We start from the raw sequence: 109,786 nt of genomic DNA, 5'->3' as shown, positions 1-109,786 counted from the left end.
TACGCTCCCCCGCGCTCCGCGCGGTATGGCTGAACTCCGTTCCGCCGTCTGATCGCTCCGCGATCAGACGGGATCCGGCTGACGCCGGATCACACCCCTTGCCCGGCCTGCTCCGCAGTCCAGGCAAGGGAGCTGACGCACCCTCCGGGCGCGTCAGAAAAGCCGCAGCTACGGGAGCGGGGCTCTCGCGTTCCTGTAGTCGACTCCTGAGTGGTCGATCACATGTCACCATTTTCGGACATCGCGTGTGCGTCACTTTGGCTCTGCAGATAAGTTCTGGGATCCTGGATAGGTACCTCTCCAGAGGAGAGCGGGCCGAACCATGGAGAGTAGAACGGTCTCCTGGTTTCTTGTCTTCCTTTCTTGCATGACCCTCAAATTCACTCCTTCCGAGGGCGGGAGAAGAGATTCTCATGGCGATCGTAACGTTGCGTCCGCATCAGGTGGAGGCCGTTGATTCGATTCTCCAGGCTCTGTCGGATCCGCCTGGTGGCCGTATGCCCGCGGAGGGGTTGAGGGCGCAGGTCATTGCTTGTACGGGGTCTGGCAAGACTTTGATGAGTGTGGAGACCGCAATTCGCCTTTCCGCCCGCAGGACGCTGGTACTGGTGCCGACCCTGGATCTGCTGCTGCAGCAGGCTTCCGCGTGGCGGCGGGGCGGCCATAGGGGTGCCATGGTCGGGGTGTGCTCGCTGCGGGCCGAGGAGAGCGAGGGCATGCCCTGTACGACCGACCCTGCGGAACTGACCGTCTGGGTGTCGGAGTTGGAGAGCGTGACGGTGTTCGCCACCTACGCGTCGGTCGGGCTCGGGATCCTCCAGCGTGCGCATGAGGCCGGCCTGCCGGTCTGGGACCTGATGGTCCTGGACGAGGCCCACCGGGTGAGCGGTGACGCGGGTCGGCCGTGGGCGGCGGTGCATGACCAGCGGCTGATCCCGGCGGTGCGGCGGCTCTACATGACGGCGACGGCGCGTGTCTGGGAGGCGGAGGGTGACAGGCCGCGGTTGGTGGCGAGCATGGAGGAGGACTCCCCCGTGTTCGGGCCTGTGGCGTACAAGCTGCGGTTGTCGGAGGCGATCCGGCTGGGGCTGGTGGCGCCGTACCAGGTGCTGTGTCTCGACATCCGCGACCCCGACCTCTACGCCGCCTTGACGAGCGAGGACACCGGGTCCGCAGCCGTGCGCGGGGCCCGACTGGCGGCCGTCCAGGCCGGGTTGATGCGCGCAGCGGTGGAGGAGCGGTTCCGGCGTGTGCTGGCGTTTCACAGTCGGGTGGGTGAGGCGGAGGCGATGGCGGTCGGGGTGGCGGCTGTCGCGGCCCGTCTCGCCGGCGACGACCCGGGCACCTTCCCTGCTGCGGAGCGGGTGTGGGCGGACTGGCTGTACGGCGAACACGCTCCCCTCCACCGCCGCCGGGTACTGGATGAATTCGCCTCCGATTTTCTCGGAGGACCGGAATTCGAGGGGCGGGATATTCAGGCTGCATTGCGTGTTCTGTCGTCGGTTCGGGTTCTTGGGGAAGGCGTCGATACGGCTGAGTGTGATGCTGTGCTTTTCGCGGACGCGCGCGGGTCGATGATCGATATCGTGCAGATGGTCGGCCGGGCACTGCGTATGCATCCCGGGACGGGGAAACTGGCCACGCTGATCGTTCCGGTATTCCTCGGGCCGGACGAGGATCCGAACGACATGCTCACCTCAACCTCGCTCAGCACCCTCACGAAGGTCCTCGGAGCGCTGCGGGCGCACGACACGGAGACGATCGAGGCGCTCGCGGACCCGCGGATCCGCAACAGTCGTCCCGGGCTCGAACAGGACGGTGTGGAGGGCGGGTTCGAGGGTGAGGGCGGCGAGCAGGAGCGGGGCCTTGCACGGGTCAGTTCGGCCGCGGCCGGTGTGCTGCGGTTCAGTGAGGAGCGCGATCCGTTCGCGCTGACCCGGTTCATCCGGCTGCGGATCATCGACCCCGAGGGCGCTTACTGGCGTCGTGGCATCGAGGCCGCGACGCGGTGGCTGCGCGAGACCGGCCGCACGGAGCTGCGGGTGCCCTACGTTTTCGAGGCGCCGGAGGACTGGGGTGCTCTGGGCGGGTATCCGTTGGGGCGGTGGCTGGCAGACGTACGGCGCTCCTACGCGGCCGGCACGCTGGAGGCCAAGCGTGTTCTGGAGCTCGAGGCGCTCGGGATGGTGTGGTCGGCGTGGGACACCGCCTGGGCCGATGGCCTCGCCGTCGCCAAGGACTACGCGGCCGTCCACGGACACTTCCTCCCACCCACCCATGCCGTCTGGGGCGGCGGCAGCAGTAACGGCGCTCTGGCCATCGGGACCTGGGCCAAGAACCAACGCGCAGCCGCCCGCAAAACCCGTGAGAACGCCGAACGACGCGCCGCCGGGGAAACGGGTATCTCGTACGTCGGCGAGCTGTCAGAGAGCCGTATGGACGCTCTCGATGCGATCGACCCGGCGTGGTGCCCCGCTTGGAGCATCGACTGGCAACGCTGCTTCGCCCTGACGCTCGCCCACACCCGGGCCGGCGGAACCCTGCCCGCGGTGGCGGGCGAGGTGATCGTGCAGGGCGAAGACCTCGGCACCTGGACCCGCGCGCAGCGGACCGGGTGGGAGAAGCTCACGCCGGTGCAGCGGTGGCTCCTCGACAGCGTCCTCGGCCTCGAACCGCTCACGCCGCAGGAAACGGCAGCGCAGCCGGCACGACGGACGCAGGCCGACCGGTGGGCTATCCACCTTGCTGCGGCCCGCCAATACCGTGCCCGCGAAGGCCATCTGACCGTGCCCCGCAAGACGGTAGAGATCGTGGACGGCATCGAACACAAACTCGGGGCGTGGCTCGACAACACCCGACGCAGAGCCGACAAGTTGAGCCCTGAACGGCGGGCGGAACTCGATGAGCTCGGCATGCGCTGGTGAGTAGCTGATTCCCGGAGGGACGTGGCATGTGGATTGAGCCGAAGCATGTTGGTTGTCACGCGCAGGCTTGTTGTCACCAGGATCGCTGCGCGGGCGGCTGACGGCTGTCCCGTCGCACTCGAGCTGGCAGATTCTCAATGCTCGGCAGACCGACCTTGCGGATTCTCATTCGCCGCGGAGGCGGACCAGACGCCAAGGTCGCCTCCTGGCAGGGACACGAACCGCCATCCTCCAGGTCCTGTGATCTGCCACGCCTCGAACGCCGCATCGGTTGGACACGTCAGATGCGTGCCATCCTCGAACACCATCCGAAGCGTGCCGGACTTGAAGGCGACCGCAGAGACGACCTTCGTCCCGAACAGCGGGAGGGCTGCGGCCACGTCCTGAGTCTCCGGCACCAGAAGCACGTCGGGATTGGTGTGGGCCGGCCCGGACGAGAGCCGAGCAGGCGTTTCGAGTACGACTTCCCAACCTTCGTCGAGGGCCAGCGTGAGGCGGTAGTCGACAGTGATCCGAGCAACGCCCTGCCCTCGGAGATTCAAGATCCACCGGTTATCGTGTTCGACCGGTTCTGCTTCGGTGCTCATCACCCCACCATGACGCACGCCCAGCCGAGGGCGACAGACGGTCATCAGGGATTCCGCCGAAGCCACGCTTGTTGAGAATCCGGCGAGGTGTGTTCTCGCTCCACTTGGCGAACCAGCAGCTCAGGACAAGATCCAGAGACAGCTCTGATGCGATGGGAAAACGGCAGACCGCTCTGGCTGACGCTTGAGCACTTCGGTCGGTAATCCGCTTGCCCCGCAGTCGGGTGGACGTGGCAGGCTTGCGCGGTGATTGTCGAGCTGGCCCCCCGTCTTCTGACCTGGGGCGATGTGGATCCCGTCCGTCATCTCTTCGACAGCGCATCGGCTCCGCACGTGGTGCGGTCGCTCGGGCCTGCACGGAGGGTGCCCAGCCGTCCCGACATCCCCTTCGGTGACCCGGCGATGAATGCCTGGAGCTCGGGCGAGGGACGGCCCTGGGCCGACGCCATGTCGCACGCCCTCGCCGAGCGCTACGGCTCCTGGACGGTGGGCTGGCGCTGGGCGCACGACGAAGGCGATTTCGACGGAGGACCCGTTGGGAGCTGGTGCTGTCCGCGCGACTCGATCACCACGCCGCAGGAGACGATCGCCCGTGTCGTCGCAGCGCTGTGTGAGTGGCGCGAGTGGCTGGAGAGTCTCGCCGGGTGGTTCGACGCGTACCCGTTGAACCTGGCCGAGGTCGAGGATCAGCGGATCTTGTGGGAGCGTGCCGCCCGCAACCTGATCCTGCAGGTGACCGACCGGACCGGCTGCGGCAGCGGCTGGCACGGACACTGCCGTCAAGTGCTCACCTGGTTCCTCAGTCGGTGGGGCGTGGCTCCCGACCTCGCACAGGATCTGGTCGACGAGGCGATCGGCGGGCGGTTCTCGAGCTGGACCGGCCCTGACCCGGAGCTGGTCGAGGATGTCGCGGAGTGCCTCGCGCTGTCGGTGCGGCCGGACGACGGCGCACGATCCGCCAGGCCGACGCTGGATCACCTTGAGCGCTGGCTCGTGGTGCGCGAGAGCATTGCCTGGCAGGGGGTTCCGGAAGGCGGCCGGGACGAACCGGTGGTCCCGTCGCGCGATGGCGCAGCGGAGGACATACGCGCCTTCGACGGCGCCTTGGATCCCGCCCGCGCGCAAGGCCTGCTGACCGCCCTGGAAATGTTGCGGGCCGACGCGGCGCGCGGCTCCGGCCTCGACTTCGAGGTGCTGCAGCGCTGGCAGCAGCAGGTCCTGGGCACACAGCAGTCGCCGGCGTTCCGCAGTCTGCCGGCCTTCGCCAAGGGAGGCCGGGAACGGTACGGCATCGGTCCGGACACCCGGGCCCGACTCGACGCTTGTCTGGCCGAGAGCGCGCGGATCGCTGAGCGGCCCCTGCCCCTCACCGCCCGGGCCGCACGCGCCTATCTGGACGTGTGCTTCTTTCATCCCTTCGATGACGGCAACGCCCGGTCCGCTTTCCTCGTCCTCGTCTTCGTCCTCGCCCGCGAGGGTGTCGCGCTCGACGGCGTCAGTCTGCTGCGTCGCGTCACTTTCCAAGCCGATGAGCCGCAGGACGCGCTCACCCTCACGCGGTACATCGACATCCACCTCGCGGAAACCCGGCACAACACCGTCTCGGCCTCCATGTGACTGTCGCGGATCGTGGTTCGGCGCAGGAACGCATCGGCCCGGACTCGTAGGTCCGGGCCGATGCGTTCTGTGTTTTCGCGGGGTTTCTACGGGACGGGAGGAAACGCGATGGCTGCCGCCCAGGCGGTGGCGGCCGTACCGAACATCTCGGTGCTGCCCGGCAGCCCTTGGATGAAGAGGTGGGTCGCAACGGCGAAGGACCGGAACGTCGCAGGCCAGGTGGATCTTGCTGGTCCAGGGAGGCAGGGAAGAGGGGACCGTTCTTCCCTGCCGTCGTCACCAGGTCCGGTAGGCCGAGAAGGGCCGCCGGGCGCCGTCGCCCCAGCGGGCGGCGATGAACAGGTCCTTGTACCGGAACAGGCCCGTGAGCTCGGCGTTGCCGTCGTCCGTGTCGCGGGAGAAGGTGCGTTCGTCCACGGTGTCGCCCATCGCGGAGTCGTAGACGTACAGCTCGTCGTGGTTCTTCCTGGAGCGGGTCAGGACGGTCACGCGGCCTCCTCCCACGTGCAGCGCCGTGATGCTCCGCCCGGTGCCGAGGGAGTCCGAGCTCCACACCTCGTTCCCGGTCGCCAGGTCGAAGGCGACGACGCCGCCTGACGCGGCGAAGAGTTTCCCGTCGGTGACGGCGGCGTCGTCACCGATGATGTCGATCTGTCCCTGACGGCGGCCGTCCGGCTCGAAGGCGAGGTAGGCGTGTACGCCGTGCTCCTTCGGCTCCTGGACCTTCAGTACTGTCGGTTCGGCGGACAGGAAGGATACGAACGCGTCCGCGGCGATGGGTCGCCGGCCGCCCAGTGGAACGGTCCACCGCTCCTTGCCGTCGGTCGGGTCGAAGGCGGCGACCTTTGCTTCGGTGTCGCAGGCGAGGAACGCCAGGACCTGATTCGACGCGACTGCGGCCCGGCGGGGGAAACAGTCCTTCGGCACGGCCGCCTTCCAGCGCGGGGCGCCGGTTCGGAGGTCGAAGGCGCGCAGTGCCCCATCGCCGCGGAGGGCGGGCCGCGCGCCCGCGTCCGGTGCCGTGTCCCCTTCGTCACGGAGCACTGCGAGACCGGCGCCGGTAGCGACGACGTCGGCGTCGTCAGCCGGATCACCGGAGCCCGGGCCTCGGCCGGTACGCCACAGCTCGCGGCCGTCCTTCAGGTCGATCGCGGCGACGGTGGCGCAGCCCTTGCCGCTCTCGCTGAGGGCGATCAGCGCGACGGAGTCGGCGGCGGTGGTACTGGTGGCGCAGATCTCGGCCCGGCCGGGTACGGCGTACTCCCAGCGGCGCTTTCCCGTCCCGGCGTCGAAGGCGGTGACGGCGTCGAAGCGGCTGCGGACGACGGTGTCGCCGACGGCCCAGGCCGCGTTGCCGTACTTGGCAGCGGTCCGGTCGTACGGGGTGTCCCAGGCACGTTCGATCGAGTCACCCGGCATATAACCCAGTTCGGAGGCGACGCAGGAGGCGAGGCCTCCGACGAGGGCGAGCGGAACACCTATCAGGACCAACGCGGCGAGCAGCGTCCGGCCACCTCCCGGTCCCGTCCCGTCGGTCGTGCGCGTTGCCATACGGATCCCCACCCCTGGCTCGAAAAGGTTGAAACTCCGTCAGGGTAGAGGACGCATGATCATCCGTGCCGCTCGGATCGAGGGGCCCGAGCGAGGGCCAGATCCGGCCCGCCCACGTCCTGGGCGACAAGGGCCGCAGCTCGAAGGCGATCCGCACCTGCCTGCGGTGCCGCGGAATCGCTCAGCCCGTTCCCGAGCGGGCCGACCAGGTCGGTAACCGGCTCAAGCGCGGCTGCCGGCCTGCGATCGCGAAGCGCGGATGCGTAGGCGTGCGTCGGCTCGTGCCACCGAACACGGCTCATGCCTTTGAGGGTCATCCAAGCCTTTAGCCCGGGTGCCTTGATGATGTGAGGGGACGCTCGGCATGCGCTGGTGCGGCGTGAGCGCATGTCACGGCCGCACCGGATGCCCGGGGTGGCCGTGACATGTTCGGGCTGGGGAGCAGGTGCGGTGCTCAGGCGCCGGGCAGGGTGCGCAGGAGTTGGTGGAGGGCGCGGCGCAGGGTTAGGCGGCGGGCGAGGTCGGGTGCGGCGTGGGCGGTGACGACGAGGGCGGCCACGGCGGTGAACGTGTTGATCGGGCTGATCGGGCTGATCCAGCAGGACGTCAGCGGCACGCTGAAGGTCTGCGGCATCGCCGAGACCGGTGCGCAGGTCGGCCGAAGGCCGCGGCCCCGGGCCTTCGCTGCACCGGGCCGCGTTTCCCTGCTTGCCATGGGCGATCACACCGCCGTACATTCCCTGCACCCGGCTTGTCCGGCCGCTTCGTCTATCCCCTTTGAGCACATGAGGAGCGCCCGGTATGACGGGTGTAATGGCGGTCGCAGGCGGCACCGCATCCGGCAAGTCCACCCTTGCCGAAGCCCTGTCGCTGCAGTGTCCCGAGAGCGTTGCGCTGGTCCATCTGGACGACCACTACGTGCCCGCGCACGACCCCCTGAGGGGTGTGTGGACGGTCAGTGCCGACGGGCACGCCGTCCTCGACTGGAACCATCCGGGGTCGATCGACGAGGCAGCGGTGGCACACGCCATCGACGCGGCGCTGCTGCGCCCCGGCGTGCTGCTGGTGGTGGTCGAGGGCCTGTTCGCGCTGTCACTGCCGTCCGTGGTCCGGCGGGCGGCGTGGCGGGTGTATGTCGACACCCCCGACGACATACGCCTGGCCCGCAAGATCCTGCGGAAGATCGAGGTGCAGCGGCAGGACCCCCGGCTGTCCCTGCGCAACTATCTGCAGACCGGCAGGGACCGCCACGCTGCCCATGTCGCGCCCTCCCGGGCAGCGGCCGATCTGGTCGTGGACGGGACCGCGAGCGAGGCGGAGATGCTGGCGGCCGTCATGCCGCTGATCGGGCCGGCCCTCGCGCCGCCGTCCGCGGCGCCCTCGCGGGCGCGGGGGGTGCGCGGTGTGACCCGTACTCCCGGGGTCCCGGTGTTCGCGCTGTGACGTGCCCCGGGGGCACCGGCCCCGGCTAGGGGCGCCGCGTGATCACGCTTCCGGCAGCACGGTCCAAGCCCCGGCGGGCTCTCAGGTGGATCACGACCGATCCGGTTCACCTGCAGTCAGGCGAACCGTAGGGGCGACACAGTCCCCGGCGGAGGGCGAGCCGGTACCGGACGCGTCCCGGTCGCAGGACTCCCGATGGGCCGCGAACCGCACGAGGAGCGTGGTCGTGGTGAGGTAGGTGGCGTTCTCCGAGCACACCCGCAGGTATTCGTAGTCCTTCGGCGGGCGGCGGCATCGTCCCGGCCAGGTGAACGTCCGCTCCGCCCCCCCAACGCCGCGGGACCACCGCGAAGAGGGGCACTGCCGGAGGCGGTGTCTCTGCCTTCGCCCAGGTGGAGCGGAATCCTCCGTCGTGGCGCTGTACGGCCTCCACGGTGATGCCGGCGGCTTCCCGGGCCGGGCGAGGAAGTCGGTACCGCAGCACCCCTGGTCCGCCCGCACGTGTCGCAGACACGGGACGGTCTCGGCAGCCCGGAAGAACAGCACCGCGTTCGACGGCCGCTTCCGCTGCGCGGCGCGGCGGATCTCGAACGCGGTCCGGGTGGCCGGAAACAGGCGTGGGTCATTTGCGGATACGGGGTCGTTTTTCCTTGACAGGTTCCGGAGGCGCCCTCATCATCCTGAAAGTAATCAGCTATAGAAACTATGGCTGATTATCCCTTAGAGGGAGTGGAGCATTCCGTTCTGCGCGTCCGGGCCGGGCGCACCGCATCGTGCACACCGCACCGTGCGGGCAGATCAGAAAGGGCCGGCGTGTCTGATTTTCGCTTGTTCGTCCCTGAATGCCGTTATGAGAAGACGCTCGCGTTATCGCCGGACGGCACTGCCGTGGCCTCGTCGAACAACGCGTCGGGGCAGTACAACGTGTGGTTGCACTTCCTCTCCGGGGCGCCGGCACGGCAGTTGACGAAGTTCACCGACCGGGCCGTGCGGCAGGTGGCGTTCTCCTCCGACGGGGAAACTCTGGTGTTCTCGGCGGATCACGACGGCGACGAACTGCGCCAGATCTACACCGTGCCCGTCGCGGGCGGGCGGCCCAAGGCGCTGACGACGGCGAAAGCATGCCATTTCCTTGCCGCGGCACCGTTCTCGCCCGACGGGACGAAGATCGTCGCGGCGGTCAACGACCGTGATCCCGGCGTCCAGGACATCGTGGTGAGGGACCGGACGCCGGGTGGGGAGCCGAGCCGTTTTAAGGGCCCGGCCGATCTGGTGGTGGAGCCGGCCGGATTCGCGCCGGACGGCAGACGGCTGCTGGTCTGGGGACTTCACGCGAGTACCGATACCGACCTGTTCCTGCTGGACCTCGACGACCGCGGACAGTGGGGCGGGCAGCTGGAGTGCGTGACCGCCCACCAGGGGGACGAACAGCATCTGCCGGGACCGTGGGCGCCGGACGGTTCGGGTTTCTACGAGATCACCGACGCCGGCCGGGACCACAAGGTCCTGGTCCTCCACGACCTGGCCGACGGTCCGGGCCGCCCCGTCTCGACACCCCGGTGGGATGCCGAGCAGTCGGCTCTGTCCGCCGACGGCAGCACCCTGGCGTGGACGGTGAACCAGGACGGCACCTCGGTCCTGGAAGTCCGCCGCGGCGGCAGGGACGTCGCCCTGCCCCACGTGCCTGCCGGGCAGATCAGCGCGCTGGCGGTCTCCCGGGACGGGCGACGGCTGGCGTTCCTTCTGGACTCGGCGGCCCGGCCGGCCGAAGTCTGCGCCGTCGATCTGGACGAGGGCGCTTTCGGATATCTCACCGACAACCGTCCGCCCGCCCTGGCCGGGGGCAGGTCCGGCTCCGGTCCGCCGGAACCGGTCCGCTACCGGGCGCACGACGGCCGTGACATTCCCGCGTTCCAGTACCGTCCCGCCGGGACCGGCCCGTTCCCCGTGGTCCTGTCCGTCCACGGCGGGCCCGAGGACCAGGAGCGGCCCACGTACCGGTATGCGGGCCTGTACCAGTACCTGCTGGCGGCAGGCGTCGCCGTGCTGGCCCCCAACGTGCGCGGGTCGACCGGCTACGGTGCGGCGTACCAGAGGCTGATCCACCGGGACTGGGGCGGCGACGAGCTGCGCGACCTGGAACAGGCCGCGCACTACCTGCGGCAACAGCCGTGGGCCGACTCCGGCCGGATCGCGGTCTTCGGGGGTTCCTACGGCGGGTTCGCGGCCCTGTCCTGCCTGTCCAGGCTGCCCCGGTACTGGGCCGCGGGGGTCTCGGTGGCAGGACAGTCCGACCTGGTCACGTTCGCGCGCTCCGTTCCGCCCACCTGGCGGCCTCTGATGGCCCGCTGGGTGGGGGACCCCGACGCCGACGCCGAGATGCTGACCGCGCGTTCCCCGCTGACGTACGCGGACCGGATCGTGGCGCCGCTGTTCGTCATACAGGGAGCACGCGACCCCCGGGTCAACCGCGCCGAGAGCGATCGGCTGGTGGCCGGCCTGCGGGCCCGGGGGGTCGAGGTCCGCTACGACGTCTACGAGGACGAGGGACACGGGTTCACCCGGCGCGAGAACGAGATCCGGGCCTGGTCCGATGTCGGGTCCTTCCTCGTCACCGCGCTGAAAGGACAGCTGTGACCATCGCCTCCCGCATGGGATTCCCCCGCGGCCGGCACGCCGCGCGCTACGGCGTGGCCGGTCTGGTCAACGCCACCGGCACCGGGCTCTTCTACCCCTTCGCCCTGCTGTTCTTCCACCATCAGGTCGCGGCGCCCATGGTGCAGATCGGAGCCTGCTACACCGTCGCCATGGGCCTGGGGGTGGCGGGAGTCACCCGGACCGGCCGCCTGGTCGACCGGTTCGGCGCCCGCAACGTACTGGTGACCGACACCCTGATACGGGCCGCGGTCTTCGCCGCCTACCCGTTCGTGCACCATCTGGCGGCCTTCGTGGCCCTGGCCACCGTGGTCTCGCTCGCCGAGAGGACCGACCAGGTCGCGAGCCAGGCGCTGGTGGCGGGACTGGTGCCGGACGACGAGCGGCCCGGCTGGTTCGCGCTGTCACGGATGACGCTCAACGCGGGAATGGGCGGCGGCGCGCTGATCGGGGGCTTGCTCCTGGCGTCGTCCCCCGGCGGCGGGTACCACTGGCTGGCCTGGGCCAACGCCGTGAGTTTCGTGGTCGCCGCGGCGCTGTACCTGCCGCTGCGCCCGGTCAGAGCGGCGGCGGTCCAGGCCGCGGAACGGACCACGGGGGCCTGGCGGGACGGGCTGTTCCTGAGGATCGCCGTGCTCAGCGGCCTGCTCTACCTCGTCGGTCTGGCGGTGGAGGTCGGACTGCCCGTCTATCTCATCCAGTACCTCCACGAGCCGGCCTGGACCGTCAGCCTGGTCTTCGCCGTGAACACCGGCCTGATCGTGCTCTTCCAGCTCCCGGTGACGGAGCGGACGAGACGCCGCCCGGCCATGCGCATGCTCGCCTGCGGGACAGCGGGCTACGCGCTGACGTTCCTGGTGTTCCTGACGACCCATCGGGTGGAGGGCACCGTGCTGGTGGTGTCCCTGGTCCTGGCCGTCTGCCTGTTCACCGTCGGCGAGCTGATCACGTCGGTCACCAGCATGGTGATCGTCAACGGCCTGGCGCCCGACGACCGCAGAGGAAGCTACATCGGCGTCGGGCAGTTCTTCGTCGGCCTGGGCACCACCGCGGCGCCGCTGCTGTTCACCGTCGGCCTCGCCCTGTCCCCCGGCGGGCTGTGGCTCGGGCTGGCACTGCTGTCCGCGGGCATCGCCGCCGCGGTGCTGCGATTGCGCGTACCGGTGACGGCACGGCTGGCGGCGGCAGCGACCGCGGTCACTTCGAGGGCTGAACCGATTTCTGACGGGCCCGGTGCGCGGCGGCGTGCGCGCGGTTCCCGCAGATGAGCGGACTGCAGTAGCGCCGCGACTGATTGCGGGAGATGTCGACGAACACTTCGGCGCAGCGGTTTCCGCCGCAGGTGTGCAGCCGGTTCAGGCCGGTGCTGGTGATCACCGCCAGCAGGCCCATGGCGGCGTTGGCCGCGTACTGGTCGACGGCCGCGTGGTCGTCGGTGCTGACGTGCAGGTGCCAGGGAAGCCCGTCGTGCCTGACGTAGTGGGGCACCCCGTGGTGGTCGGCGATGACACCGTTGAGGAGCTCGACCGCCGCGTCCTCGTCGTCGGTCTCGAAGACACGGCGGAGTATCGGGCGCAGGCGGCGTGCCCTGTCGAGGTCGGCGGTGCTGGGGACGCCGTCGATGCGCAGGCCGTGGTCGATGAGGAACCGTCCCAGGTCGGCGACGTCCGCCATCTTCTCCACGTCACGAATGATGTTGCGGGTGTTGACCAGATCCTCGGCCCACGTGGCCGCCTCATCAAAGTAACTAGTAAAACGCATCATGGCTCCGTACTATTCTTGAGAAAGGGTGCCGCAAGGTCAGGCCCTTGCACAGGTTCGTGCGACACCGTGTTCCGCCGTCGTTCGTCCAACCCGTCGAACCCCGTGTGAAAACGGAGGGCAAATGGACTCGCTCCCCCCAGTGTTACCCGGTCCCGGGACGCACACAGCAACTACGACGCCGGAGAAGCCCGCAGCATTCCGCGAGGAGGTGCGGTACGGGTTGCGCACGGCGTTGCCGCTCGGGGTCGCGGTGTTCGGATTCGCGGTGTCCTTCGGGATCGTGGCGCGGTCGGCCGGCATGGGCTGGCTGGCCCCGTTGGTGATGTCGGCGACGACCTTCGCGGGATCGGCCCAGTTCGCGGGCGCGTCGGTGCTCGGGACCGGCGGCGGCGTGGCCGCGGCGGTGGTGGCCGCCTCACTGCTCAACTCCCGTTATCTGCCCATCGGCATCAGCATCGCCCCGGCGATGACCGGCGGGATCCTCAAACGGCTGCTCTCGGCGCAGCTGGTGGTCGACGAGTCCTGGGCCGTCGGCCACATCGGCGGCGGCCGGTATTCACGGGGGCGGCTGCTGGGCGCGGGCGTGCTGATCTACGCGGCCTGGGTGGGCGGCACCGCCGTAGGGGTGCTGGGGGCCGGTTTCCTCGGCGATCCGGAACGGTTCGGGCTCGACGTGGTGTCCCCGGTGCTCTTCCTGGCGCTGCTCAAGGGCCAGATCTCCGGGCGTCTGGCGCTGCTGGCCGCGGTGCTGGGAGTGGCTGTCACTCTGCTGATGGTCCCGGTGTCGTCGCCGGGCGTGCCGCTGATCGCGGCGACGTCCGCCTGCCTGCTGGGGCTGAGGAAGCGATGAGCAGCGCGTGGACGATCGTCCTGGCGGTCGGAGTGGTCTCGGTGCTCCTCAAGGCGGCCGGCCCCGTGCTTCTGGGCGGCCGGGCACTGCCCAACTGGCTGCAGCGGATGGTGGCGTTGATGGCGCCGACTCTGCTGGCGGCGCTGATCGCCACCCAGATCTTCGCCGACGGGCGGCAGTTGTCGTTCGACGCGCGGGCGGCGGGGCTCGCGGTGGGAGCCGTCGGGGTGTGGCGGGACTGGCCGGTTCTGCTCGTGGTGGTTCTGGGCGCGGCCGCCACGGCGCTGACCCGGCTCGCGCTGCGGTGACGCGGCCTGTCCATGGAACGGAACTTCGCACGGAAGGCAGGATCATGACCGCATACGAGCTGTCGCGGCCCGGACGATCGAGGACAGCGGCCGGCCCGCCGTGGCCGACGGCGGCCGTCTGGGACGCCGGGGTCCGGCTGGGTGTTCATCTGGAGCTCCCGCCCTGTGCTCTGCTGCCGGTGCGGGAGGGGATGCGTCTGGCCGGGCCGGTGCGCCGCATCGAGCACGACGAGGGGGTGGCGTCGATCCTGGAGGGCATCTGCGGGGCCGTCCCCGGGGAGGTGCTGCTGATCTGCAACGCGGGGCTGGCCGACGAAGCGTGCGTGGGCGACCTGGTCGCGCTGGAGGCGCAGGCGGCGGGGATCGCCGGGCTGGTGGTCTGGGGCTGTCACCGGGACACCGCCCAGCTGGCCCGGATCGGCCTGCCCGTCTTCAGCCAGGGGCCGTGTCCGGCTTCGCCGCGGCCGCGTGCCGGCCGGGAGAACCTCACCGCGGCGAAGATGCCCGGCCAGGACGGTGACTGGGTGGTGGCGGACGCCGACGGCACGGTCGTGGTGCCGGCCGGGGCGCGCGAACGGGTGCTCGCCACCGCCGAAGGGATCGTGCGCGCCGAGCGCCGCCAGGCGGAACTGGTCCTCGACGGGGTCAGCGTCCGCCGTCAGCTGGACTGGGACGCATACGTGGAACGCCACCGCCGAGATCCGCACTACACCTTCCGCGAGCACCTGGCCGCGGTCGAGGGAGCCCTGGAGTAACCGGTCAGGCGGCGGGGGCGGTGGCGGGGCGCAGCAGCTGGTCCCGTCGTCGGGCGGGGCGGCCGGACGGTGTCTCACGCAGCACGGGCGGACCTCACTCACATGGTCTGGCCGGCCGGTGGCCCGGCCGGCCGTAGATGGGTCATGGCGAATTCCAGCTGGAGGCGGAAGAGCGCCACCCGGTTGTCGGCCGAGGTGGTGCTGTGTCCGTCGTCGGTCAGGTGGTAGGCGCAGGGGACACCGCGTTCGGACAGCGCCTCGGCGTACGCCTCGATCTGCCCCGGCGGGCAGCGGGCGTCGTTGGCGGCGGCGATCACGAGCACCGGGGAGCGCACCGAGCCGAGGTAGGTGCTCGGGGAGGCTGCCCGGTACCGGTCGGGGACCTCGTCGGGAGTCCCGCCGAACAGGCTGCGGTCCAGCGCCCTGATCTCTTCCATGGAGTCCCGGTAGGCGGCCGCCGGGTCGGCCACCGGCGCTCCGGCCAGCCCGACCGCCCAGTCCAGCGGCTGGGTGCCGAGCCCGAGCAGGGTGAGGTAGCCGCCCCACGACCAGCCGGCCAGCACCAGCCGGCCGGGGTCGACGAGTCCTTGCTGGACGGCCAGCGACCGGATTGCCGCGACGTCTTCCAGTTCGGTCAGGCCGACGGCCTGGCGCAGGGCCTCGGTCCAGGCCGGGCCGTACCCGGTGGAGCCGCGGTAGTTCACCCGTACCACGGCGAAGCCGTGGTCGACCCAGGCCGCGACGACCGGGTCGAAGGCGTCCTGGTCGTGCTCGTCCGGGCCGCCGTGCAGCAGGAACACCGCCGGGCAGGGTCCGGCAACGCCGGGGGGAAGGCTGACCAGGGCGTGGACGGGGCCGCCCGGCCCGTCCGCCCACAGATCCTGTGCGGCCACCGACTCCGGTGGCAGGAGGCCGGCCGGGAACCCCGGTGCCGAGGCGAGTGAGGTGAGCTGCGGGGGCTGGGCCGAGCTGGAGCGCAGGAGCCACACGTCGCCGTCCGGGCGGGCCCGTGCGTGCTCGATCGTCCCGCTGGGGACGGGCAGTTCCGTCAGCTGTCGCGCCGTCAGGTCGTACCGGTACAGCCGCGAGCGGGCCTGGTGGTCCTGCTGGATCAGGAGCGCGGATCCGCCCGCGCACCATTCCACCTGCAGGTCGCCGGGAAGGCGCAGTCTGATGTCGCTCTGCTCTCCGCTGTGCGGATCGACGATCACGGGTTCCCACCGGTCGTCCAGGTGGTGCAGCAGGAGCAGCCGGCTGTCCCCGAGAACCGGGGCGAAGCCGATGGCTTGCAGTCCTTCTCCGCCGGTGGCGATGTCGGCGACGGGAGCACCGCGCAGGTCCAGCACACGGACTCCCAGGTCCCACAGGTCGCCGCGTTCACTGTGGGCGATGACGGCGAGGTCCAGGGACCGGGAGAGATCGACCGCATACGCTGCCTCCTTGTGCCGGTACAGGTCGCGGGTTTTTCCGCCGGGCCGCACGAGGTGGATCGAGGTTCCCTCCTCGGTGGAGCACCCCAGCAGGGTGTGGCCGGCCAGGCCCATCGCCAGGCCGGACGGCCAGCTCTTTCCGGTGCCGGGCGCGGCCGGCGCCGCGGGGCCGCCGTCGAGGGGCTGGCGCATCCACTGGCCGAACTCGTCGCCGTCGGTGTCGGCGAACCACCACAGCGCCCGGCCCGAGGACTCCACCGCGCAGTGCCGGGCGCCGCTCGGCCGGTCGGTCACCTGACGGACCTCGCCCAGGGAGCGGTCCCAGAAGTACACCTGTGCCGTCCCGGTGCGGTCGCTGACGAAGACGCAGCGTTCGGGGGCTTGTTTGGCCCATGCCGGGAGGGTGAACCGGGCTGCCCTGAAACGCTGTTCCCATCGGGGCAGCTGCTCGAAAGTGCCCATCAGTGGCAGCCGCAGCCGGCCGACGAGACGCGGTTGAGGCGGCGGCGGGGCGCCGCGAGTGCCCCGGCCAGCGGGGTCCCGGCCTCGTCCGACAGCACACTGGTCGCGCATTCCAGGGACACCTGCCAGCCGGGGCGGGAGAGCTGTCCCAGCCACAGCCGGACCGATGGCCCTGCGGTCCTGGCGCTGGCGAGGTTCGCCTGCGTGTTGAACGGCAGCGGCTGCCGGCCGAGCGCCACACCGAATTCGACGGCGGTGACCGCACCGCCTCCCGCGGCCGTGCCGACCAGCTCTCCCAGGGCGGCCGCGGCCTGTCCGGAACCGCCGGAGGCCGGCTTCATGTCCGTGACGGCTCCGTGTTCGAAGGTGACGACCAGCGGAAAGTGGGTGAGGGCGGCGAGGCGCTCGTAGTACTGGCGCAGCTGTGCCGGATCGGTTCCGGGAGCGCCGGTGACCACCGGCCAGCCTTTGACCGCGACCTGGCCGGTGAGCCGGTCGGCGGACGGCGGGGCCGCGGGGTCCCAGCGCAGCGAGCCGTTCGGTGCCGTGTGCACCGATCCGGCGGAGAACATCCCGGCACGCTCCCGCCAGGATCCGCCTTCCAGGGTGAGCAGGGCCTGCGACCCGGTCAGCGCGTCGTTCAGCCGTAGCGGGCCGCCGCTGGCCAGCCGGCTCCGCAGACGGTCCGCCGCTGCCCGCTCCGTCTCCGGGTCGGCCAGCTCCAGCAGGCGCAGAAGTCCGGCGGCGTGCTCGGCGGCTCCTGGCCCGGGCTGTACGGGAACCACCGCGACCGTCTGGCCGGGCAGCGCGACCGGTTCCGGGCCGGGCGGTGTGTCGGGCCGGACCAGCGCGAGCACGGCGGCGTCTTCCGGTACGGCGGTACGGAGCAGTTCCGCGAGCGGCTGTCCGGTCACGGGCACCACGGTGGGGGAATGACGCCGGATCCCGGAGGTTTCGTCAGCGGCTTCCGCCGGCGCCAGAAGGTCGAGGAATTCTTTGTCGATGATGAGGAATGAATTCTGTCCGGCCGGGAACTGCCGATAGGCTTCGGGCCGGACGACGATACGCTGCACAGCTCCCCCAGAATTCTCATGGGTCTTTGGACCGGCTCCCGGCTCCGTGGTGGTGCAGCGAGGTGGGACGGAGAATGATCCGTCCCACCTCGCCGGCGGCTGATTCGTTTGTCAGCCGGATCGGGTTCAGCCCAGAAGGGTGCCCAGGTAGTTGCTGTTCTTGCGAACCTTGATGGTCTTCTTCATGGGAATACACCTCCTGTCTGTTATGGATTAACGTTCCTGCCGTTACCGCCGAGCCGGGTCAGAAACCACCGGCAATGCGCACGGAAGGAGCGCCGCCTTTGTCGCCCAGGACCACTTCACCGTTTTCGGTGTACACGGTGGTGTCCGGCGAGATGATGTCGAGGTGGTACTGGGTGAATGGGGTGAGCCCGAGTCCCCAGTGGAGGCAGCCGTGTTCGCCTCCGTACACCTCGTTCATGGCGTGGTTGCCCGGCAGGATGTCCAGGCTGGTATTGAGCGCGTGGCCGATCTCCCACACGAGCGCGTAGCGGGAATCCACGGAAATCAGCGCGTCGAACACCTCCGCCACCGGTTTTCCCTCGGGTTCGAAGGGCCGGAGAGAGGTGATCTTCCCCTTGGTCACGTCCGCGACGATCGCGTGCTCCTGCAGGCCGGCCAGCCCCTCCTGGAGGCGTGCCTGGTCGCGGCGGCTGAAGGACGGCGTTCCGCTGTGCAGGATCGGGAATCCGCGGAAGGCGACCTGCCCCTCCAGCGGAAGATAGAGGTTCTCGTCGAATTCGATGATCTCGATCGGGAGCACGCTGATCTCACCCGAGGGGACGATCTGCTGCTCTCCCCACTCCAGGAAACCGGCTTGCTGATTCCACACCAAGCCTTCCGCGAAGTGGTCGAGCACCGCGCGGGTCCCGTGCCTCTCGTCCACGTAGACCAGGTTCTCGGTCGACTCGGCCAGCTCGAAGAACCGTTCGCTGAACTCGGTCTGTTCCCGGGCGGAGCTCTTCTCCATGACCTTGAGGAAGTGCTCGATGACCTCGGGTGTGGTCGGTGTGGAGTTGCTGGCCATGCCCAGAAGCTTTCGCCTGCCGCCGAGGACCTCCGGCGCCGGCGACTCGAAGAAACGATAGGGAGAAATCACCAGCGTGTGGGACTCCTCCGGGATCGTGCCATCGGTCAGAAGCTGATCGAAATCATCACCGGCAGAAATCAGTACCGTCCGGTAATCCGCGTAGGGAGCGTCGCGCACCACGGTGATGAGGTCGACGATCTCCGGATTAGTGACCAGGCAGAAAACACTTCCCTCCGCCGGCCCGAACTGACTGTAGCGAGCCGGATTGACCACCAATCCAGTAACCACTATCAACTCCTATGGCTGGTTTCTTCGGCAAATCCTGCCCTGCGCCAAATGGGGGCGTCAAGGAGCCGCTTGACGGATGACCGAAAGCCACCTTCCCCCTTGTGGCGCACAGCGCCGAATTCCCGATCATGCGCAATGGCGACAACATGTCCGGATTGATGCATTCGGGAGCTTGTGTGGGGGTTGCCTGTGAGGGGGATCCAGAAAAGATCAAAAGGCATGCATCAGCGGATTAATGGAGCTGAAACATGCGTGCGAATATAAATAAATGGAGTGAAATATTCCATCGGCATGCAGGAACGGACCACCGGGAGAACGACTTCCGGCCAGCCGGGCCGCCCGGCCGCTTCCGGGTCGCCGGCCCGCGCACCCGGCCCCGTCACCGCAGCGGCCACACAAGCCCCACAAGGAGCCTTTCCCACCTCGGCCCCGAGACAGCCACGGACCATGACGGGGTCCGCCCCAAAGCGGCCACGAGGCGGCACCCGCGCCCCCGGCCCCTCCGCGGCCCCGGGAGATCACCGAGGCCAGCCCGGGAACCGCCCCCAGGACCTGCCCGGTCGATCACGGTGGAGGATCCCGACGACCCCTGGTGAGTGCCGGTGAGCGGGGTGTGGTGCGTGCGACTGCGAGGCGGAGGAGGGAGGCTGCGCGGTGGGGGCACCTCCCGGCCGAAGGCTGGGGGACGTCGTCGACCGACGGCAATGCCGCTGGTGCTCCGACCGGGAAGGTCTGCCGGGCCGGTGACGTGCGAGGTGGTGAGTCGCGGGGGGCTGCGGGCGGGAAGGCCCGCACCATAAGATCTTGGACTCAGGTACGGATCGGAGGACGAGCCGATGGAACAGCCGCGGATACGCCTCGGTAGCGACAGCGCGTGGCTGGACCTGGCTCGGACCGATAAGGACAGCTGGCAGGTCACAGCCGACTGGTGCTCCTGCCTGACAGCCGACTTCACGGCATGCCTCAGCACCGCAGAGGTCGCCGGCTTCGCGGCAAGGATGCTCTCTCGCCTGCGGGCCCCGTCGGGCGGACGCTTCTCCGAGGCGGTGAGCCCCGGCCGCAACAACCCTCTGGCCCTGACGGCGGAGCCCGTCGAGGACGGCTACGCCTTCTTCGTGCGGCTCACGCCCAACGGAGACGACGACGTGTGCCATTTTCAGATGGAGATCGATCCGATCACCACCCCCGAACTGCGAGAGACCTTCAACGCCCTCCAGGCAGCGCTGACCGAATGACTTCCGGAAGCACCCGTGAAGCACCGTTCGACGCGGTTCTTCCTGGCCCGGCGCCGGATCTGCCCGCCCTTGTGTGCGGAGAGGTCGCCCGGGACGACGTAGACCGGGACGCCGTCCGGCCCGGCCGTGCGGATCGACCTGAGGGGCCCTGCCCCCTGGTCTCGGACACACAAGACACCGGGTCCTGAGGATCCGAGTGAGTTTTGAACTCGTAGCGCGGCTGACCCCAGTTGGCAAGATCAACGCATGAGTCGGCACTCGGTGGCCTTGGACAAGATCTCGTTTGATGACTGGCAGGCCGTTCACTCAACGGCCTTTCACTCAACGGGCGTTCATGCACCGGCCGATCGTGCGCTCGGCTTTCCGACGGCGGGAGCGACAGGGCCGGGTGTCAGTGGCCCCGAGTACGGTCTGCGCATGGATGATCAGCGGAACCCCGCTCTCTCGATTCACGACTTCGTGACGTGGGAGCCCCTCCTGCGGCTCCTGCGAGCGGAACACACGGAGCGCCTCGCCGGCCCCGGTGGCCGTGTGGTGGGCAGTATCGGCCAGGGCGGGTGGAGCGTGCCCCTGGAGCGACGGTTGCCGCCGCCGGGCCGAGCCGCCCAACTGGACGACATGCGGGACGAGTACGACGCCGTGGAGCGGGTGCGCGGTGCTCTGGCGAAGGACGGCGTCGAGGACGTGTCGTTCGCGGTGGAGATCGAGCCGGCGGGAAGGACTCTGCTGCACCTGCTCAAGCCCAGTCCGGCCGTGGAGTCCGGCATCGGCCCGCATCCGGGGGCCCTTGTCCTGGTCGAGGACGCGCTTCCCGAGCCCTGGCATCGTCTTCCTGATCCGGTGCCCGGGGCGGTGCCGGCGCCGTCGGCGGACCCGGCCGTGCTGGAGCGGACGCTGCGCGAACGGCTGCCCGACGCCGTCGGGGCCACGGAGGCCGAGATCGCCGCGGCGGAGTCGCGCCTCGGCACGGTCCTGCCCGACGAGCTCAAGGCGCTCTACCGGGTGACACGGGCAGATTGGGAGGACTGGCACGGCGACTACGAGGCGGCGCAACGCCATTCCGAGGCGGTCCGCTGCGAACTCTTCGGCCTGAAGGACCTGTATGTCGCCAAGGCGGCGACGCGCCACTGCCCCTGGCAGTTCGCGGCGATGGACGCGGTCGACATGCGGCCCGACGCCGTCGTGCAGGGGCTGGTCGGATCACCGGGCTGGATCGTCTTCGGCGACAACGGAGGCGGCGACCGGCTGGCCGTCGATCTGACGCCGGGCCCCCGCGGACACACCGGACAGGTGATCATCCTCTCCCACGAGGAGAACGTCGGCGCCGCGCTCGTCGCCGACTCCCTCACCGACATGGTGCTGGACCGGCCCGGCGCGGAACCCGGCAGCCTGCCGGTTCAGCAGCCGCCGGCCGTGGCCTGGGTCAACACCTCGAGCCTGCGGAGCATCGAGGAGGCCGCCCACCCCGGCCTGGAAGTCCTGTCCATCGGCGTGTGGGACGGTCCGCCGCTCAGCCTCGCGCCGCTGATGGGGCTGCCGCGGCTGCGGACCCTCACCGCCTACGCCGGCACGCTCGCCGACGTACTGCAGGTCGCCGAGCTGTCCGGACTGGAGTACCTGGAACTCGGTCCGCAGGAATGGCGCGTCCTCCTCGACGCCGAAGCCGTTCCGCGCGGCCTGTCGGCGGCCGCGATCGAGGTGCGGCACGACGAGGACCCCCTGGCTGTCGCGGACCTCGCCAACGAACTCCTCGCCCTGTGGGACCGGCCCCCCATCATCCGGACCGTCGTCGAAGGCGACCTCGGTCCCGTGGCATAGGCGCCGAGGTCGCGCGGGAGCACGCCGTCCGGTCCGGCTCGAACGGCTGTCGCCGCTCGCGTCCCACCCGGTTCCCGGCCACTGTGGCTCTCTCGCCGAGCGCCGCAGTCGGCCGTAGGGGTCGACTGCGGCGCTCGGTCACAACGAGCCGGGCGCCCGGTCGTTGTCCTGTGTCATCGAACTCCGGGCGTGTGCCATCGAAGTCCGAGCGGCGTGGATCGCCGAGGATCAGGGGCGTCGGGCGAGGAAGACGAACTCCCTGCCCGGCCGGTCAGGCGCATCGCGCACGTCTTGGACCACGTAGCCGTGTGCGACCAGGTCTGTCTCGACCTCTTCGCGCTCCCGGAAGCGCAGCGTCGAATCCGAGGTCAGCACCTGTCCGTCCGCCGCGAAGACGTAGGTCCAGCGGAAGGTCACCAGAGGTCGGCTCACCTCGATCAGGTCGACCCAGCTCTCGACGGAGCCGGCGCCCGGGATCTTTGTCACGCGGTAGGAGTTCTCGCGCGTCCACTCCTCCCAGGCGCGTCCGGCCGGATCGCGGGTCTCGAAGACCAGGTGTCCGCCGGGCCGTAGCGCTTCGTAGGATCCCCGCAGTGTCTCCTGCCAGGCGTCCGGACCGACGACGGCCTGGGCGACGTTCGCTGTCATCGTCGCGAAGTCGACCTGAAGCGGCGGGAGGGCCGTCGCGTCACCGCGGATCCAGCGCACTCGCTCACTGCCCGGTTTGGCCCGGGCGACGTCGATGGACGCCCGGGCGGGATCGACGCCCACGACCTCGATCCCGCGGTCGGCCAGGAGGAGTGCGAACACCCCTGTGCCGCAGCCGATGTCCAGGACTTGACGGGCCCCGAACTCTTCCGCCATCCGGAGATAGGCGTCGAGATCGCCGCGGTCGGGGTCGAGCGGATCGTAGATCGCGGCGAGTCGTGGATGCCCGAAGCAGTCGTCAGCCATGCGGCCGAACGTACGCAGAGCCGGCCCCGAAGGGCCACCGAGTTCCACCGGACTCGGCCGTACCTCGTACTGCCGGGCACGCAGTTGTGCAGAAGGGCCCCGGCTCCTCGCGGCCGGGCGCTCCCCCACCGCGCACTTCACCCAGCTCACGGAGATGCAGCTGCGGGCCATGTTCCTGGCCGGTCTCGCGGTCCGTGAACAGCACGCTGGAGTCCGGCTGTTGCTCGGCACGCAGTGCTTGCGCACGCAGCGAAAGGGTGCGGGCGTGGTCCTTCGTGGACGGGCGCTGCTTGTTCTCGACGTACTGCTCGCATCCCGTGCGGGTGGCTTTTACGACGTCGTCGGCGCCCGGGACGGCGTCGGGGTGGGTGGCGCGGTCGCCGTCCGGTGCGGGCCGGGGCGGGCCGCCCTTCCGCTGGAGGGCGAGCAGGGCAGTGGTGCGGGGCAGGCGTCCGAGCGTGCGCGAAGTGACCCGCTCCCCCGGAACGGGCGGTGGGCTTTGTCAAAGGCAGACTTCTCGCCGTGCGGTCCCGCCCGGTGGCCCAGGAGGCGGGGCGCAGGGCCTGCGCCGCATGACACGCCGTCTGGACCGGTGAGCGCGTGCCCGGCAGGAGACTTGGCCGCCGTGGGCCGGTGAGTTCACTGGCCGGCGGTCTCCTTGAGGGGGACGCGGATCGTCCTGTACCGTACCCATATGCGCTTTTTCTACTTTCTCTGAGTCCGGGCACGGCTGACACCGCCGTTTCTGCTGCCCGTGGACCCTTCGTATTCCCAGGGAAAGTCTCATGCGCGAACGCGCCCATACCGCTGTGCCCGCCTCCGTGGCGCAGCTGTCCGTCAAGGACGTCAGCAAGTCCTACGGCACCCGGACCGTCCTCGATCAGGTGTGCTTCACCGTCCGCCCGGGCGAGAAGGCCGCTGTCGTCGGTGAGAACGGCTCCGGCAAGTCCACCCTGCTGCGGCTGCTGGCCGCGGCCGAGGTGCCGGACGCCGGGGAGATCACCGTCAGTTTCACCGGCGGCACCGGTCACCTCGCCCAGACCCTCGACCTCGACCCGGACCGCACCGTGCAGGACGCGGTCGATCTCGCGCTGGCCGAACTGCGCGCCATGGAGAGCCGGCTGCGCGAGGCGGAGGGGCGGCTCGGCCAGGCGTCGAAGGACGAACTCGCCGCGTACGGCGAGCTGCTGATCGCGTACGAGGAGCGCGGCGGATACGAGGCGGACGCCCGCGTGGATGCCGCCATGCACGGGCTCGGGCTCGCCGGCATCACCCGGGAGCGGGTGCTCGGCTCGCTCTCGGGCGGCGAGCAGTCGCGGCTCGCGCTCTCCTGCGTGCTGGCGGCCTCCCCCGAGCTGCTGCTCCTGGACGAGCCGACCAACCACCTCGACGCGGCGGCCGTGCGCTGGCTGGAGGAGCATCTGCGCGCGCACCGCGGCACCGTCGTGGCGGTCACCCACGACCGCGGCTTCCTGGAGAACATCGCCACCACGATCCTCGAGGTCGACCGGGATGCCCGCACGGTGCGCCGGTACGGCGACGGCCTGTGCGGATACCGCGCCGCGAAGGCGGCCGCCCGGCGCCGTGCGGAGCAGGAGCACGCGCAATGGGCCGGTGAGCTGGCCCGCATCGAGGAATCGCTCGAAGCCTCGGGCCGGCGGCTGGCCGTCACCGGCAAGGACCCGGGGCAGGGCTTCGGCAAGCACCGCCGCTCGCACGAGGCGAAACTCGGCGGACAGGTGCGTTCTGTCCGGGAGCGGCTGGCTCACCTGCGGCGCAACCCGGTGGCGGCGCCGCCCGAACCGCTGCGGTTCACGGCGGCCCTGCCGGCGGCGGGCGTCACGCGTCGCGTCGGCCGCCGGCTGGTCGAACTCGAGGACATACGCGTCGGCGAGCGGCTCCGTCTGGAGGGGACGCTGACGATCGCGTCCGGGCAGCGGCTGCTGGTCACGGGCGAGAACGGGGCGGGCAAGACGACACTGCTGCGCGTCCTGGCGGGCGACCTGGAGCCGGACGCGGGCACGGTGTGCCGTCCGGGCCGGATCGGGTACCTGGCCCAGGAACTGCCCGCGCGCTCGACGCGGCTGCCGCTGCTCGCCGCCTTCGCGGCCGGGCGGCCCGGGCTGGCGCAGGAGTACGCCGAAAGGGTGCTGGCGCTGGGGCTGTTCCGCGAGGAGGACCTGGACGTCCCGGTGGCGGAGCTGTCCGCGGGCCAGCGGCGGCGGCTGCAGATCGCCCGGCTGGTGACGCGCCCCGTGGACCTTCTCGTGCTCGACGAGCCGACCAATCACGTCGCGCTCGACCTGGTCGAGGACATTCAGGCGGCGCTCACGGCGTATCCGGGAGCGGTGGTCGCCGTCTCGCACGACCGCGGCTTTCGCGAGCGCTTTTCAGGAGAGCGGCTGGAGCTGCGGGGCGGCCGCAGGTGCTGACCCGCACGCGGAGGCTGTCCCCGGGGCGGGGTCGGTCCGCCAGGCGACGCCCGTCACCGTCGTGGCCGCCACCGTGGCCATCATGGGGCGAGTCCGGCGGACAAGGCCGCCGGTGTGGCGTCGGCGGTGTTCAACGTGTCCCGCCCGGTGGGCAGCGCCATGGGGGTGGCCCTCTTCGGCACGCTCCTCGGCGCGGCGGGCGGCATGATCGGCGGGCTGCACGCGGCGGCGGTCATCGCCTCGGCGGCGTTCCTGCCGGCGCCGGTGCCGGCCGCGGCCACCGGGCGGCGCCGGGCCGATGCCGCCCGGGCCCGCTCAGGCCGCCGGAACCTCCCGGGCACCGGGCCCGACGGTCTGCCTTCGGCGGGACGGCCGGCATGGAGCTCGTTCCGGGGTCCGGCGCCGGCTTCGGCAGGATCGGTGACCGCTGTGCGCTCAAGGGTGTCCGGCGTGAACGGGAGGCGGGGCGGGCGGGGATGCGGAACGCTGCCCCAGGTGGTCTTCGGCGTGGGTCGCCGGCACCGTGTCACCGGCCGAGGTCACGGCGGGAGGGGACGCCGGGCGCCGGACCGCGTCCCCGTACCGGTGCCGTTCGGGCTGTCAGCTGTTCTGCAGGGTGCTCCGGCGGTCCTGGTCGGAAAGGCGCAGGAGTGCCGCGCCGGTCGGGGTCAGGGTGTGCAGGACGGTGTTCGCGTGCCGGTGGCTGGCGATGAGTCCCGAGTCGCGCAGGACCGTGGTGTGGTGGCTGGCGTTGGCCGTGGACACCGAAACGGCGCGGGCTATCTCGGAGTTGGTCGCGCCGTGCGTCACCGTGCGCAGTACCGCGGCGCGGGTGCGTCCGAGCAGGGCCGACAGCGACGCCTCGGCCGGGCGGGGCCGGGGCGCGGGAGCGGACGGCGCCGGCGGGTAGAGCAGGACGGGCGGCAGGTCCGGGTCGGCGTAGGAGACCGGCTTCTGCCAGCAGAAGTAGGAGGGGATCAGGAGCAGTCCGCGGCCGCCCAGGTGCAGGTCCCGGTCCAGGCCTCCCCCGTACTCGACCTCCAGGACGGGGGCCTTCCACCGCATGGCGGGCTTCAGTCCGCCGAGCAGCGCCTCGGCTCCGCCGTGCAGCAGATCGCGTCCCCGGCGGGCGCACTCGGCGTCGACGCGGGCCTGCATGCGGTCGGCGTAGGGGGCGATGACGGCGTCGTGGTACTTGCGCAGCACCGCGACCAGGTCCGCGCGGACATCGTTGTCGGCCAGCCGGTACATGTCCGCGGGTACGGTTCTGACCTGGGCGAGGAGACCGATCTCGTGGCGGACCCTGGACGGCGGGGTGTCGAGGATCGCGTCGAGTCCGCTGTCCAGTCCGTGACGCGCCTCGGCCGGGGTGAGGAAGTCGGGGAAGTAGGTCGCGCGGGGGAACAGCGGGAAGAGCAGTTTGCGTACCTCGGCGCCCAGTTGCCGGGTGGCGATGGCTTCGCGGGCGTCGCGGTACCAGGCGGCGTGGGCGCAGCGGCCGAGCTGCGACTGCAGGCGGTGCAGGCTGGCGGCGATCTCCCACAGGGGGTCGGGTCTGACGGCGAGGCGGGTTCGTGCGAGATCCTCCGTGGTGAAGTGGATACGCAGCACGGTCCCCCCACGCGTGTTTCTTTTCCCGACGCGGCCGACAATGCCGCGCCGCCCCCGTGAAAGCAAGATCGAAACGGGTCAACTCGCGGCTTGCACAGGCCAGTTGGCGCCGTGGGGGCCTGGCGGTCATCACGGGACGATGGCGGCGACCTCCCGGCGGATGGCGGGCAGGTCGGTGAAGACGGTGCCGGGGCAGTCGGTGTCCGCCCAGTTGCGGTGGCCGCCGATGACCGGCGCGGCGCGGCTGACCCCGCTGACCGGGTTGAGGTAGAGCACCTTGCCCGTGGGGGTGAGCGCGTGCCGTGCGGCCAGGTCGGCCAGGAGCCGCACGAGCGCGGTGCGTGCGGCGGACGACGGGGGTGTGGCCGTCAGTGTTCCCAGCAGGGCGATTCCGATGTTGCCCGTGTTGTAGCCCTGGACGTGCGCGCCGGTCACGAGCCGGCCCGCCGGGTCGTGTGCGGCCGTGCCGTCGGTGCCGGACCAGCGTCCTTCGTACACCAGGCCGTTCCGGTCGATCAGGAAGTGGTAGCCGATGTCGCCGTAGCCCTTGCCGACCGTGTCGTTGCGGTAGATCGCCCGGACCACCGCGGCCGGGTCGGGATCGCTGCTCCCGTCGTCGGTGTGGTGCACGGTGAGGGTCTGGACCGGGTAGTACTCGGGCGGCCAGATCTCCGTACCGTCCGCGTACCGGAGTGTCTCGTCCGCGCCCCACGCGGCCCGGGACAGCAGCGTGTACGCGGTCGAGGCCGAGGCCGCCGCCGAGGGCGGGCGGGGCACCACGCTCAACGCGGCGGCGCCGAGCGCGCCGAGGATCACGCGTCGGGGTACTGGGGACGGCATGGGGTCCGCCCCCTGGGGGCGTGCGGCCTGCGGGTCCGGGTCCGTCATGGCGTGATTCCTCCTGTGAGGGGGTTCGCGGCCCGGCCCGCCCGCTCCGGGAAGGCGGAGGCGGGCGGGCCGGGGCGACGGGAGGTCGCTGTTACAGGGCGCAGGCGGGCTTGGGGGTGTAGAGGCGGGACCACGTGCTGGAGCCCACGATGCCGTCGGCGCCGCCGGTGGTGCCGTTGCACGTCTGCACGTAGTACACGCCGTCCGCGGTCGCCGGGCCGTAGTCCCCGTCGACGTCGATGTAGGCCGGGTAGTTGCTGTAGTTGTTGATGAGGCACTGCACCTGCTTGACCGCACTGCTGTTGTCGCCGGGGTGGACCGTGGGCCGCGCGGAGTCGGCGATGTAGTTGCAGTTGCTCTCGGCGGCCGAAGCGCTTGCGGAGGGGGCGCCGACGAGCATGCCTGCGACGGCGAGCACGGCGGTGCTGCACAGAGCAGCGAGGCGATGGGTGCGCATGACGTCTCTCCCGGGGTGTGCGGTGATCGTGATGAAAGCAATCGTGCGAGTGAACACGATCACCGTCCACGAGATTCGACCGTGCCGAAAACAGGCAGCTCAGGTGCCATGAGGCGGCGGGAGACACCCGTCGCCGGGCCGAGCGGTGCGTTCGGCCGGCGCGTGGGGGCGGGGGCGGGAAGTGCGGTCCCGGAGCCGGTGGTTCGGCCGGAGGGACGGGGAACTTCGTTCGGCGGAGAGGAAGTTCGCGGCCGGTGCACAACCGTTCCGGCCTCCCGCGAGTCACCTGGGGCAGGAGCAAACGTCTCCAAAGATCACAAGGGGGAAATATGCGATTCAACCGTTCCGTTCTGACGGCGGCCGCTTTCGCCACCCTGGCGCTGGGTGCCACGACCGCTCTGGCGGCGCCCGCCTCGGCCGCTCCCAACACCACACCGCAGAAGGTCTGCGGAAGCGCCTACAAGACCGTGAACTCCGCTCCCGTCGGCTCCCTGGGCACCGTCTACCTGACGTACAACGCGTCGAACGGGAAGAACTGCGTCGCGACCATCCGCCAGAACCCGGGCACCGCCGTGGACATGTCCGCATGGATCTACGTCCCCGACACCGACGAGATCGCCCAGGACTACGGGCGGTACACCTCGTACGCGGGGCCGGCCTACGTGTACGGCAAGGGCCACTGCGTCGACTGGGGCGGCCAGATCAAGAACGTGTACGTCCAGGTGACCGGCTCCAACTGCGCCGCCTTCAAGGAGCACCGGGTCACCTTCACCCGCTGACCCGCCGCTCCCCCGGCCACCACGCTCCGTACCCCGCCCTCTCCCCTGACCGGGGTACGGAGGGCCGACGGTGATCGGGCCGGCACCCCACAGCCCGGTCACCCGGTCACCTGGTCAGGCGGAGGCGAACGCTTCCTCGGGGGCGTCGTCGAGGACGAATCCGTTGTCGAGCCGGACGCGGACCGTGACGCGGAGCATCCGTCGCTGGTGGGCGACCCACTGCTCTTCCAAGCCCCCCACCTGCTCCTCCAGCTGCTTCCTGCTCACCGGCGGCATCTGGTGGCCGAAGTCGTCGAGGAGCGACTTGAGACGCAGGTACTCACGGACCTCGTGGCTCTGCTGCCGGTGGTGCTCGTCGACACGCTCGACAGTGCCCTCGATGCCTGCCGCCAGGGCCAGCGAGGCGGCGAAGGCACCCGTCTCCTCCGGGGGCTCCCCGGCCGGGGTCACCGACCCGGCCAACCGGAGCTCCGCCGCCAGCCGCACCCGTTGGCCCACGTTCAGTGTCATCGGTCCTTCGTCTTCCTCGTCGGTCACCGGCGATCCGGCGGACGTGGCGTCGCCAGGCGTACCGGAGAGGACAGGATCATCCCACCCTCGCCTCCACTCCCGGCGCGATCGACGGTGCGGCGGGACGGGTGTCACCCGCCGGGGCACCGGAGCCGACACCTGCCGCTGGACGGCCGAGCGCGGTGTCGCGGGTGTACCCGAGCTCCCGGTGGCATCAGGAGAGCGGGTGGGACCTTTGACTCCCGTCAGGCAGGCCGAAGTTCAGCCCGTTCTCGTCCATGGCGTTGAAGACGGTCGCCCGGCTCGTCCCGAAGACGAAGCTGACGTCGATGTTTCCCTGAGCCAGATCCCCGCCTGTCCACTCGAGCAGTTCGACCCCTTTGAGGGACCGGCCCCGCAGAGCGCGCAGTGCGGGAAGAGGCTCGGCACGCCACCGCAGGTCAAAGCCGGGCCACCGAACCGGACGGCCGGGGTCGATCGTGTTCCAGGTGAGGGAGAGATCGTCGAACTTGTAGTGATTGATCTCGACCTGCTCTCCCTCGAAGTCGAACAGGACCGGGCAGTCGCAGAACCACTCGTCATCCTGAAGGTCCCAGACCATCCAGACTCTCATCAGGGTCCGGCCGGCAAGACCACGCAGGCGATGGGCGTGCTCCCGCACGACGTCACTGCGGTGGTTCAGCCACACCGGCTGGTAGCCCACGATGCCGAAATCGAACATTGCGTCATCCTGTCAGAGCTGCCTCACGCCGGCTCGACACAGGTCCGGGCCGCAGTCGTCGGCCATGTCCTCACCTCACCGCATCGCCGGCTCCCCCGGCCCCCGGAGCCGCATCCCTCGCCACGTCAGCTGATGTGGTTCGTCCAGCCGAGGCCGAGGTAGGTCGTACGGACCACTGGGTTGGCGCCGGCCATGCCCTTCTCCAGAACGCGGCTTGTCTCCGGGTCGATGATGTAGCGGAGCGAGTACGGCAGGGAAACGGGCTCGGTGCCCGGCTTCTGCACCCGCGTGGTGCCGTGGAGAACGATCTCGGTGCCCGGGCGGCCCCGGCTGTCCTTGACCCCGGGAGTCATGGTCACCCCCGGAGTCCGCGCGACGATCTGGAAGAGCGCGGAGCGCAGGTCAGGGCTCGCGGGTGACTCCGCCAGCAACTCCATGATCTGCTCAGCCCGTGTCTTGGCGTTCCTGGCGAAGAGGGCCTTGAGCTTGTCCGGTTCGGTGGGCAGCCGGTCGAGTTCGGTCCAGGGCAGACGCCGGTCGCCGGGGTCGCCGACGTTCCAGTCGGCGATGTTGTGACCGGACCTGCTCACCTCGCCGTTCGGTTCGCGAATCCAGGTGGCGCCCGTCCGGTCGCTGTACACGGTCACCGTCACCGCCCTGCGGCCGTCCTTCGCCCAGTAGTGGACCATCCAGTACTTTCCGTGGGTCGCCGGTGCCTGTGCCGAGACCTTCGCCATGTCGTTCAGGAACTCCGAAGCCGTCGACGGCGGCTTGTCGGAAACGTCCAGCACCGGGTAGACGGCCGCGCCCGCGGCGATGGCGGCCACCGCCGCGGCCGCGACCAGAACGCGTCCACGACGCGAGAGGCGGCGCCGTCGCGGCGCCGGGCCCGGCTCGTCGGGGCCAAGGACGACCAGTGGGTCCCCCCGCAGGTCCCCCGGGGGTGCGAGGGAGGCCGCCGGGCCGCCTCGCCGGGCCGCGGCGATGGGTATCACGCTGTCGTGCGCCATGGCGGAGGACGCCTGTTCGGCCTCACGCTCCGCACGGAGCACCACCATGTCGCGTACGGCCATGACCTCGGCGTCCGAGAGCGACGCCACGGTTCCGGCCGCGATCAGCTCGTCGGCGCCGGGGAAGTCGAGAAAATCGTCACGTTCGGTCGCGTCGGTCATTTCAGGTCTCCGGTCAGATCGAAGGGGGCGTCCGAACGCATACGGCTGCGGGCCCGGTGCAGGCGGGTCCGGGCGGTCGCGGCGGGTATGCCGACCACGACCGCGGCCTCGGTGGGCGTCAGCTGCTCCCAGGCGACCAGGAGCAGCAACTCCCTTTCGTGGGAGGGGAGCTGAGCGAGGAGCTCGCGCAGTGCGGGGGCCACGGCCGCGGCGACGAGCCGGTTGTCCACGGCCTCCCAGGGATCGTGGTCGCCGATCGTGCGCGCAAGGTCCGGACGGGTCGTCGCCGCGCCCCGCCAGTGAGCGGAGAGCACGTTCCTGGCCACGCCGAACAGCCAAGCCCGTACGGACCCGCGGGCCGGGTCGAAACCGCGTCGCGTCGCGTACGCCTGGAGCCACAGTTCGGCGAGCAGATCTTCGGCGGCTTCGGGCGCGCGGCGCGCGAAGTAGCCGTGCAGGGCTGCCGAATGGCGTTCCACCAACGGTGCGAAGGAAGCCGGGTCGCGTGCCGTACGGCCCAGCAGCTCCTCGTCGTCCAGGCCCGTGGTCATGGGACCTCCGTCTCCGGACCGCCGGTCGACGGTCTCACTCCTACTTGGCACAAACCACCGACAGCGTTCCCGCCCCGGCCGAGGCATCCAGCCACCACGGCGTGCCGACCACCCCCGGCACAGGTCCGTCTGCCGCACGCACCGGCTGTCGGGCCCGATACCCCACCCGTGATCCCACAAGGCGCCCCCCGCGACCGCTGCCCGAACCACCCCGTGAAAGGCGTGCCGTCGCGCACCGCCGATGTCCCCCGGTCACCGCGGCTCCTCCGGACGCGAGCCCCCGGCAGAAGTAGGGCCGACGGTGCTTCTGCCGGGAGAACCGCCTGGGCAGCGAGCACCCCAGATGATCGACTGAAGACAGACGCGGGACGCCCTCCAGGCATACGTCCTCCGGTCGGCGCACCCGCGCGGACGATCGCCGGGGGCGGCGCCGGTGCGGGAGCCGTGCCGGCCACCCGCCGCCCGGCAGAGCGTCGCACGCAGCAGACCGACCGACACCGGCCGACGGCGCCAAGCCGCGGCCCCTCACCACTCACGGGGAACCTTTCATGAACGCCTCGCGTCACCGCTCCATGCTGCTCGCCGTCACGGGCACGGCTCTGGCCCTGTCCCTCACCGCCTGCCAGGACGGATCGGGCACCAAGTCGTCGTCCGCGGCGGCCCCTTCGGCTCCGGCGGCGTCGTCCCCGGCGGCCACCGGCACGTCCGACGTGACGGATGCGACCGGCTCGGAGGCATCGGCGGGCTCCACCGGCGCCTCCACGGGTTCTTCCGGCGCGACCGGCAAGCAGGCGGCCGCCTCCACGCCGGTGTGCACGGCGGCAGATGTACGCGTCACCGCCGCCAGGCAGGACGGTCCGCCCTACACCCGTATCGTCCTGACCGCGAAGAACACCACCCGGCACTCCTGCCGGCTGACAGGCTTCCCGCACATCCAGTTCGTGGAGAGCCACAAGCAGGACGTCGCGGCCGTCGCCAAGAGCAAGCCGGCCGCACCGGTCGTGCTGACGGCCGGTGCCCCGGCCTACGCCCTGGTGAAGCTGTCGAACGGCGGGACCGACGAGAACAACGAGCCCGTGTCGGCGTTCGCCGTCATGCTGGAGGACGACTCCACGGTCATCACCGTCACCGCGCCCGGCGGCGAGGGCATCGCCGTCGACCCGGCGAAGGCCCTCACCGGCTACTGGACTCCCGAACTCCGCAACGGCGCGGACGACTTCTGAGCCTGAGCGGGTGTCACCGGTCCCGGCTCCTCGGGGTGATCTTTGCCGAGCACCCCGATGCGGGTGCGGCGGTGCCGGTGTCGGTGGATCGTGGTGCGTGAGATCTGCGGACGGGGGCGGGCCGATGCCCGCAGCGCGGCGGCGCCGGAAACCGGCGTCGCCGCGCTGCGGTCTCCTGGGCCGAATGAGCTGTGCGTATGTCGTGCAGATGATCTAAGGTCGCGCTGTTCTTCGGGAGGGGATGGCGCATGGTGCGTGGGGGGCGGTGGGCTGTGCTGTGCGTGGCCACAGTGCTGGTGCTGACAGGGTGCGGGCACCGGTGGGCCGAGAACAAACCCGCGTTCGAGAGCGCGGAGAGGCTGCCGGAGAAGCTCGCAAAGGACGGCACCACCATCCTGGTGGGCGATCCGGACGCGAAGGTGACCGTGCACCTGTACGAGGATCCGCGCTGCCCGGTCTGTGAGGAGTTCGAAACCACCGGCGGTTCCCCGAAGCTTCGGGAAGCGACGCTCGACCGCAAGACAGTCACCGAATACACCCTGGCCTCCTTCCTGGACGACAGGCTCGGCGGCAGCGGCTCGAAGAAGGCGGTCAACGCACTGCGGGCAGCACTGGAGGAGGGCAAATTCGTCGAATACCACGAAGTGCTCTACGCCAACCAGCCCGAGGAGAGCGTCGACGGGTACACCGATGCCCGTCTGATGGAACTGGCCGGCCAGGTGGAGGGGCTGCGCGGTCCGAAGTTCGACGCGGCCGTCAAGAGTATGAAATACCGCTCCTTCGTCACCGCCTCCGAGAAGGCGTACGAGCGGGCCGGGGGTGCAAAGGATCCCAAAGGGCCGGGAACGCCCACCGCTGTGATCAACGACAGGCAGATCCCGGACGATTACAACGGCGTGCTCTTCGACGGTGACCTCCTCGCCGAGCTGCTGCAGGCGATCCACGCCAGTCCCTGGGAGTGGGAACAGACCGCCCTTTGAACCCCGTCACAGGGCACGCCTGCTGAGAGGCAGCGTGTTCGCCACCGGTGCGAGCTCGCTCCGCGGCAAGGCCGGGCCATGAAAGCGAGCCCTGCTCACCGCGGCTCGCGGAAGCCGCCGCCATCAGGCATGACGGGCCTTGATAGAACGGTTTCATGAGTTCGAACGACGACCAGATCGCGCGGGCCGAGCGCCGCTTCAAAGTCCGGTTTCCCGAGGACTACCGGCATTTCCTGGCCACGGAAGGGAGCATGGCCCGGTTCGTTCCTCCGGCGGACGACTTCCTGATGATCAATGCCATCGGGGAGCTCATCGAAGTCAACGAGGCGGGTGACTTCCAGGAACGCTTTCCCGGGAGCGTCGTCATCGGCGGGGACGGAAGCCGCGAAATGCTCGCCTACGACTTTCGGCAGGAAAACCCGCCTCTGGTCCTGCTCGACGTCTCCGCCCAGGACTGGTCGTCCGCCGTCCACCAGGCGACTTCGCTGTCCGGCCTGCTTGAGCAGTTCCCCGGAACGGGATGGAAATGGGACGACTCCGATCCCCCACCTTCCTGACAGGGCAAGCAGGGGCGAACTCGGAGGGCGGAGGGGCCCTCGCAAGTTCGCCCCTGCCGCTCAGCTGTCGGTCCCCGCGGACTCCTCGCCGTGCCGGTCGACGACGGCGCGCCGCAGCACGGCCGTGCTGCCCATCAGCGTGTCGGACGTGATGCCCTTCTGCTGGTCGTGGGTGATGAAGCCGCGCGCGCCGAGGAACGCGAGACTGCGCTTGTCGAAGATCCATTCGTCGCGCGTGGCGGAGGAGGCGTCCTCGCGTGTGATGGCGATCCCGTGCCGGCCGGCCACGTCGACGGCGTCCGGGATCTCCTTGACGCCCGGTATCCTCGCGGCCGCCTTGTACAGCGCGGCGGTGTTCCGCGGCGGCATGAGTGTCTCGCTCAGCAGGTCGCCGATCAGGGAGAAGACGGCCTGTTCCCCGGACTCGCCGTCGGACACGCGCACCTCGCGGCGCAGCCGGGTGAGCAGGGCGTCGGGGTCGGTCGGCAGCGAGGACAGCCACGTGTACGTGGGGTGGTCGATCCCCGCCGGGACCGCGTCGGTGGACTCGACGGGGATCGTCTCACCGGGCATCACGGCGTCCTTGCCGGACTCGCGTATCCAGCCGAGGGTCTTGAGGGGCCTGGGGTCCTGCGAGGTCCACGTCTCCACCGTGTGCGGGGCACCGAGTTCCACGGGCCCTTCGAACGTTCCCTTGTTCGACACGGTCAGGCTCCTGACGTACACGAACTGGTCGTCCCTGACCGGTGTGACGTCGTCGGCCATGGCGGCGACGGCGATCCGGTTCAGGGTGAGCGAGGCGCTGCGGGCGTGTGCGCTGCCGGTGGCGGCCCGGTCCGCCGGCGCGGGGTCGTGGCCGGTGACGGTGAGGGTGACGGCCAGCGCCGCGGCCAGTGCCGTGGAGGCGAGGGGAACCAGGACGGCCGGACGCGTCAGCCGGCGGCGCGGTACCGGGGCCGGGGCCGGGACGGGAGTGTGGCCGAGGTCTTGGTCGATCTGCTGCATCAGGACGTCCTTGTAGTGGAGGTGTCGTCCCGGCGGGAGGTCCCATTCGGCCGGTGCGGACAGCAGCTCCAGCGCGTCCTCGGTCCGTCGACCGTCGGCGTTCATCGGGTCTCCTCCTTCAGGAACAGGGCCGCGAACGCGGCCTCACTCTCCATCTCTCCACGGGGGGCGGGGGGTTCCGTCCTCGCGCCGTCCTGCCCGGAGCTGAGCCGGGCGAGCCGGGCCCGGGCGCGCGAGAGCCTCGACCGTACGGTGCCGACGGGGACGCCGAGCGTCTGCGCGGCCTGCCGGTAGTCGAGCCCGGCCGACACGCACAGCGCGAACACCTCACGCTCCTGCCGGCGCAGCCGGCCCAGCGCCTGGTGGACCAGCGCGAGCCGGCGGGCGTCGTCGATCCGCCCGGCCGCCTCCTCCGCGAAGTCCTCCACGGGACGCGGCTGCGGACTGCGCGCGAGGAAAGCGAGCCGCCGGCGCAGGCTCCGGTTGGCGTTGCGCGCCTTGTGCGTGGCGATACCGAGCAGCCAGGGCCCCAGCGGTCCGCCCTCCGGCTCGACCCGCTCCCGGCCGCGCCAGGCGGCGAGGAACGTCTCGGACATGACCTCCTCGGCCTGGGACCAGTTGCCGGTCAGCCGCAGGGCATGGTTGTAGACCGCCCGCGCATACCGGTCGTAGAGCTCGGCGAACGCCGCCCGGTCCCCCGCCCGTATGCGCGCGCGCATGGATTCCGCTGGTTCTTTTTGACTCACACTCGGTACTCTCCGCGCCCCGCCCGAAGTTCCTGTGGCGCGCGTCACGCCCCAGAGGTGACGGACACTCGCGACGTACAGGGCCGCCGGCGTTCGGCTGTCCGTCCTTGCCTGCCACCTTTCCGTAGATGCCGGTCGGCGCGGTGCCCGGCGCCCTGGGTTCGTCCGGCTTCGGCGTCAAAAGCAGCGAGGTGGGCGAGCCGAGTCGGCAAGGTGCGGAAACCGCGTGGCATCGCGTGAACGGTCTCGGTCATGATGTGCGGCGGTGTTGTCCATACAGAGGCGGTTGCCACGTTGACGCTGTTCCCGGCCACGCGGGCCATACTCGAGCGATGCGCCGGCGATGACGCCTCGGAGACGGCGTGGCAGTGGGAGTCCATGGCCGCCGAGACCGTGCTCCGGCACGGCGGTCCGGCCGATGCGGAGGCGCTCCTGCCGCTGTTCCTGTCGGCGCCCGCCGCGCACGGGGCGCTGGTACCGGTCTTTGCCCGTCACGGCGACCGGCGGCTGGCCGCGCGCCTGCTGGAGGCGACGGTCGAGGGGGGCCGGCTGCGCGAGGGCGTGCCGTCCGGCGTGCTTCACGCCGTGGGCCGCCTGGGGTACGCCCCGGCCACGTCCCTGCTGTGGGAGCACGTCGACGGCTTGTACGACGTGTCGAAGGACGCGTGCCTCGGCCTGCTGCACCTGCCGTGCGAGGAACTGCGGGGCGCGATCACCGAGGCGCTGGAGAAGCACGAAGGGGCCGCGCTGTTCCCCGAGTTCCTGCCCGTCCTCGCCCCGAAGTCCGAAGACCCGGCATGGCTGGAGCGGCTCGTCGCATGGGGTGAGAACCACGCCTCGGTCGACTGCAACGGCGGCCTGATCCTGGGGATCTCCCTGCACGGCGGCCCTGCGCGCGCGGCTTTCACGCGGCTGTTGTGGGACGCCCGCTGGGAGGCCTGCGGTACCGGCACCGGATCGGCGCTGTGGACGTACGCGGGTACACGCGTGCTGGGCCTGGGCCTGCCGCAGCTGTACGCCGACCTGCGGGCACGGCTGCACGCCTGCGCGGACCCGGACGTCCGGGAGGACGCCCTGCGGTCGTTCATCACGCTGCTGCAGCTTCGGTGCGCGCGTGTCTGGACCGGCGTCGGGGCGGACGAGGCCCAGCCGGAGAGCTGCGACGCGCTGTACGGCGTGCTGTTCACCCCGACGCCCGACGACGGTGACACGCTCACCGGGCTCGCCGACCGCGTCTTCGGCCGTGACGATCCTCTGCCGGACGAGGTCTTCCACCTGGAGGCCGCCCTGCGCACCGCGGCGGCACACGAGTGGGCGTTGCGCGCGGCCGCCTCGCGCTGACGGACACCGGAGGGTGCGGCGGTTCCTCTTCGACGTGATCGTCGACGTGCACGGCAGTCCTCGCGGAAACCTGTGTGCCCTGCAACGTGGCGGCCGGGCTGTTTCCCGCCGCTCTGGCCCACCGGCGTCCCCGGGGCAGAGCGGTTCTCCGGGCCGGTCCCCGACAGGAAGAAGAATTCAGTTAAGAATGTTCACTTTTCATGCGTTTTCTTCGCCATCCAGGGTGGCTACGGCTCCGGATCACTGACAGAGCCACAACACGCCCCTGCGGAGAGGAGGCGCCGGCCATGACCGTCACCACAGCGGCTCCGGCACCCTCAACCGATCCAGCCCACAGCCCCGTTGCCGACCATCAGCTAGCCGTCGCCCTGCCCTACGGACTGCACACCCCGCAGGTGGCGCGGCAGATCACCGCCCGCTGGCTGGCCGCGCGCGGGGCTCCGGCTTCACGCATGTGCAATGTGGTGCTCATCGTCTCCGAACTGGTCACCAACGCCATCCGGCACACGCACGAGCCCTGCACCCTCCAGCTCACGTTGCACGGAAGCCGTCTGGACGTCGCCGTCGCCGACCACGGCGAGACGCTGCCGGAGCCGTCCGGCACACCGGGCGAGCACGGTGGCTTCGGGCTCCCCCTCATCGAGGGCCTCGGGGGAAGGATCACGACAGTTCCCGCGCTCGGCGGCAAGACCGTGCACGCGACTTTGACCCTCACCCCGTCCGGCGGCCCGCACCGCGCACCGCCGACGACCGCCTCGGTCCGGTAACCCGGAGATGTCCCGCCCCGCTCCTCGACGGGCGAACGTCGCCTGCCGCGGCGCTAGCGCGGTGTGGTGTCGTCGGCCTTGAACGGGCCGCCGTGGCCGGGCACGATCAGGTCCGCGGCGGCCAGCACCCGGAGGCGGGAGGCACGCAGCACCTTGCGGTCGGGGGCTACGGGGTCGTCCGCCGGGCCGTTCTCGTCCCACCACAGGTCACCGGCGAAAGCGACCACACCCGCATCCGTGCCGGCCAGCAGGGTGATGTCCTCGGGGCTGTGGCCCGGCGTGCGGATCAGGCGCAGCGACGGGGTGAGCTCGTAGCCCTCCGCGTCCCGGTTGGTCCACTGGTCGCCCGCGTACTCCACCTTGTGGTCGTGCACGCGGGCCCGCCCGAACAGGCCCACGTTCATGGTGTTGTCGGGGTGGTGGTGGCTGAGTACGACGTCGGTGATGTCGTCGGGGCCGAGTCCCAGTTCCGCGAGCGGGGCCAGGATCCGGTCGCGGCTCGCCACCATGCCCGGGTCGAAGATCACGTGCCGGCCCGCGTCGGCCAGGTAGGAGACGGTGGCGGCGACTCCGGGACCGGTGGAGCCCGTGTAGCCGGTGGTCAGGATCGTGTACACGGCGCTGCGGCCGAGCGGTGCGTCTGTCATGGCCTCAATCCTTCCGGGCGGGCGGTGCGTTCACGAGTGGCACAGTTGCCGCTGATCGCAGGATTCGTGCCACACTGCGGATGTGTCCCCTTTCGTGACCGTGGCCGCGTATGCCCCGCCGGGAGTCGGCCTGCTCGCCGTCGGCATCGTCGCCGAGGTCTTCGGTCCGCACGGTGAGGGGGTGCCCGGCTTCGACTTCGCCCTGTGCACCGACCGGCCGGGGTCGGTCCCCACCGACATGGGGGTGCCGCTCACCGTCACGCACGGTCTGGACCGGCTCGCCTCCGCCGATCTCGTGATCGCCCTGCCCTGGGCGGACTTCCGCACACCGCCCGAGCGGGCCGTGCTCGCCGCGCTGTCCGACGCGCACGAGCGTGGCTCCTTGGTCTCGGCCCACTGCGTCGGCGTGTTCGCGCTCGCCGCCGCCGGACTGCTCGACGGCCGGCGGGCCACCACCCACTGGCGGTTCGCCGAACTGCTCGCCCGTCGTCATCCGGGCGTCACCGTCGAACCCGACGCCCTCTACATCGACGAAGGACGCGTCGTCACGGGTGCGGGAGCCGCCGCGGGCTTCGATCTGTGCCTGCACCTGCTGCGGCGGGAGCACGGGGCCGCGATGGCCAACGCGATCGCCCGGGACGTGGTGCTGCCCTCGCACCGCGACGGCGGGCAGGCGCAGTACCTGGCGGCCCCGGCTCCCGAGGACTGCCGTGACGAGCGTCTGGCCGAGGTACTGGCGTGGGCCCGCGAGAATCTCCACCAACCGCTTCCCGTGGCGGAGTTGGCCCGGCGCGCCGTGATGAGCAGACGCTCCTTCGCCCGCCGGTTCACCGCCGCGACCGGCACCACCCCTCATGCCTGGCTGCGCGGCCTGCGGCTGAGCAGCGCCGAGGAGCTCCTGGAGACGACCGATCTGCCGGTCGAGGAGATCGCCCGCCGTGTCGGGTACGGAAGCGCGGCCGTCCTGCGCGAACAGTTCGTGCGCCGCCGGGGAGTGCCGCCCCGCTCCTACCGCCGCTCCTTCACGAACACGCCCTAGTGCCGCGGCTGGCAACGTTTGCCCGTCAAGGAGCGGCGCCATGGGGGTCCCCCTGCTCGAGCGAAGCCGAGCGCTTGGGGGAGCGTGCTCTCGGTGTGCCGGCCGGAAGTCCTCGTACTGGATGTACTTGGGCTTTCGGCCGGTGCGGCGAGTGGGGGTGCCCCCTGCTCGGAGAGCTTGGGGGAGCGTGCCGGGCGGCGCGACGGGGCAAACGTTGCCTGTCGCGGCACTAGCAAGCGGCGGCCACGGGCTGAGCCGGACAACCGGCGGCCGGTGCCGCCCCCTTGCCGGGCGGCCCCCGGACCGCAGCACACCATCCCGTCTCCCGGGCGCAGCGGTGCGGCGCCCGGGCGCGCGGTACGGCCCGTCAGGGGGTCAGTCCTCGGTCGGCAGTCCGGTTTCGCGCAACCGGGTCACCAGCTGCGCGGACGCGGCGCGCGGGGCCTGCGCGGCAAGGACGGACAGCAGGCCTTCCCAGGCGTCGAGGTGGCCGGCGTCGACGGCGGTGCGGTACGCGGCGCGGGCCTCGGCCGTGCGGCCCGCTTCCGTGTACAGGGCGCCGAGGGCGGCGTGGGCGTCCGTGTCGCCGGCTTCCGCGCCGCGCCGGTAGGCGCGTTCGGCTCCCGCCGGGTCGGCCCGCTGTTCGCGTTCGCGTCCCAGAGCGGTCCAGGTCTCCAAGGCGCCCAGGGCGAAGGCCCGCTCGGCCGCCCGCCGGGAGCCGTCGCGGTCGCCCGCTCGTTCGCGGATGCGGGACAGGGCCGACCACGCCTGCGGGGAGCCGTGGTCGGCGGCCCGGTCGGCGGCGGCTTCGGCCGCGTCAAGGCGGCCGGCCTGTTCGCGGCCGCGGGCGAGCATGATCCACGCGTCGCTGTCCCCGGCCCGCGCGGCCTCGGCGGCGGCGTGTGCGGCGCCGGCGTCGTCGCCCGCGTTCCGGCGGGACTCGGCCAGGGCCGTCCAGGCATCCGCGTCACCGACGCGCGCCGCCTGGGCGGCCGCCTCCTCCGCGGTCGTGCGGTCGCCGTCCTCCTCGGCGAGCCGGGCGAGGTCGCGCCAGGCCGCTCCGGCGCCCAGGGCTGCCGCCTCGCGGTGTGCGGCGGCCGCCCCTGACCGGTCGCCGGCCCGGTGGCGCAGGCGGGCCAGCACGGTGAAGCCCTCGGCGTCGGCGCTCTGCGCTCCGGCGACGGCCGCCTCCAGGGCCGCGGCCGGCTCGCCGCGCGCCCAGCGCAGGCGCACCAGCACGGCCCAGGCCGCGGTGATGCCCGCCTCGGTGGCGCGGGTCGCGTGCCGCACGGCGGCGGGGAGGTCACCGGCGCGTTCGGCGGCGTGGGCGAGCCCCATGTGCCCCCAGGGGTCACCGGCGTCGACCACCTGCTCGTACGCGTGCACCGCCTGCGGGGCGGCGCGCATCCGGCCGAGTGTGCGCCAGGCCAGGGCGTGGCCGGCCTGTGCCGCTTCGGTGGCGACGGCGTCCGCCGCGGCGGTGTCGCAGGCCGTTTCGCGCCGGCGTGCCAGGGCCGCCCACGCCCAGCCGTCTCCCAGTTCGGCGGCTCGCCGATAGGCATGACAGGAGCCGTCGGTGTCGTCGCTGTTCTCCCTCGCCACCGCGAGGGCGGCCCAGGCGGCGGGGTCCGTCGCGGCGGTCTCCTCGGCCGCGGCGAGGTCCCCGGTCGTCTGCCGCAGGACAGCCAGGGCAGCCCGGGCGCCCGCGTCGCCTCGTTCGACGGCGTGGGCGTACAGGGCGGCGGCCGCGCTGTAGCGGCGCCGGTGTTCGGCGGCCCGGGCCAGCGCGCACACGTCGTCGGCGGTGTGGGCCCACCGCGCCGCGTGCCAGAACGCGGCCGGGGGCGCCTGGTGGGCCCTGACGCGGCGTACGTGCTGCTCGAGGTAGTCGTCCGGCCGGTAGCCGTCGGGGGCTCCCACCCCCGGCTCGTACCGGTGGGCGATCAGGGCCCTGGAGCCGTCCGCCGTGCGGGTCAGTGTGCTGATCGCCTCGGCGAACCAGTCCTCGCCCGCGCGAGCGCGGGCGGTGGAGTCCATGAAGCCGACGGCGGCGTCCATCAGCAGGTGGGTCGGCACGGCCGCGGCGTGTCCGAGTCTGCGGGCCTCGACCGCCGCTGTCAGCACGGCGTGTTCCGGGGCGCTGAACCAGTGGTCGGGTCCCATGTCCCAGTGGCGCACCAGCTCGGGTCCGGCGGTGAGGTGCTGCAGGACTCTTCGGCCGGTGCCGGCCGCGCGCACGGCGGCTGCCATGCGCGGGTCCCGGGCCGCGGCCTGGGCGAGGTCCTCGGCCGGGCCGGCCAGCGTGTCGGGCACCTCGATCATCGTGTGACGACCGGTCAGCAACGCGCGCGCCTGCGGGGACTGCTCCCCCGCGCTGCCGTGGCGGTCGGTCATCCTGCGCAGGTGTTCGGGCCACAGGGTGCCCACCACGGCCAGCGGCGCCACCTGCTGCAGCAGGCGCCCCAGGGCGTGGGCGGCACGCTCGCCCGCGGCGCCGCTCAGATAGTCCTGGGTCTCGTTGAGCCACAGCACGGTACGCGGGTCGATGTCCCGGGCGTCGATCCACGCGAGCAGTTCGCCGGCGTCCGCGGGGAACAGCACCGGCCAGTCCGGCAGGACATCTGCCACGGCTTCGTAGGCGGCACGGGTCTTGCCGCTCGCGGAGCGGCCCACCAGCAGCACGAACACCGCGTCGTTGGCGGTCGCGGCTCGGCCCAAATGCCGGCGCAGTGTGGCGTCGTGGGGACGGGTGAGGTACTCGGTCAGCGGCGGGTCCCCCGCTCCGTCGGGTCCCGGGGCGGGGCGCACGCCCAGCCGCACGGGGTCCCACTGGGCGGCCGTGCGCAGCCCGTTCGCCGGTTCACGGTCCACCTGCCGCCACAGCGCCTGTACGTCGGCCACCGCGGTGTGCTGGTCCTCACCGGCCATCCGGGCCAGGGCGGCTGTGACCGAGAGCGTCGTACGCAGCGCTGTCGTCCGGGTGCCGGAGAGTACCTGCGCCACCTGTTCCCGTGTCGCTCCCGTGTCTGGCGCGCCCTGGTCCTGGGCGGGGTCGTCGGCGGCCGCCACGCGGGCGGCGAGCGCTGCGGGTGCGGGAGTTCCCGCTGCCCGGTGGAGGTCGTGCAGTCGCTGCTGCAGGCGGTGTCGGGGGCCCGGAGGCAGGCGGGGCCCCGGGATGCCGGGCACCGCCGGGGCGGGGCGGGGCATGTGGTCGCTCGTGTCCCCTGGCTCTTCGTCCGCCATGCGCTGTCCGCACTCTCCTTCGCTCGTCGCCGTGTGTCCGCCCTGGCCGTGCGCACCGTTCAGAGGGCTCCGTCGCGGCTCATGCGCCCAGGCGCTGCGGGGAATTCCCGGCCGAGGAACTCGACCGCGCGATCCACCGTGTCGAAGATCGGGAAGATTTTGTTCAGCCCGGTGACCCTGAACTGGCTTCGTGTTCTCTCCGACCGCATGACCAGGACCAGGGCGCCTTCATGGGCGCGGACCCGCTTCAGCCCGCCGACGAGTACGCCCTGCCCTCCCGAGTCGAAGAACTCCACCGCGGTGACGTCCACCACCAGGTGGAACCGTCCCTGGTTCACCAGGTCGACCAGTATTTCCCTGATCCGCGGCGCGACGTAGGTGTCGAACTCGGGCGTTGCGATCGTCACCAGGGTGATGGCCTCGGACAGATGCTCGTAGGAATGGCCGTGGACGACGACGGGGGCGCCGGGAGCGAACACGGCGGGGACGACGCCGCCGTTCTGCCCGGGCGGCGTCGCGGCGGGGGTTGCGCTCTCGGTCTGGTTTTTGGCCTTCGCGGCGAAAGCCGCGCGTCGTTCTGCGATGCTCTGCGCGGTGTATTCGCCGGCCATGCGCTCCACCGCGCTGTCCACCGTGTCCAGGACGGGGAACACCTTGTGAAGCCCGGTGACGGCCAGGACCCGGCGTACGCGCTCGCCGGTGACGACCAGGGCGACGCCACCGCCCTGGGAGCGGACCCGCTTCAGCGCGCCGACCAGGACGCCGAGTCCGCGACTGCCGATGTCGTCGATCGCGCTCAGATCGACGACCAGGACCAGTCGGCCCTCGTCCACTGCCTGCAGCAGCGGACCGCGCAGCACCGGCGCGGCCCACTCGTCCAGCGCCGTGTCCGATCCCTCGGCCGTGACCCGTACCAAGGTCACGCCCCCGTAGGCGTCCTCGTACGACACCTGCAGATCGGTCATCGTGTCTCTCCCGCGTACGCAGTGCGGTTGGACCGCTGCCCTGTCCCCGCCTCGGGCCGGCGAGCGCCCGTCTCGGCGCCGGCGGCCGGGGCCTGTGCCGTGCGCCGCGATCTCCTTCGCATCCGGCGCGGGACGGGCCCGCTCATCCGCTCAGGCGCACGCGTGGGAACTCACGGCCGAGGAACTCCACCGCGTGGTCCACCGTGTCGAAGATCGGAAATACCTTGGACAGCCCAGTGATCCGGAACATCTTGCGCGCCCGGTCGCCCGGCACGACGACCACCAGCGCGCCGTGATGCGCGCGCACTCTCTTCAGCCCCCCGACGAGCACGCCCAGCCCCGTCGAGTCGGTGGAGTCCACCGCCGTGAAGTCGACCACCAGGAAGTACCTTCCCTGGTTGATGACATCGACCAGCGCTTCACGAACCCGAGGCGCGGTGTAGACGTCGATGAGGTCCGTGGTGATCGTGACGAGGGTGATGTCCTCCGACAGATGTTCGTAGGAGTGGCCGAAGCCCGTGGACGCGGTGCCTTTCCGCTCCCTCGCGCCCTTTCCCTCCCGCTCCCGCTCCTTGCGGACCCTGGCCCGTTCGGCGATGTCCGTACGCCGTCGCTCCATGTTCTCCTCGGTGAACTGGCCGGCCATCCGCCGCACCGCGCTCTCCGCCTCGGTGTCGATACGGAACACGCGGTGAAGGCCGGCATTGGACAGCGTCTCGCGCACCGCCTCACTGACGACCAGTGCGACGCCGCCACCCCTGAAGTGCACCCGCTGCAAGGCGCCTGCCAGCACGTCTATCCCTGAACCGTCGATGATGTCGATCGTGCTCAGGTCGACCACCAGGACCAGCCGTCCCCCGTCGATGATCTGGCGCAGCGCGCCGCGCACCGCCGGGGCCGCTTCGCTGTCCAGGGCGCTGTCCGGCCCTTCGCCCGCGATGCGCACCAGCGTGACACCGCCGGGGGCGTCCTCGTACAGCACCTTCAGATCGGTCATCGTGCCTCCCCCCGCACGCCGTGCCACGACGCCACGCGCATTCGCCTGCCGCCATCGGGTACGCACCGGCAGAGTTCCCTGTTCCCTCGTTTTCGACAAAGCGGATGATATCCGCGCCGTGGGCCGAAGGAGCAGGCTACGCACCGCAGTTGCACCAGCCGTCCTGCTCGCGATCGCACCGTCACAGATCAACGAGCAGGAGGCCCTCCCCCGGAGTCAGGGCGCGGCGGTGAGGGCGGTGCGGGCCGCGTCGAGGAAGGCGGTGTGCGCACCGGCGTGCCGGCCGGGCGGGGCGCTCGCGTCGAGGGCTTGGTTCAGGGCTTCGGCAGCCATGGTGACCGTGGCGGGGCCTTCGAGGCGTACGAGGTTGAGTGCCTCGGTGACGGGCGGCAGAGCCGCTTGGTATCGGTCGCGGCGGTCGGTGGCCCGGGGGGTGCCCAGCGCTTGCTGCCACTGCTCACGGTGCTGGTGGGCGGTGTCGGTGGCGGCGAGGAAGGCGGCATAGGCGGCTCGGCGGACCTCACGCTGAGCCGCCAGGGCCTGCGCGGCCAGGGTCTGGCTCGCGACGTTGAGCTGCGCGTCGGCCTGCAGACGCCCGGCCTCCCAGGCAGCGTCCGCCTGACGGCGCCCGGCCTCCCACGCCGCGTCCGCCTGGCGCTGGCCGGCCGCCCATGCCGCGTCCGCCTGGCGGGCGGCCGCGTCGACGGTGCCCTGTGCCTGCCTGCGGGCCGATGCCAGGGTGAACCAGCCGGTCACCACCCCGCCCGAGAGCGCGCCGGCCACCGCGGCGCCCGCGGCGATCCATGCCGTCATCACGTCATCGGCCATTCGGTCCCCCTCGCCACGACTGATCAGGTCTCCCGCAGTGTCCCAGCCCGACGGCGGCAACCACGCCCCCACGGAACGGGGTTGCCGCCGCGGAGCCGGGACACGGTGCCGTGCGGGCACGGCTCTCGCCCCGGACACGGGCAGCGCACGACCTCGGCGGAGCAATGAGCAACCTTCGGTTGCGAAAGGTGCCGGCGCCGCCTATCGTTATGTGCAACCTAAGGTTGCGAAAGGTGGCTGCGGACATGGAGTACGGGAGCATCGAGCGCGAGCTGTACGTCGACGCCCCGCCCCAGGTGGTGTTCGACGTGCTCACCGAGCCTGAGCACATCCGGGACTGGTGGAGCGCGGAGAGCGACTTCGAGGCGGTCCCCGGCAGGCCGAGCCGTCTCACATGGACGGACGAGGGCAGCGGCGTCCGCAAGTCCGTGCCGTTCACGGTCGTCGAGTCCGATCCGCCGCGCACGCTGTCGTTCCGGTGGACCTACGAGGAGGGGGAGACCGCGGCCCCCGGCAACTCGCTGCTGGTGACCTTCGAACTCGCCCCGGCGGGTGAGGGGACCACGCTCCGCTTCCGCGAGAGCGGGTACCGCGAACGCGGCTGGGAGGCCGCCGTGCTCGAGGCGCACCACAACGACCACCGGCAGGGCTGGGACTTCTATCTGCCCCGCCTGGCGGCGACCGCCAAGCAGGCGGCGGGCGCGCGATGAACACCGGCGTCGACGACGGTCTGTGGTCGGCGATCGGCGACCCGACCCGGCGCCGCATGATCGACCTGCTGCTGGCCGAGGGGCAGGGCACCGCGACGACCCTCAGCGCCCGCCTGCCCGTCACCCGGCAGGCCGTGACCAAGCACCTGACCGTGCTCGACCGGGCCGGACTCGTCCGGTCCACGGCGGCCGGCCGGGAGCGGCGCTACCACGTGGACGAGGCGCAACTGGCGCGTGCGGTGGCCCAGTTGCAGTCGGTGGGCGCGCTGTGGGACGCCCGGCTGCAGCGCGTCAAGAACATCGCCGAGGCGATCCAGCGGGCCAAGGACGAGAAGAAGTAACGAGCCGAGAACGCGAAGAAGCGAGGAGATCGAGATGGCGGACATCCTGCACCGGGTCGGCACCACGGCGGCCCGGGACACGGTCTATCAGGCACTCACCACGGTCGGCGGTCTGGCCGCGTGGTGGACGGCCGACACCGAGGGCAGCGGCGAGGACGTGCTGCGGTTCCGCTTCGGCGACGTCGGCGGCTTCGACATGAAGGTCCTCGAACTGCGGCCGGACACCCGGGTGCGGTGGGAGGTCGTCGACGGTCCCGAGGAGTGGGTCGGCACCACGGTGACCTTCGACCTCAAGCAGGAAGGCGAGTGGACGATCATCCTGTTCGCGCACGAAGGGTGGCGCGAGCAGGTGGAGTTCATGAACCACTGCACCACCAAGTGGGCGCTGTTCCTGATGAGCCTGAAATCCCTGGTGGAGACGGGCACCGGTGCACCGCACCCGCACGACGTGCGGATCAGCAACTGGCACTGACCCCGTCCGCGGGCGGCCGCCGGAGCGGGCGTACGGCATGGCCTCACGGATGAGGGGCGCGCCCGGAGGCGGCGCCCGCGATGCGCCGACTCGCCCGAGGGGCGGCGCCGAGGGCGGTCACCTGGGATGGCGCACGAGCAGCACGGCCTCGACGTCTCCGGCGGGCGCCCGATACAGGTGCGGGGTGTCGGCGGCCCAAGTGCCGTGCATGCCGGGGCCGATCAGGACGGGGTTTGTGGCTTCACCGACGAGGGCGGTGCCGGTGAGGACGATGATGTGCTCGGTGGTGTCCGGGGAGTGGGCCGCGGATTCCTGCGTCGCTCCGGAGCGGATGCGGATCCGGTAGGTCTCCGTGACGGAGGTGTCCGCCTCGAACCTCTCGAGCAGAACCGCGTCGACGGCGTCCCCGGAGACCCTGGCGGGAGGTTCGAGATCGTGCAGAACGCCGCTCAGCGGCACTTCGAGCGCTTTCGTGAGGGCGTAGAGCGTTTCCAGAGTGGGGTTGCGGCGTCCGCTCTCCAGTTCGGAGAGCGTCGCCTTGCCGATCCTGGACCTGCGCGCCAGTTCGGAGAGTGACACCCGCCGCGCCTCGCGCAGCTCCTTCAGACGCAGGCCGACGGCGGATGCCAGATCCATGATGCCCCTGTCCGTTTCGCGGGTCCGGTTGATTCCGGAGGCTTGAGGGATCTATCGTTCCACATACGGAACGTTCTGTATACGGAACGCATCCCTGGTGCGAGGAGGAGTTGCATGGCATCCCAGGAAGACACGTCCCTGCCGGTCCGCAGCATGGATGTGGCCCGCGTCCTCGCCGAGGCCGGCGCGGGAGGCCGGGTGCGCGAACTGGCGGATTCGACGCGGACGGCGGCCGAGGCCGCCGCGGCCCTGGGCTGCGACGTGGGCGCAATCGCCAACAGCCTCGTCTTCGTCTCCGACGGCGAACCCGTCCTGGTGCTGACCAGCGGCCGCCACAAGGTGGACACCGCGGCGCTGGCCGCCCGTTGGGGACGGGGCACACTCCGGCGCGCCACCCCGGAACAGGTGCGTCAGGCCACCGGACAGGCCATCGGCGGAGTGGCTCCGGTCGGCCACCCCCGGACGCTCCCCGCCGTGGTCGATGCGGCCCTGGCCGACTACCCGCAGCTCTGGGCCGCGGCCGGAACTCCTCGCACGGTGTTCCCCACGACCGTCACCGAACTCCTCCGGCTCACCGGCGGGCTCCTGCTCCCCGTCGGCCCGTGACCGGTACTTCCCGCGCGGGCTACGCGGCCGGCAAGGCTGTCGCTCCGCGGCGATCGGCTCAAGGGCGGTACAGGCGCCCGACTGCTCCGGCCCGCCGCCCCCGGCCCCGACGGTCACCGCCCGCCGAAGTCCGGGGGCCGGCCGGGCGGTTGCGCCGCGGACAGACCGGCGGCACGGCCGTCGCAGGTGAGGTGCCCGTGCGGGGCGCTTCAGAGTGATCGGTCGGGGGGAATCCGCTCGCGGCCGCCACGCAGGCTCGGGAACGGCCGCGCTCCGCTTCGCCCGGCGAGCACCCGGCAGAAGAGGGGCTACCGCAAGTGGCGCTCCGGCACGCGCGGTTCGGGCATGCTCAGTCGCATGCCGCGACGGTCGTGACCCGGTCGATGATGGGGACGCCGTCCGACCACATGACCGCCGTGGCCGTGGTGCAGTCCACCCACGTTCCGCTGCCCGTGGCCTCGTACTTCACCGGGCCGGCGTACTGCGAGTACGTGCCGTCGTCCACCTTGCACGACACGCCGGCTTTGTTGGGGCACAGCTTGAGCTTCATCTTCTTGGCGGCACCGAGGTTGTTCTCGAAGACGGCACACGCTCCGTACTTGCCGGAGCCGTGCATGGTGTAGGTGAACAGGGTTCCGAAACGCCGTGCGTCAGGCAGACGTTCCGCGTATTCGAGTCGATAGCCGCTGCCGCACAGCGTTGCCGTGGCGCTGACCGCCGCGGGGTCCTCGGCCGCGACGGCGCGCGTCCGTGTGCTGCGCGCACCGGCCTCGGAGAACTCGACGCCGGTCCCGGGAACGACCTCCTGGGCCACTACGGGGGTGCGGTCTTCCGCCAGAGACTGGGGGGCTGCCGCCAGCACGGAGACGAGGGCGGCGGCCGGGGCGACGGCGCGTATCAATGTGTGCATGGGACTCGGGTGTTCCTCTCGTTGCGCATGGTTAGGTCAGAGACAGCCGGCAGCCCTTTCCTGCCGGCTCGGGAGGTGGGAGTTCCTCGCGTCACCGTGCGACGGGTCAGCCATGGACAAGGGGTGAGCCTTGGAGGTTCTTGGTGATGGCGGCCTTGCCGTCGCCCTCGATGTCGTAGACGACCGTCGAGTCCGCCGACCACCACACCTCGCCGTCGTAAGTCGTGGACGGGGCCAGGCAGTTGTTGACCGGCTCGTCGAGGAACCAGGTGTAGTTGTCGTTGACGAGCCGGGTCAGATCGCACGTCTTGGTCGTGACGACGTGGTCCTCACTCGTTTTGGTCAGACGCTCCTCCAGCCTTGCCGTGACCTTGAAGCTGGTGAACCGCTGGGACAGGTCGATGGCCTGGTCGTCGACGATCTGCCAGCTCAACATCGACTTGCCCGAGATCAGCCCGTTCTTCTGCGAGGCGGTGTTCTGCGCGTAGTAGGTCGTCGTGGGCTTCTGACCGGGAAAGACGACATCGAACTGAGAACGGGAGAACTGGTCGGTGGCGGATGCGGGGGCCGCCAGCAGCATGCAGGCGGCCGCGGCAGCGCCCATCGATCCGACAGCGGTGAGCAGGTGACGCATCGGGGACTCCTTTGTCGGTGAACAGGCAGGATCGGGACGTGACCCACAGAGGCGGCTACAGAAGCGGCTACAGAGCCGAAGAGACGGCCTGGAAGACGAGGAAGGGAACGAGGACGGCCGGCATGGCCATGAGCCACGGCCCCGCGGGCCGCTCCCGGCGCCACGGGACCAGGCCGTCCGCCAGGGCCACCAGCGCCAGCACCAGCGCCAGCAGCCCGGATGCGGCCACGGTCCACGTGGCCACGCCTGCCCGGTCGCAGTCGGCCCCGCACACTTCGATGATCGTGCTGGAGCGGTCGACGGCCGATCCGCCCCACCGGTGTCCGGAAAGCCACCACAGGCTGTACAGGGGCACCATGGCCGGGACCCCGACGAGGAGGTTGACCAGCAGTGCCGGCCATGTCGGCCGCGGACTGCTCATCAGGCGTGTTCGCGCATCGGCGCGTGGTACTTCGCGAAGGTCCGGGACGGGCTTCTGCGCTTCCTGCCCTCCGTCTTCGTGTCCGCCGTGGTCCCCTGGCAGCGGATCAGGACCTTTCCGGTGTCCGCTTCCGACGGGTCGACGCACGGGACGATGAAGAGGTCCTGCCGGTCGGCGCAGGCAATCGGATGCTCCGGCCGCAGGGCGGACATCGTTCCGGGTCCGAAGCTGTTGGGCAGAGAGGAAGTCCCCGGCTCCCGCCGCGGGGCGTGAGCAAGGGAATGCATCGCATTCCGGCTGGTCCGCTCGTCCTCTTCGACGGTCATGCCGATGCCGGTGCCATAAGTCGCGTCGGCGAATTCCTGCGCCGGTAACGCCGTCTCGTCGGCCATCAGCACCCCTCCGTTTCGGGCAGGGGAAATCACACGAGAGGCAGGCGGCTCCCCCATGGCCCGCGCCAATACCCCCCTCTTTCCGAACGGTTGGTCAGACGCGTTCGAGGCGGGCGATGCCACTGTAGGCAGGTGATAACTGGGAGACGCAAGAGAAAACCGACGGATCGCTCCTCCCGTGTGGCGTGAAAGCGACACGTCAGCCGGCCGGCCGAGACCATGATTCCGCTGCGGTCACGGAGAATTCCCGGGGAAGAACAAGCGCCGCCCCGGGACGGCGCATCGCACCAACTCGGCCGAAATCAGGTCCCTTTCCCGCCCCCCGGATACCCACGAATCCGGTCATGTCCCTGCCCGGCAAAGCCCTCTCCGCGACCGGCACCGGCTCGGGCTCGGGCATCGAAAAAGACCCTGTCCCGGACAACCGGGACAGGGTCTTCACAGAGCGCCGGGCAGGCCTTGCACCTGCATTTCCCCGCAGGAAGCGGGGCGTCTTTCCTTGGACCACCAACGCATCACCGACCGGCGCGACCTCCGCCGTTCAGCTCAAGATCAATAGTACCAGTGCGGCGCGCCGGGCTCCAGACCTGCGGAAACCCGGCGACCTTCACGCCGGTAAGGGAGCGCTCAGTGCTGTACCGCGAGTCCGGGCCGGTGCCGCCGCATCGCGTCCAGGACCGCCTCGGGCGGCACCGGCAAGGTGTTGGTGGCCATGGTGGCCGGGCCGAAGCCAAGTCGTGCGTTCATGGACGCGGTGCCGCGGACGAGCTTGGGTGCTCGAGCCAGATAGGCGTCCGGATCGTGCAGCACCAACTCGATGAACCACTGCGAGGTGTTGCGGACCCGCTGCTCGCGTATCCGCACGGCGGCTATCTCGTCCCAGCCGAACCGGCCCAGCCTCACGTGGTCCACTCCCGCGTCGTCCAGCACCAGCTCCGGACGGCCGCGGAGCAGGCGCCGGCCGATAAGCACCGAGCAGAACCCGAAGAAGGGCACGGCCAGCGCCCCCGCCACAGTCATCTTCGTGGTGCTGTGGGCGACCAGGAAACCGATGCCCAGAGCGACGAAGACCAGAGAGCCGGCCAGCATGGCCCACACACGTCTCTTGGCGAGCGGGTAGACCGTCGGGGGCAGCGGAACGCCGTTTCTGATCACGGGCTCAGACGATAGGACCAGAGCCCTCGTCAGCGGAAGCCTTCTCCCCTGGGCCTGGCCGGCCGTTCAGACCGCGTCGAGGCCGGCCGTGTCCCGGACGGTTGCCTTGCTCTGGGTCAGGGCGGACAGGGACAGGGCGCCGGGTCCGAAGAAGACCAGGAGCAGGAACGCCCAGCAGAACAGCGCGGGCGACAGGCCGCCGTTCTGCAGGGGGAAGAGGCCGTTCTTCTGGTGCTCGGTGAAGTAGGCGAAGGCCATGGCCCCCGAGCTGAGGAACGCGGCGCTGCGCGTCGCGGCTCCCAGGAGTACGAGAACACCGCAGAGCAGTTCGATGACCCCGGCGTACCAGAACGGCCAGTCGCCCACGGGGCTGCTTTCCCGCCCCAGTATTCCGAAGAGCGTGGCAGCGCCCTCGCTGGCGAAGAGCAGGCCGAGGACGATACGGAACAGACCGAGGACGAGGGGCTGGTGGCTCGACAGCCGGTCGCTCAGGCGTGGGGTGCTCATGGGTGCGTACTCCTTGGATCGGTCGGGTGCGTACCCGGGTGGCATGAGGGGCCGGGCTTGTGCGAGATCCCGTCCCCTTTTCCTCTGCATGTTTCTCTACGTGTTTTCTCTACGTGCGCGCGGGATCGTCGGTTCAGTGCGGTGTCCTGCCGTTTTTTGCCCCGTGTCACTTCGAGCGGATCAGCTGTGCCCGCACGCCGTAGTGGTCGGACAGGTAGGCCTGGCGGCCGTCGGCCAGTGTGACCTTGTCCTGGAACACGAGGTCGGCGTCGCCGGTCAGTGTCTCCCCGGCCGCGGCCCGGACCAGTACGTGGTCCAGGGCCGGCGGCGACGGCCATCGAGGTGTGGGCCGGTAGGTCGGACGTGTGTCGCCGGCGAGGATGTCGCGCAGTCCCGCTGCGGCGATGAAGTCGGCGAGTGCCGCCGCGTCGCGCGGGATGTTCAGGTCGCCGGCCACGGCGACGGGCAGGGACGGGCCGATGGCCGCGATCAGCTCGGTGAGCCGGGCCAGTTCGGCGGCCGCGATCCGCGTGTACCGGTTCGCGGGGGACCAGTCGTCGTCGCGGTTGGCCGACAGGTGGGTGTTCACGACCACCAGTTCACCGTCCGGGGTGGCGACGGAGGCCAGCAGGGCTCCCTTGCGCATGAAGAATTCGCCGCGCACCGGGCCCGTCATCGGGTACGGCACGAACCGCCATCGGCTGATCGGCCACCGGGACAGCAGCACCAGGCCGCCCTTGAGCAGGACCGTGCCCGAGCAGGCGACGTGCCGGTATGCGGGAGCGGCACGGCGGATCAGCCGGGCGTTGCGGCGGAACATGACCTCCTGCAGGCAGACGATGTCGTAGTCGGAGCGGCCGAGTGCCGCGCCGAGGGCGCGCAGCCGGGCCGGGACGTCGCCGGTGAAGAGGGTGTTCATGGTCAGCAGTCGCAGGGCCTTCACGAACGTGTCGCCTTCCGTCCGGTGGCCGCCTGTCGGGCGTGCGGGGAGCCGTCCACGGCCGTGCGGGGAGCGGCTCGCGTCCGTGCGGGGAGCCGCAGCGTTGATCGTACTGTCGCCCGTGCCCGCCGAAGCCCGGGGGCGTGGACGGACGCCGCCGCGAGAGCCGGGGAGCGCGGGCGGGGGCCGGCGGCCCCTGCCCGCGCTCGCGGGGCAACGCTCACGGGTCGCCCGTGCGGCGGGCCGTGGGCCCGCCCGCACGGATGCCCCGCGGTCACGGCGGGTCTAGGCCGACAGCTGCCACACCGCGTACGCGAGCGCGTCCGCGTTCCGGTCCAGCGCCGTGTCGTTGATGTTCGACGACTTGTCGCACGAGGAGTGGTAGCAGGCGTCGAAGGCCTTGCCCGCGGTGCCGCCCCACTTGGCGGCCTGGGCGGACGTCTTGATGTAGTCGGCGCCGCTGAACAGGCCGCCGACGGGGATTCCCGCGTTCTTGAAGGGTGCGTGGTCCGAGCGTCCGTCGCCCTCGGTCTCGATCTCGGTGGCGACGCCGATCCCGGTGAAGTACGTCTTGAAGGTCTTCTCGATGGTCGGGTCGTCGTCGTAGACGAAGTACCCCGGGTTCGGCGAGCCGATCATGTCGAAGTTCAGGTAGCCGCTGATCTTCGAACGGTTCGCGGTGGTGAGGCTGTTGACGTAGTAGCGCGAGCCCACCATGCCCAGTTCCTCCGCGCCCCACCAGGCGAACCGGAGGTGCTTGGTGGGCTGGTAGCCGGCCCGGGCCACGGCGAGTGCCGTCTCCAGCACGGCCGCCGAACCGGAGCCGTTGTCGTTGATGCCGGGGCCCGCGGTCACGCTGTCCAGGTGGGAGCCGGCCATGACGACCTTGCCGGTGTCGCCGCCGGGCCAGTCGGCGATCAGGTTGTAGCCGGTGCTGCCGCTGGAGGTGAACTGCTGGACGGTCGTGGTGAACCCGGCCGCGTCCAGCTTGGCCTTGACGTAGTCGAGGGAGGCCTTGTAGCCGGCGCGGCCGTGCGCGCGGTTGCCGCCGTTGGCGGTGGCGATGGACTGGAGCTGGGTGAGGTGGGCCTTGACGTTGGCCACGGGGAGGTCGGGCGCGGCGGCCGCTGCCACGGGGGCGGGGGCCGCCCCGGCTATGGAACCGCCGGTGAGCAGCACGGCGGCCGAGACGACAGCGGTCGCCGAGGCGCGCCCAGGAATGGAGAGCTTCATGTGGGGGGCTCCGAATTCCAGGAAATCCCGGCGGAGTTCTCACGAGGGGGCGTGAGGTGTCCGGGGATTCCACGGTGAGTGGGGTGACTGGATGGTGAAGGTGGGACTGACTCACCGTCAAGAGTGGTATTCGGTCACGCGTGTTCGTATACCGGACACCCCCTTGGGTGCCGGTTCTGTCCGCCGCGGGTACGGGGCCGCCGTCCGGCGCCGGCAGTCGGCGGACCGGCCCCGCCCCCTGTTGCCCGGACCCGCCGTGCCTCCCGTGTCCGCGCGGCGACGGCATCCGGCCACGGAGCCTCGGCGAAATCCCGTTGGCGAACCACGGCGACCGTTGCTACTCTCCCGGAGGCCGTGCGAGAGAACGAGGAGGTGGTACCCGTGAACGCAGTATCGACATGGGTGCTCCCCTCCGGGGCCACGGTCGGGCGATAGGTCGTCCGGGAGCGCCGCTTCGAGCCCTCCCGAAAGGCACGACCGTGCACTTCACTTCCGAACAGCGCCTCGACGACGGCGTCCTCGAGCGCGAGTTCACCCTCGGCGACATCCCCGGCACCCTGTGGACACCCGAGTCCGCCGTTCCGGCCCCGCTGGTCCTGATGGCCCACAACAACGGCCTGCCCAAGGCGGAACCCCGGCTGGTGGCCCGGGCCCGGTACACCGCGGCGCGCGGCTACGCGGTGGCCACCATCGACGCCGCCGGCTGCGGTGACCGTCCCCGTTCCGCCGCCGACGAGCGGGCCCGCGCCGACCTCCGGCGGGCGATGCAGGCCGGCGAGCCGGTCGACGAGATCTTCGAGTCCTTCATCGGCCCGCTGGTCGAAAACGCGGTCCCGGAATGGCGGACCACTCTGGACGCCCTTCTCGAGCTGCCCGAGATCGGCGGCCCGGTCGGCTACTCCGGGGGGTGGACCGCCCTCGGCATCCGCCTCGCGGTGGCCGAGCCGCGCATCGCGGCCGCGGGCTTCTTCGCCGGCGGGTACGTGCCCCGTGCCCAGCGCGAGGAGGCCCGGCAGGTCACCGTTCCGCTGCTGTTCCTGCTGCAGTGGGACGACCAGGGCAATCCCCGGCAGCGGGCCCTGGACCTGTTCGACGCCTTCGGCAGCAAGGAGAAGACGCTGCACGCCAATCTGGGCGGGCACACCGGCACCCCGTGGTTCGAGCTGGAGGACGGGTGCCGGTTCCTGGACCGGCACCTGAAGTAGGGCCGGGGCGCCCGGCGGGCAGCTGACGTCGGGCGGTGCCGGCCAGGACGCCGTCGTCGAGGACAGGTCCCGGCCCTCCTCGACGGCGGTGTCCGGCAGGCGCACGACCGCCCGATGACGGCGGTACCGGGCATCTGCGTCTTGGCCGCGGGAGGCCCGGCCGGGAGGTCCGGCCGGGCCTCCTGCCTGAACCGCCGGCCGCGCCCCGAACGGGTCACGTGGTGCGGCCCGGGGAATCGGCCTCGCCGGAACGGCTTTTGCCGCCGGCGCCGCCGGCTGTGGCCGCGGCGCCGGCGGCATGGCCTACGGAACGAGCTTCAGCAGTTTGTTCGGTGAACCCGACCCGATTCCGCCGAGGACTCCACCGGTCGCGCCGTTGACCAGCGCGCTGCCCACGCTTGCCGGGGAGGCGCCCGGGTGGGCCGTCAGGTAGAGGGCGGCGGCCCCGGAGACGTGCGGGGCGGCGAACGATGTGCCGTTGCCCGTGTACGTGGCCGAGTCGGAGGTGTTCCAGGCCGCCGTGATGCCGGAGCCCGGGGCGAAGAGGTCCACCCGGGAGCCGTAGTTGGAGTAGCTCGCCCGTGCGTCGCCGCTCGTCGTCGCGCCGACCGTCAGCGCCTCCGAGACCCGGGCCGGGGAGTAGTTCGACGCCAGGGCGCCGGAGTTGCCCGCCGCGACGGAGTACGTCACCCCGGAGGCGATCGAGTTCTTCACCGCGGTGTCCAGCGAGGTGCTGGCCCCGCCGCCGAGGGAGACGTTGGCGACGGAGTCGGCCACGTGATGTGCGGTGATCCAGTCCACGCCCGCGATGACCCCGGCGGTCGTGCCGGAGCCGTCGTTGCCGAGAACCCGGACGGCGACGATCTTCGCCTTCTTGGCCACGCCGTAGGTGGTGCCGGCGGCGACGGTCGCGACGAAGGTCCCGTGGCCGTAGCCGTCCTGCGCGGTGGCGTCGTTGTCGACGAAGTCCCATCCGTAGGAGGCGCGGCCCGCGATGTCCTGGTGGGTGATGCGCACCCCGGTGTCCAGGACGTACACGGTCGACCCGCCGCCCCCGGTGTCGGGGTAGGTGTAGGTGCCGTTCAGCGGAAGGTTCGTCTGGTCGGTCCGGTCCAGGCCCCAGGGAGCGCCGGTCTGCGTACCGAGCGTGTGGACGACCTGGTCCTGCTCGACCGATGCGACCGCGGGGTCGGCCGCCAGCCTTCTGGCCTGGGCGCCGGTGAGCTGGACGGCGTAGCCGTCGAGCGCGGAGGTGAACGTCCGCCTGACGGTGCCTCCGTACGGGGACACCAGGCCCTTGCCGCGTGCGGCGGTGGCCTTTAAGCCGGTGTTCTTCTTGAGCGTGACGATGTAGCTGCCGGGAACGGCGTGGGGGGAATTCGCCCCCAGGACGGTTCCCTCGGCCGGTGCGGCCTGGGCGGGGAGGGCGGAAAGGGTGCCGACCGCTGTCGCCGCGGCGGCTGTTGTGGCGATCGCCGTGGCGATGCGGCGCTTCATGGTGCGTCCTGCTGCCATGTGGGGAGGTCCTTTGCGACCGGGCACGGGAATCCTGGTGCGGATCCCGGCCGAACCATGCGAGGCACTCGGGTCGGTGCCACAGAGCGACCATGGGTTCCGCGCCCGACACCCGGAAAGGGATTACATGCACACGTCATGAATCCGTCATGTGCGGCCATCGTGCGCAGCACTGCGGCCACAAGAGGTCACGTCCGCTTACGAGTTGGCGCGGCAGGAGGCCGTCGGCGGGTTGACCTTCGCATCGGTGTGATGGTTGTGCAATCGGGTCATGGACAGGGACTTGGACAGGGACTCGACGGACCCCGGATCGTTTCGGCTCGGACTGGCGCTGGAGGGCACGGGCTGGCACCCCGCCTCGTGGCTGCTGTCGTCGGTGACGGATGCCGAAGAGGTCTTCAGCGGCGGCTACTGGACGCACTGGGGGCGCGCGGCCGCGTCGGGCGGCATCCACTTCGTCACGCTCGAGGACGGCCTGAGCCTGCAGAGCGACCGGTTCGGTACCGCCGACCAGGCCCGTGACCGGGTGCGCGGCAGACTCGATCCCGTCGTCACCGCGGCACTCCTGCTGGCGACGACGGACATCGGCGAGGTGGTGGTCTCGCGCAACGTGACGCACACCAACCCGTTCCACGTCGCCGCCCAGATGGCGTCCTTGGCGGCCGTCGGGCCGGGCCGGGTGACGTGGCGGCCGCAGGTCTCCGCCGACGCGCGCGACGCCGCGGCGGTCGGCGGACCGGCGACGCCCCGGCTGCGGCCCGAGGACGTGTACGTCCCGACCCGCATCGCGCGCCGGCTCCGGGATCTGTTCCGTGACGCCGAGGACTACGTGCGAACGGTGCGCGAGCTGTGGGGGACGTTTCCCGCCGGGAGCCTGGGTTCCGGGGACACGTTCCTGCGCCGGGACATGGTCGCCCCGTTGCGGCTCACCGGGACGGAGAGGTACCCGGCGGCCGGCCCGCTGACCGTCCCGACGCTGAGCACCCCGAAGGTCGCGGTGCTCGCCCACCATGCCCTGGAGCCGTACCGGCTCGCCGCCGCCGTCGCGGACCGGGTCTTCGTGACTCCCTCTCAGGAACATCCGCTCCCCTCGCTCCTGACGGCGTTCCGGGAGATCGAGGGGCTGACGCCGGACGCCGGCGAAACCGAGGTGTACGCGGACGTGGCGGTGGTCCTGGGCGACACCGACGAGCACGCGAAGGCCAGGCTGGCCCGGCTGGACGAAGCCGCCGGTCTCCTCTGGGCACCGGACACGCACGTGTTCGTCGGAACCGCGGACCGCCTCGCCCGGGAACTCGCCCGCTGGCGCGAACAGTTCGGCCTGAGCGGGGTCCGGCTGCGCCCCGCGGTGCTCTCGGACGACGGTGACAGGATCGTCCGCGAGCTCGGCCGGTGAGGAACCCGCCTCAGGCGCCGGGCAGTTGATCAGGCGTCGCGCGGTTGGTCAGGCGCTGCCCAGCTGACCGGGTGCGGCGGGGCCTGACCGGGTGCGGCCGGGGCGCGGTGGCGCTCCACCTCGGCCAGGTACTCGGTCATCGCGTTCCGGTTGCGGGTGAGCACCTCGATCCGGTCGGTGAGCTTGTCCCGCTCCGAGGTCAGCAGCGCCAGCATCTCCGGGGTCGCGTCCGGGAAGTGGATGGACCTGGGCTTGTCCAGGCACGGCAGGATCTGCTTGATGAGCCGGGTCGACAATCCCGCCGCCAGCAGACCGCGTATCTGCTTCACCCGGTCCGCGTACCGCTCGTCGTAGTCACGGTATCCGTTGACCGACCGGTCCGGCACGATCAGGCCCTGCTCCTCGTAGTACCGCAGCAGGCGCCGGGACACCCCCGTCGCACGGGACAGTTCACCGATCCGCACACGCCGGAGACTAGCCGTCCGGCCCGGGCTTGACCATCACATGAGTGTGAGGGTTTCACGATCGGCGCATGACGACCACAACAGTCTCCGCGACAAGACGTGATGTCCTGCCCTGGTCCGCGCTGCTGGCGCTGGGCACCGCGGTGTTCATCACCAGCCTGACCGAGACCCTCCCGGCGGGCGTCCTCCCGCAGATGTCCTCCGCTCTCGGCGTCGGCTCCGGTGCGGCCGGCCAGAGCGTCACCGTGTACGCCGCCGGTACCGCCCTCACCGCCATACCGCTGGCCGCCGCCACGGCGGGAATGCGGCGCAAGCCGTTGCTGCTGGGCGCCATGGCCGTCTTCCTGGTCGCGAACACGCTCACCGCCGCCGCGCCCGGCTACGCGGTCCTGCTCCTCTCACGGTTCCTCGCCGGAGTCGCCGCCGGACTCGCGTGGGCACTCCTCGCCGGATACGCGCGGCGTATCGCGCCTGCCGGCCAGGAAGGACGGGCCATCGCGATCGCGATGACCGGGATCCCGCTGGCGCTGTCGCTGGGTGTTCCCGCCGGGACGCTGATCGGGCAGCAGATCGGATGGCGCGTGTCCTTCGCCGCCGTCTCGGTGCTCACTCTCGCCGTCCTCGGGTGGATCACGTTCGGCGTTCCCGCCGTCGGCCGGGCGGCGTCCGCAGCCGACGGGCCGAAGCCGACCACCCGGCAGACGCTCCGGGTCCCCGGGGTCGCCGCCGTCATGGTCGTCGTCGTGACCCTCGTCCTCGGCCACACCGTCATCTACGCGTACATCGCGCCGTACCTGTGGCATGCCGGCCTCGGCACCGCGGCGGACGCGATCCTGCTGGCCTTCGGCATCGCCTGCCTGGCCGGCATCTGGTACACCGGCCGCCACATCGACCGTCGTCCTCGCGGGCTCGCGCTGACCGCCGCGACGCTGTTCACCCTCGCCACGGCCGCCTTCGCCGCCACCACGGCACAGGCCGTCGTCTGGGTCGCGGCCGTCGCGTGGGGTCTGGGCTGGGGCGCCGCGCCCACGCTCCTGCAGACCGCGGCCGGTCATGCCGGGACACGGCGCGGTCCGGCCGTCGCCGACACCGCGCAGGCCATCCTCGTGACCCTGTGGAACACGGCCATGGCACTCGGCGGCATCATCGGCGGTCTGCTCCTGCAGCGGGTCGGCGTCACCGCCGACGCCGTCGCCGCGGCAGGGCTCGGAGTCCTCAGCCTGGCCGTGATCACACTCACGCGAAAGCACGCCTTCGCGCCGGCGGAACGGGACCACGCCGTGGCGCGCGCGAACGCGTGACCGCCGGTCGAGGGGCGCCGTCGTGCCGACGGTCGAAATTCGCCCCCAGAGGTGCCGGCGGCGCGGTGACGGCGCATGAAGCAGAACGCACTCCTTCGTCGAGTTCGTCGAGCGTCGTATCGCTGTCCACCCGCCCCCGGAAAGGCCCGCCACCGCGTCGTGCGCCCCATCCGCTGCATCCGCTCCGCGTTCCCCTCGGGAATCCAGGTGGGTCTCCCGCACGCGGGACCTCCGCAGCTGCGGCTCAGTGAAAGGCACGTTCCATGGTCGAAGTCGAACGCACGCTCACCCTGCGCCACCCTCTGCCGGACGTGGTGGCCTACCTGGCCGACTTCTCGCACGCGCAGGAATGGGACCCGGGCACGGTGAGCTGCCGTCCGGCCAGAGCCGGCGCCCCCGTCGCCAAGGGCGCCGAATGGCTCAACGTCTCGGTGTTCCGCGGACGGCGCACCGAACTCCGCTACCGGCTGGTCCGGCTCGAGGACCTGCGCCTGACCTTCGTCGGGCGCAATCGCACGGCCACCTCCACGGACGACCTGACCTTCCGCGAGGAGAACGGCGCCACCCTTCTCACCTACCGGGCGCGTATCGACTTCCACGGCCTGGCCCGGCTGGCCTCTCCGTTCCTGCGCGGGGAGTTCGAGCGCCTGGGGGACGGGGTGGCCCGCCGGATGCCGCAAGCGGTGGACAGCCGCCTCGGCTCCGGCGGGAAACCCACGGGCTGATCCCGCCGCCGCGGGAAGGCGGTGCAACCGTCCGGCGGCTTCCGGCGGAACAAGGGGGTGAAACGTGGGAAAAGCGAGAGAAAAGGGGCCGCTGTCGCGGGCCTCTCCGCCGGTGCCGGTATGCGAAGGGACGAGCGATGAAGCTCCAGGACGAACTGCCCGTCGACCACCGACTGGGCGCCGTGTACCGATGGGGCGCCGCCTTCTGCGGCGTGGTCCTGCTCGTCTTCGGCGTTCTCGGCTTCGCCGACGCGCTCAGTCCGTTCGACACCGCCGGGCAGAACATCGCGGGCATGTCGACCAACGGCGCCCTCAGCCTGATCTCCGTGCTGGTCGGCCTGGCCCTGATCGTCGGCGGCGTCATCGGCGGGAACGTCGCCTCCACGCTCAACATGACGGTGGGAACCTTGTTCCTGCTCAGCGGATTCGTCCACGTCTTCATCCTGGACCGGCCCGCCAACCTCCTCGATTTCGGCATGACGAACGTCGTCTTCAGCTTCGTCATGGGGCTGGTGATCCTGACCTTCGGCATGTACGGGCGGGTGTCGAGCAAGCTGCCGCACGACAACCCGTACTGGCGGCGCCGTCACCCCCGCGAGGCCGCCGAGGAGTCTCTCGCCCGGCGCAGGCGGCCGGCTCCCGCGGGAACGCTGCCGGCCGGTACCCGCCGGACCGCCGCCCTGCGGGGGCCGGCCGGGTCTCCCGGCCCGCGGGACAGCCGCTGAGGGATGCCGGCGGGGCGGCAGGCTGCCGCCCCGCCGCCCGCCCCGGACTCCCGCCGCCGGATCGCTCCGCGAAGGGCCCGGGGGCGGTCAGTCGACGGGCTCGACGCCCGCTCGCAGCAGGCCGTAGGTGTACGCGTCCTCCAGTGCCTGCCAGGACGCGGCGATGACGTTGTCCGCCACCCCGACCGTGGACCACTCCCCCGTGCCGTCCGTCGTGGAGATCAGGACCCGGGTGGTGGACTCGGTGCCGTGCCTGGCCTCCAGGATGCGGCCTTTGTAGTCGACCACGCCGAGGCGGGCGAGCTGCGGGTAGATCTGTTCCAGGCCGACGCGCAGGGCGCGGTCCAGGGCGTTGACCGGGCCGTTGCCCTCGGCGGCGGCGACGATGCGCTCGCCCTTGGCCCACAGCTTCACCGTGACCTCGTTGGCGTGGCTGCCGTCGGGGCGGTCCTCCAGGATGGCCCGCCAGGACTCGACCTGGAAGTAGCGCAGCGGTCTGCCCTCGACCTCCTCGCGCAGCAGGAGTTCGAAGGAGGCGTCGGCGGCCTCGTAGGTGTAGCCCTTGAGTTCGCGCTCCTTGACCCGCTCCACGACCCGGCCGACCAGTTCGCGGTCGCCGCCGAGATCGATGCCGAGCTCCTTGCCCTTGAGCTCGATCGAGGCGCGGCCGGCCATGTCGGAGACCAGCATCCGCATGGTGTTGCCGACCTGCTCGGGGTCGATGTGCTGGTAGAGGTCCGGGTCGACCTTGATCGCGGAGGCGTGCAGGCCCGCCTTGTGGGCGAAGGCGGAGACACCGACGTAGGGCTGGTGGGTGGAGGGGGTGAGGTTGACGACCTCGGCGATGGCGTGGGAGATGCGGGTGGTCTCGCGGAGCTTGCCCGCGGGCAGGACCCTCATGGCGTACTTGAGTTCCAGGGCGGCGACGACGGGGAAGAGGTTGGCGTTGCCGACCCGCTCGCCGTAGCCGTTGGCGGTGCACTGGACGTGGGTGGCGCCCGCGTCGACGGCGGCCAGCGTGTTGGCGACCGCGCAGCCGGTGTCGTCCTGGGCGTGGATGCCCAGCCGGGCCCCGGTGTCCGCCAGGACCGTGGAGACCACGGCCTGTACCTGCGCCGGGAGCATGCCGCCGTTGGTGTCGCACAGCACCACCACGTCGGCGCCGGCCTCGTGCGCGGCCCGCACCACGGACTTCGCGTAGGCGGGGTTCGCGCGGTAGCCGTCGAAGAAGTGCTCGCAGTCCACGAACACCCGCCGCCCCTGCGCCACCAGGTGCGAGACGGTGTCGCGGACCATCTCCAGGTTCTCCTCCAGCGTGGTGCGCAGCGCCAGCTCCACATGCCGGTCGTGCGCCTTGGCCACCAGCGTGATCACCGGGGCGCCGGAAGCCAGCAGGGCCTTGACCTGGAGGTCCTCGCTCGCCTTGGCGCCGGGCCTGCGGGTCGCGCCGAAAGCCACGAGCCGGGCGTGCCGCAGGTCGAGTTCGCTCTGCGCGCGGGCGAAGAACTCGGTGTCGCGGGGGTTGGCGCCGGGCCAGCCGCCCTCGATGAAGCCCACCCCGAAGTCGTCCAGGTGCCGCGCGATGGCCAGCTTGTCCGCCACGGTGAGGTTGATGCCCTCGCGCTGCGCGCCGTCGCGCAGCGTCGTGTCGAAGACGTGGAAGAGATCGTCGAGTCCACCGGTGGTGTTCCCGGTGCGTTCGCTCGCGCTGATACTCATGCCGACCATCTCCTGTTCGGGATCTCGGTCCACCGGGATGACCGGCTGCACCGTCCATCTATGGCCCCTCGCGCTCGCTTCCCGGTCGAGGATGGGCACAGAGGCGGGCCGGGAGGAGGGTGGTGCGCGTCGGGGTCAAGGCTTCTCCGTCGCTCTTCGAGCGCTTCTCGTTCGCGGCCGTCCATCGTGGCTCCCAACACCCGTGGTGCCGCCCGCCCTTGAGGCGGTGGGCGGCAACCGTCCGGAGAGTCATGTCCCCTCGTGCCGCCGCCCCGGAGCCCGTCGTCGCGTCCCCCGTCGTGTCCGTCGCCGTGTCCGTCGTCGCGTCCGTCGCGGGCGGGAAGGCCGCCGGGTCCTGCGTTCCGATCGCCGAGCTGGTGCGGCGCCGTTCCCGGCATCGGCTGCGGTTGCTGCGCCGGGGGCTTCGGCGGGGACTTCGGCAGGGGCCGCCCGGCTGAAGGGTGACCAGGCGGGCCGGCCCGGTGTGTCATTGTGGCTGGTTGCCGTGTTTGCGGGAGGGCTGTGCCACGTACTTGGTGCGCAGCACGGCGAGTGCGTCGATGAGTCTGGCGCGGGTCTCGGCGGGGTCGATGACGTCGTCCACCAGGCCGCGTTCGGCGGCGTAGTAGGGGTGCATGAGCTGTTCCCGGTACTCCTTGACGCGCTGTCCGCGGGCGGCCTCGGGGTCGTCCGCGGCGGCGATCTCGCGCCGGAAGACGACGCCTGCGGCGCCCTCCGCGCCCATCACCGCGATCTCGTTGCCGGGCCACGCCAGTGAGAGGTCCGAGCCGATGGAGCGGGAGTCCATGACGATGTAGGCGCCGCCGTAGGCCTTGCGCAGGATCACCTGGACGCGGGGGACGGTCGCGTTGCAGTAGGCGTAGAGGAGTTTCGCGCCGTGCCGGATGATGCCGCCGTGTTCCTGGCCGACGCCGGGCAGGAAGCCGGGCACGTCGACCAGTGTCACGAGCGGGATGTTGAAGGAGTCGCACATCTGCACGAAGCGGGCCGCTTTCTCGCTGCCCTTGATGTCGAGGACTCCGGCGAGCGCGGCGGGCTGGTTGGCGACGATCCCGGCGACCTGGCCGTCCAGCCGGGTCAGGGCGCACACGACGTTGGGTGCCCATGCCTCGTGCACCTCGAAGAAGTCGCCGTCGTCGACGAACTCCTCGATGACCGCGCGCATGTCGTAGGCGCGTTTCTCGTCGGAGGGCACCAGGTCGCGCAGGGCGGGGGTGAGCCGGTCGGGCCGGTCGGCGCCGGGCTCGGACGGTGGCTGTTCGCGGTTGTTGGCGGGCAGGAAGGAGAGCAGGCAGCGGACGTCGGCGAGGCAGCTCTCCTCGTCGTCGTAGGCGAAGTGGGCGACTCCGGAGAGGGTGGTGTGGGTGTCGGCGCCGCCGAGTTCGTCGTGGCTGATCCTCTCTCCGGTGACGGCCTGTACGACGTCGGGTCCGGTGATGAACATCTGCGAGGTGCCGCGCACCATGAACACGAAGTCGGTCAGGGCCGGGGAGTAGGCCGCGCCGCCCGCGCAGGGGCCCATCATCACGCTGATCTGCGGGATGACACCGGAGTTGCGGACGTTGCGCTGGAAGATGCCGCCGTAGCCGGCGAGCGCGGTCACGCCTTCCTGGATGCGTGCTCCGGCGCCGTCGCACAGGCCCACGATCGGGGCGCCCGCGGTGGCGGCCATGTCCATGATCTTGTGGATCTTCTCGGCGTGGGCCTCGCCGAGGGAGCCGCCGAAGATGCGGAAGTCGTGGGCGTAGGCGAAGACGACCCGGCCGAAGACCCGGCCCCAGGCGGTGACGACGCCGTCGGTGCGGGGGCGTTTGTCCTCCAGGCCGAAGCCGCTGGCCCGGTGTCTGCGCAGTCCTTCGATCTCGGTGAACCGGCCGTCGTCGAAGAGGAGTCGGAGGCGCTCGCGGGCGGTGAGCTTGCCCTTGGCGTGCTGTGCCTCGGTGGCCTTGTCGCTGGGTCCTCGGCGCATGTCGGCACGTACGGCCTCGAGTTCGGCGACCGTGCCGCGCCGCGGCCCGACCGGTGTGTCGTCCAGGGCGGTCATCGAATTCCTTCCGGCCGTCGTGATCACCATCCGTCTGATGGGCCGAACGCCAGCGTCCGTCAGGTCACTCGAAGCCGGTTGGAGCGTCGGACGACGATCGCCGCGGACACGCCGGGCGCTCCAGCGGCGCTCGAGGTCGCGTCGAGTGCGGCGTGCGACGCTCGCGGTCGTGAGCTCCGATGTGGACGGTCATGAGCCTTCTTGGAGCACCGAAGGGCCCGCCGGTGTCCCCACCATCCCCCGAGGGCGCCGGCGGGCTTCCCGCCCGTCCGCCGCCGAAGGAGGCCGGTGTGGCCGAAGCGGTCGGTGCGGCTGAAGCGGTCGGTTCCGGTGGTGGCGTCGTCGGGATTCGGTCGTCTTGGCGTCTGCGGTCATGCCGTGTGAGCTGTGGCTTCATGGGCACAGGCCACCTCATGGCGCATATTGGCGCCATTAACGGCTCACAGTGATGCCAAATATGTGCCACAGTGGAGCCACGGAAACGGAGCGACGCCGGGCACGGCGTACGACACGAAGGAGCCCCCCACCATGTCCGTCACCCTCAGCGACCAGGACAAGCTCACCCTGCGCACCGCCGCCTACGGCGCCGTGACGCTGATGGCCGCGGCCGCCGGCGCCGACTCCCCGCACAAGGTGGCCACCCAGGGCAGCATCGCCCTGACCACCGGCACCGGTCTGGTCGGCCACGTGCTGGCGGAGAAGTCCCCGGTCGGGGACCTGAGCGGCAAGTCCGCGGCCGAGATCGCCGACCGTGTCCTGCCCGCCCTGACCGCCGCCGTGCAGCTGCTGAAGAAGCAGGCCCCCGAGGAGGCCGACAACTTCCGCAGCACCGTCCTCGTCGCCGTCGAAGCCTCCGCCCGCACCTCCAAGGGCGAGCCCGGCCCCACCCTCACCGCGACCGCCGGCAAGATCACCGCCGCTCTGGACGCCGCCTGACACACCGGCCCGGTACCGGTACGCCTTCGGCACCGCTTTCCGCTTCACCCCTGGCTCCGCCGGAGAACGCTCCGGCGGAGCCTGCCGTCTTCGCGCACCGCCTCGTGTCCCGCCGGCGGGACACGAGGGGCCGGCCGGCAGGACGCGGCAAGCCCGCCCGTGAACAGCCGCCTGCCGGCGCCGGGTTGTCTTGAACCGCCGCGTCGCGTGCGTGAGCGTGGAGGTCATCCAATGCCGTGACAGGCGCAGCGGAAAGAGGGGGCACACGTGGGACACACCGGCACGGACACGGATGTGGTGATCGCGGGCGCCGGGCCCACGGGCCTGATGCTCGCCTGCGAACTGCGGCTGGCGGGCGCCGACGTGATCGTGGTCGAGCGGCTCGCGCAGCGCTCGGACGAGTCACGGGCCGGCGGGATCCACTCCCGCACCCTGGAGATCCTCGACCAGCGCGGCGTCCTGGAACGCTTCCTGGCGGAGGGACAGCTGCAGCCGGTGGGCCACTTCTCCGGCCTCTACCTCGACTTCGACGAGTCGGAGTCGCGCCACCCCTACCCGCTGATGATCCTGCAGTCCGCCATCGAGCGGCTCCTGGAGGAGTGGGCCGTGCAGCTCGGCGTGCGAGTGCGCCGCGGATGCGAGGTGAGCGGGCTTCGCCAGGACGAGAGCGGCGTGAGCGTCGAGGTCGGCGGGGCGCGGGAGGTGCCCGCGACGCTGCGCGCCCGCTACCTGGTGGGCTGCGACGGCGGGCGCAGCACGGTGCGCAAGCTGGCGGGCATCGGCTTCCCCGGCACCGAGGCGACGATGACGGCGCTGATCGGCGACGTGGAGCTGCCCGGTCTGGGCGAGGACTACGTCTGGGTGCGGCGCACCGCGGGCGGCGACTACTCGGCGATCGCGTTCGAGCCGGGCTGGCACCGGGTGATCACCTCGGAGTTCGACCGGGTCGCGGACCGCGACGAGGAGGTGACGTTCGAGCGGCTGCGGGAGTCCCTGGTCAGGGTCGCGGGCACCGACTTCGGCATGCGCAACCCCCGGTGGGTCTCCCGGTTCAACGACGCGGCGCGGCAGGCCGACCGGTACCGCAAGGGGCGGGTGCTGCTCGCGGGCGACGCGGCGCACATCCACTTCCCGGCCGGCGGGCAGGGGCTGAACATGGGCGTGCAGGACGCGGTCAACCTCGGCTGGAAGCTCGCCGCGGTGGTGCGCGGCCGGGCGCCGGAGAGCCTGCTGGACACCTACCACGCCGAGCGGCACCCGGTCGGGGAGCGGGTGCTGCACAACACCCGGGCGCAGTCGGCGCTGGTGCGCCCCGGACCGCAGACGGACGCGCTGCGCGAGGTGTTCGGCTCCCTGATGGTGTTCGACGAGGTCAACCAGTACCTGCGTCATCTGCTGACGGCGCTGGACATCCGCTATCCCCTCGACGGCGACCACCCGCTGGTGGGGCGCCGGGTCCCGGACGCCGATCTGAAGGCGTCCGACGGCGCCACCCGGGTCCACGAGCTGCTGCGCGCCGCCCGCCCGGTCCTGCTCGACCTGTCCGGCGACGCGGCGACGGCGGCCGTCGCCGCGGGCTGGGCCGACCGCGTGGACGTCGTCGAGGCGCGCGCCGAGGACGAGCAGTGGATCGTCCCCGCCCTCGGCGAGATCCCCGCACCGGACGCGCTCCTTGTCCGCCCCGACGGCCATGTCGCCTGGGCGGTGGCGGCCGGCACCCCGCCCGATGCCGCCGCGCTGCGGGCCGCCCTCGAAGCCTGGTTCGGCCCGGCCCTCGAGGGCTGAGCGGCCCTGCCCGAGACGAACGGCCGGCCGGTCCGCCCACGGCGGGGCCCGGCCGTGACGACCCTACGAAGGGAACACACCGACAGTGAACAGCACGTGGTTGCGACGCTTCACCACGACTGCCTCGAAGGGACCGCGGCTCGTGTGCTTCCCGCACGCGGGGGGCTCCGCGACGGCGTTCAAGGACCTGGCGCGCATCCTGCACCCGGACGTCGACGTGGTGTCCGTGCAGTATCCGGGCCGCCAGGACCGTTACCGCGAGGAGCCGTTCACGGCCCTGGAGCCGCTCGCCGAGGCGGTGACCGAGGAGCTGGCGCGTGAACTGGTCCCGGACGGGCGGCCGTACGCCCTGTTCGGGCACAGCATGGGCTCGCTGGTGGCGTTCGAGACGGCCCGGCGGCTCGCCGAGCGTCGACTGCCCGCCCCGCGGCGGGTGTTCTTCTCCGGCCGGGGCGGTCCCGACCTGCGCGACAGCGCCTACGACCTCTACGACGACGCCGACATGCTGGCCGAGGTGCGCCGGCTGGGCGGCACCGACCAGTCGATGCTGGAGGACCCCGACATCCTGGAGCTGGTGCTGCCGGCGCTGCGGGCCGACTACCGCATCCTGGGCACCTACCGCGGGCCCCTCGGCGGCAGGCCGCTCACGTCCCCGGTGACCGCCCTGATCGGGGACAGCGACCCGATCGCGACGGTCCAGGACGCCCGCACCTGGCGGGAGCACACCACCGGCGACTTCACGGTGGAGGTGTTCCCCGGCGGGCACTTCTACCTCTTCGACCAGCTCGACCGGGTCGCCGCCGCCGTCACCGGGGGACTGTTCACCCGGGCCGCCGCTTCCTGAGGGGCGTCCCGCAGGTGCCGCGGACGGGGGGAGGGGCCCGGGGCGACCCGGGCCCCTCCCCCCGTCCGTGCCGAAGCCGGGTCAGCAGGTGAGCCGCTCGTCGTCCGCGCCGGGCCTCAAGCCGTCCTCACCGGCCGAGCCCGAGCTGGTCGAAGGCCGCGTCGACCGTCTGGGCCAGCAGGACCGCGATGGTCATGGGCCCGACCCCACCGGGAACCGGCGTGATCAGGCGGGCACGCGTGCGGGCCGTGTCGAAGTCGACGTCACCGACGTTGCCGGGGTTGTATCCGGCGTCGATCACGACGGCCCCCGGCTTGACGTCCTCGCCGCGGATGAGCCGGGGCCGTCCCACGGCCGCCACGACGACGTCCGCCTCCCGCACGGCCGCGGCCAGATCGGCCGTACGGGAATGGCAGTAGGTGACCGTGGCGTCCCGGGCGAGCAGGAGCATGCCGACGGGCTTGCCGAGGATCGCGCTGCGGCCCACGACAACGGCGCGGCGGCCCGCGAGCTCGACGTCGTACTCGTCCAGGAGCCGCATGATCCCGCCCGGGGTGCACGACGCGAAACCGGGCAGTGCGAAGCTCATCGCCCCGAAGGAGCTCATCGTGACCCCGTCGACGTCCTTCTGCGGCGCGATGGCCTCGAACGCCGCCCGCTCGTCGATGTGAGGGCCCACGGGGTGCTGCAGCAGGATGCCGTGCACACCGGTGTCCTGCGAGAGGGACCGGAGAATCTCCACCAGCTCGGCGGTCGTCGTGGTGGCCGGCAGGGCGACGAGCCGGGACTCGATGCCCGCCTTCGCGCAACGGGCCCGCTTCATGCGGACGTACGTCACCGAAGCCGGATCCTCCCCCACCAGCACGGTTGCCAGGCAGGGCCTCACGCCCGTGCGCCGCGCGAGCTCTGCCGCCCTGTCCGATGTCTCCTCGACGATGCGCCGGGCGGGGCCGGTGCCGTCCATGAGCTGGGCTGTCCGGGTCTGGGACATGGTCGCCTCCAGGCGTCGCTGACCACTCGCCCAGGCGCACGGCATCGACCGATTCGTCAGACCGCTCCCCGGTGGTGCTCCACCTCAGCGCCAGTCACGGCCCGCGCATCACTTTAGTGGACGCCTTTTCCGCCGGTCGTGAACGGAGGATCAAAGATGTCCGCTCAGGCGTAGGTGTGAAAGCCCCGGCCGGACTTCTTGCCCAGCAGTCCGCCCTCGACCATGCGCAGCAGCAGCGGCGGCGGCGCGTACAGGGGCTCCTTGAACTCCTCGTACATGGCCCGGGCGATGGAGACGGTGGTGTCCAGGCCGATGAGGTCGGCCAGGCGCAGCGGGCCCATCGGATGCGCGCAGCCCTGCACCATGCCCTGGTCGACGACCTCGGCGCTCGCCAGTCCCGACTCGACCATCCGGATCGCGGACAGCAGGTAGGGGAACAGCAGGGCGTTGACGAGGAAGCCCGCCCGGTCCGGGGAGACGATCGGTTTCTTGCCGAGGGTGTCGCGGACGAAGGCCAGGGCGCGTTCGCCGGCCGTCTCGTCGGTCAGGACGGAGGGGACGAGCTCGACGAGGGGCAGGGCGGGCACCGGGTTGAAGAAGTGGATGCCCAGGACCTGGCCGGGGCGGCGGGTCGCGGCGGCGAGCCGGACGACGGGGAGGGAGGAGGTGTTGGTCGCCAGGATGGCGTCCGGGTCCTCGACGGTCTTGTCGAGGGTGGCGAACAGGTCCCGTTTGAGCTGCTCGTCCTCCTTGACCGCCTCGATGACCAGCTGGCGGTCCGCGAGGTCGGCGAGGTCGCGGGTGAAGGACACCCGGGCCAGGGCCGCGTCGCGTTCGGGCGCGGTCAGTTTGCCCTTGGCCACGCCGCGCTCCAGTGATGCGGCCAGCCGTCGCGGCGCCGTCTCCAGGGATGCCTCGGAGAACACCGCGACCTTCACGTTCAGTCCGTTCTTGGCGCACAGTTCGGCGATGCCGGTGCCCATGATGCCGCTGCCGGCGACACCCACCCGCTCGATGGCGGTGGTGGCGCTGTGTGTGGACGTGGTCATGCGGGGGTCCCCCAGTTCAGAAGTGTCGCTCCGATCGACATGCCGCCGCCGAATCCGGCGAGCAGGACCAGGTCCCCCTGCTTGAGCGCGCCGGTGCGGCTCGCCTCGTCGAGGGCGACGGGGACGGAGGCGCTGCCGACGTTGCCGTATCGGATCAGCGTGCGGTGGGTCTGTGCGGCGCCCAGTCCGGTGCGTTCGACGACCTCGCCGAGCATCACGCCGTTGGCCTGGTGCGGTACGAAGTGGTCGACCGCGCCGATGTCGACGCCGGCCCTGCGGGCCAGGGCGAGGAGGGCGGGCGGGACGTGTTCGGCGACGAAGTCCCGTACCCCGCGGCCGTCCATCCTGAAGTAGTGGGCGCCCTCCGCGACGGTCGCCGCGGACGCCGGTCTGCGGCTGCCGCCGGCCTCGACGCGGATCAGATGGTGCGCGTCGCCGCGGCTGGACAGGTCGGTGGCGATGATCCCGTACGGGTCGGGGACCGCGCCGACGACCGCGGCGCCGGCGCCGTCGGCGAACAGGATGGCCGTGCGGCGGTCGGTGAAGTCCAGGATCCGGGAGTAGACGTCCGCGCCGATCACCAGCACCCGGGCGGCCGGGTTCACGGTCACCAGGCTGTGGGCCAGCGCCAGGGCGTAGACGAAGCCGCTGCACACGACGTTGATGTCGAGGCAGGCCGCGCCGTAGGCGCCCAGGCCGTGCTGCACCAGGTAGGAGGTGGGCGGCTGCGGGAAGTCGCCGGTGGAGGTCGAGACGATGATGTGGTCGATCTGCTCCGGGCCCAGCCCGGCCTGCTCCAGCGCGCGTTCGGCTGCCTTCAGCGCCAGGTCGGAGGTCGCCTCGTGTTCTGCGGCGTAGCGCCGGGACTTGATCTGCGTCTTGCGCTCGATCCACTCCGCGGTGACGCCGACGCGCTCGGCGACCTCTTCGTTGCCGACCTCGTGCTTGGGCAGGTAGGAGCCGGTGGAGAGTATGCCGATGCCCATGTCAGGACGCCTCTTGGGGATCGGGCGCGCCGGGGCGGCGCAGCGGGTTGAGGCGCTGGGTGCCGATCTTCTCGCGCAGTGCGGGGTCGGTGACGCCGAGCCCTTCCTCAGGGGCGAGGCAGAGGACGCCGACCTTGCCGATGTGCTTGTTCTGCTGGACCAGGCGTGCGGCCTCACCCACGTCCGCCAAGGGGAAGACCTCGGACAGGACGGGTGAGAGGTGCCCGAGCTGGAAGAGCCGGTTGCACTCCGCCTGCTCCTGGAGGTTCGCGGCGTGACTGCCCACGATCTTCTTGAGGTTCATCCAGAGGTAGCGGTTGTCGAAGTGGTGGTCGTAGCCGGTGCTGGAGCCGCAGGTGACGACGGTTCCGCCCTTGCGCACGACGAACACCGAGATCCCGAACGTCGCCCGGCCGACGAAGTCGAACACGACGTGCGGGTCCTCGCCGACCTGCCGGCGGATCTCCCGTCCGAGCCGTTTGCCCAGCTCGATGGTCCGCTCGGGGGTGAGCGCGTCGTCGCCGCCCAGGCCGATGTCGTTGCGGTTGATCACCACGTCGCAGCCCAGCCGGCGCAGCACCTCGGCCTTGTGCTCGGAGCCGACCACGCCGATGGGGATACCGCCGGCGTTCTTGACCATCTGGACCGCGAACGCGCCGAGGCCGCCGGTGGCGCCCCAGACGAGGACGATGTCGCCCTGTTTGATCCGGGCGCCGTTGTCGCCGACCAGCATCCGGTAGGAGGTCGCCGCGGTCAGCAGGACGCCGGCCGACTCCTCCCAGGTCAGGTGTGCCGGTTTGGGCAGGAGCTGGCTGGCGCGGACCACCGCGTAGTGGGCGAGGCCGCCGAAGTTCGTCTCGTAGCCCCAGATCTTCTGTCCCGCCCCGAGCATGGCGTCGGCGTGTGTCGCCGGTTCCTGCTCGTCGACCTGGACGCAGCTGACGACGACGTGGTCGCCCGCCTTCCAGTGCCGTACCCCGGCCCCGGCGCGTACGACGACGCCGGAGGCGTCCGAGCCGACCTGGTGGTAGGGCAGGTCGTGCCGGGCGGCCCAGCCGCCCTGGCGGGCGCCGCGCTTGAGGAACTCGAACGTGGGCACCGGCTCGAACGTCGCCGACCACACGGTGTTGTAGTTGATGGAGCTCGCCATGACGGCGACGACCACCTCGTCCGGCGCGATGTCCGGCATGGGGACCTGCCCGACGTGCAGCGACTTGCGGACGTCGTTGTCCGCCACGCCGTCGAACATGCCGAGGTCCGCGGCCAGGAGGTGCGCCGCCTCGTAGTGGGAGGGGAGTTCGTGCCGCCCGAGTTCGTCCGGGCCGGCCCCGGACAGCAGGGCCTGTGTCAGAGAATCCATGGCTTCCTTCGCCTTCGCCGTGCCGAACCGCTGCTGACCGGGCCGGGCCGCGCCCGGCAGCCGGAGGAGACCCCCGGCGTCAGAGGACCGCGCCCTCCTTCGTCCGCCTGCGCAGGCTCGGCCTGCTGGACCGGCCGAGGTCCTTCCACATGTCCGACAGGCCGGTGATGGTGCGCGCCGCGAACAGGCGGCGGATGGACACCTCCTGCTTGAGCTCGGCCCGGATCAGGCCGACCAGCCGGATCGCGCGCAGCGAGTTGCCGCCGAGGTCGAAGAAGTCCTCGTCGATGCCGACCCGGTCCACTTCGAGGACCTCGGCGAACGCCTTGGCCAGGATGCGTTCGGTGTCGTTGCGCGGTGCGCGGTAGGTGTCCGGCTCGGTGGCGGGCTCGGGCAGGGCCGCCCGGTCGAGCCTGCCGCCCGCCGTCAGCGGCAGGTGTTCCAGCACGGTGAACAGGGTCGGGACGACGGACTCCGGGAGTCGTTTCGCGGCGAAGCCGCGCAGTTCGTCGGCGGATACGGCCTGGCCGTCGACCGGGACGACGTAGGCCACCAGGCGCTGCTGCCCGGCCGCGTCCGGTTTGACGGCGACGGCCGACCGGGCGAGGGCGGGGTGTTCGGCCAGTACCTCCTCGACCTCGGCCAACTCGACGCTGACACCGCGTACGCCGGCCTGGGCGCCCGCGTCGGCGACATGCTCGATCCGGCCGCCGGCGCCCCAGCGCACCCGGTCGCCGGTGCGGTACATCAGGGTGCCGGGCGGGCCGAAGGGGCAGGGCACGAAGCGCTCCGCGGTCGGTCCGGGGCGTCCGAGGTATCCGCGCGCCACGCCGGGGCCGGCCGCGTACAGCTCGCCGGTGACGCCGGCGGGGACGGGTGCCAGACCCGGGCCCAGGACGTAGAGGCGGGTGTTGTCGGTGGGGCGGCCGAGGGTGCCGGCGCGGTGTTCCGCCTTGTCCGGGGTCAGGCGGTCGGTGACGGCGAATCCGGCGGCTTCCGCGGGGCCGTGGCCGGTGACGATCGTCGTCCCGGGGCAGGCCTGGCGGATACGGCGCAGCGCGGCCGCGGGTACGCGGTCGCCGCCGGTGAACACCTCGCGCGGTCCGGTCAGGGAGGCGGGATGCCGGGCGGCGATCGCCGTGAACCGGCCGGCGGGCAGCCACACGGCGGTGATGCCGTGCTCGGCGTGCGCCCGGGTCAGTGCGTCGGCGTCGAGTTCGCCGGGGGGAGCCACGACCACGCGGCCGCCGCCCAGCAGGGGCGCCCACAGTTCGAGGGCGAGGGTGTCGGAGGTCGCCGGGGTGTGCCACAGCACGGTGCCTCGGGCGGCGCCTTGCCAGGTGCGGTCCAGGACGAGCCGCTCCATGGCGCGGTGGGTGATGCCGACCGCGGTGGCGGCGCCGGTCGTCGACGTGGGGCTTACGGCCACGAGGTTGTCCGGCTGCGGGAGCGGGAGCGGGGTGGATGCCGGTGCGGCATCGGTGGTGGTGGCCGGTGCGGTGTCGGCGGTGAGGTCGGTGAGTACGAGGGCCGGGATCTCCAGGCCGGCCGAGAGTGCCTGGGCGGTCGCCGCGTCGGTGAGCAGGGCGTGGGCGGCGGCGTCGCCGGCCACGAGCTTGGCCTGCGCCGCGGGCAGTGCCGGGTCGAGGGGCAGGTAGGCTCCGCCGGCCTTGGCCACGCCGAGCAGGGCGACGGCCAGGTCCACCGACCTCTCCAGTGCCACCGCCACGACCGTGTCGGGGCCGACGCCGTGGCCGCGCAGGGCGTCGGCCAGGCGGCCGGAGCGCTCGTCGAGTTCCCGGTAGGAGAGGGTGAGGTCGCCGCCGACCAGCGCGACGGCGTCGGGGGCCGATGTCACCTGGCGGGCGAACAGCTGGGGAACGGTGAGTGCGGGAAGGGGTGCGTGCGTGTCGTTCGGTGCCGTCAGCACCCGCTCCCGCCCGGCGCCGGTGAGCGCGTCCAGCGCGCCGATGCTCTGTTCCCCGTCGGCCACCACGGCGCGGATGTGGGCGATCAGCTCCTCGCCGATGAAGCGCAGTTCGGCCCGGTCGTAGAGGCGTGCGGGGGCGTCGAGGCGGATGAACAGGTCGCTGTCGGCGCTGCCGTCGCTGTAGACGCCGATCGACAGTTCGTCGAAGGAGCCGGTGGTTCCGCCGAGGTAGCGCGCCAGGTGGTCGCCGAAGCGGAGCTGCTCGACGAACTCGACGACGTTCATGACGGCGCCGAAGCTGCCGCGGTCGCTCAGGGCGGTCCGGCTGGCGCGCTGGATGTCCGAGTAGTGGCAGGCGGTGTGGCCGGAGATCTCGTACGTCTCGTCGACGATCGCGTCGGCGAGGTCGGTGAAGGTCGCGTTCAGCGGGACCTTCACGCGTACGGGGACGACGTTCACCGCGAGGCCGGGTGTCCTGCTCGCGACGCCGGTCCGGTTGCCGACGGCCAGGGAGAGCAGGAACTCGGGGCGGTCGCAGCGGTGGCGGAGGAACACGGCCGCGGCGGCGGTCAGCATCGTGGACGTCCACACGCCCATGGATTTCGCCGCCTCGCTCCACGCGTCGGACTCGGCGCGCGGGACGGTCAGGGTGCGGCTGACCATGCCGATGGGCTCGGTCAGTTCGCCCCAGCGGTCGGCGTCGCTCATCGGTTCGGCGAGCGCGGTGCGTTCGGCGTCGCCGAGGGCGACGCGCGGGACCTGTGCGGGGGCGGGCGCGTCGGCGAGGTAGTCGCGCCAGAACCCGCTGTCCTCGGTGAACTCTTCCGAGGCGAGGTAGCCGGCCGCCTCGGCCGCGAACGACTCGGCGTCCCAGGGGTGCGGCAGGGCGGGGACCTGCTCGCCGCGTGACAGGGCCGTGTAGACCTCGGCGAGACGCCGGGAGAGCAGGCCGCCGGTGCCGAACCCGTCCGAGATCAGGTGGTGGTAGGAGATCACCACGAGCGAGCGGGCCGGTGCGAGGGTGATGACGCCCATCCGGAACAGCAGGTCACGTGCGAGGTCGAACGGCTTGCGGATCAGGCCGGCCAGTGCGTCGCGCGCCGCCTGCTCGGGGTCGGCCTCGGCGGACAGGTCCAGGAGGAAGGGCCGCCAGTCCCCCAGCTCGCGCGGTGTCAGGCGCAGCCCGTCGCCGTCGTCGGCGAAGGTGACGCGCAGGACCTCGGCCTCGTCCAGCACGTGCAGGAACGCGGACTCCATGACGGCCGCGTCCAGTTCACCGTCCACGTCCCACATGGTCAGCGCATGGTTCAGCGTGTCGGCAGACATTTCCTCCGCCAGCCACAGTCCTTTATGCGCGGACGAAGCAGCGAATGCACGCACACGGATCAACCCCTTGGAGAAACAGGTCCGGGAATCGGAGGAATTCGCAGATCACCCCACCTTCACGGAAGGTGAATCAGCCGGTCAAGACAACTTGGTACGGGGGCGGGACAAGCCGCTCGTGGGCTTGCGGTGTCCCGCCGGCGGGACATTCCACCGGCGGGACATTCCCCTTGGCGGGACGTTTTCCGCAGGGCGCACCCGCGCCCGGACCGGGTACGACCGCACCCGGAATACGGCCGGTTCAGCCGGCCGGCCGGCGGGCGCCGGGCCCGGCCAGCGAGGACACGATGTGCCGGGCGATCAGCCGCGGGGAGGGGTGGCGCAGCACCACGTTCGGGCGCAGCTTCAGGCCGGTCGAGGCGGTCAGGCGTTTGCTCAGGTCCGCCGACAGCATCGAGTCGAAGCCGATCCTCGTGAACTCGCCGTCGGGGTCGATGGATTCGGTGGAGGGGTGGCCGAGGACGACGGCGACCCGTTCGAGGACATGGTCCAGGACGAGGGCCTGGGCGTCGTCGGGGACGAGCGCCACGAGCCGCTGCGGCAGCGGAACTTGCTGGTCGTCGGGCACCGGCTGAGGTTCCGTCGGGGACGCTTGTGCGGTCACGGCGGCGGTGGGTGCGGAGCTGAGCCAGTACCGCTGCCGCTGGAAGGCGTAGGTGGGCAGGTCGACCTGTCGGCGGGTGGTGAACAGGGCGGCCCAGTCGACGTTTCCGCCCCGGACGTGGAGCGCGGCCAGTGAGGAGAGGACGGCCTCCACCTCGCCCCGGCCGCGCCGCGACGAGGACAGCACCAGCGCGTCGTCCAGGTCCTCGGTCATCTCCTGCACGGGGACGGTCAGCACGGGGTGCGGGCTCATCTCGACGAACACCCGGAACCCGTCCGCGGCCATCTGCCGTACGGACGATTCGAAGCGGACCTTCTCGCGCAGGTTGTTGTACCAATAGTCGGCGTCCAGCCGCGCGGTGTCGATGATTTCGCCGTACAGGGTCGAGTAGAAAGGAAGTTCCGACGATTTCGGGCTCACGTCGGACAGGGCGCCGATCACCTCGTCCCGTACCCGGGTCACCTGATGCGAATGCGAGGCGTAATCGACCTTGATGCGCTGGGCCTGGCAGCCGTCGGCCTTCATCTTCTCGATGAATTCGTCGAGCGCGCCGGGTTCCCCGGACACCACGACCGCGCGGGGTCCGTTGACCACGGCGACACCGATCCGCTCGCTCCAGGGCGCCATGTGCTGCTGCACCACCGCCTCGGACTCCGCGACGAACGCCATGCCGCCGTGTCCGATCAGTTCCACCAGGGCCTTGCTGCGCAGCGCCACGATCTTGGTGGCGTCGCGCAGGGTCAGCGCGCCGCACACGTGGGCGGCGGCGATCTCGCCCTGGCTGTGGCCGATCACCGCGGACGGCTGGACGCCCCAGGAGCGCCACAGGGCGGCCATGGACACCATCACCGAGAACAGCGCGGGCTGCACCACGTCCACCCGGTCCAGGCCCGGCGCGCCCGGGACTCCGCGGATGACGTCGAGCAGTGACCAGTCGGTCCACTCGGCCAGGGCCTCGGCGCACGCCTCCATGCTCCGCGCGAAGACCGGGAAGGCGGCGTACAGTTCCCGGCCCATGCCGACCCACTGGGAGCCCTGTCCGGGGAACATGAAGGCGGTGCCGCCGAGGTCGCCCGCCGTGCCGGCGACCACCGCGGCGGACTCCGTGCCCTCGCTCAACGCCCCGAGTGCGTCGAGGAGTTCGTCCTTGGTGCGGCCCAGTACCACCGCGCGGTGCTCGAAGCGTGAGCGGTTCGAGAGCAGCGACCAGCCGGCTCCGGCGAGGTCCAGGGCGGTGCCGGCGGCGGCGAAGTCGCGCAGTCTGGCCGCCTGCTGGCGCAGGGCTTTGGCGGTCTTGCCCGACACCGTCCACGGGATCAGGCCGCCGACGACGCCCGCGTCCGTACCGCCCTCGTCGTACGCGTCGGGCTGCTCCTGGGGCGGGGCCTCCTCCAGGACGATGTGCGCGTTGGTGCCGCTGACGCCGAACGAGGACACCCCGGCCCGCCGCGGGCCGTCCGTCTTCGTCCAGGCGCGTCCCTCGGTGAGGATCCGGACCGCGCCGGCGGACCAGTCCACGTGGTGCGAGGGCTCGGTCACGTGCAGGGTCTTGGGCAGGTGGTTGTGGCGCAGGGCCATCACGGTCTTGATGACCCCGCCGACCCCGGCGGCGGCCTGGGCGTGTCCGAGGTTCGACTTCAGGGACCCCAGCCACAGCGGCCTGTCCTGGTCGCGGTTCTGGCCGTAGGTGGCCAGCAGCGCGCCGGCCTCGATGGGGTCGCCGAGCACGGTTCCGGTGCCGTGGGCCTCGACGAGGTCGACCTCGTCGGGGGTGACGCCCGCGTTGGCCAGGGCCTTGCGCATCACCTTCTCCTGGGCGCGGCCGTTGGGGGCGGTCAGGCCGTTGCTGGCGCCGTCCTGGTTGACCGCGCTGCCGCGCACGACGGCCAGCACCGGGTGGTCGTTGCGGCGGGCGTCGGACAGCCGCTCCAGGAGCAGCACGCCCACGCCCTCGGCCCAGCCGGTTCCGTCGGCGCCGTCCGCGAAGGCCTTGCAGCGGCCGTCGGGCGAGAGGGCGGCCTGCCGGGAGAACTCCACGAACATCGCGGGTGTGGCCATCACCAGCGCCCCGCCGGCCAGCGCCAGCGAGCACTCGCCCGAGCGCAGGGACTGCACCGCCATGTGGAGGGCGACCAACGAGGACGAGCACGCCGTGTCCACCGACACCGCGGGCCCGGTCAGGCCGAGTTCGTAGGCCACGCGGCCGGAGGCGACGCTCAGGGCGCTGCCGTACAGCAGGTAGCCCTCCAGGTCCTTCTGGCCGCCTTCCAGGAAGCGCCAGCCGTACTCGGAGGAGCTGACCCCGGAGAAGACGCCGACCTCGCAGCCGCGGACGTCGGCGGGGACGATGCCGGCGCGTTCGAAGGCCTCCCAGGAGGTCTCCAGCAGCAGGCGGTGGTGCGGGTCGACGGCCAGTGCCTCGCGCGGGCTGGTGCCGAAGAAGTCGGCGTCCCAGCCGGCGACGTCGTCCAGGAAGCCGCCCTGGTCGGTGTAGGCGTGGCCGGTGGCGTCGCGGTCCGGGTCGTACACGTCGCGCCACCCGCGGTCCTTGGGGAAGTCGCCGATGACGTCGCGGCCCTCGTGGACCACGTCCCACAGGTCCTCGGGACTCGTCACGCCTCCGGGGTAGCGGCAGGCCATGGCGACCACGGCGATCGGCTCACCGCGGCCGGCCTTGAGGGCGTCGTTCTCCTGCCGGAGGCGGTCGCGTTCCTCCAGGAGGGTGCGGAGCGCCCGCTGGACCCGGTCCGCGCCGTCCGCCGTGCGTTCCGCGGAATCGGTCATGTCACTCTCCTACTTCTCTTCCAGGGCCAGGTCGACGAGTGCTTCGAGGTCCAGGTCCGACAGTTCGTCCGTGCCGGCCGTCTCGCCGGCCGCCGGGGCGGTGCCGTCCGAGGCGGGGGTGGCGGCGCAGGCCAGGACCAGTTCGAGGACGCCCGCGCCGCGCAGGCTGTCGATGGAGACGGTGCGCAGCACGTCGCGGATCGCCGCGTCCTCGTCCGCCCGGTCCGGTTCGGTGTCGGTTTCGGGTCGCAGCAGGTCGCTGATGTGGTCGCTCAGTTCGCGTGGTGTCGGGTAGCTGAAGACGATGGTGGAGGGCAGTCGAAGACCGGTGGAGGCGTTCAGGCGGTTGCAGAGTTCGACGGCGATCAGCGAGTCGGATCCGAGCCGGGTGAAGGCCTCGTCGACGTCGACGCTCGCGCCGGAGGGGTGTCCGAAGACGACGGCGACCTGTTCGCGGACCCATTCCAGAACGGTCGCGCGGGCCTGGGCGGCCGGCAGTCCGGCCAGCCGGGTGCCCAGGTGGGCCGGACCGCTGTCGTCGGCGGTGTTCGCCCTGGTGCGGCGCGGGCGGCTGCCCTCGACGAGGTCGCGCAGCAGCGGCGGGACCTCGTCGGCGTCCTTGTCGCGCAGTGCGGCGAGGTCCAGGTGGGCGGGGACGAGGGCCGGCTTGCCGTCGGCGCGGGCGGCGTCGAACAGGGCCAGGGCCCGGGGGGTGGGCATCGCGGTGATGCCGGTGCGGCGCAGCCGGGAGAGGTCGGCGGCGTCGAGCTCGCCGGTCATGCCGCTGCTCTGCTCCCACCAGCCCCAGGCCAGTGAGGTGCCGGGCAGGCCGGATGCCTGGCGCTGGGCGGCGAGGGCGTCCAGGAAGGCGTTGGCGGCGGCGTAGTTGGCCTGTCCCGCGTTGCCGAGCGTGCCCGCGAGGGCGGAGAAGGCGATGAACGCCGACAGGTGGTGGTCCCGGGTGAGTTCGTGGAGGTTGATCGCGCCGCCGGCCTTGGCGGCGAGGACGTGGTCGAGGCTCTGCGCGCTCAGCGATGCGACGGTGCCGTCCGCGAGGACGCCCGCCGCGTGCACGACGGCGGTCAGCGGGTGGCGGGCGGGCAGGGTCGTGAGCAGGTCGGCCACGGCGGCCCGGTCCCCGACGTCCACGGCGGCGACCTGGACGGCCGCTCCCGCGCCTTCGAGGTCGGCGACCAGGTCGGCGACGCCGTCGGCCGCGGGGCCGCTGCGGCTGGCCAGCAGCAGGCTCCGTACGCCGTGTTCGGCGACGAGGTGGCGGGCGAGGAGCGAGCCCACTCCCCCGGTGCCGCCGGTGACCAGGACGGTGCCGCCGCCGAGGCCGTCGCCCACCTCCAGGACCAGCTTGCCGATGTGGCGGCCCTGGCTCATCTCGCGGAACACCGCGCGTGCGTCGTGGATGTCGCGCACGGAGAGCGGGGGCAGCTGCACCCGGCCGTCGGCGAACAGGTCCATGACGGCCCGGAACATCTCCTGGATCGCCTCGGGGCCCGTCTCGTAGAGGTCGAAGGGCCGGTAGTCGACGCCGGGGTGGGCGTCCGCGATCTGCCGGGGGTCGCGGATGTCGGTCTTGCCCATCTCGACGAAGTGCCCGCCGTGCGGGAGCAGGGTCAGTGAGGCGTCGACGAACGTGTGGGCCAGGGAGTTGAGGACGACGTCCACGCCGCGGCCGCCGGAGGTGCGGTGGAACTTCTCGGCGAACTCCAGGTCGCGGGAGGACGCCAGGTGGCTCTCGTCCACGCCGAGGGCGCGCAGGGCGGGCCACTTGGCGGGGCCGGCGGTGGCGTAGATCTCGGCGCCCGCGTGGCGGGCGAGTTGGACGGCGGCCATGCCGACGCCGCCGGCCGCGGCGTGGATGAGGACGCGCTGTCCCTTCTGGAGGTTGGCCACGTGGAAGAGGCCGTGGTAGGCGGTGAGGAAGGTGCACGGCACGGAGGCGGCCTGGGCGAAGCTCCAGCCGTCGGGGACGGGGGCGAGCATGCGGTGGTCGGCCACGGCCGTGCGGCCGAAGGCTCCGCTGAAGATGCCCGTCACGCGGTCGCCGGGGGCGAAACGGGTGACGCCGTCGGCGACTTCGAGGACGGTGCCGGCGCCCTCGCTGCCGAGTCCGGCGTCGATGGCGGTGCGGTCCACCAGGCCCAGGGCGATGGTGACGTCGCGGAAGTTGAGGCCGGCGGCCTGGACGGCGATGCGGACCTGGCCCGCCGTCAGGGGTGCTTGCACCTCGGGGCAGGGGATCCAGGTCAGGTTCTCCAGGGTGCCCTTGGTCGGGATGCCCAGACGGTGGGCTCCGGCCGGGGCGGGTTCGATGCGGTGGCGGGCGGGTTCGGCCGCTGCCAGCCGCGGGATCAGCAGCGTCCCCTCGCGCAGTGCCAGTTGGTCCTCGTCCAGGGTGAGGACGTCGGGCAGGCGGGCCCAGGAGGTGTCCGCGTCGTCGAGGTCGACCAGCTTGAATCTGCCGGGGTGTTCGGTCTGGGCGGAGCGGATCAGGCCCCATACGGACGCGCCGGGCAGGTTCTCGACGCGCTCGCCCCGGCCGGTGTCGAGGGCCAGGCGGGTGAGGAGTACCAGGGTGGAGGCGGCGAGGGCTTCCTCGGCGAGGAAGCGCTGGACCTGCTCCAGTACCCGCTTGCCGGTGTCGGCGACGGTGTCGAGCAGTCCGGCGCCGGTCGTGGCGGCGTCGTCCGGGCACAGGACGATGTGGGCGGGTGCCTGCCCCGTGAGGAGTTCGTCCATCGACGCGTGGCGGACGGCCGGGCTGTCGTGCGCGGCGGTGAGGCGGGCGGCCGGGCCGCCGGGGGTGCCGAGGACGGCGAACCGCCCCTGGTAGGTGTCCCGTCCGCTCTCCTTGACCGGGCGCCACCGCACTTCGTACAGCGGCTGCTTCTGGCCGCCGTGTGCGGAGTGGACCTGCGCGGCGCTCGCGGGGCGGAAGGCGAGGGTGGCGACGGAGGCGATCGGGTGGCCGTGCCGGTCGGCGATCGTCAGCGACACGGCGTCCTCGCCGGCCGGGGTGAGGCGGACCCTGACGGTGGGCGGGCAGGGGCCGGTCAGGTCCACGCCGGACCAGGCGAAGGGCATGCGGCCCTGCTCGCCGGTCACCTCGATGACGCCTGCGGCGATGGAGGCGTGCAGGACGGTGTCGAGGAGGGCCGGGTGCAGGGCGAAGGCGCCGCCGGCGGTGAGGTCGGCGGTGTCGGGGAGGGTGGCCAGGGCGAAGAGGTCCTCGCCGTGCCGCCAGACCTCCCGCAGCCCGCGGAAGAGCGGGCCGTAGTCGAATCCGGCGTCCTCGAAGGTGTCGTAGAGGCCGCTGATGTCGAGCTGCTTCGCCCCGGCCGGGGGCCAGGCGGTGAGCGCCGGGGCGGGGGCCGGCGGGCTGCCGGGTGTCAGGCTGCCGCTCGCGTGGCGGGTCCAGGAGCCCTGGCCGGGGGTGTCGTCGCCGCTTTGCGCGTACACGTCCAGGGAGCGGCGTCCGCTGTCGTCGGCGGCGCCGACGACGATGCGGATCCGTACGTCGCCGCTCTCGGGCAGGATCAGCGGGACGGCCAGGGTGAGTTCCTCGACCCTGGCGCAGCCGACGTGGGCGCCGGCCGACAGGGCCAGGTCCAGGTAGGCGGTCGCGGGGACGACGACGGCGCCGAAGACGGTGTGGTCGGCGAGCCAGCCGTGGGTGCGCAGGGACCACCGGTCGGTGAAGACCCGCTCGTCGGTGCCGGGGTGGTCCACCACGGCGCCGAGCAGGGGGTGTTCGGGGGCGGTGAGGCCGGCGGAGGTGACGTCGGTGGTCTGTGTCCCGGCGAGGAAGTCCATCCAGTAGCGCTGCCGTTGGAAGGCGTAGGTCGGCAGGTCGACGCTGCGGCGGGGGCCGGACAGGGCCGGGAAGTCCACCTCGGCGCCGTGGACGTGGAGGTGGGCCAGTGCGCCGAGCAGCGCCTGGGTGGCGGTGCGGTCGCGCCGTGACGCCGAGACGACCGTCGTGTCGTGGAGGCCCTCGCCGGCGAGGGCCTCCTTGGTGATGCTCGTGAGCGTCGCCCCGGGCCCCACCTCCACGAAGACGCCCGCGCCGGCGGCGCGGGCGGTCTCGACCGCGTCCCAGAAGCGGACGGGGTCGCGGACGTGGTCGACCCAGTAGCGGGCGGAGGTCAGTTCCTGGAGCGTGGCCTCGCGGCCCAGCCGGGTGGAGACGACGGGGATCGCCATCTCGCCGTCGGGCAGGTCGCCGAGCGCTGCCGCGAACTCCTCGAGGATCGGGTCCATGAGCGGGGAGTGGAAGGCGTGGGCGACCGGGAGGAGTTTCGCGGAGATGCCGTCGGCGGCGAGCTGGTCGCGCAGGGCGTGGACCTGTTCGCGCAGGCCGGAGACGACGACGGACTCGGGGCCGTTGACGGCGGCGACGCCGACGCGGTCGTAGGCGCCCAGCAGGGTGCTCACGTGGGTGTGGGAGGTGCGGACGGCGAGCATGGCGCCGGGTTCGGTGACCGTCTGCATGGTGCGGCCGCGGGCGGCGACGAGCCGGGTCGCGGTGTCCAGGTCGAGGACGCCGGAGACGTGGGCGGCGGCGATCTCGCCGACGGAGTGGCCGATGAGCCGGGCGGGGGTGGGGGCGTACTGGGTGAGGAGGCGGTAGAGGCTGACCTGGAGGGTGAACAGGGCCGCCTGGGCGATGTCGGTGCGGTCGCGGCCCTCGGGCTCGTCGGCGAGCAGGACGGGCTTGAGCGGGTGGGGCAGGTGGGCGTCGAAGCGGGCGCAGATCTCGTCGAGGCTCCGCGCGAAGACGGGATAAGTGTCGTACAGCCGGCGTCCGACGCCTGCCCAGGGGGAGCCCTGGCCGGGGAACAGGTAGACGGGGCCGTCGGCTTCGCCGGTGGCCGTGCCGCGGATGAGGGCTGCGGAGTCCTTGCCCCGGCTCAGTGCGTCGAGCGCGCCCAGCAGTTCGTCCCGGTCGTGGCCCAGGAGCACGGCCCGGTGCTCGAAGCGGGTGCGGGTGGAGACCAGCGCGTGGCCGGCGTCGAGGAGGTCCAGGTCCGGGCGGGCGGCGGCGAAGTCGTGCAGGACCCGGGCCTGGGCGCGCAGCGCCTGTGCCGAGCGCGCGGACAGCGCCCAGGGCACCGGTCCGCCCTGGCAGTAGGGCAGACGGTCCTCGTCGCCCTCGTCGCCCTCGCCGTCCTCGTCCTCCAGTGGCGCCTGTTCGAGGATGACGTGTGCGTTGGTGCCGCTGACCCCGAACGCGGAGACGCCCGCGCGCCGGGGCCGGCCGTCCGGGGTGGTCCAGTCCCGGGCCTCGGTGAGCAGTTCCACGGCTCCGGCGGACCAGTCGATGTGCGTGGAAGGGCGGTCGACGTGCAGGGTCGGGGGCAGCAGTCCGTGCCGCATCGCCATGATCATCTTGATGATGCCGCCGACTCCGGCGGCGGCCTGGGTGTGCCCGATGTTGGACTTCAGCGACCCGAGCCACAAAGGGTCCTGGGCGTCGCGGTCCTGGCCGTAGGTGGCCAGCAGGGCGCCCGCCTCGATGGGGTCGCCGAGGGTGGTGCCGGTGCCGTGGGCCTCGACCGCGTCGATGTCGCCGCTGCCCAGGCGGGCGTTGGCGAGCGCGGCGCGGATCACGCGCTGCTGGGCGGGGCCGCTGGGCGCGGTCAGGCCGTTGGAGGCGCCGTCCTGGTTGACGGCCGACCCGCGGATGACCGCCCAGATCCTGCGGCCGTTGCGGCGCGCGTCGGACAGCCGTTCCAGGACGAGCATGCCGACGCCCTCGGAGAAGCCGGTGCCGTCCGCCGCGTCGGCGAACGCCTTGCACCGGCCGTCCACCGCGAGGCCCCGCTGTTTGGACATCTCGCGGAACACCTGCGGCATTCCCATGACGGTGACCCCGCCGGCCAGGGCCAGGGTGCATTCGCCCTGGCGCAGCGACTGCACCGCCTGATGCACCGCGACCAGCGAGGAGGAGCAGGCGGTGTCGGTGGAGACGGCCGGGCCCTGAAGGCCCAGCGCGTACGCGACCCGGCCGGAGGCCACGCTGAGCAGGGAGCCGATCTGGGCGTAGCCGGCGATGGCCTCGGGGGTGTCGAAGTGGTTGCCGTAGCCGAAGTAGGCGAGTCCGGCGAACACTCCGGTGTCGGTGCCGCGCAGGGACTCGGGGTCGATGCCGGCCCGCTCCACGCTCTCCCAGGACGCCTCCAGCAGCAGGCGCTGCTGCGGGTCGGCGGACAGGGCCTCGCGCGGGTTGATGCCGAAGAAGTCGGCGTCGAAGTCGCCGGCGTCGTGGAGGAATCCGCCCTTGCGGGTGTAGCAGGTGCCGGGGTGGTCGGGGTCGGGGTGGTAGAGGGTGTCCAGGTCCCAGTTGCGGTCGTCGGGGAAGTCGCCCACGGCGTCCGCGCCCTGGCGCACCAGCTCCCACAGGTCTTCGGGGGAGGCCACCGCGCCCGGGTAGCGGCAGGCGACGCCGACGACGGCGACGGGTTCGGCGGCGGCGTCCGTGAGCTCTTGCAGGCGCTTGCGTGTCTCGATCAGTTCGATCGAGGTGCGCTTGAGGTAGTCGAGAACCTCGGCGTTGTTGTCGTGTGTCATCGCTTTCCCCTAGCCGAGCTCTTTGTCCAGCAGCGCGAGGAGTTCTCCCGCCGAGGCCGCACCGATCTGGTCGACGATGGCGGCCGGTGACCCGTCGTCGCCCGCCATCGAACGGACTCGGCCCTGCAACGCGCCGAGCAGAGTGGAAATCGTGGCCCGGTCCTGCTCCGCGAGCGTGCGGAAGGCGTCCTCGAGCCGGGCGCCCAGGTCCTCGATCTCCTTGACCAGGTGATCGGCCGGGGACTGCCGTGCGGCGCCGGGGTCCGGGGTGATGCGCGTGCCCAGGAACCGGGCGACGGCGGTGGGGGTCGGGTGGTCGAAGACGAGGGTGGCGGGCAGCTTCAGGCCGGTGGCCGCCGCCAGTTTGTTGCGCAGTTCCAGCGCCGTGAGCGAATCGATCCCGAGTGTCTTGAACGTCACCGCGGGGGCGACGCGCCCGGTGTCGGCGTGACCGAGGACGAGCGCGGTCTGCCTGCGTACGGCATCCAGCAGGACGGCCTGCGCCTCGTCGCCCGGCAGTGACCTCAGCCGCTGTCCGAGGGGGACGTCGGTGGTCTGCGGGTCGGTACCGCCGCCGGGTCCGGAGGCGGTGCGGGCGAGGGTGCGCAGCAGCGGGGAGGCCATCTGCCCGGCCTGTGAGGTGCCCGTCGCCGTCAGGTTCAGCCGCGCCGGTACGAGCACCGGTTCGTCGAGCAGGAGGGCCGCGTCGAAGAGGGCGAGTCCCTCCCGCGAGGACAGTGGCCTGACGCCCTGGCGTTGCAGGCGCTGGACGTCGGCTTCGCTGATGCCGGCGCTCATGTCGCTGCGTTCGGCCCAGAAGCCCCAGCACAGTGCGCTCGCGGCCAGTCCGCGGCCGCGGCGGGCCTCGGCGAGGCCGTCGAGGAAGGCGTTGGCCGCCGCGTAGTTGGCCTGTCCGGGGGTGCCCAGTACGCCGGCGATCGAGGAGAAGAGCACGAACGCGGACAGGTCCAGGTGCTCTGTCAGTTCGTGCAGGTGCCAGGCGCCGCGCACCTTCGGTGCGAGGACCCTGTCGAGGCGGTCCTCGGTCAGGGCCTCGACGACGCCGTCGTCCAGGACGCCCGCGCAGTGGATCACCGCTGTCAGCGGGTGCTCGGTGGGCACGGCGGCGATCAGTTCGGCGACGGCGTCGCGGCTGGTGACGTCGCAGGCCGCGACCTGGACGTGGGCGCCGGCCGCGGTCAGTTCCTCGCGCAGTGCCGCCGCCGCGGGGGCCGCCGGACCGCGCCTGCTGGTCAGCAGCAGCCGGCGCGCCCCGTGCCGCTCGACCAGGTGCCGGGCCAGGATCGCGCCGAGGCCGCTGGTGCCGCCGGTGATGAGGACCGTGCCGGAGCCGAGCGCGGGCTCCCTCGGTGCTGCGTCGCGGGGCGCGGGGGCCGCGTGGGCCAGGTGGGGGGTGCTCGCCCGGCCGGCCCGGATCTTGAGCTGGGCCTCTCCGGTGGCGGCGGCCGCCGGGACCAGGGCGAAGGACTCGGGCCGGCCGTCGGTGTCCACGAGTGTGAGCCGCTGCGGGTTCTCGGTCTGCACGGTGCGTACGAAGCCCCAGACGGCGGCCGCGGCGGGATCGGGGTGGGTGATGTGGTCGTCGTGGAAGGCGTCCCGTGTCACGAGGACCAGGCGGGAGGCGGAGAACCGGTCGTCGGCGAGCCAGTCCTGGGTCCAGCGCAGCAGCCGGTGCAGGCGCTGTTCGGCCCGGGCGGGGGTGTCGCCGCCGTCCTCGCCGTCCCCGTCGAGGCGGGCGATGACCAGGGGGGGTATCTCCGCGCCGGACGCGACGAGGCCGGCGGGGTCGGCGAAGGCCGGTCCGTCGGTTCCCGGCGCGCCGGGGGCGGCTCCCAGCACCGTGTACCGGCCCGCCGGCTGCCCGGAGGCGACGGTGAGGGGGGTCCAGTCCGTCCGGAACAGGGCGTCCTGGTGGTCGAAGCTCAGCGCGGTCAGCTCCTGGGCGTCCGCCGGGCGCAGGCTCAGCGAGGCGATGGAGCCGAGCGGTGTCCCGCCGCCGTCCGCGAGGGTCACCGACAGCGTGTTCTGCCCCGCCGGGGCGAGCCGCACGCGCAGGGCGGTGGGCCGGCCCGCGTCGAGGCGCAGTCCGGTGCACTGGAAGGGCAGCCGGCCCTCGGGGCGGGAGGTGCCGGTGAGGGGGTGCAGGCCGGCCGGGAGCAGTGCGGCGGTCAGCAGCGCCGGGTGGACGCGGAAGCGGCCCGGCTCCGCGCCGTCGGCCGCGGGCAGTTCGACCTCGGCGAACAGGGTGTCGCCGGTGCGCCACACCGCGCGGGTGCCGCGCAGCAGGGGGCCGTGGGCGAAGCCGGCGGCGGCCGCCCCGGTGTACGCGTCGTCGAAGGGCACGGCGGTGGCGCCCGGGGGCGGCCATGCGGTGAGGGTGTCCTGGGCGGGGGCCGGTGCGGTGCCGGAGCCGGCGCTCCCGGCGGCGTTGCGCGTCCACGCGCTCTCGCCGGGCGCGCGCGAGTGCACGCCGATCACGCCCTTGCCGTCGATGACGACGCGGATCTCGCGTTCGGTGGTGCGGGAGAGCACCAGCGGGGTGTGGAGGGTGAGTTCCTCGACCATGTCGTGGCCCGCCCGGTGTGCCGCCCACACGGCCAGTTCCGCCAGTGCCGCGAAGGGCACCAGGACGGCGCCGTGGACGAGGTGGTCGGCGAGCCAGGGGTGGCGCTCCAGCGACAGGCGTCCGCTGCCCGCCACCGCCCCGCGCCCGTCGTCGTCGGGCAGGTCGATCACGGCGTCGAGCAGCGGGTGGTCGCAGGTGCTCGCGGCGGTGGTCTCGGCGGGGGTGTTCAGCCAGTAGCGCCGGCGCTGGAAGGCGTACGTGGGCAGCTCGGCCCCCGGGCCGTCCGCGCCGTCGACGCCGTCGACGCCGTCGAAGGCCGTCTGCCACGACACGGCGAGGCCGCGGACGAAGGCTTCGGCGGCCGACCGGTAGAGCCGGGCGAGGCCGCCCTCGTCGCGGCGCAGCGAGCCCACCACGAAGCCGGTGGCGCCGGGGGTGGCCTCGAACATCTCCTGGACGGTCATCACCAGCAGCGGGTGCGGGCTGAGTTCGACGACGGCGCTGTTGGGCTCCCGCTCGACCAGGCGGCCCATGGCGGCGGCGAACTGCACCGGTTGGCGCAGGTTGCGGTACCAGTAGCCGGTGTCGAGGTGGAGGGGGTCGATGAGGTCGCCGGTGACGGTGGAGTAGATCGCCACCGGTGTGGGCTTGGGGGTGACGGTGCCCAGTTCCCGCTGGAGCAGGCCGTCGAAGCGGTCCATGAGCGGGGAGTGGCCGGGCACGCTGGACTTGATCAGCCGGGCGCGGGCGCCCTCGGCCTGGCAGGCCGCGACCAGTTGCTCGACCGCCTCGCTCTCGCCGGAGACCGTGGTGGAGCTCGGTCCGTTCACGGCGGCGATGCCGATGCGGGACTCCTGGCCCGCGAGGAGCTTGTGCACGCGGTCCTCGGGCAGCAGGATGCCGGCCATGCTGCCCTGGCCGGTGACGGTGGCCAGGAGGCGGGAGCGCAGGGCGACGATCTTGGCGGCGTCCTGCAGGGTCAGGGCGCCGGCGACATAGGCGGCGGCGATCTCGCCCTGGGAGTGGCCGATGACCACGTCCGGGCTCACTCCCAGCGAGCGCCACACCTGCGCGAGTGCCACCATCACGGCGAAGAGGACCGGCTGGACGACGTCGATGTCCTCCAGGTCCGCCGAGTCCGGTCCGCCGCACACGGTGTCGATCAGCGACCAGGACACCCACGGTTCCAACGCCTTGGCGCAGGCGCGCAGTTCGTCGGCGAAGACCGGGGAGGTCTCCATGAGTTCGCGGCCCATCGCGATCCACTGGGCGCCCTGGCCGGGGAAGACGAAGACCGTCTTGCCCAGGGGCCCGGCGACTCCGGAGACCGCGCCGTCGTCGGCGGGCTCCTGTCCCGCGGCGACGGCGGCGAGGCGGGCGAGGAGTTCGTCCCGGCCGGCGCCGATGACGACCTGGCGATGGTCGAACAGCGACCGGGTCCTCACCAGCGCCTGTCCCACGCCCGCGACGGTCGCCCCGGGGCCCCCGGCGCCCGCGGCGACGCTGTCGCGCAGCCGCGCCGCCTGCGCGCGCAGCGCCTGTTCCGAGCGCGCCGAGAGCACCCACGGCAGCGCACGCGGCGCGCCGGTCGCGGGCTGTGCGCTGTCACCGGCCGGGGCCCGGTCCGGCTCGGCTTCGGCGGGGGCCTGTTCTTCGGCGGGGGCCTGTTCGAGGATCAGGTGGGCGTTGGTGCCGCTGATGCCGAAGGAGGAGATGCCCGCGCGCCGGGGCCGGTCCTTCGCCGTGGTCCATTCGCGTGCCTGGGTCAGCAGTTCCACCGCGCCCGTGGACCAGTCGACGTGTGCCGAGGGGCGGTCGACGTGCAGTGTGCGGGGCAGCACGCCGTGCCGCATCGCCATGATCATCTTGATGGTGCCGCCGACCCCGGCGGCCGCCTGGGTGTGCCCGATGTTCGACTTCAGCGACCCCAGCCACAAGGGGTCCTGGGCGTCGCGGTCCTGGCCGTAGGTGGCCAGCAGGGCTTCCGCCTCCATGGGGTCGCCGAGCCGGGTGCCGGTGCCGTGCGCCTCCACCGCGTCCACGTCGCCGCACGACAGCCCGGCGTCGGCCAGGGCCGCCCGGATGACCCGCCGCTGGGCCAGGGTGTTCGGGGCGGTCAGGCCGTTGGACGCGCCGTCCTGGTTGACGGCCGAACCGCGGATGACCGCCCAGATCCGGCGGCCGTTGCGGCGCGCGTCGGAGAGCCGTTCCAGGACCAGGACGCCCGCGCCCTCGGAGAAGCCGGTGCCGTCGGCCGCGTCGGCGAACGCCTTGCACCGGCCGTCCGCCGACAGGCCCCGCTGGCGGGCGAGTTCCACGAACATCCCCGGGGTCGGCAGGGTCGAGACCCCGCCGGCCAGCGCCAGCGTGCACTCCCCCGAGCGCAGGGACCGTACGGCCTGGTGGACGGCGACGAGCGAGGCGGAGCAGGCGGTGTCGGTGGAGACCGCCGGGCCCTGGAGGCCCAGCACGTACGCCACGCGGCCCGAGGCCACGCTGAGGTAGGTGCCGGTGATCTGGAAGCCCTCCACCTCGCCGGCCGCGCCGCCGCCGATCCTGGGGCCGTAGTCGACGCCGTACAGGCCGGTGAACACGCCGGTCGCCGAGCCCCGCAGCGCCACCGGGTCGATGCCCGCCCGTTCCAGGGCCTCCCAGGAGGTCTCCAGCATCAGCCGCTGCTGCGGGTCCATCGCCAGCGCCTCGCGCGGGCTGATGCCGAAGAACTCCGCGTCGAAGTCGGCGAGTCCGGGCAGGAAACCGCCGGTGCGGGTGTACGTCTTCCCGTGCGCCTCGGGGTCGGGGTCGTAGAGGGCCTCCAGGTCCCAGCCGCGGTCCTGGGGGAAGTCGCCCATGGCGTCCACCTCGCCGGAGACGACGTCCCACAGCTGTTCGGGGGATGTCACCCCGCCCGGGAAGCGACACCCCACACCCACGACGGCGACGGGCTCGCGCGCGGACTCCTCCAGCTCGCGCACCCGCTCGCGCAGTTCCTGCGCGTCGCCGACGGCACGTCGCAAGTAGGAGCGGAGTTTGTCGACTTCCTCCACCAGGGGCCTCCCTCAACGGTTGATTGGAAGAACGGGTGCGGCTGAACGGGCGCCGCTACAGGTATCCGCGGTCGATCAGGGCGTAGAGATCGTCGTCGCTGCGGCCGTCCGGATCTGTTTCCTCCGCCGGCCGCGCGGCCGCCGGCTGTGAAGCCACCGGCTGTGAGGCAACCGGCTGCGCGGCGTCGGGGGCCGGCGGCTCGAGGAGGGAGAAGAGGTGGTCGGCGAGCGCTTGCGGAGTGGAATAACTGAACGCGACGGTGGCCGGGAGCCGCACCGCGGCCGCCGCGTTGAGCCGGTTGCGCAGCTCCACCGCCATCGAGGAGTCGAAGCCCAGGGCCTTGAAGGTCTCGCCGGCCCGCGCCTCGAGATCGGCGGGCGTCAGCTCCACGCCCTTGGCGGCCAGGAGCTGGGCCGTCCGGTCGCACACGAGGGCGCGGGCCGCCGACGGCGAGTCGGGGCCCGCCGTGCGCGCGCCGTGGCCGTCCGCCGGCGCGGCGGGGGTGGTCGTGGCGTCGGACGCGGTCAGCCAGTGGCGGCGGCGCTGGAAGGGGTAGGTGGGCAGGCCGGTCCGGTTCGGCCGGCCGGGGGTGAACACCGCCGTCCAGTCCACCGGCACGCCGCGCACGTGCAGTTCGGCCAGCGACGCCAGGACCTTGCCCGCGCTCCCGTCGTGCCTGCTGAGGGTGCCCGTCACCGGGGGCGGGGCGGCCAGCGCGTCGGCGGCCTCCTCCATCGCCACCTGGAGCACCGGGTGCGGGCTGATCTCCACGTACACGCCGCCGCGTTCGCGCATCAGGTTCTCGACGACCTCGCCGAAGCGCACGGTCGAGCGCAGGTTGTCGTACCAGTACGGGGCGTCGAGCCCGCGGGTGTCGAGGGGGGCGGCGGTGACGGTCGAGTGGAACTCCACCGCCGTCTCCAGCGGGGTGATCCCGGCGGCCGCTTGGAGGACCTGGTCGCGGATGCGTTCGACGTGGTGGGAGTGGGAGGCGTACCTGACCTTGATGGGGCGGACCCGGACGCCGTCCTCGCCGGCCCGGGCGGTGAACTCCTCCAGGGCCGGGAGGTCTCCGGCGATCACCACGGAGGCCGGTCCGTTGACGGCGGCCACCGACAGCCGTCCGGGCCAGCGGGTGAGCCGCTCCTCGACCCAGGTCACGGGCGCGGCCACCGCGTTCAGCCCGCCCAGGCCGGCCAGCGCGGCCAGCGCCTGGCTGCGCAGGGCGACGATCCGTGCCCCGTCCTTCAAGGAAAGCGCACCGGCCGCGCAGGCGGCGGCGATCTCTCCCTGGGAATGCCCCACCACCACGTCGGGAACCACGCCCAGCGAGCGCCACAGGGCGGCGAGGGAGACCATCATCGCCCACAGTGCGGGCTGGACGACGGCGTCGACGGCGTCCCCGTGCTCCAGTGACGGGGCCGGCCCGGCCCCGGTCACCAGGTCCGCCAAAGACCAGTCCAGCCACGGCTCCAGCGCGTGCGAGCAGGCGTCGATGGAGCGGGCGAACACCTCGGACTCGGCGTAGAGCTGTCTGCCCATGCCCAGCCACTGCGAGCCCTGGCCGGGGAAGACGAAGACGACCGGGCCCGCGGCCGGGCCGGCGGTGCCGCGCACGGCCCGGGCCCCGGTGGCGCCGGCCGCCACCGCCTCCAGGCCGGCCCGTGCCTCCTCGCGGTTCTCGGCCAGGACGACGGCGCGGTGCTCGAAGAGCGAGCGGGTCGCGATCAGGGCGTGCCCGATCCCGGCCGCGGGCAGCGACGCGTCGGCGCTCACGAGGTCGTGCAGCCGCGCGGCCTGCTGCCGCAGGGCCTGCTCCGAGCGGGCCGACAGCACGAGGGGCACCGTCTCGGTGACGATCGCCGCGGTGCCGTTCCCGGCGGCGGCGGTCTGTGCGGCCCGGGGTGCGGGGGCCTGTTCGAGGACGATGTGGGCGTTGGTTCCGCCCATTCCGATCGAGGACACCCCTGCCCGGCGCGGCCGGCCGTCTTCGTCCGGCCAGGGCCGCGCGGCGCGCAGCACCTCGAAGTCGTCGTGGAAGGCGGGGACTGCGGGGTTGGGGGTGGTGAAGTTCGGGGTGGGGACCAGGTGGGCGCGGGCCACGCACAGCGCGGTCTTCACGAAGCCGACGATGCCCGCGGCCGGTTCCAGGTGGCCGACGTTGGCCTTCACCGAGCCGACGGCGAGCCGGCGGTCGCGGCCGCTTTCGCGGAACACCTCCCGCAGGCCCGCCAGTTCGGCCGGGTCGCCGAGCCGGGTGCCGGTGCCGTGGGCCTCGACGTAGTCGACGTCCTCGAACGCGATGCCCGCGCGGCGCACGGCGGACAGCACGGCCGAGGCCTGCCCGGTGGGGCTGGGGTCCGGTATCCGGGAGGAGGCGCCGCCGCTGTTCACGCCCCAGCCGCGTACCACCGCGTGGACGGGGTCGCCGTCGGCGACGGCGAGGTCGAGCCGCTTGAGGACGACGAAGGCGCCGCCCTCGCCGCGGGTGAAGCCGTTGGCCCGTGCGTCGAAGGGGTAGCAGCGGCCGTCGGGCGAGAGCGCGCCCATGTTCGCCAGGCCCGCTCCGGCCTCGGGGTCGACGATCAGGTGCACGCCGCCGGCGATCGCCATGTCCACCGCGCCGCCGCGGATGCGTTCGCAGGTCAGCGCCAGTGACACCAGGGAGGAGGACTGGCCCGAGTCCGCGCACAGGCTCATGCCGCGCACGTCGAGCAGGTGCGAGATCCGGTTGGCGATCAGCGCGCCGCTGGAGCCGAGCGCGGCGTAGCGGTCGTCCCGGTCGCTGCCGGACAGCTTGCGCAGCAGCTCGTAGCCGGAGGGGCCGGCGCCGACCACGACGTCGATCTCGCGGCCGGCCAGGGCGGCGGCCGGCAGGCGGGCGTCCTCGACGGCCTCCCAGGCGAGCTCCAGGCCCAGCCGCTGCACGGGGTCCATGGCGGCGGCCTCTGCGGGCGTGATGTCGAAGAAGGCGGCGTCGAAGCCGTCGACGGACTCCAGGAACGAGCCCGAGTCCAAGGTGGCGGCGTCCGGGTGGGACCGGTAGGTGGACTGTGCGTCGGCGGCCCGCCGCGCGGGGAACGTGCCGATGGTCGACCGCCCCTCGCGCAGCAGGTCCCAGAACTGGGCCAGGCCGTGCACACCGGGGAAGCGGCACGACATCCCGATCACGGCAATATCGGCGGCTGCGCCACTCATGAGTGTTCCTTCCGGTTCCTTCGGTGTACGGCGGGCACGCGCGGCGGTACGGCGCTCACCGCTGCGGGTGAGGGCAGGGCGCCGGGGGCCGGGGTGCTCACAGCCAGCGGGTGAGCAGCTTGGCCAGCTCGTCGGGCGCGTTCATGAAGTCGTAGTGGCCGCCGCCGAGCACCCGGAACTCGACCGAGTCGGCGTAGCGGCGCCAGCCCTGGAGATCGGCCAGGGTCACGTCCTGGTCGTCGCGCCAGTGCAGGACGACGATGGGGCAGTCGACCGCGACCGGGCTCTCGCGCCGGTATTTCTTGGCCGCGGCGTGGTCGCGCGCCAGGACCATGAGGCCCAGGTCGAGCATGTCGGGGCGCGGTTCGATGCCCCGGCCGCGGACGAACGCCTCGACCTCGTCGCGCAGTTCGGACTCGGTCATGGTGAGCATCGGGTCGCGGGAGGCGTCGTGCGGGGCGGGCTGGCCGGAGACGAACAGGCAGTCCGGTGTGGGCAGTCCGGCCTCGGCGAGCCTGAGCGCGGTCTCGTAGGCGGGCAGGGCGCCCGCGCAGTGCGCGAAGAACGCGAACGGCCGGTCGAGCAGCGGGGTGAGGGGTTCGACCAGGTCGGCGGCGAGGTTCTCGTAGGTGCCGTAGTGGGGGTGGCCGAGGCGGTTCTCGCGGCCGGGGAACTGCACCGGGCAGACCTCGATGTCCTCCAGCGCGGCCGGCCAGGCGCTGAAGGCGGAGGCGCCCGATCCGGAGAAGGGGAAGCAGAAGAGCCGGGCCGGGTGGTCGGTGGGCGGCCGGACGAACCACGGCGACAGGGCGACGGCGGAGCCGGTTGTCATGGCGTCTTTCGTTTCTGCGCGACGACGGGGAGGTGGGTCATCCCGGCGATGAAGTACGACCGCAGGTGCTGCGGTTCGCCGGCGAGCTCGATCGGTCCGCACCGCTGCAGCAGTTCCTCGAAGAAGATCCGCAGGGTCAGCCGGGCCAGCGGTGCGCCGATGCAGAAGTGCGGTCCGAACCCGAACGCGACGTGGCGCTTGGCGTTGGGGCGGGTGAGGTCGAAGGTGTGCGGGTCGGGGAAGAGGGACTCGTCGCGGTTGGCCGAGCCGATCCAGGCGACGACCGCGGCGCGGGCCGGGATCGTGCCCCCCGCGATGGGGATGTCGTCCACCGCGTAGCGCATGAAGTTGCAGGCGGCCGAGGTCCAGCGCAGTCCTTCCTCGACCAGGTTGGGGATCAGCGTCGGGTCGGCCTGCGCCTTGTCGAACTGTTCGGGCCGTTCGATGAGGGCCTGCACGGTGCCCGAGACGGTGTGCGGTGTGGTGACGTTGGCGCCCAGCAGGATGCTGTAGCCGTCGAGGGCGATCTCCTCGTCGCTCAGGGGCGCGCCGCCCGCGCTGACGCTCATGAGGTGGGCGAGCAGGGTGTCGTCCTCGCCGCCGGCGGCGCGGCGGCGTTTGACCCACTCGGTGACGTAGTTGACCAGTTCGTGGTGGGAGATGGCCAGGGTGGCGGCCTCGTGGCCGACCATGAAGTGCGGGTCCGAGGGGGCCGTCACCATGGCGGTGAGCTGGACGAGTTCCTCCCAGTCCTTGGCGGGGATGCCGAGGAGCGGGCCGGTGACCATCGCCGGCAGGAGCAGTGCCCGTTCGGCGAGGTCGAAGGGCTCGCCGTCGAGGGCCGGCTGGAGGAAGCGCCGGATCGTGCCGCGGATCGAGTCCTCCCAGGACTTCACCGCGCGGGCGGTGAGCTTGGAGCCGAGCGGCCGGCGGACCTCGGTGTGCCGGGGCGGGTCGGTGGAGGTCAGCAGCTTGCCCGCCGCGGGGTCGTCGATCCCGACGTGGGTGGGTGTGGTGCCGCGCTCGGAGGTGAACTCGCGGTGGTCGCCGAGCACGCGGCAGACGTCCTCGTGCCGGGTCACCGACCAGAACTCCCGCCCGTCGGGCAGGACTTGGTGGTGCAGTGGCGCCTTCGCCCGCATCACGTCCCAGACCGGGTGCGGATCGCCCGTCGTGTACAGGTCCAGGTCGAACAGGTCGAGGGTGTCGAGGTCGACGTCGTGTGCGGGACCGGGCGTCAGCCTCACGTCCTGGTCCTCCCCTGCTCGATCAGTTCGGCGACCCGGGTGGGGGTCTGTGCCAGGTAGAAGTCGCGCACGGACAGCTGGACGCCGTAGTCCTTCGCCACCTGCTCGATGATTTTGATTCCGGTGAGCGAATTGCCGCCGAGCACGAAGAAGTCGTCCTCCGGGCCGACTTCACGGTCGCCGAAGTGTGCCGCCCACAGTGCCGAGACTTCCCTCACGAGCGATTCCGGCGCCCCGGTGGACGCGGCCTCGGTTTCCGGCGCCCCGTCCTGTCCGTCCCGCTGGTTGATCACCTTCGGCGAAGATTCCATTTCCAGCAATTTCCTTCCTCTGTCGAACGGGAATGCCCGTCCATGCCGCTGCCGGAAGGTCGACGCAGCGACCCGACAGACCCGAAAGTGATGGATCGCCTGTGCGACAGGCGTGCCCGAAGTCACCGCGCTGCCACGGTAGATGGCCGGGGAAACGCCAGGCAAGGGATGACAGCGCGGACAACGCGGCAGGCGTCCGCTGTCCTGCCGACAGGACAGAACAGTGCCGCCTCCGGACCGCCCGGAACGAAAGACGGGCGGCATCCGGACCGGCCGACCGGCTCAAGTCCCGTGCGTCACCGTGTCGTTGCCTTGTACAACTCGGAAGAATTATGGTGACGATCGGGCGGAACGCCCAGCGGTTTCCGGGCGCGTCAAACAATCATGTGCTGGAGGGGATTTCCTTGCTGAAGTCGGAACGGCTTGCGGTACTGCCCATCGATGCGTACGACCTGGGCCCGGAATTGTCCATCGTGGACGAGCACGAGTACGGCGGCGAATACGACACCTTCACCTTCGGGTCATGGTCGTCCCATGTGCTGGCCAACGGCAGCGGCGCCGATTCCGACGTCGCTTTCCGCCCCCACGAGGGCAGCCTTTCCCTGACCGAACTGGGAAAGAAGCTGCCGAACATCATGTCCCTGGTGGCCGGGCATTTCCCGCTGGACCGGCTGCAGTGGGTGCGCGTCTTCGCCCTGCGTGAGGGGATCATCGCCCCGCACGTGGACTTCCTGGAGTGGGCGAAGCCGGGCACGCGGGTGCAGATTCCGCTGCGCACCAGCGAGGAGGCGCTGCACTCCGAGAACGACATCCTGTACCACATCCGCCGCGGCGAGGTGTGGAAGATCCACTCGACCGACCCGCACTCCGCGCGCAGCACCTCCAGCACCGCCCGGCTCTCGCTCTGCCTCGACTTCGCGGACGCCGAGGAGCCGATCGCGATCCGCGGCGCCGTCCCCGCGACCGAGCCGATCCGCGTCGTCGAGCGCCCCGAGCCGTCCGAGGCCGAGATCGAGGAACTCATCGCCTCCGCCGCCGGCCTGACGCTCGAGACCATGCGGCCGGGCTTCCGCCCGTTCGCCGAGCTGCACTTCGAGCGGCACGCGCACGCCACCGCGGCCTTCGACTGGTACCTGGAGGCCGCGCGGCGCACCGGCGACGAGGACATCGTCGCCAAGGCCCAGGCCTTCCGCACGTACTGCATCGAGAAGCGGGGCGACGGCGAGGCGTTCGACTGGTGAGAGCGCGCCGCGGCCGACGGCGGGCCGGGGCCGGGGCAGCGCCCTGGAACCCGGCCCGCCGTCGGCCGCGGCGGCGGTCCGGCCCTCCCCCGGCACAGGGCACCCGCCCGCTGCCGCCGGCACACCGCAGGGGCCTGGGGGCACCGTCCCGTCGATGGGACGGTGCCCCCAGGCCCCTGTCGCGTGCCGCGGCCGGCCGACGGCGCGCCGCACGGGGGCGGCGCACCGTCGGCCCGTACGGCCGGATCACCCCTTCGTGGTGCCCGCGCGCAGCCGCTCGATCATGTGCCGGGTCGTCTCGATGGGGCTCTCCTCGGGCAGGTCCCGGGTACGCGCGGGCAGCGCCGCGTTGAGCTTGGCCACCTTGTCGTTCCAGTCCTCCTGGCCGGCGAAGGGGATCGTCTCGCCCTCCTGGTAGGTGGGGAACGGACGGTAGTTGTTCAGGCCGGCCGCGTCGGTTCCGCGCACCAGCAGCGGGTCGAGGTAGATCCCCTCGCTGTGGATGCGCGTGGTCGTCGCGATGTAGCCGATGTCCAGACCGCACCGCCGCTTGGCGGAGGTGTTCGCCTCCGAGTAGTGCAGCAGGTGGGGGTGGTGGATGGAGACGTCGCCCGGCTGGAGCTCGATGTCCACGACACCGCGCTTGTCGATCCACTCCTGCACGATGTCCTCGTCGGAGGCGGAGAACAGCATGTTGTCCGTGTCCGTGCGCGACGACGGCTTGTGCAGCGGCAGTTCGTGACTGCCGGGGATCATGCGCAGGCAGCCGTTCTCCGTGCTGCTCTCGTCGACGGCCAGCCACACCGTCAGCGCCTCCATCGGGCTCAGCGTCCAGTACGCGCCGTCCTGGTGCCACAGCACGGGCTGCCCGTTGTAGGGGGGCTTGCATATGTAGTGGGCGGTGAAGCATCCCAGGTCGGGGCCGAGGAAGAACTCCGCGATGTCGACCAGACGGGGGTCGGAGACCAGACGTGCCCAGAAGGCGTCGTTGCGGATCAGCGGGTGGTGGAAGTGCTCGGGACGCAGGTCCGGGTACTTCTGGGTGAGCCAGTCGACGTGGGCGGCCGCCTCCTCGAGGAGCTCCCGGGGAATGACATTGCGGATGATGGAGAAGCCCTGCTCGGCGTATTCCTTGGCTGCCTTCTCCAGTACGCCTTCGTCAAGTGTGGTCATGCGTCAACTCCTTCTCGGGTGTCAGGTACCGCTTGCCGCGCGGAGGAATACGGAAAGCCGCCTCGGCGTACCGTCCGCGGGCTCCGTCGATTCGGCGCGGACCGTGCGCGGGTGGTCGAATGGGAGGGTCGACGCGGCATCGCCGTGATATGCGGCCGCTCATCGGCCGGGCGGACGGCCCGCGGCCCGGCTCGCAGTCCGGCGATTTCGCCGGGTGAGGCCGGCCGGTCGCGGCGGCGGCCCCCGGGCCTTCTCGCGGTTCGCCCAGCAGTTCCCTACTCTCTCGGCCGCCCAAGAGGGTGTCAACGTTTCGAGGAACCCGGGGCTTTGCCGATAGCACACCTACGTTTCCGGTATTGCGCGCCCGGCCGGTCCGGATGCCGATCCGCTCTGTCCCGCTGACGGGACAGGGTGCTCGGAAATCGCTTTTCCGAAACGGCGGAACAGCGGGAATCGACCGTTCCTCCAGTCATGTTCCTTCACGGTTCGAGGGGAGCCACATATGTTCTTGAGAACCCCGACCAGGCGGCATTCAACCGACACCAGCTCAAGGCTGAGTTGTCCGGCGGACGAGGATGACGTGACTATGTCCAGACAAGCAGGGCCGATCCGGCTGAGTGTCACCGACCTGCACGCGTCGGTCGACGATCCCGCGCTCACTTCCATGACGCTGCTCAACGAGCTGGCCGGAAGGTATCCGGAAGCGGTGTCGTTCTCCGCGGGCCGCCCGTTCGAGGGCTTCTACGACGTCGACGACCTCTCCCGTCACCTCAGGACGTTCCGGAATCATCTGGAAACCGACAAGGGCCTGTCCCCGGAACACGTGCGGCGCACGTTCTTCCAGTACGGCCGCACGAAAGGGTTCATCCACGAACTCATAGCGCGCCAGCTGGAGGTCGACGAGGGCCTGACGGTCGACCCGGAGAGCATCGTGGTGACCACCGGCTGCCAGGAGGCGATGGTGCTGCTGCTGCGCGCCCTCGTGCGCGACAGCCGTGACGTCGTCCTGGCCGCCACCCCCAACTACGTCGGGTTCATCGGCGCGGCCCGGGTGGCCGGCGCGCCGTTGCGTTCCGTGCGGGAGCACGAGGGGGGCATCGACCTGGAGGACCTGGAGCGGCAGATACGGGCGGCGCGGCGCGAGGGCCTGCGGCCGCGTGCCTGTTACGTCGTCCCCGACTTCGCCAACCCCAGTGGCGCGAGCATGTCTTTGGCGGACCGGATCGCCCTGCTGGAGCTGGCGGGGCGGGAGGAGATCCTCGTCGTCGAGGACAACCCCTACTCCCTCTTCCGCGCGGCCGGTTCCCCGCTGCCCACGCTCAAGGCCCTGGACGAGCGGCATCAGGTGGTCCACCTCGGGTCGTTCGCGAAGTCCGCCTTCGCCGGTGCCCGCGTCGGCTACGTCATCGCCGACCAGGTGGTGACGGCGACGGGTGCCGCGCACGAGGAGCCGGTGCTGCTCGCCGACCATCTCGCCAAGCTCAAGAGCATGGTCACGCTCAACACCTCGACCGTCGCGCAGGCGGTGATCGGCGGATACCTGCTGGAGAACGGCTGCAGTCTCAAGCGCGCCACCGCCCGCGAGGCCGAGGTCTACCGCCGCAACCTCGCGACCATGCTGGAGAGTCTGCGCTCCGTCTTCGCCCCCGTGCCGGGCGCCGGGCGGGACGTCTCGTGGAACACCCCCGAGGGCGGCATGTTCGTCGTCCTCACGCTGCCGTTCCGGGCGGACGACGACATGCTCGAGTACTCGGCCTCCCGGTTCGGCGTCCTGTGGACGCCCATGGACCACTTCTACGGCGGCACGTCCGGGTTCCACCAGGCCCGGCTCTCCTTCAGTGTGCTCACCCCCGAGCAGATCGCCCTGGGCGTCGAGCGGCTGGGCAAACTCGTCCAGGACCGGTGCGCACGCGACCGCGCCGGCGCCGCACCCGCGCGAGGCGGCCGCGGCCGGCTGCTGGAGCCCCAGACCGTATGAGCGGTGGGCAAAGGGGCGGCCCCCAAAACGCGGTGCGTCCGGGGCCGCCCTCACCTGCCTGCGCGGGTCAGGTGTTCACAGCCGCACCGGGAGTGCGTTGAGCAGCCGGGCGCCGCCGGGGGTGGCCTCGGTGTAGCGCAACCGGTCGCGGCCGACGGTGACTTCGAGGGTGTCGCGCTGAAGGAGCAGGTGGTCCAGGGCGATCTCGGCTTCGAGGTGGGCCAGCGCGGCGCCGGGGCAGTAGTGCGGGCCCGCCCCGTAGGAGAGGTGGCCCTGCCCGCGCTGAAGGACCCGCTCCACGTCGCACCGCTCGGGGTCGGCGAAGACCCGCGGGTCGTAGTTGGCCGACAGGTAGGAGCCGGTCAGGGCGTCGCCCTTGGAGATCGGGACGCCGGCGAACTCCATGTCCTCGGTGGCGTAGCGGGGTCCGGCGGTCGGGACGGGGTTCGCGACCCGCATCAGCTCGTTGATGGCGTGCGGCAGGGCTTCGGGCTTGGCGCGCAGCAGGGCGAGCTGGTCGGGGTTGTCGAAGAGGGCGAGGACCGCGTTGGGGATGAAGTGGGAGGTGGAGTGGTGGCCGTTGTTGACGACGGTGAGCACCACCGAGACGATCTCGTCCTCGCTGAGCCGGTCGCCGTCCTCGTCCCGCGCCTCCACCAGGGCGGAGACCATGTCCTGCGCGGGCTCGGCCCGGCGGCGCACGATGAGGTCCTTGACGTAGTCGACCATGGACCGGCCGCTCGCGGCGATGTCGGCGTCGGGGGCGGTGTACTCGTTCATCCACTGGCGCACCCGCGGCTGGTCGGCCTTGTCGATGCCGATGAGTTCGCAGATGACCGTGCCGGTCAGCGGTGAGGAGTAGTCCTCGATGAGGTCGCCGGAGCCCTTGAGGGCGAGGGCGTCGAGGAGCTCGGCGGAGATCTCCTCGATGCGGGTCCGCAGGGCCTTCATGCGCCGGACGGTGAACGCCGGTGTCACCAGGCGGCGCTGGCGGGCGTGGTCCTTGCCGTCCTTGAGCATCATGTTGGCGGCGACGTAGGGCACGAACTCGTCGGGCAGGTCGAGGGCCGCGACCATCTGGTCCGCCACGCTGGGCCCTTGGTGGCCGGGCACGTTGCTGTAGTCCACGACCAGCCGCGGGTCGCTCAGCGCCGCTTTGACGTCCTCGTTCCGTGTGATCAGCCAGACCCGCGGGCCGCCGGGGAACCCGATCCGCACGAGCGGGGCCTCTTCCCGCAGGCGCGCGTAGGCGCAGACGGGGTTCTCCGTGAACTCGGGGTTCGTGAGGCTGACGATCGGCTCGGTCATGGTTGCCGTCTCCTTGGGATGTCGTCGGACGGGTGGCAAGCCCAGTGGTCACGTGGTGTGCCGCGGCAACGGCATCGCCGCCCCGGCGAGGTGTTTCTCGCGGGAGCGGCTCGGGCCTGTCCGGCCGTTCCCCTCGTCGCCCGGGCGGGCGGCGGGGATGGCCGGACAGGCCCGTCGGGGCGGGAGCCGGCCGGGGGGATTCCGGCCGGCCGGCGGGTCAGGCGCGCTTCTTGAAGGTGGACAGGGCCCACACGTAGCCGAGGACGGCGAAGCCGACGCACCAGGCGACGGCCGCGATCGCGTCGCCGTTGGAGACGTGGCCGGCCAGCAGTCCGCGCAGCGTCTCGATGATCGGGGTGAAGGGCTGGTACTCGGCGAACTGCTTCACGCCGGCGCCCATCGTGTCCGCGGGCACGAACGCGCTGCTGAGGAACGGCAGCATGATCAGCGGCACGGTGGCCAGGCCGGCCGACTCGGTGGTCTTGGCGGCCAGGCCCATGGCGACGGTGAGCCAGCTGGCGCCGACGGCCAGGAGCACGAACAGGCCGAGCACGCCGAGCCAGTCCAGAGCGCTCGCCTCGGGGTCGAATCCCATGGCGAAGGCCACGCCGACGATGGCGGCGCAGGCCACCAGGCAGCGCACCGTGGTGACGACGACGTGTCCGGTGAGCATGGCGCCGCGGGAGACGTCCATGGTCTTGAACCGGTTGATGATGCCCTTGGTCATGTCGTCGTTCACGGCTGTCGCGGTGGCCCCGAGGCCGTAGCTGACGGCCATCACGAGCAGGCCCGGTGTCGCGTAGTCGATGTAGTGCTCGCCGACGCTGAAGGCGCCGCCGAACACCTTGACGAACATCAGCATGATGACGATCGGGAACAGGACCGCGTTGAACATCGTGGTGGGGTTGCGCAGGGTGTGCTTCACGTTGCGGCGCAACATGATGCTCGAGTCGGCGAACGCCGTCGCGACCGTGCTCATCGCGCGATCGCCTCCTTCTTCTCGCTCGTGTCCTCGGCGTTCTCGGTGGCCTGGCCGGTGTGCTCGGTCAGGGCGAGGAAGACGTCGTCGAGGTCCGGGGTGTGCACGGAGAATTCCTGTGCGTCGATGGTGTGCTCGTCGAGGCGGTCCAGCAGGGCCCGCAGCGACCTCGACTGGCCGTCGCTGGGCACCCGCAGGATCAGCTCCTCCTCGTCCCGCGTGGAGTCGGCGAAGATTCCCGCGGCGGCGTCGAGCTGGAAGACGTCGGCGAACCGGAGCCGTACGTGGGTGCCGGGGATCTGGCGCTTGAGTTCGTCGGCCGTGCCCTGGGCCACCAGGCGGCCCTGGTTGAGGACCGCGATCCGGTCGGCGAGCTGGTCGGCCTCCTCGAGGTACTGGGTGGTGAGGAAGATGGTGGTGCCCTCGGCCACCAGCTCGCGGACGATCCCCCACAGCGTGCGCCGGCTGCGCGGGTCGAGACCCGTCGTCGGCTCGTCGAGGAAGATGATCTGCGGGCTGCCGACGAGGGTCATCGCCAGGTCCAGCTTGCGGCGCATACCGCCGGAGTAGGACGCCGCGTGCTTGTCCGCCGACTCTCCCAGGTCGAAGCGTTCCAGCAGCCGTGTGACGAGCTGGTCCCCGGAGCGCACGCGCTTGAGGTCCGCCATCAGCTGCAGGTTCTCGCGGCCTGTCAGCAGGTCGTCCACCGCGGCGAACTGGCCGGTCACGCCGATGGCGGCGCGTACCTGCTTGGTCGCGCTCGCCACGTCGTGGCCCGCGACGTACGCCGTGCCGGCGTCGGCGGTGAGCAGCGTCGTGAGGACGTTCACCGTGGTCGTCTTGCCCGCTCCGTTGGGCCCGAGCAGGGAGAAGACCGATCCCGCGGCGACTTCGAAGTCGATGCCGTCGAGCACGACCTTGTCGCCGTATGCCTTGCGCAGCCCTGAAACTGCGATAGCGGAACTCTTCATGCCCCCACTGTCGGGCCGGGGGCCGACATGGCCCTGTCACACCCCTTTCACGGCCCTCGAGTTCTCCTCGACGCCATGGGCGCCCGTCCCGGAAGCGGAATCCGGGGCGGGCACGGACGCGTGAAGGGCGCCGGCGGGGGCGGGAGGGGAGGCGGACGTGCGAAGGGCGCCCGCCGCAGCGGACGCCCTTCGTGCACACCGTGGCCAGGAGGCCGGGCCGGGTCGACGCCGTCACCGCGTCAGCGGCCCCGGGCGCACTCCGCCTCGATCACGTCCAGGATCTCCCGGCCCTGGTCGACCAGGTACATGTGGTCGCCCGGGAACTCGGTGTAGCGGAACTCCGCCGTGGTCGCGTCCCGCCACTGGCGGCCCTCCTCGGCGGTGACCAGGCCGTCGTGGCCGCCGCGCAGCGAGGTGATCGGCACCGGCACGGGGTCGTCGGTGCTGGGGACGTAGGCCTCGTGCATCTCGCAGTCGGCCTGGAGGGTGGGCAGGATCAGCTCCCGCATCTCGGGGTGGTCCAGGGCCTCGTGCCGGAACCCGGCGAACTCCTCGACCCGGGCGAGGAACTCCTCGCCCTGGAGGCCTGCCGCGCGGCGCTCGCGCTGTGTCCAGGGCCCCGGCGAGCCGCTGACGACCAGCCGTTCGACGTGCACGCCGCGGGCGCCGAGCAGGTGCACCAGCTCGTAGGCGAGCACCGCGCCCAGGCTGTGTCCGAACAGCACGGCCCGGCTGCCTGCTCCGAGGTCGGCGGCGATGCCGTCGATCTCGTTCTTGGCCGCCTCGACGACGTTGCGGTACGGCTCGTCCAGGATCCGCCTCTCCCTGCCGGGCAGTTCGACCGAGGTCACCCGCCACCGGTCGGCGGCCAGGTCCTGCCACGGGTGGAAGAAGGAGGGGCCCGCTCCGGCGAACGGCACGCACAGCAGTGTGGTCCGCTCCCCCGGTCGCGCTGATGTGCCGGGTCCTGTCACCCCGACCAACTCCTCTCGCTCGTCTCTCGGTCGGTGCTGTCCGGTCACCGCTCGGCCAGCTTGCGGGCGATGACCCGCATGATCTGGCCCGCGGGCTTGGGCATGTGCAGGTCGTGGTGGGTGGCGTCCACGTCGTACTCCTCGATGGTGCCGAGGACGTGCGGCCGCCAGTCGGGGCCGTAGGAGGTCACTCCGTCGACCTTGTCGAGCCTGGCGTTGAAATAGAGCACGTCGCCGCGGTAGACCGGCGATTCGAAGACGCCCATCTTCTGCAGGTTGTTGGCGCCCACCTGCGACATGGTGTCGAGGAAGGCGTCCATGTTGACGGTGTTCATGAACTTGCCGAAGACTTCCTCGATGTCGGCGCGGTAGAGCTCCTTGGTCCGGCCGGCGACCTCGCGGAAGCCGTTGTTCGTGGCGGAGTTGGCCGGCTGGGAGTCCAGGACGGCGATGAGGCCGACCTCCAGGCCGCGCCGGTCCATCGCCTCGGCGACGGCGTGCGCGATGGGGCCGCCGAAGGACCAGCCGATCAGGTAGTAGGGGCCTTGCGGCTGGACGGCGAGGATCTGGTCCAGGTAGTCCTCGACCATCTCCTGCACCGATTCGGCCATCGCCTCCTTGCCGTTGGAGCCGCGGGACTGCAGGGAGTAGGCCGGCCGGTCGGGCACGTGGGGCGCGAAGGTGAAGAACGCCCAGCCCAGGCCGCCGCCGCCGTGGAAGAACCACACCGGCTCCTTGCCCGTGCCGGGGTCCCGGTTCAGCGGCAGCACGACGTTGAAGGAGTCCTCGTGGTCGCCGGGGATGCCGCCGATGAGCAGCAGCGCCGCGAGTTCGGCCACGGTCGGGTACTGGATGATCGTCCGCAGGGGCATGTCGACGCCGAACCGCTTGCGGATGCGGGCGCTGAGCCGGGTGGCGAGCAGGGAGTGCCCGCCGAGTGCGAAGAAGTCGTCGTCGATGCCGACCCGCTCCAGCTTGAGCAGTTCGCTGAAGAAGGAGCACAGCTGCTCCTCGTGGGAGTTGCGCGGCTCGCCCTTGCTCACGGTGGTGGTGTGCTCCGCGGGCAGCGCCCCCCGGTCGATCTTGCCGGCCGGGTTCAGCGGAAGCCGTGACAGCGGCACCATCGCGGCCGGGACCATGTAGTCCGGCAGCCGCGCGCCCAGGTAGGCGGGCAGTTCGGCCAGCAGCGGGCCGATCGCCTTGGCCAGCGCGGGGGCGTTGGCGCGGACGCGTCCGGCCACCGCGCTGGGCACGAACCCTCCGGAGAGGGTCCGCGGCCCGTCCTTCCGTTCGGGCAGCAGGATCGCGTCGAAGCTGTGGACGGCCTCGCCCGACCAGGTGAGCACGGCGTCCAGGCCCTGCCGGCGCGCCCAGGCGGCGACGTCCTCGGGGTCGAGCGGCCCGCCGGTGGGGGCGTCCTCGGCGACGACACCGGCGAAGGTGGCCGCGGCGGCCTCCTCCACCAGTCGCGCGTTGGGTATGCCGGTCACCCGCAGCGGGCCGCCCGCCCGCTCCACCCGTGCGGCCAGTCGGTCCAGGCCGGACAGCTCGCCGCCCCACGGCAGCGCGGGCACACCGGTCAGGTCGAGGGCGTCGGCGGGCTCCTTGTGCAGGACGGCCTCGTAGCGGTGGCGGGTCAGCGCGTTGTGCGCCTGCCCGGCCTTGAGCCGGATGTCGGCGCCGACGGCGTGCCGCGCCGCCCACTCGGCGAACCATTCGGGGGCGACGAGCAGTTCCCGCTCGGCGAGCAGTGCCTGCTCCACCGCCGCCCGGATCTCCTCGTGGGAGGCGTAGGGCTGTTGTGCGCGCTGCTCCGCCGTCGCCAGGATCCGCTGGGTGGCGGCGTTGCGGATGTCGCCGACGACGATCCGGCCGCCGGGTGCGAGCAGGCCGAGAGCCTGGGTGAGCACCTGGTCGAGGTACTCGGCGCTCGGGAAGTACTGGACGACGGAGTCGAGGACGACGGTGTCGAAGGTGCCCTGGGGCAGCTGGGAGAGGTCGTGGGCGGCCTGGACGCGGAGGTGGACGCGGTCGCCGTGGCCGGCCGCCTCGGCCTGGTGGCGGAGCCGGTCGACCGCGGCGGCGGAGAGGTCGGTGCCCCAGTACTCCTCGACCGCGCCGGCGATCCTGGCGAGGAGCAGGCCGGAGCCGGCGCCGATCTCCAGGACCCGGCGCGGGGCGTAGCGCAGGATGTGGGCGGCCGCGGCGTCCTGCCACTGGCTCAGCTGCTCCGCGGGGACCGGCTCGCCGCCGTAGACGTTCTTCCAGGGCTGGAAGTCCTCGCCCCAGGCCTCGTCCGCGAAGTCGGCGTGGGCGTCGTCGTGGATCCGGCGCCATTCCTCGACCTGGGCGGTGGTGTCGGCGACGGCGGTGTCGGGGTCGGGTTCGATGTAGGCGACCAGGCGCTGGTCGCCCTTCTGGTCC

At 71.7% G+C, this 109,786-nt stretch carries 86 protein-coding genes, 4 pseudogenes and 1 riboswitch; of the genes and pseudogenes, 34 read left to right on the top strand and 56 right to left on the bottom strand.

Annotated elements, in window-relative coordinates; genetic code table 11:
• Positions 1-413: 413 nt before the first annotated feature.
• Entirely contained in the window at positions 414-2,924 is a 2,511-nt protein-coding gene (locus tag ACFYW9_RS29625) for a Helicase associated domain protein (protein WP_389156533.1), read from the top strand.
• Positions 2,925-3,058: 134 nt separating this feature from the next.
• Here the strand turns inward: ACFYW9_RS29625 and ACFYW9_RS29620 are convergent, their stop codons facing one another.
• Complete coding sequence (locus tag ACFYW9_RS29620) at positions 3,059-3,511, bottom strand: DUF6188 family protein (RefSeq protein WP_389156530.1); 453 nt, start codon at positions 3,509-3,511, stop codon at positions 3,059-3,061.
• 246 nt (positions 3,512-3,757) lie between these two features.
• Between ACFYW9_RS29620 and ACFYW9_RS29615 the strand changes: the two genes are divergently transcribed.
• Positions 3,758-5,128: a Fic family protein gene (locus ACFYW9_RS29615; protein ID WP_389156527.1), complete on the top strand. Its 1,371-nt coding sequence runs from the start codon at positions 3,758-3,760 to the stop codon at positions 5,126-5,128.
• A gap of 276 nt (positions 5,129-5,404) precedes the next feature.
• Here ACFYW9_RS29615 and ACFYW9_RS29610 read toward each other — a convergent pair whose 3' ends face one another.
• Positions 5,405-6,679, bottom strand: a complete 1,275-nt coding sequence (locus ACFYW9_RS29610; RefSeq protein WP_389156524.1) for a PQQ-binding-like beta-propeller repeat protein — start codon at positions 6,677-6,679, stop codon at positions 5,405-5,407.
• A gap of 104 nt (positions 6,680-6,783) precedes the next feature.
• On the opposite strand from ACFYW9_RS29610, the pseudogene ACFYW9_RS29605 reads away from it, so the two are divergent.
• Positions 6,784-6,912: pseudogene (locus ACFYW9_RS29605) on the top strand (IS5/IS1182 family transposase); the annotation flags it as partial.
• A 221-nt stretch (positions 6,913-7,133) separates the two neighbouring features.
• Here ACFYW9_RS29605 and ACFYW9_RS29600 read toward each other — a convergent pair.
• Positions 7,134-7,313: a hypothetical protein gene (locus tag ACFYW9_RS29600; protein WP_389156521.1), complete on the bottom strand. Its 180-nt coding sequence runs from the start codon at positions 7,311-7,313 to the stop codon at positions 7,134-7,136.
• Positions 7,314-7,480: 167 nt separating this feature from the next.
• Here ACFYW9_RS29600 and ACFYW9_RS29595 point away from each other — a divergent pair, with 167 nt between their 5' ends.
• The 3 genes from ACFYW9_RS29595 (at position 7,481) to ACFYW9_RS29585 (ending at position 12,045) form a co-directional block, all read left to right on the top strand.
• Complete coding sequence (locus ACFYW9_RS29595; protein WP_389156518.1) at positions 7,481-8,122, top strand: uridine kinase; 642 nt, start codon at positions 7,481-7,483, stop codon at positions 8,120-8,122.
• A gap of 888 nt (positions 8,123-9,010) precedes the next feature.
• Complete coding sequence (locus tag ACFYW9_RS29590; protein WP_389156515.1) at positions 9,011-10,759, top strand: S9 family peptidase; 1,749 nt, start codon at positions 9,011-9,013, stop codon at positions 10,757-10,759.
• Positions 10,756-12,045, top strand: coding sequence for an MFS transporter (locus ACFYW9_RS29585; RefSeq protein ID WP_389156512.1), 1,290 nt, complete (start codon positions 10,756-10,758; stop codon positions 12,043-12,045). The genes ACFYW9_RS29590 and ACFYW9_RS29585 overlap by 4 nt, the downstream gene beginning before the upstream one ends.
• Here ACFYW9_RS29585 and ACFYW9_RS29580 read toward each other — a convergent pair.
• The gene (locus tag ACFYW9_RS29580; RefSeq protein ID WP_389156509.1) at positions 11,975-12,541 is read right to left on the bottom strand and encodes a CGNR zinc finger domain-containing protein; all 567 of its coding nucleotides are present in this window, start codon (positions 12,539-12,541) and stop codon (positions 11,975-11,977) included. The two genes, ACFYW9_RS29585 and ACFYW9_RS29580, sit on opposite strands and share 71 nt — an antisense overlap.
• Positions 12,542-12,761: 220 nt before the next feature.
• Between ACFYW9_RS29580 and ACFYW9_RS29575 the strand changes: the two genes are divergently transcribed.
• Genes ACFYW9_RS29575 through ACFYW9_RS29565 form a run of 3 tightly spaced genes read left to right on the top strand, consistent with a single transcriptional unit; the run spans position 12,762 to position 14,454 of the window.
• Positions 12,762-13,391, top strand: coding sequence for an AzlC family ABC transporter permease (locus tag ACFYW9_RS29575; protein WP_389156506.1), 630 nt, complete (start codon positions 12,762-12,764; stop codon positions 13,389-13,391).
• Entirely contained in the window at positions 13,388-13,699 is a 312-nt protein-coding gene (locus ACFYW9_RS29570; RefSeq protein ID WP_389156503.1) for an AzlD domain-containing protein, read from the top strand. The genes ACFYW9_RS29575 and ACFYW9_RS29570 overlap by 4 nt, the downstream gene beginning before the upstream one ends.
• Before the next feature lie 44 nt (positions 13,700-13,743).
• A complete protein-coding gene (locus tag ACFYW9_RS29565) occupies positions 13,744-14,454 on the top strand; it encodes an RraA family protein (protein WP_389156500.1) in 711 nt (236 codons plus the stop codon).
• 98 nt (positions 14,455-14,552) lie between these two features.
• On the opposite strand, the gene ACFYW9_RS29560 is transcribed toward ACFYW9_RS29565, so the two are convergent.
• From ACFYW9_RS29560 to ACFYW9_RS29550, 3 genes are all read right to left on the bottom strand, one after another.
• Entirely contained in the window at positions 14,553-16,346 is a 1,794-nt protein-coding gene (locus ACFYW9_RS29560; protein WP_389156497.1) for a prolyl oligopeptidase family serine peptidase, read from the bottom strand.
• Complete coding sequence (locus tag ACFYW9_RS29555; protein WP_389156494.1) at positions 16,346-17,260, bottom strand: hypothetical protein; 915 nt, start codon at positions 17,258-17,260, stop codon at positions 16,346-16,348. The genes ACFYW9_RS29560 and ACFYW9_RS29555 overlap by 1 nt, the downstream gene beginning before the upstream one ends.
• A 403-nt stretch (positions 17,261-17,663) precedes the next feature.
• A complete protein-coding gene (locus ACFYW9_RS29550) occupies positions 17,664-18,740 on the bottom strand; it encodes a hypothetical protein (RefSeq protein ID WP_389156491.1) in 1,077 nt (358 codons plus the stop codon).
• A gap of 836 nt (positions 18,741-19,576) precedes the next feature.
• On the opposite strand from ACFYW9_RS29550, the gene ACFYW9_RS29545 reads away from it, so the two are divergent.
• Together ACFYW9_RS29545 and ACFYW9_RS29540 are read left to right on the top strand one after the other, a co-directional pair.
• Positions 19,577-19,975 carry a hypothetical protein gene (locus ACFYW9_RS29545; protein ID WP_389156488.1) on the top strand — a complete coding sequence of 133 codons (399 nt, stop codon included), beginning with the start codon at positions 19,577-19,579 and terminating at the stop codon, positions 19,973-19,975.
• A gap of 417 nt (positions 19,976-20,392) precedes the next feature.
• Positions 20,393-21,793: an SMI1/KNR4 family protein gene (locus tag ACFYW9_RS29540; RefSeq protein WP_389156485.1), complete on the top strand. Its 1,401-nt coding sequence runs from the start codon at positions 20,393-20,395 to the stop codon at positions 21,791-21,793.
• A gap of 228 nt (positions 21,794-22,021) precedes the next feature.
• Here the strand turns inward: ACFYW9_RS29540 and ACFYW9_RS29535 are convergent, their stop codons facing one another.
• Positions 22,022-22,747 carry a class I SAM-dependent methyltransferase gene (locus ACFYW9_RS29535; protein ID WP_389156482.1) on the bottom strand — a complete coding sequence of 242 codons (726 nt, stop codon included), beginning with the start codon at positions 22,745-22,747 and terminating at the stop codon, positions 22,022-22,024.
• A 785-nt stretch (positions 22,748-23,532) separates the two neighbouring features.
• Here ACFYW9_RS29535 and abc-f point away from each other — a divergent pair.
• Entirely contained in the window at positions 23,533-25,179 is a 1,647-nt protein-coding gene (gene abc-f / locus ACFYW9_RS29530; RefSeq protein ID WP_389156479.1) for a ribosomal protection-like ABC-F family protein, read from the top strand.
• Between the two features lie 80 nt (positions 25,180-25,259).
• On the opposite strand, the gene ACFYW9_RS29525 is transcribed toward abc-f, so the two are convergent.
• From ACFYW9_RS29525 to ACFYW9_RS29510, 4 genes are all read right to left on the bottom strand, one after another.
• Positions 25,260-25,520: a hypothetical protein gene (locus tag ACFYW9_RS29525; protein WP_389156476.1), complete on the bottom strand. Its 261-nt coding sequence runs from the start codon at positions 25,518-25,520 to the stop codon at positions 25,260-25,262.
• A gap of 259 nt (positions 25,521-25,779) precedes the next feature.
• Positions 25,780-26,790: an ArsR/SmtB family transcription factor gene (locus ACFYW9_RS29520; protein ID WP_389156473.1), complete on the bottom strand. Its 1,011-nt coding sequence runs from the start codon at positions 26,788-26,790 to the stop codon at positions 25,780-25,782.
• A 129-nt stretch (positions 26,791-26,919) separates the two neighbouring features.
• The gene (locus ACFYW9_RS29515; RefSeq protein WP_389156470.1) at positions 26,920-27,678 is read right to left on the bottom strand and encodes a peptidoglycan recognition family protein; all 759 of its coding nucleotides are present in this window, start codon (positions 27,676-27,678) and stop codon (positions 26,920-26,922) included.
• A 91-nt stretch (positions 27,679-27,769) separates the two neighbouring features.
• A complete protein-coding gene (locus ACFYW9_RS29510) occupies positions 27,770-28,135 on the bottom strand; it encodes a peptidoglycan-binding domain-containing protein (protein ID WP_351871608.1) in 366 nt (121 codons plus the stop codon).
• A gap of 329 nt (positions 28,136-28,464) precedes the next feature.
• Here ACFYW9_RS29510 and ACFYW9_RS29505 point away from each other — a divergent pair, with 329 nt between their 5' ends.
• Positions 28,465-28,914 (top strand): spore-associated protein, encoded by a 450-nt coding sequence (locus ACFYW9_RS29505; RefSeq protein ID WP_389156466.1) that lies wholly within the window; start codon positions 28,465-28,467, stop codon positions 28,912-28,914.
• Positions 28,915-29,028: 114 nt separating this feature from the next.
• Here the strand turns inward: ACFYW9_RS29505 and ACFYW9_RS29500 are convergent, their stop codons facing one another.
• The 4 genes from ACFYW9_RS29500 to ACFYW9_RS29485 all read right to left on the bottom strand — a co-directional run bounded on the left by ACFYW9_RS29500 (position 29,029) and on the right by ACFYW9_RS29485 (position 31,868).
• A complete protein-coding gene (locus ACFYW9_RS29500) occupies positions 29,029-29,424 on the bottom strand; it encodes a hypothetical protein (protein ID WP_389156463.1) in 396 nt (131 codons plus the stop codon).
• A 214-nt stretch (positions 29,425-29,638) separates the two neighbouring features.
• The gene (locus ACFYW9_RS29495) at positions 29,639-30,145 is read right to left on the bottom strand and encodes a hypothetical protein (protein ID WP_389156460.1); all 507 of its coding nucleotides are present in this window, start codon (positions 30,143-30,145) and stop codon (positions 29,639-29,641) included.
• Positions 30,146-30,270: 125 nt separating this feature from the next.
• Complete coding sequence (locus ACFYW9_RS29490) at positions 30,271-31,317, bottom strand: hypothetical protein (RefSeq protein WP_389156457.1); 1,047 nt, start codon at positions 31,315-31,317, stop codon at positions 30,271-30,273.
• Positions 31,314-31,868, bottom strand: a complete 555-nt coding sequence (locus tag ACFYW9_RS29485; protein WP_389156454.1) for an RNA polymerase sigma factor — start codon at positions 31,866-31,868, stop codon at positions 31,314-31,316. The genes ACFYW9_RS29490 and ACFYW9_RS29485 overlap by 4 nt, the downstream gene beginning before the upstream one ends.
• Positions 31,869-32,416: 548 nt before the next feature.
• Between ACFYW9_RS29485 and ACFYW9_RS29480 the strand changes: the two genes are divergently transcribed.
• The 3 genes from ACFYW9_RS29480 (at position 32,417) to ACFYW9_RS29470 (ending at position 34,628) form a co-directional block, all read left to right on the top strand.
• Positions 32,417-33,091 carry a DUF4232 domain-containing protein gene (locus tag ACFYW9_RS29480; protein WP_389156451.1) on the top strand — a complete coding sequence of 225 codons (675 nt, stop codon included), beginning with the start codon at positions 32,417-32,419 and terminating at the stop codon, positions 33,089-33,091.
• Positions 33,092-33,339: 248 nt separating this feature from the next.
• Positions 33,340-34,071, top strand: coding sequence for a DsbA family protein (locus ACFYW9_RS29475; RefSeq protein WP_389156448.1), 732 nt, complete (start codon positions 33,340-33,342; stop codon positions 34,069-34,071).
• 155 nt (positions 34,072-34,226) lie between these two features.
• A complete protein-coding gene (locus ACFYW9_RS29470; protein WP_389156445.1) occupies positions 34,227-34,628 on the top strand; it encodes an SMI1/KNR4 family protein in 402 nt (133 codons plus the stop codon).
• A gap of 60 nt (positions 34,629-34,688) precedes the next feature.
• Here the strand turns inward: ACFYW9_RS29470 and ACFYW9_RS29465 are convergent, their stop codons facing one another.
• Entirely contained in the window at positions 34,689-35,738 is a 1,050-nt protein-coding gene (locus tag ACFYW9_RS29465; RefSeq protein ID WP_389156442.1) for a CU044_5270 family protein, read from the bottom strand.
• Positions 35,735-36,352, bottom strand: a complete 618-nt coding sequence (locus ACFYW9_RS29460; RefSeq protein ID WP_351875256.1) for an RNA polymerase sigma factor — start codon at positions 36,350-36,352, stop codon at positions 35,735-35,737. Before ACFYW9_RS29460 ends, ACFYW9_RS29465 begins: the two co-directional genes overlap by 4 nt.
• Before the next feature lie 405 nt (positions 36,353-36,757).
• Between ACFYW9_RS29460 and ACFYW9_RS29455 the strand changes: the two genes are divergently transcribed.
• Together ACFYW9_RS29455 and ACFYW9_RS29450 are read left to right on the top strand one after the other, a co-directional pair.
• Positions 36,758-37,720: a hypothetical protein gene (locus tag ACFYW9_RS29455; protein WP_389156438.1), complete on the top strand. Its 963-nt coding sequence runs from the start codon at positions 36,758-36,760 to the stop codon at positions 37,718-37,720.
• A 287-nt stretch (positions 37,721-38,007) separates the two neighbouring features.
• Positions 38,008-38,487 carry an ATP-binding protein gene (locus ACFYW9_RS29450; protein ID WP_351875261.1) on the top strand — a complete coding sequence of 160 codons (480 nt, stop codon included), beginning with the start codon at positions 38,008-38,010 and terminating at the stop codon, positions 38,485-38,487.
• 53 nt (positions 38,488-38,540) lie between these two features.
• Here the strand turns inward: ACFYW9_RS29450 and ACFYW9_RS29445 are convergent, their stop codons facing one another.
• Complete coding sequence (locus ACFYW9_RS29445) at positions 38,541-39,134, bottom strand: MBL fold metallo-hydrolase (protein WP_389156433.1); 594 nt, start codon at positions 39,132-39,134, stop codon at positions 38,541-38,543.
• An 82-nt stretch (positions 39,135-39,216) separates the two neighbouring features.
• Here ACFYW9_RS29445 and ACFYW9_RS29440 point away from each other — a divergent pair, with 82 nt between their 5' ends.
• Entirely contained in the window at positions 39,217-40,173 is a 957-nt protein-coding gene (locus ACFYW9_RS29440) for a GlxA family transcriptional regulator (protein ID WP_389156430.1), read from the top strand.
• Positions 40,174-40,548: 375 nt separating this feature from the next.
• Here the strand turns inward: ACFYW9_RS29440 and ACFYW9_RS29435 are convergent, their stop codons facing one another.
• The 6 genes and pseudogenes from ACFYW9_RS29435 to ACFYW9_RS29410 all read right to left on the bottom strand — a co-directional run bounded on the left by ACFYW9_RS29435 (position 40,549) and on the right by ACFYW9_RS29410 (position 46,206).
• A complete protein-coding gene (locus ACFYW9_RS29435; RefSeq protein WP_389156427.1) occupies positions 40,549-43,416 on the bottom strand; it encodes a hypothetical protein in 2,868 nt (955 codons plus the stop codon).
• Positions 43,417-43,475: 59 nt separating this feature from the next.
• Positions 43,476-43,844, bottom strand: coding sequence for an anti-sigma factor antagonist (locus ACFYW9_RS29430; protein WP_389156542.1), 369 nt, complete (start codon positions 43,842-43,844; stop codon positions 43,476-43,478).
• A gap of 204 nt (positions 43,845-44,048) precedes the next feature.
• A pseudogene (locus ACFYW9_RS29425) lies at positions 44,049-44,381 on the bottom strand (STAS domain-containing protein); the annotation flags it as partial.
• 142 nt (positions 44,382-44,523) lie between these two features.
• A complete protein-coding gene (locus ACFYW9_RS29420) occupies positions 44,524-44,874 on the bottom strand; it encodes an STAS domain-containing protein (protein WP_389156539.1) in 351 nt (116 codons plus the stop codon).
• Between the two features lie 177 nt (positions 44,875-45,051).
• A pseudogene (locus ACFYW9_RS29415) lies at positions 45,052-45,378 on the bottom strand (STAS domain-containing protein); the annotation flags it as partial.
• Between the two features lie 216 nt (positions 45,379-45,594).
• Positions 45,595-46,206 (bottom strand): hypothetical protein, encoded by a 612-nt coding sequence (locus ACFYW9_RS29410; RefSeq protein WP_389156424.1) that lies wholly within the window; start codon positions 46,204-46,206, stop codon positions 45,595-45,597.
• Positions 46,207-46,451: 245 nt separating this feature from the next.
• Here ACFYW9_RS29410 and ACFYW9_RS29405 point away from each other — a divergent pair, with 245 nt between their 5' ends.
• The 3 genes from ACFYW9_RS29405 to ACFYW9_RS29395 are packed head-to-tail and all read left to right on the top strand — an operon-like array spanning position 46,452 to position 47,729.
• Complete coding sequence (locus tag ACFYW9_RS29405; protein WP_389156421.1) at positions 46,452-46,916, top strand: SRPBCC domain-containing protein; 465 nt, start codon at positions 46,452-46,454, stop codon at positions 46,914-46,916.
• Complete coding sequence (locus tag ACFYW9_RS29400; RefSeq protein ID WP_389156418.1) at positions 46,913-47,257, top strand: ArsR/SmtB family transcription factor; 345 nt, start codon at positions 46,913-46,915, stop codon at positions 47,255-47,257. The genes ACFYW9_RS29405 and ACFYW9_RS29400 overlap by 4 nt, the downstream gene beginning before the upstream one ends.
• A gap of 34 nt (positions 47,258-47,291) precedes the next feature.
• Complete coding sequence (locus ACFYW9_RS29395; protein WP_389156415.1) at positions 47,292-47,729, top strand: SRPBCC domain-containing protein; 438 nt, start codon at positions 47,292-47,294, stop codon at positions 47,727-47,729.
• Between the two features lie 117 nt (positions 47,730-47,846).
• Here ACFYW9_RS29395 and ACFYW9_RS29390 read toward each other — a convergent pair whose 3' ends face one another.
• Positions 47,847-48,365: a helix-turn-helix domain-containing protein gene (locus tag ACFYW9_RS29390; protein ID WP_389156410.1), complete on the bottom strand. Its 519-nt coding sequence runs from the start codon at positions 48,363-48,365 to the stop codon at positions 47,847-47,849.
• 114 nt (positions 48,366-48,479) lie between these two features.
• Between ACFYW9_RS29390 and ACFYW9_RS29385 the strand changes: the two genes are divergently transcribed.
• Positions 48,480-48,971 carry a YbaK/EbsC family protein gene (locus ACFYW9_RS29385; protein ID WP_351875291.1) on the top strand — a complete coding sequence of 164 codons (492 nt, stop codon included), beginning with the start codon at positions 48,480-48,482 and terminating at the stop codon, positions 48,969-48,971.
• Between the two features lie 349 nt (positions 48,972-49,320).
• On the opposite strand, the gene ACFYW9_RS29380 is transcribed toward ACFYW9_RS29385, so the two are convergent.
• The 8 genes from ACFYW9_RS29380 to ACFYW9_RS29345 all read right to left on the bottom strand — a co-directional run bounded on the left by ACFYW9_RS29380 (position 49,321) and on the right by ACFYW9_RS29345 (position 55,163).
• A complete protein-coding gene (locus ACFYW9_RS29380) occupies positions 49,321-49,881 on the bottom strand; it encodes a hypothetical protein (RefSeq protein WP_389156405.1) in 561 nt (186 codons plus the stop codon).
• Positions 49,882-49,987: 106 nt separating this feature from the next.
• Positions 49,988-50,515, bottom strand: a complete 528-nt coding sequence (locus tag ACFYW9_RS29375; RefSeq protein ID WP_389156402.1) for a hypothetical protein — start codon at positions 50,513-50,515, stop codon at positions 49,988-49,990.
• Positions 50,516-50,582: 67 nt separating this feature from the next.
• On the bottom strand, positions 50,583-50,936 hold the full coding sequence (locus ACFYW9_RS29370; RefSeq protein ID WP_389156399.1) for a hypothetical protein: 354 nt from the start codon (positions 50,934-50,936) through the stop codon (positions 50,583-50,585).
• Positions 50,936-51,328: a hypothetical protein gene (locus ACFYW9_RS29365; RefSeq protein ID WP_389156396.1), complete on the bottom strand. Its 393-nt coding sequence runs from the start codon at positions 51,326-51,328 to the stop codon at positions 50,936-50,938. Before ACFYW9_RS29365 ends, ACFYW9_RS29370 begins: the two co-directional genes overlap by 1 nt.
• 627 nt (positions 51,329-51,955) lie before the next feature.
• Positions 51,956-52,483 (bottom strand): STM3941 family protein, encoded by a 528-nt coding sequence (locus ACFYW9_RS29360; protein WP_389156392.1) that lies wholly within the window; start codon positions 52,481-52,483, stop codon positions 51,956-51,958.
• A gap of 66 nt (positions 52,484-52,549) precedes the next feature.
• On the bottom strand, positions 52,550-52,990 hold the full coding sequence (locus tag ACFYW9_RS29355; RefSeq protein WP_351875308.1) for a DoxX family protein: 441 nt from the start codon (positions 52,988-52,990) through the stop codon (positions 52,550-52,552).
• A gap of 166 nt (positions 52,991-53,156) precedes the next feature.
• Positions 53,157-53,933: an endonuclease/exonuclease/phosphatase family protein gene (locus tag ACFYW9_RS29350; protein WP_389156389.1), complete on the bottom strand. Its 777-nt coding sequence runs from the start codon at positions 53,931-53,933 to the stop codon at positions 53,157-53,159.
• Positions 53,934-54,215: 282 nt separating this feature from the next.
• Positions 54,216-55,163: a M28 family metallopeptidase gene (locus ACFYW9_RS29345; protein WP_389156386.1), complete on the bottom strand. Its 948-nt coding sequence runs from the start codon at positions 55,161-55,163 to the stop codon at positions 54,216-54,218.
• Positions 55,164-55,642: 479 nt separating this feature from the next.
• Here ACFYW9_RS29345 and ACFYW9_RS29340 point away from each other — a divergent pair, with 479 nt between their 5' ends.
• A complete protein-coding gene (locus ACFYW9_RS29340; RefSeq protein ID WP_389156383.1) occupies positions 55,643-56,368 on the top strand; it encodes a dienelactone hydrolase family protein in 726 nt (241 codons plus the stop codon).
• A 303-nt stretch (positions 56,369-56,671) separates the two neighbouring features.
• On the opposite strand, the gene ACFYW9_RS29335 is transcribed toward ACFYW9_RS29340, so the two are convergent.
• Positions 56,672-57,883 (bottom strand): S8 family peptidase, encoded by a 1,212-nt coding sequence (locus ACFYW9_RS29335; RefSeq protein ID WP_389156380.1) that lies wholly within the window; start codon positions 57,881-57,883, stop codon positions 56,672-56,674.
• Between the two features lie 271 nt (positions 57,884-58,154).
• Between ACFYW9_RS29335 and ACFYW9_RS29330 the strand changes: the two genes are divergently transcribed.
• Entirely contained in the window at positions 58,155-59,279 is a 1,125-nt protein-coding gene (locus tag ACFYW9_RS29330; protein WP_389156377.1) for an LLM class flavin-dependent oxidoreductase, read from the top strand.
• Positions 59,280-59,308: 29 nt separating this feature from the next.
• On the opposite strand, the gene ACFYW9_RS29325 is transcribed toward ACFYW9_RS29330, so the two are convergent.
• On the bottom strand, positions 59,309-59,743 hold the full coding sequence (locus ACFYW9_RS29325; protein ID WP_389156374.1) for a MerR family transcriptional regulator: 435 nt from the start codon (positions 59,741-59,743) through the stop codon (positions 59,309-59,311).
• A 68-nt stretch (positions 59,744-59,811) separates the two neighbouring features.
• On the opposite strand from ACFYW9_RS29325, the gene ACFYW9_RS29320 reads away from it, so the two are divergent.
• The 3 genes from ACFYW9_RS29320 (at position 59,812) to ACFYW9_RS29310 (ending at position 62,494) form a co-directional block, all read left to right on the top strand.
• Positions 59,812-61,044 (top strand): MFS transporter, encoded by a 1,233-nt coding sequence (locus tag ACFYW9_RS29320; protein WP_389156370.1) that lies wholly within the window; start codon positions 59,812-59,814, stop codon positions 61,042-61,044.
• Positions 61,045-61,307: 263 nt separating this feature from the next.
• Complete coding sequence (locus tag ACFYW9_RS29315; RefSeq protein ID WP_389156366.1) at positions 61,308-61,769, top strand: SRPBCC family protein; 462 nt, start codon at positions 61,308-61,310, stop codon at positions 61,767-61,769.
• 137 nt (positions 61,770-61,906) lie between these two features.
• Complete coding sequence (locus ACFYW9_RS29310; RefSeq protein ID WP_389156357.1) at positions 61,907-62,494, top strand: DUF4383 domain-containing protein; 588 nt, start codon at positions 61,907-61,909, stop codon at positions 62,492-62,494.
• An 87-nt stretch (positions 62,495-62,581) separates the two neighbouring features.
• Here the strand turns inward: ACFYW9_RS29310 and cimA are convergent, their stop codons facing one another.
• Complete coding sequence (gene cimA / locus ACFYW9_RS29305; RefSeq protein ID WP_389156354.1) at positions 62,582-64,213, bottom strand: citramalate synthase; 1,632 nt, start codon at positions 64,211-64,213, stop codon at positions 62,582-62,584.
• 251 nt (positions 64,214-64,464) lie between these two features.
• Between cimA and ACFYW9_RS29300 the strand changes: the two genes are divergently transcribed.
• Positions 64,465-64,671, top strand: a complete 207-nt coding sequence (locus ACFYW9_RS29300) for a hypothetical protein (protein ID WP_389156351.1) — start codon at positions 64,465-64,467, stop codon at positions 64,669-64,671.
• A 29-nt stretch (positions 64,672-64,700) separates the two neighbouring features.
• Here the strand turns inward: ACFYW9_RS29300 and ACFYW9_RS29295 are convergent, their stop codons facing one another.
• Positions 64,701-66,278: an acyl-CoA carboxylase subunit beta gene (locus ACFYW9_RS29295; RefSeq protein ID WP_389156348.1), complete on the bottom strand. Its 1,578-nt coding sequence runs from the start codon at positions 66,276-66,278 to the stop codon at positions 64,701-64,703.
• Between the two features lie 528 nt (positions 66,279-66,806).
• On the opposite strand from ACFYW9_RS29295, the gene ACFYW9_RS29290 reads away from it, so the two are divergent.
• The 3 genes from ACFYW9_RS29290 (at position 66,807) to ACFYW9_RS29280 (ending at position 69,843) form a co-directional block, all read left to right on the top strand.
• Complete coding sequence (locus tag ACFYW9_RS29290; RefSeq protein ID WP_328443567.1) at positions 66,807-67,214, top strand: hypothetical protein; 408 nt, start codon at positions 66,807-66,809, stop codon at positions 67,212-67,214.
• A 267-nt stretch (positions 67,215-67,481) separates the two neighbouring features.
• Positions 67,482-68,999 (top strand): FAD-dependent monooxygenase, encoded by a 1,518-nt coding sequence (locus tag ACFYW9_RS29285; RefSeq protein ID WP_389156344.1) that lies wholly within the window; start codon positions 67,482-67,484, stop codon positions 68,997-68,999.
• 85 nt (positions 69,000-69,084) lie between these two features.
• The gene (locus ACFYW9_RS29280; protein ID WP_351873986.1) at positions 69,085-69,843 is read left to right on the top strand and encodes an alpha/beta fold hydrolase; all 759 of its coding nucleotides are present in this window, start codon (positions 69,085-69,087) and stop codon (positions 69,841-69,843) included.
• A 127-nt stretch (positions 69,844-69,970) separates the two neighbouring features.
• On the opposite strand, the gene ACFYW9_RS29275 is transcribed toward ACFYW9_RS29280, so the two are convergent.
• The 12 genes and pseudogenes from ACFYW9_RS29275 to ACFYW9_RS29220 form a co-directional block, all read right to left on the bottom strand.
• Complete coding sequence (locus ACFYW9_RS29275; RefSeq protein WP_389156340.1) at positions 69,971-70,834, bottom strand: bifunctional 5,10-methylenetetrahydrofolate dehydrogenase/5,10-methenyltetrahydrofolate cyclohydrolase; 864 nt, start codon at positions 70,832-70,834, stop codon at positions 69,971-69,973.
• 21 nt (positions 70,835-70,855) lie between these two features.
• Positions 70,856-70,942, bottom strand: a riboswitch (ZMP/ZTP riboswitch).
• 56 nt (positions 70,943-70,998) lie between these two features.
• On the bottom strand, positions 70,999-71,883 hold the full coding sequence (locus tag ACFYW9_RS29270; protein WP_389156337.1) for a 3-hydroxybutyryl-CoA dehydrogenase: 885 nt from the start codon (positions 71,881-71,883) through the stop codon (positions 70,999-71,001).
• Complete coding sequence (locus tag ACFYW9_RS29265; protein WP_389156335.1) at positions 71,880-72,869, bottom strand: 3-oxoacyl-ACP synthase III family protein; 990 nt, start codon at positions 72,867-72,869, stop codon at positions 71,880-71,882. Before ACFYW9_RS29265 ends, ACFYW9_RS29270 begins: the two co-directional genes overlap by 4 nt.
• 1 nt (position 72,870) lies before the next feature.
• Entirely contained in the window at positions 72,871-74,229 is a 1,359-nt protein-coding gene (ccrA, locus tag ACFYW9_RS29260) for a crotonyl-CoA carboxylase/reductase (protein ID WP_389156332.1), read from the bottom strand.
• A gap of 79 nt (positions 74,230-74,308) precedes the next feature.
• Positions 74,309-77,539, bottom strand: coding sequence for an AMP-binding protein (locus ACFYW9_RS29255; RefSeq protein ID WP_389156329.1), 3,231 nt, complete (start codon positions 77,537-77,539; stop codon positions 74,309-74,311).
• Between the two features lie 244 nt (positions 77,540-77,783).
• A complete protein-coding gene (locus ACFYW9_RS29250; protein ID WP_389156326.1) occupies positions 77,784-80,930 on the bottom strand; it encodes a type I polyketide synthase in 3,147 nt (1,048 codons plus the stop codon).
• A gap of 9 nt (positions 80,931-80,939) precedes the next feature.
• On the bottom strand, positions 80,940-87,515 hold the full coding sequence (locus ACFYW9_RS29245) for a type I polyketide synthase (protein ID WP_389156323.1): 6,576 nt from the start codon (positions 87,513-87,515) through the stop codon (positions 80,940-80,942).
• Positions 87,516-87,524: 9 nt separating this feature from the next.
• Positions 87,525-93,131: pseudogene (locus ACFYW9_RS29240) on the bottom strand (type I polyketide synthase); the annotation flags it as partial.
• A 73-nt stretch (positions 93,132-93,204) separates the two neighbouring features.
• On the bottom strand, positions 93,205-96,348 hold the full coding sequence (locus ACFYW9_RS29235) for a type I polyketide synthase (protein WP_389156320.1): 3,144 nt from the start codon (positions 96,346-96,348) through the stop codon (positions 93,205-93,207).
• A gap of 97 nt (positions 96,349-96,445) precedes the next feature.
• Positions 96,446-97,180 carry a thioesterase II family protein gene (locus tag ACFYW9_RS29230; RefSeq protein ID WP_389156317.1) on the bottom strand — a complete coding sequence of 245 codons (735 nt, stop codon included), beginning with the start codon at positions 97,178-97,180 and terminating at the stop codon, positions 96,446-96,448.
• Positions 97,177-98,427 carry a cytochrome P450 gene (locus tag ACFYW9_RS29225; RefSeq protein ID WP_389156314.1) on the bottom strand — a complete coding sequence of 417 codons (1,251 nt, stop codon included), beginning with the start codon at positions 98,425-98,427 and terminating at the stop codon, positions 97,177-97,179. Before ACFYW9_RS29225 ends, ACFYW9_RS29230 begins: the two co-directional genes overlap by 4 nt.
• Positions 98,424-98,738, bottom strand: coding sequence for a phosphopantetheine-binding protein (locus tag ACFYW9_RS29220; protein WP_389156311.1), 315 nt, complete (start codon positions 98,736-98,738; stop codon positions 98,424-98,426). Before ACFYW9_RS29220 ends, ACFYW9_RS29225 begins: the two co-directional genes overlap by 4 nt.
• 404 nt (positions 98,739-99,142) lie before the next feature.
• On the opposite strand from ACFYW9_RS29220, the gene ACFYW9_RS29215 reads away from it, so the two are divergent.
• Positions 99,143-99,979 (top strand): putative nonproteinogenic amino acid hydroxylase, encoded by an 837-nt coding sequence (locus ACFYW9_RS29215; RefSeq protein ID WP_389156307.1) that lies wholly within the window; start codon positions 99,143-99,145, stop codon positions 99,977-99,979.
• A 246-nt stretch (positions 99,980-100,225) separates the two neighbouring features.
• Here the strand turns inward: ACFYW9_RS29215 and ACFYW9_RS29210 are convergent, their stop codons facing one another.
• On the bottom strand, positions 100,226-101,152 hold the full coding sequence (locus ACFYW9_RS29210) for a phytanoyl-CoA dioxygenase family protein (protein ID WP_351873945.1): 927 nt from the start codon (positions 101,150-101,152) through the stop codon (positions 100,226-100,228).
• A 586-nt stretch (positions 101,153-101,738) separates the two neighbouring features.
• Between ACFYW9_RS29210 and ACFYW9_RS29205 the strand changes: the two genes are divergently transcribed.
• On the top strand, positions 101,739-103,130 hold the full coding sequence (locus ACFYW9_RS29205; protein WP_389156303.1) for a PLP-dependent aminotransferase family protein: 1,392 nt from the start codon (positions 101,739-101,741) through the stop codon (positions 103,128-103,130).
• Positions 103,131-103,205: 75 nt separating this feature from the next.
• On the opposite strand, the gene ACFYW9_RS29200 is transcribed toward ACFYW9_RS29205, so the two are convergent.
• The 5 genes from ACFYW9_RS29200 to ACFYW9_RS29180 form a co-directional block, all read right to left on the bottom strand.
• The gene (locus tag ACFYW9_RS29200) at positions 103,206-104,438 is read right to left on the bottom strand and encodes a cytochrome P450 (protein ID WP_351873939.1); all 1,233 of its coding nucleotides are present in this window, start codon (positions 104,436-104,438) and stop codon (positions 103,206-103,208) included.
• 217 nt (positions 104,439-104,655) lie between these two features.
• Entirely contained in the window at positions 104,656-105,417 is a 762-nt protein-coding gene (locus ACFYW9_RS29195) for an ABC transporter permease (protein ID WP_328443601.1), read from the bottom strand.
• Entirely contained in the window at positions 105,414-106,388 is a 975-nt protein-coding gene (locus tag ACFYW9_RS29190) for an ATP-binding cassette domain-containing protein (protein WP_389156299.1), read from the bottom strand. The genes ACFYW9_RS29195 and ACFYW9_RS29190 overlap by 4 nt, the downstream gene beginning before the upstream one ends.
• A 239-nt stretch (positions 106,389-106,627) precedes the next feature.
• Entirely contained in the window at positions 106,628-107,314 is a 687-nt protein-coding gene (locus ACFYW9_RS29185; RefSeq protein WP_389156536.1) for a thioesterase II family protein, read from the bottom strand.
• Between the two features lie 92 nt (positions 107,315-107,406).
• Positions 107,407-109,786, bottom strand: a 2,380-nt coding sequence (locus ACFYW9_RS29180) for a thioesterase domain-containing protein (protein ID WP_389156296.1), incomplete at its 5' end; no start/stop codon positions are given.

Source organism: Streptomyces sp. NPDC002698 (genome assembly GCF_042888945.1).
Taxonomy (GTDB): Bacteria; Actinomycetota; Actinomycetes; order Streptomycetales; family Streptomycetaceae; genus Streptomyces.
Note: the sequence above shows the minus strand (reverse complement) of the source record. Positions and strands in the feature narration are given on the sequence as shown.

What these genes read in the sequence shown, in the direction of transcription:
- ACFYW9_RS29310 (WP_389156357.1), top strand. Translation starts at nt 61,907, where the DNA reads ATGAAGCTCCAGGACGAACTGCCCGTCGACCACCGACTGGGCGCCGTG.
- ACFYW9_RS29545 (WP_389156488.1), top strand. Translation starts at nt 19,577, where the DNA reads ATGGAACAGCCGCGGATACGCCTCGGTAGCGACAGCGCGTGGCTGGAC.
- ACFYW9_RS29600 (WP_389156521.1), bottom strand. Translation starts at nt 7,313, where the DNA reads ATGCCGCAGACCTTCAGCGTGCCGCTGACGTCCTGCTGGATCAGCCCG.
- ACFYW9_RS29495 (WP_389156460.1), bottom strand. Translation starts at nt 30,145, where the DNA reads ATGTTCGATTTCGGCATCGTGGGCTACCAGCCGGTGTGGCTGAACCAC.
- ACFYW9_RS29250 (WP_389156326.1), bottom strand. Translation starts at nt 80,930, where the DNA reads ATGACCGATTCCGCGGAACGCACGGCGGACGGCGCGGACCGGGTCCAG.
- ACFYW9_RS29300 (WP_389156351.1), top strand. Translation starts at nt 64,465, where the DNA reads ATGTCCCCTCGTGCCGCCGCCCCGGAGCCCGTCGTCGCGTCCCCCGTC.
- ACFYW9_RS29435 (WP_389156427.1), bottom strand. Translation starts at nt 43,416, where the DNA reads ATGGCGGACGAAGAGCCAGGGGACACGAGCGACCACATGCCCCGCCCC.
- abc-f (WP_389156479.1), top strand. Translation starts at nt 23,533, where the DNA reads ATGCGCGAACGCGCCCATACCGCTGTGCCCGCCTCCGTGGCGCAGCTG.
- ACFYW9_RS29210 (WP_351873945.1), bottom strand. Translation starts at nt 101,152, where the DNA reads ATGACCACACTTGACGAAGGCGTACTGGAGAAGGCAGCCAAGGAATAC.
- ACFYW9_RS29205 (WP_389156303.1), top strand. Translation starts at nt 101,739, where the DNA reads ATGTCCAGACAAGCAGGGCCGATCCGGCTGAGTGTCACCGACCTGCAC.
- ACFYW9_RS29330 (WP_389156377.1), top strand. Translation starts at nt 58,155, where the DNA reads ATGGACAGGGACTTGGACAGGGACTCGACGGACCCCGGATCGTTTCGG.
- ACFYW9_RS29290 (WP_328443567.1), top strand. Translation starts at nt 66,807, where the DNA reads ATGTCCGTCACCCTCAGCGACCAGGACAAGCTCACCCTGCGCACCGCC.
- ACFYW9_RS29565 (WP_389156500.1), top strand. Translation starts at nt 13,744, where the DNA reads ATGACCGCATACGAGCTGTCGCGGCCCGGACGATCGAGGACAGCGGCC.
- ACFYW9_RS29540 (WP_389156485.1), top strand. Translation starts at nt 20,393, where the DNA reads ATGGATGATCAGCGGAACCCCGCTCTCTCGATTCACGACTTCGTGACG.
- ACFYW9_RS29190 (WP_389156299.1), bottom strand. Translation starts at nt 106,388, where the DNA reads ATGAAGAGTTCCGCTATCGCAGTTTCAGGGCTGCGCAAGGCATACGGC.
- ACFYW9_RS29390 (WP_389156410.1), bottom strand. Translation starts at nt 48,365, where the DNA reads ATGGATCTGGCATCCGCCGTCGGCCTGCGTCTGAAGGAGCTGCGCGAG.
- ACFYW9_RS29370 (WP_389156399.1), bottom strand. Translation starts at nt 50,936, where the DNA reads ATGAGCAGTCCGCGGCCGACATGGCCGGCACTGCTGGTCAACCTCCTC.
- ACFYW9_RS29510 (WP_351871608.1), bottom strand. Translation starts at nt 28,135, where the DNA reads ATGCGCACCCATCGCCTCGCTGCTCTGTGCAGCACCGCCGTGCTCGCC.
- ACFYW9_RS29595 (WP_389156518.1), top strand. Translation starts at nt 7,481, where the DNA reads ATGACGGGTGTAATGGCGGTCGCAGGCGGCACCGCATCCGGCAAGTCC.
- ACFYW9_RS29580 (WP_389156509.1), bottom strand. Translation starts at nt 12,541, where the DNA reads ATGATGCGTTTTACTAGTTACTTTGATGAGGCGGCCACGTGGGCCGAG.
- ACFYW9_RS29450 (WP_351875261.1), top strand. Translation starts at nt 38,008, where the DNA reads ATGACCGTCACCACAGCGGCTCCGGCACCCTCAACCGATCCAGCCCAC.
- ACFYW9_RS29220 (WP_389156311.1), bottom strand. Translation starts at nt 98,738, where the DNA reads ATGGAATCTTCGCCGAAGGTGATCAACCAGCGGGACGGACAGGACGGG.
- ACFYW9_RS29295 (WP_389156348.1), bottom strand. Translation starts at nt 66,278, where the DNA reads ATGACCGCCCTGGACGACACACCGGTCGGGCCGCGGCGCGGCACGGTC.
- ACFYW9_RS29385 (WP_351875291.1), top strand. Translation starts at nt 48,480, where the DNA reads ATGGCATCCCAGGAAGACACGTCCCTGCCGGTCCGCAGCATGGATGTG.
- ACFYW9_RS29355 (WP_351875308.1), bottom strand. Translation starts at nt 52,990, where the DNA reads ATGAGCACCCCACGCCTGAGCGACCGGCTGTCGAGCCACCAGCCCCTC.
- ACFYW9_RS29620 (WP_389156530.1), bottom strand. Translation starts at nt 3,511, where the DNA reads ATGAGCACCGAAGCAGAACCGGTCGAACACGATAACCGGTGGATCTTG.
- ACFYW9_RS29270 (WP_389156337.1), bottom strand. Translation starts at nt 71,883, where the DNA reads ATGACCACGTCCACACACAGCGCCACCACCGCCATCGAGCGGGTGGGT.
- ACFYW9_RS29610 (WP_389156524.1), bottom strand. Translation starts at nt 6,679, where the DNA reads ATGGCAACGCGCACGACCGACGGGACGGGACCGGGAGGTGGCCGGACG.
- ACFYW9_RS29275 (WP_389156340.1), bottom strand. Translation starts at nt 70,834, where the DNA reads ATGTCCCAGACCCGGACAGCCCAGCTCATGGACGGCACCGGCCCCGCC.
- ACFYW9_RS29315 (WP_389156366.1), top strand. Translation starts at nt 61,308, where the DNA reads ATGGTCGAAGTCGAACGCACGCTCACCCTGCGCCACCCTCTGCCGGAC.
- ACFYW9_RS29490 (WP_389156457.1), bottom strand. Translation starts at nt 31,317, where the DNA reads ATGACCGACGCGACCGAACGTGACGATTTTCTCGACTTCCCCGGCGCC.
- ACFYW9_RS29235 (WP_389156320.1), bottom strand. Translation starts at nt 96,348, where the DNA reads ATGAGTGGCGCAGCCGCCGATATTGCCGTGATCGGGATGTCGTGCCGC.
- ACFYW9_RS29445 (WP_389156433.1), bottom strand. Translation starts at nt 39,134, where the DNA reads ATGACAGACGCACCGCTCGGCCGCAGCGCCGTGTACACGATCCTGACC.
- ACFYW9_RS29395 (WP_389156415.1), top strand. Translation starts at nt 47,292, where the DNA reads ATGGCGGACATCCTGCACCGGGTCGGCACCACGGCGGCCCGGGACACG.
- ACFYW9_RS29375 (WP_389156402.1), bottom strand. Translation starts at nt 50,515, where the DNA reads ATGCGTCACCTGCTCACCGCTGTCGGATCGATGGGCGCTGCCGCGGCC.
- ACFYW9_RS29480 (WP_389156451.1), top strand. Translation starts at nt 32,417, where the DNA reads ATGAACGCCTCGCGTCACCGCTCCATGCTGCTCGCCGTCACGGGCACG.
- ACFYW9_RS29470 (WP_389156445.1), top strand. Translation starts at nt 34,227, where the DNA reads ATGAGTTCGAACGACGACCAGATCGCGCGGGCCGAGCGCCGCTTCAAA.
- ACFYW9_RS29475 (WP_389156448.1), top strand. Translation starts at nt 33,340, where the DNA reads ATGGTGCGTGGGGGGCGGTGGGCTGTGCTGTGCGTGGCCACAGTGCTG.
- ACFYW9_RS29500 (WP_389156463.1), bottom strand. Translation starts at nt 29,424, where the DNA reads ATGACACTGAACGTGGGCCAACGGGTGCGGCTGGCGGCGGAGCTCCGG.
- ACFYW9_RS29405 (WP_389156421.1), top strand. Translation starts at nt 46,452, where the DNA reads ATGGAGTACGGGAGCATCGAGCGCGAGCTGTACGTCGACGCCCCGCCC.
- ccrA (WP_389156332.1), bottom strand. Translation starts at nt 74,229, where the DNA reads ATGGATTCTCTGACACAGGCCCTGCTGTCCGGGGCCGGCCCGGACGAA.
- ACFYW9_RS29455 (WP_389156438.1), top strand. Translation starts at nt 36,758, where the DNA reads ATGGCCGCCGAGACCGTGCTCCGGCACGGCGGTCCGGCCGATGCGGAG.
- ACFYW9_RS29345 (WP_389156386.1), bottom strand. Translation starts at nt 55,163, where the DNA reads ATGAAGCTCTCCATTCCTGGGCGCGCCTCGGCGACCGCTGTCGTCTCG.
- ACFYW9_RS29365 (WP_389156396.1), bottom strand. Translation starts at nt 51,328, where the DNA reads ATGGCCGACGAGACGGCGTTACCGGCGCAGGAATTCGCCGACGCGACT.
- ACFYW9_RS29265 (WP_389156335.1), bottom strand. Translation starts at nt 72,869, where the DNA reads ATGGGCATCGGCATACTCTCCACCGGCTCCTACCTGCCCAAGCACGAG.
- ACFYW9_RS29460 (WP_351875256.1), bottom strand. Translation starts at nt 36,352, where the DNA reads ATGCGCGCGCGCATACGGGCGGGGGACCGGGCGGCGTTCGCCGAGCTC.
- ACFYW9_RS29560 (WP_389156497.1), bottom strand. Translation starts at nt 16,346, where the DNA reads ATGGGCACTTTCGAGCAGCTGCCCCGATGGGAACAGCGTTTCAGGGCA.
- ACFYW9_RS29320 (WP_389156370.1), top strand. Translation starts at nt 59,812, where the DNA reads ATGACGACCACAACAGTCTCCGCGACAAGACGTGATGTCCTGCCCTGG.
- ACFYW9_RS29380 (WP_389156405.1), bottom strand. Translation starts at nt 49,881, where the DNA reads ATGCACACATTGATACGCGCCGTCGCCCCGGCCGCCGCCCTCGTCTCC.
- ACFYW9_RS29485 (WP_389156454.1), bottom strand. Translation starts at nt 31,868, where the DNA reads ATGACCACGGGCCTGGACGACGAGGAGCTGCTGGGCCGTACGGCACGC.
- ACFYW9_RS29410 (WP_389156424.1), bottom strand. Translation starts at nt 46,206, where the DNA reads ATGGCCGATGACGTGATGACGGCATGGATCGCCGCGGGCGCCGCGGTG.
- ACFYW9_RS29400 (WP_389156418.1), top strand. Translation starts at nt 46,913, where the DNA reads ATGAACACCGGCGTCGACGACGGTCTGTGGTCGGCGATCGGCGACCCG.
- ACFYW9_RS29570 (WP_389156503.1), top strand. Translation starts at nt 13,388, where the DNA reads ATGAGCAGCGCGTGGACGATCGTCCTGGCGGTCGGAGTGGTCTCGGTG.
- ACFYW9_RS29535 (WP_389156482.1), bottom strand. Translation starts at nt 22,747, where the DNA reads ATGGCTGACGACTGCTTCGGGCATCCACGACTCGCCGCGATCTACGAT.
- ACFYW9_RS29195 (WP_328443601.1), bottom strand. Translation starts at nt 105,417, where the DNA reads ATGAGCACGGTCGCGACGGCGTTCGCCGACTCGAGCATCATGTTGCGC.
- cimA (WP_389156354.1), bottom strand. Translation starts at nt 64,213, where the DNA reads ATGAGTATCAGCGCGAGCGAACGCACCGGGAACACCACCGGTGGACTC.
- ACFYW9_RS29505 (WP_389156466.1), top strand. Translation starts at nt 28,465, where the DNA reads ATGCGATTCAACCGTTCCGTTCTGACGGCGGCCGCTTTCGCCACCCTG.
- ACFYW9_RS29230 (WP_389156317.1), bottom strand. Translation starts at nt 97,180, where the DNA reads ATGACAACCGGCTCCGCCGTCGCCCTGTCGCCGTGGTTCGTCCGGCCG.
- ACFYW9_RS29245 (WP_389156323.1), bottom strand. Translation starts at nt 87,515, where the DNA reads ATGACACACGACAACAACGCCGAGGTTCTCGACTACCTCAAGCGCACC.
- ACFYW9_RS29200 (WP_351873939.1), bottom strand. Translation starts at nt 104,438, where the DNA reads ATGACCGAGCCGATCGTCAGCCTCACGAACCCCGAGTTCACGGAGAAC.
- ACFYW9_RS29515 (WP_389156470.1), bottom strand. Translation starts at nt 27,678, where the DNA reads ATGACGGACCCGGACCCGCAGGCCGCACGCCCCCAGGGGGCGGACCCC.
- ACFYW9_RS29625 (WP_389156533.1), top strand. Translation starts at nt 414, where the DNA reads ATGGCGATCGTAACGTTGCGTCCGCATCAGGTGGAGGCCGTTGATTCG.
- ACFYW9_RS29335 (WP_389156380.1), bottom strand. Translation starts at nt 57,883, where the DNA reads ATGGCAGCAGGACGCACCATGAAGCGCCGCATCGCCACGGCGATCGCC.
- ACFYW9_RS29465 (WP_389156442.1), bottom strand. Translation starts at nt 35,738, where the DNA reads ATGAACGCCGACGGTCGACGGACCGAGGACGCGCTGGAGCTGCTGTCC.